Consider the following 111,850-nt stretch of genomic DNA (forward strand, 5'->3'; position numbering starts at 1 on the left):
GGCGGTCGCCGACTACTTCGACTTCTCGATCTACGTCGACGCCCGCACCGACGACATCGAGGCCTGGTACCTGGACCGGTTCCGCAAGCTCCGCGAGACCGCCTTCCAGGACCCGAACTCCTACTTCCGGCGCTTCACCGAGGTGCCCGAGGAGGAGGCGATGGACTACGGCCGACAGGTCTGGCGGACCATCAACAAGCCGAACCTGCTGGAGAACGTCCTGCCCACCCGCGGCCGGGCCACCCTGATCCTGCAGAAGGGCGCGGACCACAAGGTCCGCCGCGCACTGCTGCGCAAGCTCTGACGGGGCGCCGGCAGACCGGCCGACGGCCCGTCAGGACGCCGTCGGCCGGGCCACCGGCCAGGAGCGCAGCGAGAGGGTCCCCAGGCCGTCCGCGAAGGCCTTCCGGGTGGCCTGGTCGGTGGCGAACCGGTAGTCGTAGCGGCCGCCCTCCTCGACGCTGTGCTCGAACCAGACGAAGCCGGGCACCTTCGGGTGCTCGGATATCCACTCGAACATGTCGGTGATCCAGGCGGCCTTCCGCGGGTCCGGCATCGCGCCGGTCTCCGAGACGAACACCGGCTTGTCGGCGACCTCGCGCAGCCGGATGTAGGTCGGGTCGAGGACCTCGGAGGCGGTGGCCTCGCCGAAGCCGTAGGCGTCCATGCCCATCCAGTCGACGTACGCGTCGCCCGGGTAGAGCTTCTGCAGGTCGCCGGAGGCGCCGCGGATCACGTTCGGGCTCCACAGCCAGATGACGTTGTCGACGTGCTCGGCGGCGAAGATGTCGTGCACGTGGCGCCAGGCCGCCGCGTAGTCGCCCGGCTTGTTGCCGTTGGCGTTCGCCGACCACGGGTACCAGTCGCCGTTCATCTCGTGGGCGAACCGCAGCACCACCGGCCAGCGCTGGTCACGGACCGCGCGGGCGAAGCGGGTTATGTACGGGTCGAACGCGCCGTCGGCGATCCGGCGGGTCGCGTACGAGGGCTGGTTCGCGGCGTACGGGGCGTCACCCGGCTCCCAGGTGAGCATCGGCACCGCGCCCTGCCGGTAGATCTCCTGGACGGTCGCCGGGTCGAACTCCTTGCGCCAGTCCAGGAAGTACTGCAGCATCGTCGGCCGCTTCCCGGCCGCCGCGGCGACCGCGTCGGTCTCGGCCGCGGAAGGGGTCTGATAGGTGCTCACCCCGAAGAACACGCCGGGGGCCGCCATGATCTGGGCCTTGGTCGGTGGGCCGGCCTCGGCCGGCGCGGAGGCGGACGGCGAACCGCCGTCCGGCTGCGCGCCGAACAGCGCACCGGCCGGGCCGGTGCCGTCGGACGCGCCCGAACACGACACGCCGGCCGCCATCAGTACCAACGCGGCGGCGCCGCGGCACCACGACCGGCGGTTCATCCGTTCATTCCCCTCGATTGATCGTCAGGCCCCCTTGGTCAGCAACTGGTCGAAGTAGCCGTCGAGTTCCTTGCCGGCGCTCTGCGCCAACGGGTCCTGGTCGCCGGCGCTGCCGCTGATCGGGCCCGCCACCGTGAACACCACGTAGCGGCCCTCGACCCGGTTGGTCAGCGAGCAGGCGACGTTGCGGCAGAACTCTCCCACATTGTCCTTGCCGAACAGTGGCTGGATCTGGCCCTTCATGCCGCTGCCGACCTTCTTCGCGTCGGCCTCGCTCTTGAACACCGCGACGCCCACCGTCACGGCCGTGTTGCCGCTGAAGTAGGTGCCGCGCATCAGCTGACTGCAGTTCGCGTTGGTGAGGACGTCACCGAGGCCGGCTCCGGTTGCCCTCCAGCACGGATTGTCCGTGGTGGTGGACTTGCGGACGTAGTTGTGCCCGCCGATGTTGAGCGACTGGTCGGCGAACAGGGCCTCGGCGGTGATGGCCGGCGGCAACTGCTTGCCCGGCGAAGCGCTGCCCGACGGCTTGGCGCTGCCGGTGGGCGACGCCGGGGCGGACGCCGACTGCGAGGCGACCGGCTTGTTGTCGGGAGTGTCCTTCTGACTCAGCACGGCGACCGCGGCCGCGCCCGCGCCGAGCACCACCACGCCGACGCCGATGCCCAGACCCGTCATCAGGCGCTTGCGGCGCACCTGGGCCTCGCGCTGGTCGGCCAGCTGCTGCCAGTCCGGCTCGAACGACTGCTGGACCGGCGGAGGCCCCGGATAGGGGTACTGTGTCTGCTGCTGCTGCCACGGCTGAGGCTGTTGCGGGAACTGCGGAGCACCCTGGGCCGGCGGCTGACCAGGCATCTGCTGGGGCCCGCCGAAAGGCTGTTGCGGCTGCCCACCCGGAGTGTTCGGACTCTGCGGTACACCCATCCCATCGCTCATGTGCGTGAATGCTAGGGCATCTGCGGCCATTCGGTGATGCCGCCTCCACAGCCATCCGGAATGTCCCGCTTTCCACCGGCCGCCGTCGCCGCACCGTGATGCAACCGTCATCCAGCGCCCCCGGGACGGCAAGACCCGTCCGATAAACTCCTCCGGCCGCCGGTCGCGCCTTACACCGCACAGGTAGGCCGAGTACGAATCCTGAAACACGGCCACGGGACCTCACTTGTCCAGCAATACCGACTCGACTCGTCGCACCCAGCGGCGCAGCCCCGTTCCCGCGCAGCGCCGCCGGAAGCCCGCAGCGGCGCCGCCGGAGCTCGGGCTGCTTCCCAAGCCCCCGAACGACAGCGAGAAGTTCGCCTACGCGAAGCGCCACCTGTGGGTGCTGACGCTCAGTTCGCTGATCAGCTTCACCTGCCTGGCGTTCAGTCAGATCACCTTGGTCACCAAGGCTCCCTGGTTGTGGATCTACTCGCCGTTCCTGGCGTTCACGGTGATCTACTACCTGATCTCGCTCCGGGTCACCGGACTCAACGGCGACTTCGACGTCAAGGGCCACCGCCAGCTGGTGCGCACCTGGCGGCCGGAGGAGTACCCGACCGTCGACGTCTTCCTGCCGGTGTGCGGCGAGCCGATCGAGATCCTGCACAACACCTGGAAGCACGTCCGGGAGATGGCCGACGCCTACCCCGGCCTCTGCATGCCGTACGTGCTCGACGACTCCGCCAGCCCCGAACTCGAGGCCATGGCCGCCGACTTCGGCTTCCGCTACGGCACCCGGCCGAACCGCGGCTGGTACAAGAAGGCCGGCAACCTGCACTTCGGCTTCGGCAACTCCGACGGCGAGTTCATCCTCATCCTGGACGCCGACTTCACGCCGCGGTCCGACCTGCTGTCCGAGCTCCTCCCGCACATGGACGCCGACCCGAAGCTCGGCATCGTCCAGTCCCCCCAGTACTTCCGGGTGCTGGACTCGCAGAGCTGGGTGGAGCGCGGCGCCGGCGCCGTGCAGGAGCTGTTCTACCGCTCGGTGCAGGTCTCCCGGCAGGCCCGCGACGGCGCGATCTGCGTCGGCAGCTGCGCCATCTACCGGCGCGCCGCGCTGGAGGAGAACGGCGGCACCACGCTGATCGAGCACTCCGAGGACGTGCACACCGGCTTCGACCTGCGCCGCCTCGGCTGGGGTCTGAAGTACGTGCCGCTGGCGCTGGCCACCGGAGTCTGCCCGGACACCGCGGGCGCGTTCTACAACCAGCAGTACCGCTGGTGCTCCGGCTCGATGAGCCTGCTCGGCAGCCGCAAGTTCTGGGACACCAAGCTGCGCTGGAGCAGCCGGCTCTGCTACATGTCCGGCTTCTTCTACTACATCCACACGGCGATCTTCATCTTCCTGTCGCCGGTGATCCCGCTGGCGCTGCTGATCTGGCACCCGGAGATGTTCCTGGTCGAGCGGCTCTGGCTGGTGCTGCCCAGCCTGGTCTACACCACCATGATCTTCCCGCTCTGGCACCGCGTCCCGTACCGCCTGGAAGCCTGGTCCTGCCGCATGATGTACGGCTGGGCGCACTTCTTCGCGATCTGGGACATCCTGCGCCGCAAGCGGATGGCGTGGCAGCCCACCGGTTCCAGCACCGCCAAGAAGAACCGCACCCGCCGACTGTGGATCGGCCTGTCCGTGTGGGGCGGCGGCACCGCCCTCGCCTGGGTCGGCATCGCCGTGTGGCGCATCCTCACCGGGTACCCGCCGGACTACGCCCTGGTGCTCGCCTCCGGGCTGTTCTACGCCCTGGTGGTCGGCCGCACCCTCCTCCAGCCCCGAAGCGAGAAGGCCGCGTGAAACCGACCTACCGAGCCCGAACAGCCGCGTGCCTGCTGATGGCCGGCCTGCTCACCCTGCTGCCCGGCTGCACCCGCTCCGGGTCGACCGCCGGCGGCCACGACGCGTTCGGCCCCGGCGACACCCAGGTGGCCTCCGCCGACCCCACCCAGGCGCCGGCCGACACCACCCCGCTGCTGCAGCCCGCGAAGAAGTACATCGGCGTCGCCCTGGACGGCGCCCCGGCGTCCATGGACCCGGTGCAGAAGTACACCCAGCTGGTCGGCAAGCAGCCCAACATCATTGAGAACTACGCCGGTTGGGGCGACCAGTTCGACTCCACCGGCGTCCGGCTGACCTGGCAGAACGGCGCCCTGCCGTACATCGCCTGGGAGCCGCACAAGACCCCGCTGGCCGACATCGCCAAGGGCGCCTCGGACGACTACATCAAGACCTTCGCCTCCGCCGTCCAGAAGACCAACGTCCCGGTGGCGATCAGCTTCGCCCACGAGATGAACGGCCACTGGTACGACTGGGGCACCAAGACCAACAGCCCCGAGGACTTCGTCGGGGCGTGGCGCCGGATCCACGACATCTTCCAGGACCGCGGTGCGTCCAACGTCATCTGGGTGTGGAGCCCGAACATCATCAACCCGGTGAAGAACGTCGCCCTCCAGCCGTACTTCCCGGGCGACGGCTACATCGACTGGGTCGGCATGGTCGGCTACTGGACCGAGTGCTGCGACAAGAACTTCGAGCAGGTCTACGGCGGGACCATGGACCAGGTCCGCGCCTTCACCGGCAAGCCCTTCATCATCAGCGAGACCGCCGCCGAACCCGGCAAGAAGGCGTCCTCCTTCGTCGAAGAGCTCTTCAACGGCGTGGAGAAGCACCCGGACGTCCTGGGCTTCATCTGGTTCAACATCAGCAAGCGCGCCGACTGGCGGCTGGAGAAGACGCCCAGCTCGCTGGCCGCCTTCAAGCAGCACGCTGCCGACCCCCAGTACGGCTTCGATCCGAGAAAACCCTGATGACGCAGCAGCGCGACGACGCATTCACCCCCCACGCCTCCGACGAGCACGAGGACCACTACCGCGAGGACCGCTACCGCGCGGAACGGAGCTTCAGCTGGTTCGTCGAAGAACCCCCGGCCGCGCCGCAGGAACAGCCGGCCCCCGAACCCGGCTACACCCTGCCCGACGTCCCCGACGTCGGCTGGGACCCGCTGCCCAGCAGCCGCCGCACCTGGGTCAGCCGTCTGGTGCTGTTCGGCATCCTGCTCGCGCAGGCCCTGCTGACGCTCCGGCTGAGCAACAGCGCCTTCGAGGACGAGGCGCTGTACCTGTACGCGGGCCACCTCCAGCTGCACCACCTGAACGGCGGCGCCCCGCTGCCGGACTCCTTCGCCTCGTACTTCTCCGGCTCGCCGCTGCTGTACCCGCCGCTGGCCGCCGCGTTCGACGCCTGGTTCGGCCTGGCCGGCGCCCGCGGCCTGTCGCTGGGCTTCATGCTGGGCACCACCGCCCTGCTGTACATGATGACCCGCCGGCTGTTCAACGAGCGGGTCGGCCTGGTCGCCGCGGCCTGCTTCGCCGTCACCCAGTCCACCCTGTTCATGGGCGCGCTGGCCACCTACGACGCGGCCGCGCTGTTCCTGATCGCGGTCGGCGCCTGGCTCGCGGTGCGCACCGCCCGCCGCGGCTGGTGGCTGAGCACCCTGACCATCCCCCCGGTCCTGGTGCTGGCCGTCGCCGTCAAGTACGCCTCGCTGATGTACGCCCCGATCGTGGTGGCGCTGGCCTGCCTGGCCGCCGTGCCGTACCACGCCTGGCGGGCGCTGCTGCGGGCGTTCCTGATCCCGGCCGTCGCGGTCGGCGGCGCGTACGCCGCGCTGCGTCTCACCGGCTCGGACATGCTCGAGGGCCTGCAGTCCACCACCACCGCCCGCGCCACCGGCCACGGCGTCCGGATGGACATGCTCCGCGACTGCGCCGAGTGGGGCGGCCTGCTGTTCGCCCTGGCGCTGCTCGGCACCGTGCTGTACGCCCTCAAGGGCCGCATGAGCGAGGCCCCGACCATGCACGCCGTCCGGGTGCCGCGCCGGCTGTGGCGCATCCTGATGGGCCTGCTGCTGACCGGCACCGCGGTGCTCGCGCCGGCGTACCAGATCTGGATCCACGAGAGCGTCTCGCTGCACAAGCACATCGGCTACGGCCTGTTCTTCGCCGCACCGATGGCCGCCCTCGGCATCACCCGCGTGGTCGGCTCGCACTTCCGCCACCCGCAGCTCGGCATCCTCGCCTGGGTCACCCTGCTGGTGCTCGGCATGGTGCAGTCCAACAGCCTGTACCACGCCTGGCCGAACTCCAGCCAGCTGATCGCCACCCTCGACCGGCAGCTGGTGCCCAACGGGCACTACCTGGTCGAGGCGAACTCGGTCCCGCGCTACTACCTGCGGGAGAAGGTCGAGTTCGGCCAGTGGACGTCGACGTACACCATCACGTACCAGACCAAGGACAAGAAGCTGCTCAGCGGTGAGCAGGGCTTCAAGGCCGCCCTCACCGACGGCTACTTCGACGTCGTGGTGTTCGACCGGACGGTCACCGGCGCGCTCGACGAGAAGCTCACCAAGCAGCTCCGCACCGAGGGCAAGTACCGACTGCTCGTCAGCATCCCCTACCAGAACACCTACGGTAAGGGCTTCTACCAGGTGTGGATCCCGGTGAAGAAGAACCAACCCGCCCCGCAGCAGTAGCAGCGGCAGGGAACGCGTCGGGGGCCGGTCCGAACGGACCGGCCCCCGACGTTTCGTCAGCCCGACGTTCTTGGTGAGCCCGACGGCGCGTCAGCCCGAGTTGCCGTCAGCCCAGGTGCAGCCGAACCGATTCGGCAAGGCGCTCGCAGACCGACAGGGCCTGCTCGTGGCCGACCGCCTCGACCATCACGCGCACCAGCGGCTCGGTGCCGGACTTGCGCAGCAGCACCCGCCCGGTGGAGCCCAGCTCGGTCTCCGCGGCGGAGACCGCGGCCTGCAGTTCGAGGCAGGTCTCGACCCGGTCCTTGTCGACGTCCTTGACGTTGATCAGCACCTGCGGCAGCCGCGTCATCACGGTGGCGAGGTCGGCCAGCGGCTGCTTGGTCGCGGCCAGCCGGGCGCCCAGCATCAGGCCGGTCAGGGTGCCGTCGCCGGTGGTGGCGTGGTCGAGCAGGATCACGTGGCCGGACTGCTCGCCGCCGAGCGCGAAGCCGTGCTGCTTCATCTCCTCCAGCACGTACCGGTCGCCGACCGCGGTCTGCACCAGCTCGATGCCCTCGCGTTCCATCGCCAGCTTGAAGCCCAGGTTGGACATCACGGTGGCGACCGCGGTGTTGCGGCGCAGCGTGCCGGCCTCCTTCATGGCGACCGCGAGGATCGCCAGGATCTGGTCGCCGTCGACCTCCTCGCCCTCGGCGTCGGCGGCCAGGCAGCGGTCCGCGTCGCCGTCCAGGGCGATGCCGAGGTCGGCCTTGTGCTCCTTCATCGCGGCGCGCAGCTTGTCCAGGTGGGTGGAGCCGACGCCGTCGTTGATGTTCAGGCCGGTCGGCTCGGTGCCCAGGGTGTACACCACCTCGGCGCCGGCCCGGGCGAACGCCTCCGGGGCGACCCGGGCGGCCGCACCGTGCGCGCCGTCGATGACGACCTTCACGCCGTCCAGCCGGTTCGGCAGCACCGCGACCAGGTGCGCCACGTACCGGTCGAAGCCCTCGTTGTACTGGCGGACCCGGCCCACCGCGGCGCCGGTCGGGCGGTCCCAGGTCTCGTCGCCGACGCCGTAGCGCCGGTAGTGCGACTCGATCGCGTCCTCGATCGCGTCGTCCAGCTTGTGGCCGCCGCGGGCGAGGAACTTGATGCCGTTGTCGGGCATCGCGTTGTGGCTGGCGGACAGCATCACGCCGAAGTCCGCGCCGAGCGCGCCGGTCAGGTACGCGACGGCCGGGGTGGGCAGCACGCCGACCCGCAGCACGTCCACGCCGGCACTGGCCAGGCCGGCGATCACCGCGGCCTCCAGGAACTCTCCGGACGCCCGGGGGTCACGGCCGACCACGGCGACCGGCCGGTGCCCCTCGAACGCGTTCGCGTCCCCGAGCACATGGGCGGCGGCCACTGACAGGCCGAGCGCCAGCTCCGCGGTCAGGCCGACATTGGCCACCCCGCGCACCCCGTCCGTACCGAAGAGTCGTGCCATGTTCGCGTTCGTCCCGTCCTGTCGCGCCTGTCGGCTCGGTTGGTACCAGCCCCCGCGGACCCCGCACGAGTCCGGGAGGCACAACGCCCCGGAGCACGAAGTGCTCCGGGGCGAGGATCGCATGCAGGGTGCGATTAGCGCTTGCTGTACTGCGGCGCCTTGCGGGCCTTCTTCAGACCGGCCTTCTTACGCTCGACGGCGCGGGCGTCACGGGTCAGGAAGCCGGCCTTCTTCAGCGGGCCGCGGTTGTTGTCCACGTCCGCCTCGTTCAGCGCACGGGCCACGCCGAGGCGCAGCGCGTAGGCCTGACCGGAGACGCCGCCACCCGAGATGCGGGCGATGACGTCGTAACGGCCGTCCAGCTCCAGGAGCTTGAAGGGCTCGTTCACGGTCTGCTGGTGCACCTTGTTGGGGAAGTAGTTCTCCAGGGTGCGACCGTTGATCTTCCACACGCCGGTGCCGGGGACGATGCGCACGCGGGCGATCGCCTCCTTGCGGCGGCCGAGGCCGGCGCCGGGGACGGCCTCGCCGAAGCGGCCGGCCAGCGACTCGGTGGTGTACTCGGACTCGGTGGTGTACTCGTCGACGTTCTCGTCGTCGAAGTCGACCTCGAGGGTGCTCTCGATGGCAGTCTCGGCCACGGTGTTCCTCAGCTCTTCTACGTCAGTTGGGGTGTGGGTGGCCGGAATTACTGCGCGACCTGGGAGATCTCGAACGGCACCGGCTGCTGCGCAGCGTGCGGGTGCTGGTCGCCCGAGTAGACCTTCAGCTTCGAGAGCATCTGACGGCCGAGGCTGTTCTTGGGAACCATGCCCTTGATGGCCTTCTCGACGGCCTTCTCCGGGTTGTTCGCCAGCAGGTCGTCGTAACGGACCGAGCGGAGACCGCCCGGGAAGCCGCTGTGGCGGTAGGCCAGCTTCTGGGTCTTCTTGTTGCCCGAGAGGTGCACCTTGTCGGCGTTGATGATGATGACGAAGTCACCAGTGTCAACGTGCGGCGCGTAGATCGCCTTGTGCTTGCCCCGCAGGAGGTTGGCGGCCTGGGAGGCCAGGCGGCCGAGCACGACGTCGGTCGCGTCGATGACGTGCCACTGACGCTGGACGTCGCCGGGCTTGGGGCTGTACGTACGCACGGTCGTAGCCTTCGCTTTTCAGTGAGTGGGTCCTGACAGGAGCACACAGACCCGGGGCCTCCAGCCAACCGTCCCGGACGCAATTCGGGCGTTGGCCGCTGGAGTTCGGCCTGTGGTGTCTCCGGCGTACCGACCTCTCACGTGAGATAGAGCGAGCCAATACGCACAACAGCAGCCAACAATACCGGTCCGGGGGCGCCGAATCCAAACCGGCCCGGCGCCCTCGCCGCGGAATCAGCGGTCCCGGACCACCCGGGCCTCGTCCCAGACCGGCTCCGGCGACTCGTACACCCGGCCGTCCGAGCCGAACACCAGGAAGCGGTCGAAGGTCCGCGCGAACCAGCGGTCGTGGGTGACGCACAGCACCGTGCCGTCGAACGCCTCCAGGCCCTGCTGCAGCGCCTCCGCGCTCTCCAGGTCCAGGTTGTCGGTCGGCTCGTCCAGCAGCAGGGCCGTCACACCGGACAGCTCCAGCTTCAGGATCATCAGCCGGGCCTGCTGCCCGCCGGACAGCGACTCGAACTTCTGCTCCTCCTGCCGGTCCAGCTCGTACCGGCGCAGCGCCGACATCGCGGCCCCGCGGGACAGCGCGTGCTCCTCCTCGACGATCGAGCGCACCGTGCGGCCCAGCAGCTCCGGATGGGCGTGGGTCTGCCGGAAGTGCCCCGGCACCACCCGGGCGCCGAGCTTCCAGGTGCCGCCGTGCTGCACCGTCTCGTCGCCGGCCAGCAGCCGCAGGAAGTGCGACTTGCCGGAGCCGTTGGAGCCCAGCACGCCCACCCGCTCGCCGTAGAAGACCTCCAGGTCGAACGGCTTCATCAGGCCGGTCAGCTCCAGGCCCTCCATGGTGAACGCCCGGACGCCGGTGCGGCCGCCCTTCAGCCGCATGCTGATGCTCTGCTCGCGCGGCGGCGCCTCGGGCGGGCCGGCGTCCTCGAACTTCTTCAGCCTGGTCTGCGCGGCCGCGTACCGGGACGCCATCTCGTGGCTGACCGCGGCCGCCTGCCGCAGCGTCACCACCAGCTTCTTCAGCTTGGCGTGCTCCTCGTCCCAGCGGCGGCGCAGCTCCTCGAAGCGCTCGAAGCGGGCCTTGCGCGCCTCGTGGAAGGTGTCGAAGCCGCCGCCGTGCACCCACACGCTGGAGCCGGCCGCGCCGGACTCCACCGCGATGATCTTCTCGGCGGTGCGGGAGAGCAGCTCCCGGTCGTGCGAGATGTACAGCACCGTCTTGCCGGTGGCCCGGATGGCCTCCTCCAGCCAGCGCTTGCCCGGCACGTCCAGGTAGTTGTCCGGCTCGTCGAGCAGCAGCACCTCGTCCGGGCCGCGCAGCAGCGCCTCCAGCACCAGCCGCTTCTGCTCGCCGCCGGACAGCGTGTTCAGGCCGCGCCACTGCGCGCGCTCGAACGGCATGCCGAGCGCGGCCATGGTGCAGACGTCCCAGTCGGCCTCGTACTCGTAGCCGCCGGCGTCCGCCCAGTCGGAGAGCGCCTGGGCGTAGGCCATCTGCGACTTCTCGTCGTCCTGCGCGATCATCGCCAGCTCCGCGGCGTCCACCGTGCGGGCGGCGTCCGCGATCCGCTTCGGCGCGACCGAGACCAGCAGGTCCCGCACCGAGGCGTCGGGGGCCAGCGCGCCCGGGGTGTCCTTCGCGTCCTCCCGGCCGGTGGTGCCGACGAACTGGCGCATCACGCCCAGCCCGCCGCTCACCGTGACCGAGCCGCCGTGCGGCTGCACGTCGCCCGCGATCATGCGCAGCAGCGTGGTCTTGCCCGCGCCGTTCGCGCCGACCAGCGCGACGGCCGCGCCTTCGCCGACGCGGAAGGACGCGTCGTCGAACAGCACCCGCCCGTCCGGCAGGTAGTACTCCAGGTGCGAGATCTCGACGTGTCCCATGCCACGGAATTGTGCCAAGCGCACGCCGGGCGACAAAACGGATTACCCGCCGCCCCCAACCCGCCCCGAGCAGCCCGGCCGACCGGCACCCCGCGCCGGCCTGCGGCGCCTCCGGCCGGACGGCGGCGGGCCGCCGTCTCCCGCCCTCAGTCGGATCCGCCCCCAGCAGCGCCGGAGGCGTCCCCGCCCAGCGTCCGCAGCCGCCGCGAAACCCGGTTCCGCTCCGCCAGCAGCGAGTCCTCCGGGTAGCCGACCTCCTCCAGCGTCAGCCCGTGCGGCCGGATCACGTTGACCGCGGAGTTGCGGACGCCGCCCGCCAGCACCTCGCCGGGGAACTCCACCGGCCGGTGCCCGTCGCCGACCAGCAGCATCGCGCCGACCAGCGAGCGCACCATGTTGTGGCAGAACGCGTCCGCCCGCACCGTCGCCACCGCCAGCGAGCCCTCCTGCGCGGCGTACGGGTCGATCGGGACGCGCTCCCAGTGCACTTCCAGCAGGGTGCGGATGGTCGTCGCGCCCTCGCGCTTCTTGCAGTACGCGGCGAAGTCGTGCTCGCCCACCAGCAGCGCGGCGGCGGCGTTCATCTTGTCCAGGTCGAGCGGCCGGTCGTGCCACAGCACGTGCCCGCGCAGCATCGGGTCGACGCCGCCGGGGTGGTCGGCGACCCGGTACGCGTAGCGCCGCCAGATCGCCGCGAACCGGGCGTCGAAGCCGTGCGGGGCCTCCCCCAGCCGGTACACCCGGACGTCGGCGGGCAGCCGCCCGGCCAGCCGGCGCAGCAGCTTCTCGCCGTGCTGCGCCCACAGCTCGTCCGGCAGGTCGACGTGCGCGACCTGGCCGCGGGCGTGGACGCCGGCGTCGGTGCGGCCGGCCACGGTCAGCGGGAAGTTGTCCTCGCTGCGCAGCACGATCCGCAGCGCGTCCTCCAGCTCGCCCTGCACGGTGCGCCGGCCGCGCTGCCGTGCCCAGCCGGAGAACTCCGCCCCGTGGTACGCCAGGTCCAGCCTGATCCGGACGTGCCCGTCGGCGGGGCCGTCCTTCACCGGCGGCTGCTCGGCACAGTCGTTCACCACTCCAACTCCCCTGTCTCGCTGCTGGGATGCGAACGGGCCCGCTCCCCCGGCGAACGGGAGAGCGGGCCCGGTCACGGACCTATGAGGCTCAGGCCTCGGTGGTCTCGGCCTCGTCGGCCTTGGCCTCGGCGGCCTGCTCGGCCTCCTTGACGGCGCGCTTGGCAGCGGCCTCGGCCTCGGCGACGGTCGCCTTGGTGGCGATCTCGCCCTCGACCAGCTCGATCACGGCCATCGGGGCGTTGTCGCCACGACGGGAGCCGATCTTGGTGATGCGGGTGTAACCGCCGGGGCGGTTCTCGAACCGCGGGGCGATCTCGGTGAAGAGGGTGTGCAGCACCGACACGTCGGTGATGGTCTTGCGCACCAGGCGACGGTTGTGGATGTCGCCCTTCTTCGCCTTGGTGATCAGCTTCTCCGCCAGCGGGCGCAGGCGACGGGCCTTGGCCTCGGTGGTGGTGATGCGGCCGTACTGGAACAGCTCGCGGGCCAGGCCGGCCAGCAGCAGCGGCTCGTGGGACGGGCCGCCGCCGAGACGGGCACCCTTGGTGGGACGGGGCATGTTTCGCTCCTCGAATCTCCGACTACGGCCGTACCAGGTACCGCAGCGGGCGTACGGACACCGTGTCCGCACGACTTTTCATGGTGCCGGGGGCGGTCCGGCGAGGACCGCCCCCGGTGCCAAAACTCAGTACTGCTCGGTCTCCGCGTAGCCCTGGTCGTCCAGGTCGTCGGCGCCGAAGGCGTCGGCGGCGGCGGTCGGGTCGAATCCGGGCGGGCTGTCCTTGAGGGCCAGGCCCATGCCGGCCAGCTTCGCCTTGACCTCGTCGATCGACTTCGCACCGAAGTTGCGGATGTCGAGCAGGTCGGCCTCCGAGCGGGCGACGAGCTCACCCACGGTGTGGATGCCCTCGCGCTTGAGGCAGTTGTAGGAGCGGACGGTGAGCTCCAGCTCCTCGATCGGCAGCGCCAGGTCCGCGGCCAGGGCGGCGTCCGTCGGGGACGGACCCATGTCGATGCCCTCGGCGTCGACGTTCAGCTCGCGGGCCAGGCCGAACAGCTCGACCAGGGTCTTGCCGGCCGACGCCATCGCGTCGCGCGGACGCATGGCGGGCTTGGTCTCGACGTCGACGATCAGCTTGTCGAAGTCGGTGCGCTGCTCGACACGGGTGGCCTCGACCTTGTAGGTGACCTTCAGCACGGGGCTGTAGATCGAGTCGACCGGGATGCGGCCGATCTCCTGGCCGGAAGCCTTGTTCTGCACGGCGGAGACGTAGCCGCGACCGCGCTCGACGGTCAGCTCCATCTCCAGCTTGCCCTTGCCGTTCAGGGTGGCGAGGACCAGCTCGGGGTTGTGCACCTCGACACCGGCCGGCGGCGCGATGTCGGCGGCGGTGACCACACCCGGGCCCTGCTTGCGCAGGTACATCACGACCGGCTCGTCGTGCTCCGAGGAGACGACCAGCTGCTTGATGTTCAGGATGAGGTCGGTGACGTCCTCCTTGACGCCCGGCACGGTGGTGAACTCGTGCAGGACACCGTCGATGCGGATGCTGGTGACAGCGGCACCCGGGATCGAGGAGAGGAGCGTGCGGCGGAGCGAGTTGCCGAGGGTGTAGCCGAAGCCCGGCTCCAGCGGCTCGATCACGAACCGCGAGCGGAACTCGTCGACGACCTCTTCGGTCAGCGAAGGACGCTGAGCGATAAGCATGGGGAGGTTCCTCCAGTTGTCTTCGGCACCCACTATTTGATGCCGACAGGACCAAGCGTACGGGCTCCCGCGAGAAACGAGAGCCCGTACGAGGTTTAAAACAGGTGCTGCGGTGACCCGATCGCCCCCGGAGGGGCGTCACGGATCAAACGCGGCGGCGCTTCGGCGGACGGCAGCCGTTGTGCGGGGTGGGGGTGACGTCCTGGATCGAGCCGACCTCCAGGCCGGTGGCCTGGAGCGAGCGGATCGCGGTCTCGCGGCCGGAGCCCGGACCCTTCACGAAGACGTCGACCTTGCGCATGCCGTGCTCCTGCGCGCGACGGGCAGCGGCCTCGGCGGCCATCTGCGCGGCGAACGGGGTGGACTTGCGCGAGCCCTTGAAGCCGACGTGGCCGGCGGAGGCCCAGGAGATCACGTTGCCCGAGGGGTCGGTGATCGAAACGATGGTGTTGTTGAACGTGCTCTTGATGTGGGCGTGCCCGTGAGCGACGTTCTTCTTTTCCTTGCGGCGGATCTTCTTCGCGCCGGCAGCCTGACGACCCTTGGGGGGCATAAGTCTGTTCTCCTACTGAGGTGGTCGGTCCGCTATCCCGCGGGCCGGAGGGATGTCCGGTTGACGGGACGGACTACTTCTTGCCCGGCTTCTTCTTACCGGCGATCGCGCGACGCGGGCCCTTGCGGGTACGCGCGTTGGTGTGGGTGCGCTGACCGCGGACCGGCAGGCCGCGGCGGTGGCGCAGGCCCTCGTAGCAGCCGATCTCGACCTTGCGGCGGATGTCGGCGGCGACGGCGCGGCGGAGGTCACCCTCGACCTCGAAGTTCGCGTCGATGAACTTCTGCAGCTTGACGAGGTCGTCCTCGGTGATGTCGCGGACGCGGACGTCCGGGCTCACACCGGTCTCGGCCAGCGTCTGCTGGGCGCGGGTACGGCCGATGCCGTAGACGTAGGTGAGGGCGATCTCGATCCGCTTTTCGCGGGGGAGATCAACGCCGGCGAGGCGTGCCATTCATGGCTCCTGTGGTTCTTCAGAGGTCTGACGTGCCGCCTACTCGCTGTCTCTCGACAGGGAGCCCCGGCCTCTGACCGGGGGTGGCAGTCCGTCCTGCTGGACGGATCGGGCGGCCCGCGTATGACGTTGATGCGCGTCGCGCGAAGGTACTACGAGAAATGCGGGGGGTTGATCAGCCCTGGCGCTGCTTGTGGCGCAGGTTGTCGCAGATCACCATGACCCGGCCGTGGCGGCGGATCACCTTGCACTTGTCGCAGATCTTCTTGACGCTCGGCTTGACCTTCATGACTCAGGTTCTCCGGGGTCTCGATCTGACGGGTGTTACTTGTAGCGGTAGACGATCCGGCCGCGGGTCAGGTCGTAGGGGCTGAGCTCCACCACGACCCGGTCATCCGGGAGGATGCGGATGTAGTGCATGCGCATCTTGCCGCTGATGTGAGCGAGGACCTTGTGACCGTTCTGCAGCTCGACCTTGAACATCGCGTTCGGAAGAGACTCGATCACGGTGCCCTCGATCTCAATGGCGCCTTGCTTCTTAGCCATGAACTGCGAGATCCACCCTTCGGGTCCGGCTACCGTATGCGGAACGCTCGTGCGAACCAGGCTTCACCTCCACCCCGGGGGACTCCCCTGGGTTGAGGGCGTGCCGAAACACGCTACGAGTGAGCCGACGCACCATCGTAAACCAAGCACCGCGCCGGAGCGAAATCTCAGCCCTTGGCCGTCACCTGGATGGGGAGCACGGGCTCCACCACCGCGGTGCACGCCGAGCAGCGGCGGGCCGCCTGCGGGATCTCGGTCAGGCACTCGGGGCACGGCCGCTTGGGGGTGGCGGGCTTCTTCGGCAGGTAGCGGGCGGTCGCCTTGGAGACCGGCAGCACCACGCAGAAGTACAGCACCGCTGCGGTCAGCACGAACGCGATCAGCACGTTCAGGAACTGGCCGTACGGGAAGGTCACGCTCGCGAGGGTGAACTTGTACGAGCTGAAGTCGCCGGCCGCACCGACCACCACGCCGAGCACCGGGGTGAGGAAGGCGGTCACGAAGCCGGTCACGACTCCGGTGAAGGCGGCACCGATGACCACACCGACGGCCATGTCGATGACGTTGCCGCGCATCATGAAGTCGCGGAAGCCCTTGAGCACTGTCTCTCCTGGGGTAGCTGCGGGTGTCAGCTGACGAAAATAGGACAAGAGGCCTGGAGGTCCAAACCCCCAGGCCCCGATCCCGCCGCTTTGAGAGAAGTCCCTCAACCGCCGGCCGTCCGCGCGTCCGCCCCGCGGCTCAGCCCAGCGGGTCCGGCGCCGCGGTGACGCCCAGCTTGGCCAACTCCGCCCTGCCGCCGTCGAACGCGGTCAGCACCAGCGGGCCCTGCTCGGTGACCGCCACCGAGTGCTCCCAGTGCGAGGCCCAGGTGCCGTCCGTGGTGACGACCGTCCAGTCGTCCTCCAGGATCGTGGTGTGCGGGGTGCCGAGCGAGACCATCGGCTCGATCGCCAGCACCGTGCCGGGCACCAGCTTCGGGCCCTTGCCGCGGCCGGCCACGTAGTTCAGCACGTGCGGCTCCATGTGCATCGCGGTGCCGATGCCGTGGCCGCCGTAGCCCTCGGTGATGCCCCACTTGCCCTTCGGCGGCAGCGGCTGCCGGCGGATGTAGCCCTCGATCGCCCGGGACACGTCGACCAGGCGGTTGCCCTTCTTCATCTGGGCGATGCCGGCCCACATCGAGCCCTCGGTGACCTTCGACAGCATCAGGTTCTCGTCGGCGGTCGCGCCGACCGCGACGGTGATCGCCGCGTCGCCGTGCCAACCGTCCAGGATCGCGCCGCAGTCGATCGAGATCAGGTCGCCGGCCTTCAGCACCTTGTCGCCCGGGATGCCGTGCACGACCTCCTCGTTCACCGAGGCGCAGATCACGCCCGGGAACCACAGGCCGCCGTGGTCGGCCCGGAAGTTGGAGGTGGCGCCGTGCTTGGCGATGACCTGGTCGGCGATGTCGTTCAGCTCGCCGGTGGTCACCCCCGGGGCGACCGCCTCGCGGCACGCCTTCAGGGCCTCGGCGACGACCAGCCCGGCCGCCCGCATCTTGGCGATCTGCTCGGGGGTCTTGATCTCCACCATCTGGTCAACGCCTTCCACGTTCTGATTTCGGACTGCCTTCCACCGTACGACGCCGAGACGGCCGGGCCGCCCGCTTCGGGCGACCCGGCCGTCTCGATGCCTCGTGGCTCAGGCGTTCTTCTTCTGCTCCAGGGCGGCGACCGCGCGCTCGGTCACCTCGTCCACCTTGCCGAGGGCGGGGATGGTGACCAGCAGGCCCTGCTCCTGGTAGTAGCCGATGATCGGCTCGGTCTTGGAGTGGTACTCCTCCAGCCGGACCCGCACGGCTTCCTCGGTGTCGTCCGAGCGCTGGTACAGCTCGCCGCCGCACTCGTCGCAGACGCCCTCGGTCTTCGGCGGGTTGTACACCACGTGGAACACGTGGGCGCCGTCGTTGCGGCACAGCCGGCGGCCGGCGATCCGCTTGACGACCTCGTCCTCGGAGACCTCAAGGTCCAGCACGCCGTCCAGCGCGATGCCCTGCTCGGCCAGGAAGGCGTCCAGCGCCTCCGCCTGGCCCAGGTTGCGCGGGAAGCCGTCCAGCAGGAAGCCCTTGGCGGCGTCCGGCTGGAGCATGCGGTCCTTGGCCATCCCGATGGTCACCTCGTCGGGCACCAGGCGCCCGGCGTCCATGTAGGACTTCGCCTCGACACCCAGCGGGGTGCCCTGGCTGATGTTGGCACGGAAGAGGTCACCGGTGGAGATGTGGGGAATGGACAGGGTCTTGGCCAGAACGTGCGCCTGAGTACCCTTCCCGGCCCCGGGGGGTCCGACGAGGACGATTCGCATCAGCGGAGGAACCCTTCGTAATTGCGCTGCTGGAGTTGGCTCTCGATCTGCTTCACAGTTTCGAGTCCGACGCCGACGACGATGAGCACGGAGGTGCCGCCGAACGGGAAGTTGGTCTGCTGCCCGAAGGCGACGAGGGCGACCATCGGGATCAACGCGATCAGGCCCAGGTACAGCGAACCCGGCCACGTGATGCGGGTGAGCACGTAGTTCAGGTACTCGGCCGTCGGTCGGCCGGCCCGGATGCCCGGGATGAACCCACCATACTTCTTCATATTGTCGGCAACTTCTTCGGGGTTGAAGGAGATGGCGACGTAGAAGAAGGCGAAGAACACGATCAGCACGAAGTACGTGGCCATGTAGACCGGGTGGTCACCCTTGATGAAGTGGTTCTTGATCCAGATCGCCCAGCCCGCCTGCGAGTTGGTCAACTGCACCACCAGCGCCGGGATGTACAGCAGCGAGGAGGCGAAAATGACCGGGATCACACCGGCCTGGTTGACCTTCAGCGGGATGTAGGTCGAGGTGCCGCCGAACGCGCGGCGGCCGATCATCCGCTTCGCGTACTGCACCGGGATCCGGCGCTGCGCCTGCTCGACGAAGATGACCAGGCAGACCACGATGATGCCGACCAGGATGACCGCGGCGAACTCGCCCCAGCCGTCCAGCAGCTTGCCGGAGCCCTTGATCGCCCACATCGAGCCGGGGAAGCCGGCCGCGATCGAGGTGAAGATCAGGATCGACATGCCGTTGCCGATGCCGCGGTCGGTGATGAGCTCACCCAGCCACATGATCACGGTGGTGCCGGCGGTCATGATGATGACCATGGTGGCGATCCGGAAGATCGACGTGTCCGGCACGATGTTCCCGCCCTGCGGGCAGCCGGAGAAGAGCGCGCCGCTGGACGCGGTCGCGAGGATGCCGGTGCCCTGCAGCACCGCCAGCGCGATGGTCAGGTAGCGGGTGTACTGGGTGATCTTCGCCTGGCCGGACTGCCCCTCCTTCTTCAGGGCCTCCAGCCGTGGAATGACCACGGTGAGCAGCTGCAGGATGATGCTGGCCGTGATGTACGGCATGATGCCGAGCGCGAAGATGGTCAGTTGCAGCAGCGCGTTGCCGCTGAACAGGTTGACCAGCCCGAACAGACCCTCGTTCTGACCCTTCACGCACGCGTGGACGGCCTCGAAGTTGATTCCGGGCATCGGAATGTGGGCGCCCAGCCGGAACAGCACCATGATGCCCAGCGTGAACAGCAGCTTCTTGCGCAGGTCGGGCGTCTGGAACGCCCGCGCGAACGCACTGAGCACGGTGCCTCCTGCGCCTCCCGCGCGTCGTCGGCGGAAGGGTCGGTCCTGATGTGGGGAAAGGGAACTTCACGGACTCTAACAGTGCCCGGGTGCTCCGCAGAAGCGCGCGCTGCCGGTCCCCCACGCATGGGGTACGGCTTGCCCGGGTTTGACACACAAATCCAGCACAGGTGTTCAAGCCAGTCCCAGCCGGAAACGGAGCCGGGCCCCGCGCCCCTCTTTCTCAAGAGGAGTGCGGGGCCCGGTTTCTGTCCGTGCGTCAGATCAGCGACGTCACAGCAGCTCGGTGACCGAGCCGCCCGCGGCGGTGATCTTCTCGGCGGCGGAGCCGGAGACGGCGTCGACCGTCACCTGCAGCGCCACCGCGATGTCGCCCTGGCCGAGAACCTTGACGAGCTCGTTCTTGCGAACGGCGCCCTTGGCGACCAGGTCGGCGACGGTGACCTCGCCACCGTTCGGGTAGAGCTCGGCCAGGCGGTCCAGGTTCACGACCTGGAACTGCTTGTGGGCCGGGTTCTTGAAGCCCTTCAGCTTCGGGAGGCGCATGTGGAGGGGCATCTGGCCACCCTCGAAGCGCTCCGGAACCTGGTAGCGGGCCTTGGTGCCCTTGGTACCACGACCGGCGGTCTTACCCTTGGAGCCCTCACCACGACCGACGCGGATCTTGTCGGTCTTGGCGCCCGGGGCGGGACGCAGGTTGTGGATCTTGATCGGGTTGTCAGACATGATCAGTCCACCTCCTCGACCGTGACGAGGTGACGAACGGTGTGGACCATGCCGCGGATCTCCGGGCGGTCCTCCTTCACCACGGTGTCGTTCAGCCGCTTCAGGCCGAGCGAACGGAGGGTGTCACGGTGGTTCTGCTTGCTACCGATGTACGACTTGGTCTGGGTGACCTTCAGGCGAGCCATCAGGCGCTCACCCCAGCCGCACGGGCCCGGAGCAGCGCGGCCGGGGCCACGTCCTCCAGGGGCAGGCCACGACGGGCGGCGATCTCCTCGGGGCGCACGAGGCCCTTCAGAGCGGCCACCGTGGCGTGCACGATGTTGATCGCGTTGTCCGAGCCGAGCGACTTCGACAGGATGTCGTGAACGCCGGCGCACTCCAGGACGGCACGCACCGGGCCACCGGCGATAACACCGGTACCGGGGGACGCCGGCTTCAGCAGCACGACGCCGGCGGCCTTCTCGCCCTGGATGGGGTGCAGGATGGTGCCCTGGATACGGGGGACCTTGAAGAAGTTCTTCTTGGCCTCCTCAACGCCCTTGGCGATGGCGGCCGGAACCTCCTTCGCCTTGCCGTAACCGACACCCACGGTGCCGTCACCGTCGCCCACCACGACCAGCGCGGTGAAGCTGAAACGACGACCACCCTTGACAACCTTGGCGACACGGTTGATCGCGACGACGCGCTCGACGTAAGCAGTCTTCTCGGCGACCGGGGCGCCGCCCCGCTCGTCGCGCTTACGGTCGCGCCGCTCGCCACCCGTGCCGCGACCGGCGCCGCCTTCGCGGCGCTGGGGTCCAGCCATTGGAATTACCTCTCTCGTTTACGTCCGCCGACAGAGTCGACGAGCGGCTTAGAAGTCGAGCCCGGCCTCACGGGCCGCGTCCGCCAGGGCGGCGATGCGGCCGGCGTACCGGTTGCCCGCGCGGTCGAAGACGACCGACTCGACGCCGGCAGCCTTGGCGCGCTCGGCGACCAGGCTTCCGACCTTCTTGGCCAGCTCGGTCTTGTCGCCCTCGGTGCCCTTGATGGACACGTCGAGGGTGGACGCCGACGCCAGGGTGTGACCCTTGGCGTCGTCGATGACCTGGGCGACCATGTGGCGGTTCGAACGCGTCACGACGAGGCGCGGACGCACCTCGGTGCCGACGACGCGCTTGCGAACGCGAATGGCGCGGCGCTTGCGGGCGGCGTTCTTGTAGGCGTTGCCCTTGCCGATCTTGACAGAGACGCTCATCGCTTACTTACCACTCTTTCCGACCTTGCGGCGGATGACCTCGCCCGCGTACTTGACGCCCTTGGCCTTGTACGGGTCGGGCTTGCGCAGCTTGCGGATCTTCGCGGCGACCTCGCCGACCTTCTGCTTGTCGGTGCCGTCCACGTGGAACTTGGTGGGCGACTCGACGACGAAGGTGATGCCCTCCGGCGCCTCGACCAGAATCGGGTGGCTGTAGCCCAGCGCGAACTCCATGTTGGAGCCCTTCGCCGTGACTCGGTAACCGACACCGCTGATCTCCAGCGACTTGCGGTAGCCCGCGGTCACGCCGGTGATCATGTTCGCCACCAGCGTGCGCGACAGGCCGTGCAGGGCCTTCGACTGACGCTCGTCGTTCGGGCGGGTGACGACCAGAGTGCCGTCCTCGCCCTTGCCGATCTCGATCGGCGCGGCGACGACGTGGGTGAGCGAACCCTTGGGGCCCTTCACCGAGACCGTCTGGCCGTCGATGGTGACGTCCACACCAGCGGGAACCTGGATGGGCAGCCGTCCAATGCGCGACATTGCTGTACCTCCGTTTCCCGAATTACCAGACGTAGGCGAGAACTTCTCCGCCTACGCCCTTCTTGGCGGCCTGCTTGTCGGTCAGGAGGCCGGAGGACGTGGAGATGATCGCCACGCCCAGGCCGCCGAGAACCTTCGGCAGGTTGGTGGACTTTGCGTAAACACGCAGACCCGGCTTGCTGATGCGCTTGATGCCGGCGATGGAGCGCTCACGGTTCGGACCGAACTTGAGCTCGATGGTCAGCTTCTTGCCAACCTCGTTCTCGGCGGGGTCCTCAACCTTGTAGGAGGAGATGTAACCCTCCTGCTGCAGGATCTCGGCGACGTGCGCCTTGATCTTGCTCGACGGCATCACGACGGAGTCGTGGTACGCCGAGTTGGCGTTACGCAGACGAGTGAGCATGTCTGCGATCGGGTCGGTCATGGTCATGGTGGCCTCAGGCCTCTCTCGCCGTGGTTTCTCCGCACCAGGTCCCCCTCCGCGCACTCGCGAAAGAGTGCGAAAGGGGCACAAGCGCAGGGGACCTACGACGTAGTAAGACTGGGTTGCGGTGCCCTCATTCAGAGAGCCACGGAACGTCCGGAACAGACGCCGTGGCAGGGGCCCGACCCCACAACCTTACGGGATCCCTCGCGGGACTCCAAAAGCCGGGGGTCGGGCACACTGCTTCGCTGGTCAGAGCAGCCGGTAAGGGATTACCAGGAGCTCTTGGTCACGCCCGGCAGCTCGCCGCGGTGCGCCATCTCACGGAGGCACACACGGCACAGGCCGAACTTGCGGTACACCGAGTGCGGACGGCCGCAGCGCTGGCACCGGGTGTACGCCCGGACGCCGAACTTCGGCTTGCGCTCGGACTTAGCGATCAGGGCCTTCTTCGCCATGGCTCACGCCTCCTTGAACGGGAAGCCCAGAGCGCGCAGGAGCGCCCGGCCCTCATCGTCGGTCTGAGCGGTGGTCACGACGGTGATGTCCATACCGCGCTGACGGTCGACCTTGTCCTGGTCGATCTCGTGGAACATGACCTGCTCGGTCAGACCGAAGGTGTAGTTGCCACGGCCGTCGAACTGCTTCGGCGAGAGGCCGCGGAAGTCACGGATACGCGGCAGAGCCAGCGACACCAGACGGTCCACGAACTCCCACATGCGGTCACCACGGAGGGTGACGTGGGCACCGATCGGCTGGCCCTCGCGCAGCTTGAACTGCGCGATGGACTTGCGGGCCTTGGTGACGGCCGGCTTCTGACCGGTGATCGCGGTCAGGTCCTTGATGGCACCCTCGATCAGCTTGCTGTCACGGGCGGCCTCGCCGACACCCATGTTGACCACGACCTTGACCAGGCCGGGGATCAGCATGACGTTCTCGTACGAGAACTGCTCGTTCAGCTGGCCCTTGACCTCGGAGAGGTACTTCTCCTTGAGGCGGGGGGCCACCTTCTCAACAGTCGTCTCAGACATCAGATGTCCTCACCCGTCCGCTTGGCAACGCGGATCTTGTTGCCCTGGTCGTCGAAGCGGTAGCCGACGCGGGTAACGACCTTCTTGCCGTCCTTCTCCACGACCAGCTGGACGTTGGAGACGTGCACCGGGGCCTCGACGGTCACGATGCCACCCTGGGTGCCGGGGCCCGGCTTGGTGTGCTTCTTGACCCGGTTGACACCCTCGACCAGGACCTTGTTGTCAGCCGGCATGGCCTGAATGACCTTGCCCTGCTTGCCCTTGTCCTTGCCGGTGATGACCTGGACCAGGTCACCCTTCTTGATCTTCATGCTGTTCGCCATGGGTCAGAGCACCTCCGGCGCCAGCGAGATGATCTTCATGAACTTCTTGTCGCGCAGCTCGCGGCCCACCGGGCCGAAGATGCGGGTACCGCGGGGGTCGCCATCGGTGTTCTTGAGAACGACAGCGGCGTTCTCGTCGAAACGGATGTACGAGCCGTCCGGACGGCGGCGCTCCTTGACGGTGCGAACGACGACGCACTTGACGACGTCGCCCTTCTTCACCGAACCGCCGGGGATCGCGTCCTTGACGGTGGCGACGATGACGTCGCCGATACCGGCGTAGCGGCGACCGGAGCCACCGAGAACGCGGATGCAGAGAATCTCCTTGGCACCCGTGTTGTCGGCGACACGCAGTCGCGACTCCTGCTGGATCACAGCTTTCTCCTGATCGTCAACAAGTGTTGACGGGCCGGCCGCTGCTCACACCCGCGCCCTTGCGGGCCTGGTGCACATACGGCCGTACCGCGAACAACCTTGTTACTTGGCCTTCTCGAGGATCTCGACGACGCGCCAGCGCTTCGTCGCGGACAGCGGCCGGGTCTCCATCAGGAGGACACGGTCGCCGACACCGCACGCGTTCTGCTCGTCGTGCGCCTTCAGCTTGTTGGTACGGCGGATGACCTTGCCGTACAGCGCGTGCTTGACGCGGTCCTCGACGGCGACGACGACGGTCTTGTCCATCTTGTCGCTGACGACCAGACCCTCGCGGGTCTTGCGGAAACCGCGCGTCTCGTTGGTGTTCTCAGTCATCAGGCGTTCTCCACCGTCTCGATGCCCAGCTCGCGCTCGCGCATCAGGGTGTAGATCCGCGCGATGTCCTTACGGACCAGCCGGAGCCGTCCGTGGTTGTCGAGCTGCCCGGTCGCCGCCTGGAAGCGGAGGTTGAACAGCTCCTCCTTGGCCTCACGGAGCTTGGCAACGAGAGCCTCGTTGTCCAGCTCGCGAAGCTCAGCAGCCTTGGTAGCGGCCGACATCAGCTCTCACCGTCCTCGCGCCGAACGATCCGGCACTTCATCGGAAGCTTGTGCGCGGCACGCGTGAGCGCCTCGCGGGCAATCTTCTCGTTCGGGTACGACAGTTCGAACATGACCCGACCCGGGTGCACGTTCGCGATCCACCACTCCGGCGAACCCTTACCGGAACCCATGCGGGTCTCGGCCGGCTTCTTGGTCAGCGGGCGGTCCGGGTAGATGTTGATCCAGACCTTGCCGCCACGACGGATGTGACGGGTGATCGCGATACGAGCGGACTCGATCTGACGGTTCGTCACGTAGGCCGGGGTCACGGCCTGGATGCCGAACTGGCCGAACGCCAGCTCGGTGCCACCCTTCGAGGCGCCGGAGCGCTTCGGGTGGTGCTGCTTGCGGTGCTTGACCCGACGGGGGATCAGCATGAGGGTCAGGCCTCCGTTCCGGTGTTCTCAGCAGCCGGAGCCTCGGTCGCAGCGGCAGCCGGGGCCTGGGCCTCGGCAGCAGCAGCGGCGGGACGACGGCCACGGCCACCGCGCTCGCCACCGCGACGCTCGCCACCGCGGGCGGGACGACCACCCTCGGGACGGGCCGGGCGGTTGCCGGAGCGGGCAGCGGCGTTCTCAGCGCGGACCTCGGCGATGTTCTTGACGTCGCCCTTGTAGATCCAGACCTTCACGCCGATGCGGCCGAAGGTCGTCTTGGCCTCGAAGAAGCCGTAGTCGACGTTCGCGCGCAGGGTGTGCAGCGGCACACGGCCCTCGCGGTAGAACTCCGAACGGCTCATCTCGGCGCCGCCGAGACGACCGGAGCACTGGACCTTGATGCCCTTGGCGCCGGCCTTCATGGTCGACTGCATGCTCTTGCGCATGGCGCGACGGAAGGAGACGCGGGAGGACAGCTGCTCCGCGACGCCCTGAGCCACGAGCTGGGCGTCCAGCTCGGGGTTCTTGACCTCGAGGATGTTCAGCTGGACCTGCTTGCCGGTCAGCTTCTCCAGGTTGCCCCGGATCTTGTCGGCCTCCGCGCCGCGGCGGCCGATCACGATGCCCGGACGGGCGGTGTGGATGTCCACGCGGACGCGGTCACGGGTGCGCTCGATCTCAACCTTCGAGATGCCGGCGCGCTCCATGCCCTTCGTCATGAGACGGCGGATCGCGACGTCTTCCTTGACGTAGTCCTTGTACAGCTTGTCGGCGTACCAGCGGGACTTGAAGTCCGTGCTGATGCCGAGGCGGAACCCGTGCGGGTTAACCTTCTGGCCCATTACCGGGTCCCTTCCTTGCTGCTGACGACCACGGTGATGTGGCTGGTCCGCTTGCGGATCCGGTAGGCACGGCCCTGGGCGCGCGGACGGAACCGCTTCAGGGTCGGACCCTCGTCAACGTACGCCTCGGAGATGTAGAGGTCGTCCACGTTGGAGTGGTTGTAGTTGTGCGCGGCGTTGGCGATGGCGCTGTTCAGCACCTTGCCGACCGGCACGGTGGCAGCCTGCGGAGCGAAACGCAGGACCGCCTGGGCCTCCGTGGCCGGCAGGCCACGGATGAGGTCCACCACGCGGCGGGCCTTCATGGGCGTGACGCGGATGTACCGCGCCTGGGCCCTGGCTTCCATGGTTGTCCCCTTAATGGAGTAAGTCACTTTGTCGTTCTGGCGCTACAGCTCGCGGAGCAAATCGCGATTAGCGACGCTTCGACTTGCGGTCTTCCTTCACGTGCCCCTTGAAGGTGCGCGTGGGAGCGAACTCGCCGAGCTTGTGGCCGACCATCGACTCGGTGACGAACACCGGGACGTGCTTGCGGCCATCGTGAACCGCGATCGTGTGGCCGAGCATGGCCGGGGAGATCACGGAACGACGGGACCAGGTCTTGATGACGTTCTGCGTGCCCGCCTCGTTCTGCACGTCCACCTTCTTCTGAAGGTGGTCGTCGATGAAGGGGCCCTTCTTGAGACTGCGCGGCATCTGACCTGCTCCTAGCGCTTCTTGTTGGTCTTGCGGCGGCGCACGATGAGCTTGTCCGACGCCTTGTTCGGGCGACGGGTGCGGCCCTCGGGCTTGCCCCACGGCGAGACCGGGTGGCGACCACCGGAGGTCTTACCCTCACCACCACCGTGCGGGTGGTCGATCGGGTTCATGGCCACACCACGCACGGTCGGGCGGACGCCCTTCCAGCGCATACGGCCGGCCTTGCCCCAGTTGATGTTCGACTGCTCGGCGTTGCCGACCTCGCCGACGGTCGCGCGGCAGCGCGCGTCCACCAGGCGGATCTCACCGGAGGGCATGCGCAGGTGCGCCATGCGACCCTCACGGGCGAGCAGCTGAATGCCGGAACCCGCGGAGCGGGCCAGCTTGGCGCCACCGCCGGGACGGAGCTCCACCGCGTGGATGGTGGTACCGACCGGGATGTTGCGGAGCGGCAGGTTGTTGCCCGGCTTGATGTCGGCGCCAGCGCCGTTCTCGATCCGGTCGCCCTGCACAACGCCACGGGGGGCGATGATGTAGCGCTTCTCGCCGTCCGCGTAGTGCAGGAGCGCGATGCGCGCGGTGCGGTTGGGGTCGTACTCGATGTGAGCGACCTTGGCCGGCACGCCGTCCTTGTCGTGACGACGGAAGTCGATCAGACGGTAGGCGCGCTTGTGACCGCCACCCTGGTGGCGAGCAGTGACACGACCGGCGTTGTTACGGCCGCCCTTGCTGTGCAGCGGGCGAACCAGCGACTTCTCCGGCGTGGACCGCGTGATTTCGACGAAGTCGGCCACGCTGGAGCCACGGCGGCCCGGCGTAGTCGGCTTGTACTTGCGGATACCCATTTCTGTCCTCGTCCTTTACGACGATCGCAGTCCCTGACCCGAGGGTCAGGCGACCGGACCACCGAAGATGTCGATGCGGTTGCCCTCGGCCAGCGTCACGATCGCGCGCTTGGTGTCCTTGCGCTTGCCGAAACCGGTGCGGGAGCGCTTGCGCTTGCCCTGGCGGTTCAGCGTGTTCACGGCCTCGACCTTGACCGAGAAGACCGACTCGACGGCCTGCTTGATCTGGGTCTTGTTGGCACCGGGAGCCACGACGAACGTGTACTTGTTCTCGTCGAGGAGCGAGTAGCTCTTCTCCGAGATAACCGGCTTGATCAGGACGTCACGGGGGTCCGTGAACGTCTTGGAGGTGATCTCGCTCATCAGGCGGCAGTCCCTTCGAGCTCGCCCTCAGCAGCAACGGCCTTGGCGGACGCGGCCGGACCGGCCACGAAACGCTCGAAGGCGGCCTGGGTGAAGACCACATCGTCGGAGACGAGCACGTCGTAGGTGTTCAGCTGGCCGGCGTCCAGGATGTGCACGTTCGGCAGGTTGCGAGCGGACAGGATGCCCAGCTCGTCCTCGCGCTCGACCACCAGGAGGAGGTTCTTGCGCTCGGAGATCTTGCCGAACAGGACCTTGGCGGCCTTGGTCGACGGGGCCTCGGTCGCGGTCACGCCGGTCACGACGTGGATGCGCTCGTGGCGAGCCCGGTCGGTGAGCGCGCTGCGCAGGGCGGCGGCGATCATCTTCTTCGGGGTCCGCTGCGAGTAGTCACGCGGCACGGGACCGTGCACGACGCCACCACCGGCGAACTGCGGCGCGCGGGTCGAGCCCTGGCGGGCGCGACCGGTGCCCTTCTGGCGGTACGGCTTCTTGCCGCCACCACGGACCTCGCCACGACGCTTGACCTTGTGGGTGCCCTGGCGAGCCGCGGCGAGCTGCGCCACGACGACCTGGTGCATCAGCGGAACGCTGACCTTGGCGTCGAAGATCTCGGCGGGCAGCTCGATGCTGCCGGCCTTGTCGCCGGCCGGCGACAGAATGTCAATGGTGCTCATATCCTTCACAGCCCCTTCGCCGCGGTGCGGACGAGGACGAGGCCGCCGTTCGGGCCCGGGATCGCGCCCTTGATGAGCAGCAGACCCTTCTCCGCGTCGACCGCGTGCACGGTCAGGTTCTGGGTCGTCACACGCTCGTGGCCCATCCGACCCGCCATGCGCATGCCCTTGAACACTCGGCCCGGGGTGGCGCAGCCACCGATGGAACCGGGCGAGCGGTGCTTGCGCTGGGTGCCGTGACCGGCGCCGAGGCCCTTGAAGTTGTGACGCTTCATGACACCGGCGAAGCCCTTGCCCTTGGAGGTGCCGGTCACGTCGACCTTGACACCCGCCTCGAACAGCTCGGCGGTGATCTCCTGGCCCAGGGTGTACTCGGACGCGTCCGAGGTACGGAGCTCGACCAGGTGGCGGCGCGGGGTGACACCGGCCTTGGCGAAGTGGCCCTGGAGGGGCTTGTTCACCTTGCGGGGGTCGATCTCGCCGAAGCCGATCTGGACGGCGTCGTAGCCGGCCGGGCTGTCGGCGGTGTGGACCTGGGTCACGACATTCGGCCCGGCCTTGACGACGGTCACCGGGACGACCCGGTTGTTCTCGTCCCAGACCTGGGTCATGCCGAGCTTCTCGCCCAGGATGCCCTTAATCTGCTTAGCCATCTTCGGTGCGCCTCTCAGAGCTTGATCTCGATGTCGACGCCCGCCGGCAGGTCGAGACGCATCAGCGAGTCAACCGTCTTCGGCGTGGGGTCGAGGATGTCGATCAGACGCTTGTGAGTGCGCATCTCGAAGTGCTCGCGCGAGTCCTTGTACTTGTGCGGCGAGCGGATGACGCAGTACACGTTCTTCTCAGTGGGCAGCGGCACCGGGCCCGCGACCTGCGCACCAGTGCGGATCACCGTCTCGACGATCTTCTTCGCCGAGGAGTCGATGACCTCGTGGTCGTAGGCCTTGAGCCGGATGCGGATCTTCTGTCCCGCCATGGCTACTTCGTAGTCCTTCGTTCAATGAGTTACTGCACGACCCTCCTCCGACCCCCGCGCTCGGGCGTGTCGCACTTGCGCTTGCAAAAAACCGGCGAAGAATCTCGTCGGTTTCAAACTTCTGGGTGGAGGTGAGCCGGGTCGAGACCCCGCACACGCTTCCCGGAAGATTCCCGTACTTTCGCCCCGCAGCTGCCGCGGTGTCGCTTACACACCACTGCACCCACACACAGCACGTGGGCACATGGACGGCCATTCACGGGAACGACGAGTACATGGGACTCGCTTCCGGTCCTCCCGGCGGGAGGCGCGCAGCATCGGTACTCAACCGAGCAACTCAGACATCCTGCCACAACGCGGTCCCGCTACGCCAATCAGCCGGTGCTGCGAGCCTCCTCACACTCCGGCGACGAGCTCGGACCGCCGCACCAGCTCGCGCAGCCGGTCGGCGGTCAGCGGCGGCGCGTCCATCGCCGGGCCGGGCGCCCGCCGGCCCCGGTAGCCGCTGATCGCGTCCACGAACAGCGCCCGCCCGTCCGGCAGCGGCAGCACGGCGTCGACGCTGCTCCCCCAGGCCAGTTCCACCGCGCCGTCGGGCTCCGGTCGCTGATCGACCGTCAGCCCGGTGCGCGGCCGGATCGCCCGGTCCTCGCAGATCCGCCCGGTCGCGCCCGGCAGTTCGGGCGTGCAGCTCAGCGGGGCGGAGGTGGCCGGACCGGTCTCGATCCGGATCACGCCGAGCCGACCGTCCTTGCGGATCCAGTAGACGCCGTCCAGCGGGCCGCCGGCCGGGCCGGGCAGCGGCACGGCGAGCTCGACGGCGCCGACCGCCGCCGGCAGCAACGCCTCCAGTCGCCGGGCCTGCTGCCGCTCCGGCCGATCCGGGGCGCTCGGCGGGCGCGGCGCACCCGGGCCCTGGACGAGCAGGGCGGCGGCCAGCAGCCCGGCCGCGGCGAGCCCGAGCCCGGCGCGGCGCCGGCGGCGGATCCGGGCGGCGCGGGCGAACGGCGAGCGGTGGTCCGCGACGGCGGGCGGCTCCACCAGGGCCTGCTCCAGCAGTCCCCGGATCCGGGCGTGGTCGGTCATGGCCGGTCCCCCTGTACGTGGTCGACGTCCTGCGGGAGGAGGGTGCGCAGTGCCGCCAGGCCGCGGGCCGCGTGGCTCCGGACGGTGCTCTCCGGCATGCCGGGCAGTTCCGCGGTGGCGGCGACGCCGTGGTCCTCCCAGTAGCGGAGGACCACGACCGCGCGCTGCTTGGGCGGCAGCCCGGCCGGGGCGGCCCGCACCGCGACGCCGACTTCCGGCTCGGGCGGCGGCGCCGCGAGCTCGGGCAGTTCGCCGAAGGCCTGCTCGCACCGCCAGAACCGGCGGCGGGCGGCGACGAACTCGTGCAGCACCTGGTCGGCGTCCACCGGCGCCCTCCCCCCTCCCAGTCCGCCACGGCGGGGCGGCTCCACCTGTTCCAGTGCGCCGGACGGCCGCCCGCGGCGCAGCCGGCCGGGGGGAGAACGCGAGCGGGCCCGCTCCCCCGGAAGGGAGCGGGCCCGCTGCTTGAGCCTGTCCTGCGACAGACCGGGTCGAGCGTGAAATTACTTCACGATCTTGGTGACCTGGCCGGCGCCGACGGTGCGGCCACCCTCACGGATGGCGAACTTCAGGCCCTCCTCCATGGCGACCGGCTGGATCAGCTGGACGGTCATGGCGGTGTTGTCGCCCGGCATGACCATCTCGGTGCCCTCGGGGAGGGTCACGACGCCGGTCACGTCCGTGGTACGGAAGTAGAACTGCGGGCGGTAGTTGTTGAAGAACGGGGTGTGACGGCCACCCTCGTCCTTCGACAGGATGTAGGCCTGGGCCTCGAAGTCGGTGTGCGGCGTGACCGAACCCGGCTTGATGATGACCTGGCCGCGCTCGACGTCCTCGCGCTTGATGCCGCGGAGCAGCAGACCGACGTTCTCACCGGCCTGGCCCTCGTCGAGCAGCTTGCGGAACATCTCGATACCGGTGACCGTGGTGGTGGTCTTGGTGTTCTTGATGCCGATGATGTCGACGGTCTCGTTGACCTTGAGGATGCCGCGCTCGATACGACCGGTGACGACGGTGCCACGACCGGTGATCGTGAAGACGTCCTCGATCGGCATCAGGAACGGCTGGTCGGTGAGGCGAGCCGGGGTCGGGATGGCCTCGTCGACCGCGTGCATCAGGCCGAGGAGCTTCTCGCCCCACTCCTTGTCGCCCTCCAGCGCCTTCAGCGCGGAGACGCGGACGACCGGCAGGTCGTCGCCCGGGAACTCGTACTCGGAGAGGAGCTCACGGACCTCGAGCTCGACGAGCTCCAGGATCTCCTCGTCGTCCACCATGTCGGCCTTGTTCAGGGCGACGACGATGTAGGGGACGCCGACCTGGCGGGCCAGGAGGACGTGCTCCTTGGTCTGCGGCATCGGGCCGTCGGTGGCGGCGACGACGAGGATCGCGCCGTCCATCTGAGCCGCACCGGTGATCATGTTCTTGATGTAGTCGGCGTGACCCGGGCAGTCGACGTGGGCGTAGTGACGCGCCTCGGTCTGGTACTCGACGTGCGCGATGGAGATGGTGATACCGCGCTGACGCTCCTCCGGCGCCTTGTCGATCTGGTCGAACGGCGTGAAGGGGTTGATGTCCGGGTACGCGTCGTGCAGCACCTTGGTGATGGCCGCGGTCAGCGTGGTCTTACCGTGGTCGATGTGACCGATGGTGCCGATGTTGACGTGGGGCTTCGTCCGCTCGAACTTCGCCTTCGCCACTGCAGTCCTCCTGAGGACAGTTCTGTACGCCGTACGACGTCAGTTGGTCTGGATCGGGTTATTGGAACGGGGCGCTGGTGGCGCCCCATTGCCGTCCCGCGGGTGGGGGTGCCGGAGGGCTCCCGGGCGGAACCCGGACGGGTGAACGTCCGGGTGCCCTCCTTCTAGCCTAAAGGGTCTGATTCATCCCGATTACCGGGACGTCACTCGCCCTTGGCCTTGGCGATGATGTCGTCCGCCACGTTCCGCGGAACCTCGGCGTACGAGTCGAACTGCATCGAGTAGCTTGCGCGACCAGAGGTCTTGCTGCGCAGGTCACCGACGTAGCCGAACATCTCGGAGAGCGGCACCAGCGCCTTGACGACGCGGGCACCGTGACGCTCCTCCATGGCCCGGATCTGGCCACGGCGGGAGTTGATGTCGCCGATCACGTCGCCCATGTAGTCCTCGGGGGTGGTGACCTCGACGGCCATCATCGGCTCGAGCAGAGCCGGCGACGCCTTCTTGGCACCTTCCTTGAACGCCATGGAACCGGCGATCTTGAACGCGAGCTCGGACGAGTCGACGTCGTGCGACGCACCGTCGAGCAGGCTCACGCGAACGCCCTGGAGCGGGTAGCCGGCGAGAACGCCGAACTCCATGGCCTCCTGGCAACCGGCGTCGACCGAGGGGATGTACTCCCGCGGGACGCGGCCACCGGTGACCTTGTTGACGAACTCGTAGCCCTCGCCGGACTCCAGCGGCTCGATCGCGATCTGGATCTTCGCGAACTGGCCGGAGCCACCGGTCTGCTTCTTGTGCGTGTAGTCGATGCGCTCGACGGCCTTGCGGATCGTCTCGCGGTACGCGACCTGCGGCTTGCCGACGTTGGCCTCGACCTTGAACTCACGGCGCATACGGTCGACCAGCACCTCGAGGTGCAGCTCGCCCATACCCGCGATGATGGTCTGGCCGGTCTCTTCGTCCGTGTTGACCTGGAAGGACGGGTCCTCCTCGGCCAGGCGCTGGATCGCGACGCCCAGCTTCTCCTGGTCGCCCTTGGACTTGGGCTCGATCGCGACGCGGATGACCGGGGCCGGGAAGTCCATGGACTCCAGGATGACCGGCTGCTTCTCGTCGGACAGCGTCTCACCGGTGGTGGTCTGCTTGAGGCCCATCACGGCGATGATGTCGCCGGCGCCCACCGAGTCGATCTCCTCACGCTTGTTCGCGTGCATGCGGTAGATCTTGCCGATGCGCTCCTTCTTGCCCTTGACGGAGTTCAGCACCGAGGTGCCGGACTCCAGGCGGCCGGAGTACACGCGGACGAAGGTGAGCTTGCCCAGGTGCGGGTCGGACATGATCTTGAACGCGAGGGCGGCGAGCGGCTCGTCGTCAGAGGCCTGACGGACGATCTTCTCCTCGTCGTTGCCCGGCTTCGTACCCTCGATGCCCTCGATGTCGAGCGGCGACGGCAGGTACTTCACGACCGCGTCGAGCAGGGGCTGGACGCCCTTGTTCTTGAACGCGGAGCCGCAGAAGATCGGGGTGAAGGACGAGTCCAGGGTGCCCTTGCGGATCGCGGCGACCAGCAGCTCCTCGGGGATGTCCTCGCCCTCCAGGGCGAGCTCCATCACCTCGTCGCTGATGTTCGACACGGTGTCGATCAGGGCCTCGCGGTACTCCGCCGCCTGCTCGGCCAGGTCGGCCGGGATCTCGACGGTGTCGTACATCTCGCCCTTGGGGGCGTCGGCCGAGTAGACCAGGGCCTTCATCTTCACCAGGTCGACGACGCCGGTGAAGTCCGACTCCGCGCCGATCGGCAGCTGCATGACCAGCGGGGTGGCGCCGAGGCGGTCCACGATGGTCTGCACGCAGAAGAAGAAGTTGGCGCCCGTGCGGTCCAGCTTGTTGATGAAGCAGATGCGCGGGACGCCGTAGCGGTCAGCCTGCCGCCACACGGTCTCGGACTGGGGCTCGACACCGGCGACGCCGTCGAACACGGTCACGCCACCGTCGAGGACGCGCAGCGAGCGCTCCACCTCGACGGTGAAGTCGACGTGGCCCGGGGTGTCGATGATGTTGATCGTGTTCTCGACACCGTCGAGGGTCCAGTGGCAGGTCGTCGCGGCGGACGTGATGGTGATGCCGCGCTCCTGCTCCTGCTCCATCCAGTCCATGGTGGCAGCGCCATCGTGGACCTCACCGATCTTGTACGAGACACCGGTGTAGAACAGGATCCGCTCGGTGGTGGTGGTCTTGCCCGCGTCGATGTGCGCCATGATCCCGATGTTGCGGACCTTGGCGAGGTCAAGGGAGGTTGCAGCCATGGTGGCTCGTTCTCTCTCTGTCTAGTGACGGGGTTCGGACTACCAGCGGTAGTGCGCGAAGGCCTTGTTGGACTCGGCCATCTTGTGGGTGTCCTCGCGACGCTTCACGGAAGCGCCCAGGCCGTTGCTGGCGTCGAGGATCTCGTTGAGCAGACGCTCGGTCATGGTCTTCTCGCGACGGGCGCGGGAGTAGCCGACCAGCCAGCGCAGCGCCAGGGTGTTGGCGCGGCCCGGGCGGACCTCGACCGGCACCTGGTAGGTGGCGCCACCGACGCGGCGGGACTTGACCTCGAGGGTCGGCTTGACGTTCTCCAGCGCGCGCTTCAGCGCGACGACCGGGTCGGCGCCGGTCTTCTCGCGGACACCCTCGAGGGCGCCGTAGACGATCCGCTCGGCGGTGGAGCGCTTGCCGTGCAGCAGGATCTTGTTGACCAGCGAGGTCACCAGCGGGGAGCCGTAGACCGGGTCGATGATGACCGGGCGCTTCGGGGCGGGGCCCTTACGAGGCATTCTTACTTCTCCTTCTTGGCGCCGTAGCGGCTGCGAGCCTGCTTGCGGTTCTTGACACCCTGGGTGTCGAGCGAACCGCGGATGATCTTGTAGCGGACACCAGGAAGGTCCTTCACACGACCACCGCGGACCAGCACGATGGAGTGCTCCTGCAGGTTGTGGCCCTCGCCCGGAATGTAAGCGGTGACCTCGATCCCGCTGGTGAGGCGCACACGGGCGACCTTGCGGAGAGCCGAGTTCGGCTTCTTCGGGGTGGTCGTGTACACACGCGTGCAGACGCCGCGACGCTGGGGCGAACCCTTCAGTGCGGGCGTCTTGTTCTTCTCGACCTTGTCCTGCCGGCCCTTTCGGACCAGCTGCTGGATCGTAGGCACCGTTTCTCCGTTTTCTGTGTGCCAAGGCTTGGTGGAACTAACCTGCGGTATGGCCCCCACTCACCGACCCACGCGGTCGGGCGTGTTGGGCCTTCTTCGGGGGAAGAATCACGGAATCCCGAGCTGAGCTGCGGCTACGGCACACACCGAGCGGGTGGAGTCTCCGCTGCGGCGGCCGATCTGCTGGCACGCACAAGGACCCGGGCACACCCCAGGCACAAGGTCAGAGCGTACCTAGCGCACAGGCGGCGGTCAAAACAAATGCGGCGCGCCAGGGCGGGCGGCTCCCGGACCGGCTCCTCACCCGGACACCTGCGCGAGCGGGCCGGCCGCGGTACGCCGCGGGGACGGGTGAACGATCCCGCAATGACCGGACTCCGCCTCAGGTGTGCTCGACCGACACCGCCGCCACGACGACCAGCACCGCCAGCAGCGCCCAGCAGGCCACCGAGAACCAGCCCAGCACCAGCCCCGTCACCGCCAGGCTGTCGCCGGCCTCCCGGGTGCGGCGGATCTGCGCCCGGGCCATGTGCCCGGTGATCACGGCGGGCAGGCCGGTGAGGCCGCCGGTGAACAGGCAGAGGCCGCCGAGGATCGCGGAGGCCGTCGCCAGGCCGTTGCGCGGCGGGGGCGGCGCGGGCATGAAGGTCGCCGGGACGGGCGCGCCGAACGGGGCCGCCACCGGGCCGGCCGGCAGGTCGGCCACCAGGGCGGACAGCTGGCCGTAGGTGGCGGCCTGGTGGGCGGTGGCCATCCGGTGCTCGTACTCGGCGGCGGTGAGCCGGCCCTCGGCGTAGGCGGCCTTCAGCACGTCGACGGTGCGCTCGCGGTCGGCGTGCGCGGCACGCATCGCGGACTGCGGCGTCGGCGCCGGCTGCCAGGGCTGCTGCCCGTACGGCACCGGCGATCCCCACTGACCTGCCATCGCGGCCACCTTCCGTTCCCCGCACGGCCCGTGCGCTTCTCAGGATGCAGGACGAATGGCGCGCCCGGGTAGTTGCCGGGCTGCGGTGGGTCGGCGCGCACCGGCGTCCCTTAGGGGCTCAATACCGCCACATGGGGGATGGAAGGAGCACGAAATGATCATAAGGTCGCACAGGGCGCACCCTCGGCACCGCTCCACCCGCCCGGACCGGCCGGCGCCCGTCGGGCCGGCCGCGGACCGACCTCGACAAGGAGACCATCCGCCATGGAGGCGACCACCCCGCCGCCCGCCGTCTCGATCCGCGACCTGTGGAAGCGCTTCGGCGCGCAGACCGCCGTCGCCGGACTCAGCCTCGACCTGCCCGCCGGCTCGTTCATCGGCCTGGTCGGCCCGAACGGCGCCGGCAAGACCACCACGCTGTCCATGGTCACCGGCCTGCTGCGGCCGGACCACGGGACCGTGCTGGTGCACAGCGCCGACGTCTGGCAGGACCCGGTCGCGGTCAAGTCCCGGATCGGCATCCTGCCCGAGGGCCTGCGGATGTTCGAACGGCTCAGCGGGCGCGAACTGCTCCAGTACAACGGGCGGCTGCGCGGCCTGCCCGGGCCCGAGACCGACCGGCGCGCCGAGGAGCTGCTGGCGGTGCTCGACCTGACCGGCTCGGCCGACAAGCTGGTCGCCGACTACTCCACCGGCATGCGCAAGAAGATCGGCCTGGCCGCCGCGCTGCTGCACAACCCCGACGTGCTGTTCCTGGACGAGCCGTTCGAGGGCGTCGACCCGGTGTCCGCGCAGACCATCCGCGGGGTGCTCACCCGGTACGCCGCCTCCGGCTCGACCGTGGTGTTCTCCAGCCACGTGATGGAGCTCGTCGAGTCGCTCTGCGACTGGGTCGCGGTGGTCAACGCCGGGCAGGTGGTGGCCGCCGGGCCGATCGACGAGGTGCGCGGCGAGACCTCGCTGCACCAGGCGTTCCTCGGACTGGTCGGCGTCCGCGAGGACGACGGGCAGTCGCTCGACTGGCTCGGTGGGGGCCACCGGTGAGCACCCCGAGCACCGCCGCCACCACCACCGCCACCAGCGGCGGCGCCGCGGAGGACCGCGCCGTCGTCCGCTCGCTGGTCTCGCTGAAGCTCCGGCTGCTGCGCAACGGGCTGCGGCGCAGCCCCGGGCGGGCCGCCGGCTACCTGATCGGCACCGGCTTCGGACTGCTGTTCGGCCTGTCCGCCGCCGCCGGCCTGGTGGTGCTGCACGGCAAGGAGGGCGCCGCCGACGTCGCCGCGGTGCTGACCGCCGGGCTGACCGTCTGCTGGGCCGCGATGCCGCTGTTCTTCTTCGCCGGCGACGAGAGCGCCGACCCGACCCGGCTCACCATGCTGCCGCTGCGCCCGCGCGCCCTGCTGCGCGGCACCCTGCTCGGCAGCCTGGTCGGGCCCGGCCCGCTGATCGGCCTGCTGATGCTGGCCGGCGCCGCCGTCGCGGCCGGGCGGGGCGCGGCCTCGGCGGTGGTCGCGGTGCTCGCGGTGCCGCTCACCCTGGTGCTGCTGATCGCGCTGACCCGCTCGGTGGCCGCCGCCAACGCCCGGCTGCTGTCCAGCCGGCGCGGCAAGGACTTCGCGATCTTCGGCGGCCTGCTGTTCGCGGTGCTGGTGCAGCTCGGCAACCTGGGCGTGCAGAGCTCGGTCCGCAGCCCCGGCGAGAGCCTCGACCTGTCGGTGCTGCACCCGTACGCCTCGGTGGTGCGGTGGATCCCGCCGGTGTCGGCGATCGACGCGGTGCGCTCCGCCGGCGAGGGCGCCTACCCGGTCGCCGCTCTGCAACTGGCGCTCGCGGCGGGCCTGCTGGTGGTCCTGCTGCGCTGGTGGCTGCGCAGCCTGCAGGACCTGATGGTCTCCGGCGACTCCTCGACGCTGGTGGAGACCTCCTCGGTGCACTCCGGCCGGGCCGCCCGCGGCTGGCGGCTGCTGCCCTCCGGCCGGGCCGGCACGGTCGCCCAGCGGCACCTGCGGTACGCCTGGCGGGAGCCGCGCGCCAAGGCCGCGATCTTCACCGGCATCGGCATGACCTGCGTGATCGCGGCGCTGTCGGTGGTGCAGGGCTGGGGCTCGGTGTACGTGATCGCGATGGGCGGGCTGATGCTCGGCCTGCAGGCCGGCAACCTGTTCGGCATGGACGGCTCCGGGTTCTGGATGGTCGCCGCCACCCTGAGCACCCGTCAGGACGGCCGCGACGAGCTGCGCGGCCGGGTGTCCGCGATCCTCGCCTACGGCGGCGTCGTGCTGGTGCTGCTCGGCCCGGTGGTCGCGGCCGTCACCGGCGGCTGGGCGGACCTCGCGCCGGCGCTGGGCCTGGCGTTCGCGGCGTTCGGCACCAGCATCGGCCTGGGCTGCGTGATCAGTGTGTACGCCCCGTTCGCGCTGCCCGCCGACGGGAACCCGATGCGCAGCGCCGCGCCCGGGCAGAACGGCGTGGTGATGGCCAACGCCTTCGGCTCGATGATCGGCGTCCTGGTGGGCTGCCTGCCGGTCGGCGCGCTGCTCGGCTTCCTGCTGGTGGGCGACCACCCGGCGTGGCCGCTGCTGCCGGTCGGCGTGCTGTACGGCGCGGCGATGGTGCTGCTGGGCATCCGGGTGGCGGCGGGCGGGCTGCTCAAGCGGCTGCCGGAGATCCTCGCCACGGTGATCGAGCGCTGACGCCCCCTCAAGTCGGCCCCGGGCCCGCCGCTATTCTGCGTGCGCGCCCGGGGCCGACCTGCGGGCGGAGGAGGGAACGCCATGGGGAGCCGCATCGCGGCGGCGGCCGGCCCGCAGTACGGCTGGGCCGACAGCCCGCTCTGGACGCAGTCGGTGCTGCCGACGCTGGTGCTGGTGCTGCTGCTGCGGCTGGTCACCGCCGCCGCCGTCCGGCGCAGCCAGCACGGCTGCCGGGCCCGGCTGCTGGGCCGCGACCGGCTGGCGCAGGTCCACTCCCTGTTCGCCGGGGACGCCGTCCGCCGCCGGCAGGAGGTGCGGGCGCTGCGCGCCGCGTACCCGCCGCGGTGGACGGCGTCGGCGGTGGAGCTGGTGCTGCCCGCGTTGCTGGGCGGCGCGCTGACGGTGCTGATGTGGGTCTCCATGCACCGCCACTTCGACGGGCAGGACGCCCTCGACCAGCAGATGGTGCGGGTCACCCCGCCGTGGGTGGCCGCGCACGGGCTGCTCGCGCTGTTCGGCGGCGAGGGCGGACCGGGCGCGGCGCTGACCGGTTCCGTGCTGACGGCGCTGTGGCAGCTGCTGTGGGTCCGCACCCGGGTGCTGGTGCTGCGCACCGGGATGCCGGCCGGCAGCTGGGAGCGGTCCTGGCTGCGCCGCCGCCTGCTGCCGGTGCTCGCCGCCCAGTTCCTGGCGATGACGCTGGTGCTGCCGAACGCCGCGCTGATCGCGCTGGTGGTGTGGCAGCTCTGCTCGCTGCTCGCCGCCCGGGGGCTGCGCCGGCTGCCGGCGGTGGCGGCCGCCGCACCGGTGGCCCCGCCCGCTGCGGCCGCGCCCGGGTTCGCCGCCGGGCCCACCGTGGCGGCCGCGCCCGCGCCGGCCCCGTGCCGACGGCGCGCGGCACCGTGCTCGACGCCGGCCGGCCGCCGGAGGTGGAGGCCGGGCCGCTGCCGGCCGGGGCGCCCGCCGCGATCGGGGCGTACCGGCTGCTCGGGCTGATCGGCTCCGGCGGCTTCGGCACCGTCTACCTGGCGCGGCGTCAGGGCTCGGCGACGGTGGTCGCGTTGAAGACCCTGCACGCGGGGACGGCCCACGACGAGGAGCTGAACCGCCGGTTCGCGAACGAGGCGCGGGTGCTGGCGCAGGCGCCCGCCGCGCACACCGCCCGGGTGCTGGACACCGGCGTCGCCGACGGCGTCCCGTTCATCGCGATGGAACTGCTGGACGGCCGTCCGCTCCAGGCGCTGCTGCGCGAGCGCGGCACGCTCGGCGATCCGGCGGCGCTGCGGGCGCTCGCGGTGGCGCTGGCCCTCGCGCTGGACGCGCTGCACGCCCGGCGGCTGGTGCACCGGGACCTCAAGCCGTCCAACATCATGATGACCAGCGACGGCCCGAAGCTGCTGGACTTCGGCATCTCGCTGATGGTCGACCACACCCGGCTCACCCGGACCGGCGGCATGGTCGGCACGCCGGTCTTCATGGCGCCGGAGCAGCTGGCCGAGGGGCCGGTCGGCCCGGCCGCGGACGTCTGGGCGTGGGCCTGCTGCCTGGTGGGCGCGGCGCACGGCGACAGTCCGTTCGCCACCGCCAACCCGTACGCCGTCTACCACCGGATCGTCCACGAGGAGCCCGACCCGGCCGGGCTCGCCGCCGTCCGCGCGCTGGACCCGGCGCTGGCGGAGGTGGTGGAGCTCGCCCTCGCCAAGGACCTCGCCGTCCGGCCCGCCGACGGGGCGGCGCTGCTGGCGCTGCTCACCGCGGCCGGCGGCCCGGCGGACCACCAGGTCGCCCGCGGCTGGGACGCCCTGGTCGGCTGACCCGGCTCGCCGGACGGTGCGCTCCGGCATCATGGGGAGCGTCCCTCCCCCGCGCCCCAGGAAGCAGGAACCACCGTGACCAGCACCGATCAGCCCGTGGACGAGCTGCTGGCGGAGGCGGTGGGCCGGGTGGTCGGGGCGCCGCCCGGCGGGCTGGAGTACGCGGTGGACGGGGCGGCGTCGCTGCTGGCGGCGTCCGCGGACCGGTGGCCGCTGGTGAGCCGGGCGCTGCTGGGCTTCGCGGAGCGGTCGGTGGGCCGGTGCTGGGCGGCGGGCTGGCGGCCCGCCGACCTGGTGCGGGTCGCGCGGCGCGAGCTGGGCCCGGTGCAGGTCGCCCTGGCGGTGGACCTGATCGCCGCGGAGAGCCGCCGGCACCCGGCCGCGTCGCTGGACCGCCGCTGGCGGGACCAGCTGCGCGAGCTGGACGCGGAGCCGTGGTGGCCGTCCGACGAGGCGTACCTGCAGGCGTTCGCGGAGCGGCACCGGCTGGACCGGTTCGCGCTGGCCACGGCGGCGCTGGAGCTGCTGCGGGTGTGGGCGCTGCTGCCGCCGGTCCAGCCGGTGGGCCCGGCGCCGGGGCAGTCCGCGCCGCGGGTGAGCGCGCCGCGCAGCGGGAGCCGCGGATGCTGGGGCGGATCCGGGCGCTGCTGGCGAAGGCCGAGTCGACGGGCTTCCCGGAGGAGGCGGAGGCGCTGACCGCGAAGGCGCAGGAGCTGATGGCCCGTCACTCCATCGACGAGGCGCTGCTGTCGGCCGGCGGCCCTTCGGCGGACGAGCCGGCCGCGCTGCGGATCGGCGTGGACAACCCGTACGAGGGCCCGAAGACGATGCTGCTGGACGCGGTGGCGGCGGCGAACCGGTGCCGGGTGGTGTGGGCGAAGGAGTTCGGGTTCTGCACCCTGATCGGCTTCGACGCCGACCTGGACGCCGTCGAGCTGCTGTACACCTCGCTGCTGGTGCAGGCGACCTCGGCGATGCAGCGGGCCGGCAGCCGCAAGCACAAGGACGGGGCGGCGCGGACGAAGGCGTTCCGGCAGTCCTTCCTGGTGGCGTACGCGGCGCGGATCCGCGAGCGGCTGGCGGAGGCCACCGAGCGGGCCACCGAGGACGCGGCGGCCGGGCGGCCGGCCGAGCCCGCGGGCGACGGCGGGCCGAGGGCGGGGCGCTGCCGGTGCCGACCCCGGACGGCGGGCTGCTGCCGGTACTGGCGGCCCGGGCCGAGGCGGTGGACGACGCGGTTGGCAGGATGTTCCCGAAGCTCGTGTCGCAGCGGGTGCGGGTGAGTGACGGCGAGGGCTGGGTCGAGGGCCGGGCCGCCGCCGACCGGGCCACGCTGCACCGGGGTTCGGGACGGATCGAGCGCTGACAGGTCGTCAGGGCGCACACGACGAGGGGGGACCACGGTGGAGTTCACCGAGCGGGCACGCGGATCGCTGCTGGGCGGCGCACTGGGCGACGCGCTGGGCTGGCCGATCGAGTTCATGCACCTGGACGCCATCCGGCGGCAGCACGGCGGGGCGGGCCTGACCGACCTGGCGGACGCCGACCGCGGCGGCCAGGTCACCGACGACACCCAGATGACGCTGTTCACCGCGGAGGGCCTGCTGCGCGGCGGCCGCCGCGAGGACCTGCACGCCGCGTACCGCCGCTGGTTCCACACCCAGCGGATGCCCGGCCCGGTGAGCTCCCCGGACGGCTGGCTGGCCGGGCAGGACTTCCTGTACGCCTCGCGGGCCCCGGGCAACGCCTGCATGACCGGCGTGGTGCTGGACTACCGGGACGCCGCGCCGTTCGGCCAGGAGGGCCCGGTCAACCCGCAGTCGAAGGGCTGCGGCACGGTGATGCGCTCCGCGCCGTTCGGCCTGGCCGGGCTGGGCCCCGACGAGGCGTTCCGGCGCGCGGCCGACGCGGCGCAGCTGACGCACGGTCACCCGACGGGCTACCTGGCGGCGGGGGCGTTCGCCGCGCTGATCGAGCGGGTGGCGGCCGGGATGCCGCTGCCGGCCGCGGTGGACGCGACGCTGGCGCAGCTGGCGACGATGCCCTCGCACGCGGAGACCACGGAGGCGCTGCGCCGCGCGGTGCGGGTGGCCGCGGAGGGCCCGGGCTCGGCGGAGGGCGTGGAGCGGGTCGGCATGGGCTGGGTCGCCGAGGAGTGCCTGGCCGTCGCGGTGTACGCGGCGCTGGCCGCGCCGGACGCCCGTTCGGCGCTGGTGCTGTCGGTGAACCACTCCGGCGACAGCGACTCCACCGGAGCGGTCTGCGGCAACCTGGTCGGCGCGCTGTACGGCCTGTCCGGCCTGCCGGCCGACTGGTGCGCGCTGGTCGAGGGCCGCGAGGTCCTGCTGCAGGTGGCCGACGACCTGGCCGCGCTCGCCCGCGGCGACCGTGCGGCGCTGGGCGACCGCTACCCGCTGCCGGTCCGGTGACCGGGTGGCGCTGAGCCTGGAGAAGGTGTCGGCCGCCGCGCCGGGCCTCGTCGACCTGTACAAGTCCGCCCGGGTGAGCCTGGTGAAGAGCGGCCTCCAGCACGTCCGGGCGGCCGTCTACCTGGTGCTGGACCGGTCCGGTTCGATGCGGCCGTACTACCGGTCCGGGGCGGTGCAGCACTTCGCCGAGCAGGTGCTGGCGCTCTCCGCGCACCTGGACGACGACGGGCGGGTGCCGGTGGTGTTCTTCTCCACCGGCGTGGACGGCGTCGCCGAGATCTCGCTCGACGACCACCGGGACCGGATCGGCCGCCTGCACGCCTCGTACGGGCACATGGGCCGGACCGACTACCACGCGGCGATGAAGGCGGTCGTCCGGCACTACCAGCTCTCCGGCGCCACCGACCCGGCCCTGGTCGTGTTCCAGACCGACGGCGGCCCGAGTTCGCGCGCGGCGGCCCGGGACATGCTCTGCCTGGCCGCCGAACTCCCGATCTACTGGCAGTTCGTGGGGTTCGGCGACCCGGCCGACCAGGAGTTCGCGTTCCTCCGCCGGCTCGACGAGCTGCCCGTGCCCGCCCGGCGGCCGGTCGACAACGCGGGCTTCTTCCCGGCCGGCCGGGACCCGCGGTCCCGGACCGACGCCGAGCTGTACGACCAGTTGCTGGCCGGGTTCCCGGAGTTCCTGGCCGCCGTCCGGCCCGCCGGCTGACCGGCCGTCAGTCCCAGAGGGCGCCGAAGGCCAGCAGTTCCTCGCGGTACTCGATCCGGTCGACCCAGTCGGCCGGCCAGGCGCCCTCGCCGTGCCGGGCGCCGGCGAACGCGCCGGCCAGGCAGGCCAGCGAGTCGGAGTCGCCGGAGGAGACGGCGGCCCGGCGGACGGCGGCGACCGGGTCGTCGGGGAGCAGCAGGAAGCACAGCAGCGCGGTGGCGAAGGCCTCCTCGGCGACCCACCCGGCGCCGGTGCGCTCGCACGGATCGGCGTCGAGTTCGCCGGCGGCGAGTGCGGCGTCCAGCCGGTCGAGGGTCCGCAGGCACTCGTCCCAGCCACGGGCGATGAATTCCTCGGGCGAGCCGAAGTGGTCGCGGGTGGAGAGGTCGCCGAGCCAGAACTCGTCGTAGCGGGTGCGCTGTTCGACGGCGTGGGCGCGCAGGCGGGCGGGCAGCTCGGTCGGTTCGACGCCCTGGGCCAGCCAGCGGACGGTGAACGCGGTGAGCTCGCTGGCGGCCAGCGCCGTGGGGTGGCCGTGGGTGAGGCCGGACTGCAACTGGGAGGCGCCGGACACCTGCTGGTCCGTCAATTCCCTTACCAGGCCGAGCGGGGCGACCCGCATGTTCGCGCCGCAGCCCTTGGAGCCGAGGTCGGACGCGTCCTGCCAGGGCCGGCCGGTGGACAGCCGGAAGCAGGACCGCAGGCAGGTCATTCCGGGGGCCCGGTCGTTGTCCGGCGAGCGCCACCAGTCCACGAACTCCTCGCGCAGCGGCAGTTCGAGGCGCAGCGGGACGAGCGGGCCCTCGGCGAGGGCGGCGCGCAGGGCGCGGGCGAGCGCCAGGGTCATCTGGGTGTCGTCGGTGACCTTGGCCTTCTTCGGCAGCGGGAGCTGTCGCCAGTCGGCGCTGAGCAGCCCGATCTCCTGCATGGTCAGGAACTCGGTGCGCTTGCCGAGAGCGTCGCCGATCGCCAGCCCCAGCATCGCCCCGGTCGCCCGCCCCATGACACGCCCCTCAGATCTCGACCAGCAGTTCCTCCAGTCCGCGGATCACGTAGCCGGGGCGCCACTCGGGCTCGCGCACCAGCGACAGCCCGGGGGCCCTGCGAAGCAGTGCGCCGTAGGACTCGGTGAGTTCCAGTCTGGCAAGCGGCGCGCCGAGACAGAAGTGGATTCCCGCACCGAAGGTGATGTGCGGGTTGTCGGTGCGGCCCAGGTCGAGCCGGTCCGGGTCGGCGAAGCGCTCGGGGTCGCGGTTGGCGGAGCCGAACAGCAGCGCCACCTCGGCGCCGCGCGGGATGTGCACGCCGCCGACCTCGATGTCCTCCAGCACCCAGCGTTCGAACATCTGCAGCGGGGTGTCGTAGCGCATCAACTCCTCGACGGCGGTGGGCAGCAGTTCGTCCACCGCGCCGCGCAGCCGGGCGAGTTCGCCGGGGTTGCGGAGCAGCGCCCACCAGCCGTTGCCGGTGGTGTTGACGGTCGCCTCGTGGCCGGCGTTCAGCAGCAGCACGCAGGTGGAGATCATCTCCTGCTCGCTGAGCACCTGCCCGTCCTCGACGGCGCGGGCCAGCGCGCTGATCAGGTCGGTGCCGGGCTGCTCGCGCCGACGGCGGATCAGCTCCCGCAGGTAGGCGGAGAATTCGAGGCTGGCGGTGACCGCGCGGCGGGCGGTGTCCTCGTCCGGATTGAGTTCGAACATTCCGGTGATGTCGGCCGACCAGGGCCGCAGCAGGTGCCGGTCCGACTCCGGGACGCCGAGCATCTCGGCGATCACGGCGACCGGCAGCGGCTCGGCGACCTGCGCGATCAGGTCGCCGCCGCCGTCGGCGAGCAGGCCGTCGACCAGTTCCCCGGCGAGCCGGCGCACGGTCGGGCGCAGCTCCTCCACCATCCGCGGCGTGAACGCCTTGGAGACCAGCCGCCGGATCCGGGTGTGGTCCGGGCCCTCCAGGTCCAGCAGGCCGTGGTCGTTGAGGGTGTGGAACGCCTCGTGCGCCGGGTTCGGCTCGGGCTGCCCGAACTCCCGGTGGCTGAACCGGTGCGTGTAGGTCCGGCCCAGCCGCCGGTCCCGCAGCAGCGAACTGACGTCCGCGTAGCGGGATATCAGCCACTGGTCGGTCGGCTCGTAGTGGACGACCGGCGACTGCTCGCGCAGCGCGGCGTACGCCGGGTACGGGTGGGCCACGAACGCGGCCGACCACGGGTCGAAGTCGTCGATCGCCATTGATCTTCTCCCTGCTCGTCGGACCGCCATCGTAAGCAGCCCGACCTGCGGTTTTCGATCAACCCCGGGCCAGGTCCCCGTTCACCAGCCGCTCCACCAGCTTCGGCAGCGCCTGCGAGATCGGCTCCCGGACCACCTCGTGCGCGGCCCAGTCCCACGGCGTGGGCTCGCCGTTCACCACGATCAGCTTCGCGTCGTGCTCCAGCGCGATCCGCGGCAGCAGCGCCGCCGGGTGCACCTGCAGCGAACTGCCCACCGCCAGGAACACCTGGCACGCCTTGGCGATCGCGTCGGCCTGCTCCAGCACCCGCTCGTCCAGCGCCTCGCCGAACATCACGGTGCGCGGCCGCAGCACCCCGCCGCACTGCTCGCACGCCGGATCGGCCTCGCCCGCCTCGACCCGCTCCAGCGCCGCCGCCATCGGGCCGGTCACCCGGCACCGGACGCACTGCACCTCGGCGGCGGTGCCGTGCAGCTCGATCACCTTCCGGGCCGTCAGCCCGGCCGCCTGGTGAAGGCCGTCCACGTTCTGGGTCAGCACCCGCATCGGCACGCCCGAGCGTTCCAGCTCGACCAGCGCCAGGTGCCCGGCGTTCGGCTTCGCGCCCACCGCGCCGGCGTCCCGCCGCATCAGCCAGGACCGGCGGCGCACCTCCGTGCTGGCCAGGTACGGGCCGATCGTCACCAGTTCCTGCGCGCTCGGATCGCGCTGCCAAAGCCCTTGCGGGCCGCGGTAGTCGGGAATCCCCGAGTCCGTGGAGATCCCCGCCCCCGTCAACACCGCCACCAGCGGACGCTTCTCGCTCATGCCCCGGACGGTACGGCCCGCAGCCCGTTCCGACCACCGGTTATCACCGGCAGGAACGCCACCAGGTACAGCACCGCGCCGACCGACAGGAAGTTCAGCGACGCCCCCATCAGCACCGTCCCCACCACCACCAGCACCGGACTCCACCAGCGCACCACCCGACGTGCCGTCAGCCTGACCAGCAGCGCAACCAGTCCGACGTACAGCAGCATCGGCACCGCCGTGTACACCAGCGGCATCACCCCCGGCACCGACTGCACCCGGTCGAACAGCACCGACCGCGCCGCGACGTCCTCGGCGACGGCGTTCGCCCACAGGTCGATCCCGCTCTGCACCATCCCCGCCAGCACCCCGGCGAGACCCGCCCCCAGCCAGACCCGGCCCACACCCCCGCCGGCCCCGAGCCGCCACAGCTCCACCAGGCCCGCGCCCATCAGCACCAGCCCTGCGAACAGCGCGAGATGCCCGATCGTCCAGCCCGGCCCCGTCCCCCGCGAGCCCGGCACCAGCCGGACCGCCCCGTACACCGCGAGCAGCCCCGTCGACCAGCCCAGCGCCCGACGCCCCGTCACCATCGCCCAACCCCCTTGTGAGAGTGCCTTCTCCGACACCCCCAACCCTGCCGCGACGGCCTGCGGCGCAACTCCCCCGCCACGGTGAACCGCGCCCCTCCCTCTCCGGAGGGAAGGGAGAACCCCGACAGGGTCGCCGAGGGCGCGCAGCCTCACTCGCCCGCCGTGACCGCCCCCGCCTCGTACGCGAAGACCACCGCGTGCACCCGGTCCCGGAGGCCGAGTTTCTGCAGGAGGTTGCTGACGTGCGTCTTGACGGTGTGTTCGCTGACCACCAGGTCCGCGGCGATCTCCGCGTTGGACATGCCCCGGGCGACGAGCCGCAGCGTCTCCAGCTCCCGGGCGGTGAGGGAGCCGAGGAGGAGGCTCAGCGGTCGGGACACCGCCAGCGCGCCGCCGGCCTTCCGCGCGGTGACCTCGCCGATGACGCGGCGGGTGACGGAGGGCGCGAGCAGGGCTTCGCCGGAGTTGACGACCCGGACGGCGTGGGCGAGGTCGTCACGGCGGACGTCCTTGAGCAGGAACCCGCTCGCCCCGGCGTACAGCGCGTCGAAGACGTAGTCGTCGACGTCGAAGGTGGTCAGCATGATGACCTTGCAGCGCGGGAACTCGGCGCAGACCCGCCGGGCGGCCTCCAGGCCGTCCATGACGGGCATCCGGACGTCGAGCAGCAGGACGTCGGGGTCGTGGGTGCGGACGGCGTCGATCGCCTGCTGTCCGTCGCCGGCCTCGGCGACGACCTCGATGTCGGGCTGGGCGTCGAGGATCATGCCGAAGCCGGCGCGGACCAGTTCCTGGTCGTCGGCGATCACCACTCGTACGGTCATCTCGGGTTCCTTCCTCAGGCGTTGAGCGGCAGGACGGCGGCCACCCGGTAGCCCCGGCCGTCCGGTCGGGGCCCGGTCTCGGCGCTGCCGCCGCAGGCGGCCGCGCGTTCCCGGATGGAGAGCAGGCCGCGTCCGCCGGAGCGTCCGTCGACGCCGATGCCGGCCGGGACGCGGGGCCCGGTTCCGTCGTCGGCGACGTCGACGGTGAGGGTGGCGCCGTCGCGCACCTCGACCCGGACCACCACCCGGGAGGCCGCGGCGTGCTTGACCACGTTGGTCAGGGCTTCCTGGACGATCCGGTAGGCGGCGGCCTGGACCTCGGCGGGGCCGGTCTCCTCGATGCGGGCGTCGACGGCGACGCCCGCCTCGCGGACCCGGTCGAGCACGCCGCCGAGTTCGGCGAGCCGGGGCTGCGGGGCGAGCGCGGGGGCCGCGCTGTCCTCCTTGAGGACGCCGAGGACCCGCCGGAGCTGCACCATGGCGTCGCGCCCGGAGTCGGCGATGGCGTCGAAGGCGCGGATCGCCCGCTCGGGGCTGCTGTGCACGACCAGCGGGCCGGCCTCGGCCTGGACGACCATCAGCGAGACGGCGTGGGCGAGGATGTCGTGCATCTCGCGGGCGATCCGGGCGCGTTCCTCGCCGACCGCCCGCGCCGCGTCGCTGGCGGCGCGCAGTCCGGCCTGCCGGGCGCGTTCCGCCTCCACGCCGGCCAGCCGGCGCAACTCCCGTACCAGCGAGCCGAAGACGAAGCTGCCGACGGACACCACCATGCTGAACAGCATGCCGCTGAAGGAGCGGGTGCCGATCACGTTGCCGAGCACGGTGACGGTCAGCACCACGGCCCGCTGCCAGTCCCGGCCGCGGTCGGCGACGGTGTAGATGGCGACCGCCATGCCGACCTGGATCTGCGGCATGGCGAAGTGCGCGACCACCGACAGCGCCGAGGTGGGCACCGCGCAGAGGCCGAGCACCGCCCAGGGCGCGCGGCTCCGCCACAGCAGCGGCAGCGACCCGGCCAGCGCCAGCGCGTACCCCCACCAGGTGCCGCCCTCGTGCTCCGGGTCGGTGTACACCCCCCACACCCCGACGCCGACGGCGAGCGCGACCAGGGGCCCGTCCACCACCCACGGCCGGGCCCGTCCCCAGGTGAGCAGGCCTTCCGTCCACTTCCCCATTCGCGCATCCTCTCGCATCGCCGTGCGGCCGCCCTCCCCCGCCCGGGCACGCCGAAGGGCGCCCCCGGCCGGGAGCGCCCTCCTTTGACGATGCGTCAATGCCCGGGCGTCACAGCAGCCGCTTGATCTCTCCGCGCGCCCGGTAGAACCCGCCGGACGCGGACTCCCGCACCTCCGCCACCAGGTAGCGCGCGCCGGCCACCCGGACGTCCTTGGGGAACTGCACCCGCCAGGACGGGTCGAAGCCGGGCGAGACCACCCGGACCCGCAGCCGGCTGCCGTCCGCGACGCACTCCACCTCGACGCCGCCGCCGGCCACCGCCGCGGTGACGCTGACGGTCTCCAGCTCCGCGGACGGCAGCACGCGCTCGATCCGGCCGGCGCTCACCTCGGCGGTCGCCGGCAGGCTGCCCTGCTCGGCGGCCTGCACCGCGCCGGGCGAGGCGTCCAGGCAGGCCAGCGAGCCGTCGGTGGTGACCACGTACAGCCGCCCGTCGCGGTACTGCATGCTGTACGCCGAGCCGCAGCCGGTGCCGAGCTTCCACAGCCGGGTGCCGTCCGCGGCGAAGCAGTACACCGAGGAGTGGTTGTCGCCGGCGAACACGTACTCGCCGTCCGGGGAGGCCGCGCAGGAGAACACCGAGGCGTCGCACTTGTACGCGGCGACCTCGGCGCCGTCGGTCTTGCGCAGCCGGTGCACCCAGCCCTGCGAGGTGCCGGCGAACACCTCGTCCCGCTCCTGCCAGCCGAACAGCACCTGGCCCTTGGTGCGGGTGTGCCACAGCTGGTCGCCGCCGCGCTTCGCGTACCGGGCCACGCCCGCCGAGTACCCGTGGTAGACGGATTCGGCGTCGCAGCGCACCATCCAGCCGGAGCGGCCGTCGGCCTGCCGCCGCCACTGGAACTCGTCCTCGTGGTCGACGGTGGTCAGCCCGCCGCGCTCGTCGGCGACGCCGAGCACGCCGTCGTGGATGTCGAGCCAGTAGATGTCGACGTCCTGGGCGATCTCGTACGCCACCCGCGGCACCTTGCCGCCCAGGTCGTACACCTTGCCGTCGTCGCAGCCGGCGTAGATCCACCAGTCGTCGGCGACGATGCACTTGACGCCGTCGGGCAGGCCGAACCGGCCGGTGACCTCGCCGTCCCGGGTCAGCGTGTAGACGTCGCCGCTCTCGTTGCCGACCCAGGCGTGCTCCTCGCCGACGTACACCCCGAATGCCGGCGAGCCGGAGCGGAAGCGCCACAGCATCGGCGCCTGGCGGGCGGTGGAGCGCGTCGAGGTGATCTGGCGGCGCGTCACCGAGCGGCGCTGGCGCACTCCCTGGACGGCCGGCGCGTAGCCCTTGCGGACCTTCTCGCCGATCTTCTTGGCGGCCTGCGCGGCGGCCTTCTCGGCGCTCGCGCACACCGTGGTCTTGGTGGTGCCCGGCTCGCCGATCCGGCCGTAGCGGATCGTCAGCTCCGCCTCCCTGACCGTGACTTCGTAGAACTTGTGGGCACTCCCCTGGTCCTCGGAGAGTTCCAGGTAGGTCACCTGCGGGTCCGCGGAAACGGTGGCAGACATGGCCGACGCCCCTTTCGGGCACAGAGTTCGGGGGGTGCCGGCGGAGCCCTCGCCACCTGCCGACAACCCTCAATCTAGGCCCTGCCACCGACAGTTGGCCCCCGTCAGACGGCGGAGACCTGCACCCCGCCGCTCGCCGCCTTCGCGACCAGGACGTGCGGCGCCCCGCTGACCGACGGCAGCTTCACCTCGGTGCCGCCGCTGTCGGCGTGCGCGTCCACCTGGTACTGCTGCCCGGACGGCACCTTCAGCTGCACCCCGCCCGAGTCGGTGGACAGCTCCGCCCGGGCCGGCGCCTCGGCGAACCGCGCCTCCACCCCGCCGGAGGTCACCGCCAGCTTCACGTTCTTCGACTTCAGCCCGGTGGCGCTGATCCCGCCGGAGGTCACCTCGGCGTCGACGTCTCCCGCCACGTCGTGCAGCTGGATGCCGCCGCTGGTCTGGGAGAGCTTCAGCCGGGTGCCGGCCGGGACGTGCACCTCGTAGCCGATCCCGCAGCCGGAGCACGAGTAGGTCAGCGTCAGCACCCCGTCCTTGAGCACGTGGCTGCCCTGCGGCTCCTCGTCGTCCCAGGCCCGCTTCTCCACCACCCGCACCGGGCCGTCCGCGACCCGCACGTCGATCCCGCCGCTGGTCCCCTCGACCACCAGCTCGCTCACCTGACCGGGCACCTCGTACGACACCGTCTTGTGCTGCTGGTCCCACGGCCCGCAGCCCACCGCACCGGCCACCAGCAGTCCCGCGACCGCCGCCGCCCCCATGATCCGCCGCACCGCGGCCTCCTTTCGACGTGCCCCAGTCTGCCGCCCGCCGCGGCCGCCCCGCCTCCCTCCACGGAGTGGTTCGCGGGCCTCCGTCCCCAGGGGGATCCCCTAGGTGAAACGCCGCAGGGCGGCCACCCCGAGTGGGGTGACCGCCCTGCGGTTCAGCCTGCTGATCAGCCGGTGTACGGACCGTAGTCGTAGTCGTCCAGCGGGACGGCCTGACCGGAGCCCGCGCCGAACGGCGACAGGTCGTAGTCGTCGTAGCCGACGGCCGAGTACATCGCGGCCTTGGCCTCCTCGGTCGGCTCGACCCGGATGTTGCGGTAGCGGGGAAGACCCGTACCGGCCGGGATGAGCTTACCGAGGATGACGTTCTCCTTGAGGCCCAGCAGCGGGTCCGACTTGGCGTGGATCGCCGCGTCGGTGAGCACCCGGGTCGTCTCCTGGAAGGAGGCGGCCGACAGCCAGGACTCGGTGGCCAGCGAGGCCTTGGTGATACCCATCAGCTGCGGACGGCCGGAGGCGGGGTGACCGCCCTCGGACACCACGCGACGGTTCTCCTGCTCGAAGCGGCCGCGCTCGACCAGCTCGCCCGGCAGCAGCTCGGCGTCGCCCGACTCGATGATCGTCACGCGGCGGAGCATCTGCCGGATGATGATCTCGATGTGCTTGTCGTGGATCGACACACCCTGCGAGTTGTAGACCTTCTGGACTTCGGCGACCAGGTGGATCTGGACGGCACGCTGGCCCATGATCCGCAGCACGTCGTGCGGGTTGGTGGCGCCGACGGTCAGCTTCTGGCCGACCTCGACCGCCTCGCCCTCGCTGACCAGCAGCTTGACGCGCTTGGAGACCGGGTAGGCGATCTCGTCCGTGCCGTCGTCGGGGGTGACGACGACCTTGCGGGTCTTCTCGGTGTCCTCGATGCGGACCCGGCCCTGCGCCTCCGAGATCGGGGCGACACCCTTCGGGGTGCGCGCCTCGAAGAGCTCGACGACACGCGGCAGACCCTGGGTGATGTCGTCACCGGCCACACCACCGGTGTGGAAGGTACGCATGGTCAGCTGGGTACCGGGCTCACCGATGGACTGGGCGGCGATGATGCCGACCGCCTCACCGATGTCGACCAGCTTGCCGGTGGCCAGCGAGCGGCCATAGCAGAAGGCACAGGTGCCGACCGCCGACTCACAGGTCAGGATCGAGCGGACCTTGACCTCGCTGACGCCGTGGCGGATCAGCTCGTCCATCAGGACGTCGCCGAGGTCCGTGTTGGCGGTCGCGATCAGCTTGCCGTCGACGGTGATGTCCTCGGCGAGCATGCGGGCGTACACGCTGGTCTCGACGTCGTCGGCCTTGCGCAGCACGCCGTCCGCGCCGACCGAACCGATCGACAGCTTGAGGCCGCGCTCGGTGCCGCAGTCCTCCTCGCGGATGATCACGTCCTGCGAGACGTCCACCAGACGACGGGTCAGGTAACCCGAGTCGGCGGTGCGCAGCGCGGTGTCGGCCAGACCCTTACGGGCACCGTGGGTGGAGATGAAGTACTCCAGCACGGACAGGCCCTCACGGAACGAGGCCTTGATGGGACGCGCGATGGTCTCGTTCTTCGCGTTCGACACCAGACCACGCATACCGGCGATCTGACGCATCTGCATCATGTTTCCGCGGGCGCCCGAGTCGACCATCATGAAGATGGGGTTCGTCTTCGGGAAGTTCGCGGCCATCGCGTCGGCGACCTCGTTGGTCGCGCGGGTCCAGATGCCGACCAGCTCGGACTTGCGCTCGTTGTCCGTGATCAGACCGCGCTCGTACTGCTTCTGGACCTTCTCCGCCTGCGCCTCGTAGCCCTCCAGGATGGCGGGCTTGCTCGGCGGGACGATGACGTCCGAGATCGAGACGGTGACACCGGAACGGGTCGACCAGTGGAAGCCGGCCGCCTTCAGGTTGTCGAGCGCCGCGGCGACGACGACCTTCGGGTAGCGCTCGGCGAGGTCGTTGACGATCGCCGACAGCTGCTTCTTGCCGACCTCGTAGTCGACGAACGGGTAGTCCTCGGGCAGCAGCTCGTTGAAGAGCGCGCGGCCCAGGGTCGTGGTGATCCGGAACGGCTCACCCTCGGTCCAAGTCGGCTGGCCCTCCTCGTCGACCGGAGCGACCCAGCCGCGCGGCGGCACGGTGCCGGCCGGCAGGCGCAGGTCGATCGGGGCCTGGACGTCCAGCTCGCGGGCGTCGAAGGCCATGATCGCCTCGGCGGTCGAGGAGAAGGAACGGCCCTTGCCCTTGACCTCCTCGCGGTCCGAGGTGAGGAAGAACAGGCCCAGCACCATGTCCTGGGTCGGCATGGTGACGGGGCGACCGTCGGCCGGCTTCAGGATGTTGTTCGAGGACAGCATCAGGATGCGGGCCTCGGCCTGCGCCTCCGCGGAGAGCGGCAGGTGGACGGCCATCTGGTCACCGTCGAAGTCCGCGTTGAACGCGGTGCAGACGAGCGGGTGGATCTGGATGGCCTTGCCCTCGACCAGCTGCGGCTCGAAGGCCTGGATGCCGAGGCGGTGCAGGGTGGGCGCACGGTTCAGCAGCACCGGGTGCTCGGCGATGACCTCTTCGAGGACGTCCCACACCACGGGGCGGGCGCGCTCGACCATGCGCTTCGCCGACTTGATGTTCTGCGCGTGGTTCAGGTCGACCAGGCGCTTCATCACGAACGGCTTGAAGAGCTCCAGCGCCATGGCCTTCGGCAGACCGCACTGGTGCAGCTTGAGCTGCGGGCCGACGACGATGACCGAACGGGCCGAGTAGTCGACTCGCTTGCCGAGCAGGTTCTGGCGGAAACGACCCTGCTTGCCCTTCAGCATGTCGCTGAGGGACTTCAGCGGGCGGTTGCCCGGGCCGGTGACCGGACGGCCGCGACGGCCGTTGTCGAACAGCGCGTCGACGGCCTCCTGCAGCATGCGCTTCTCGTTGTTCACGATGATCTCGGGCGCGCCGAGGTCGAGAAGCCGCTTCAGGCGGTTGTTGCGGTTGATGACGCGGCGGTACAGGTCGTTCAGGTCGGAGGTGGCGAAGCGGCCACCGTCGAGCTGGACCATCGGACGCAGGTCCGGCGGGATCACCGGGACGCAGTCGAGCACCATGCCCTTGGGCTTGTTGCTGGTCTGCAGGAAGGCGGAGACGACCTTGAGGCGCTTGAGCGCACGGGTCTTCTTCTGGCCCTTGCCGGTGCGGATGATCTCGCGGAGGCGCTCGGCCTCCTCGCCCAGGTCGAAGGACTCCAGGCGGTCCTTGAGGGCCGCCGCGCCCATCGAGCCGGAGAAGTAGGTGCCGAAGCGGTCGCGCAGCTCGCGGTAGAGCAGCTCGTCGCCCTCCAGGTCCTGGACCTTGAGGTTCTTGAAGCGGGCCCACACCTCGTCCAGGCGGTCGATCTCGCGCTGGGTGCGGTCGCGGAGCTGCTTCATCTCGCGCTCGGCGCCCTCGCGCACCTTGCGGCGCACGTCGGCCTTGGCGCCCTCGGCCTCGAGCTCGGCCAGGTCGGCCTCGGCCTTCTTGGCCCGGGCCTCCAGGTCGGCGTCGCGACGGTTCTCGATCTGCTGGCGCTCGACCGAGACGTGCGCCTCCAGGGACGGGAGGTCGCGCTGGCGGCGCTCGTCGTCCACCCAGGTGATCATGTAGGCGGCGAAGTAGATGACCTTCTCGAGGTCCTTCGGCGCCAGGTCGAGCAGGTAGCCGAGACGCGACGGCACACCCTTGAAGTACCAGATGTGGGTGACCGGGGCGGCCAGCTCGATGTGGCCCATCCGCTCACGGCGCACCTTGGCGCGGGTCACCTCGACGCCGCAGCGCTCACAGATGATGCCCTTGAAGCGGACGCGCTTGTACTTGCCGCAGTAGCACTCCCAGTCCCGGGTGGGACCGAAGATCTTCTCGCAGAAAAGGCCGTCCTTTTCCGGCTTCAGCGTGCGGTAGTTGATGGTCTCCGGCTTCTTCACCTCGCCGTGCGACCACTGGCGGATGTCGTCGGCGGTGGCCAGGCCGATGCGGAGCTCGTCGAAGAAGTTGACGTCAAGCACTGGTCGTCAAGCCCTCTTTCGTGAATCGAGAGTCTGTCTGTTGGTCTGAGGGGGGCCTGGGGGCGGGCCGGCTGCCTTCTCAGGGGCAGCCGGCCCGACCTCCGTCAGACCTCTTCGACGCTGCTCGGCTCGCGCCGGGACAGGTCAATGCCGAGCTCCTCGGCGGCGCGGAACACGTCCTCGTCGCTGTCGCGCATCTCGATGGACTGGCCGTCCGAGGACAGCACCTCCACGTTGAGGCAGAGCGACTGCATTTCCTTGATGAGGACCTTGAAGGACTCGGGAATGCCGGGCTCGGGGATGTTCTCGCCCTTGACGATGGCCTCGTAGACCTTCACACGGCCGAGGACGTCGTCGGACTTGATGGTGAGCAGCTCCTGCAGCGCGTACGCGGCGCCGTATGCCTCAAGGGCCCACACCTCCATCTCACCGAAGCGCTGACCACCGAACTGCGCCTTACCACCGAGCGGCTGCTGGGTGATCATCGAGTACGGGCCGGTCGAACGGGCGTGCAGCTTGTCGTCGACCAGGTGGTGCAGCTTGAGGATGTACATGTAGCCGACCGAGATCGGCATCGGGAACGGCTCGCCGGAGCGGCCGTCGAACAGCCGGGCCTTGCCGGTGGAGTTCACCAGGCGCTCACCGTCACGGGTGAGGGTGGTGTTGTCCAGCAGGCCGGTGATCTCGTCCTCGCGGGCGCCGTCGAACACCGGGGTGGCGAGGTTGGTGCCGCCCTCGACGGTGTCCGCGCCGATCGCCTGCAGGCGCTTGGCCCACTCGTCGGCGAGGCCGGAGACGTCCCAGCCCTGCTTGGCGAGCCAGCCGAGGTGGATCTCCAGCACCTGTCCCGGGTTCATTCGGGACGGCACACCCAGCGGGTTCAGGATGATGTCGACCGGGGTGCCGTCCTCCAGGAACGGCATGTCCTCGACCGGCAGGATCTTGGAGATGACACCCTTGTTGCCGTGACGGCCGGCCAGCTTGTCACCGTTGGTGATCTTGCGCTTCTGGGCGACGTAGACGCGGACCAGCTGGTTCACGCCGGGGGGAAGCTCGTCGCCCTCCTCGCGGTCGAAGACGCGGACGCCGATGACCTTGCCGGACTCACCGTGCGGCACCTTCAGCGAGGTGTCGCGGACCTCACGGGCCTTCTCACCGAAGATCGCGCGGAGCAGGCGCTCCTCCGGGGTCAGCTCGGTCTCACCCTTCGGGGTGACCTTGCCGACCAGGATGTCGCCGGTGACGACGTCGGCGCCGATCCGGATGATGCCGCGCTCGTCGAGGTCGGCGAGGACCTCCTCGGAGACGTTCGGGATGTCCCGGGTGATCTCCTCGGGGCCCAGCTTGGTGTCGCGGGCGTCGACCTCGTGCTCCTCGATGTGGATCGAGGAGAGGACGTCGTCCTGCACGAGGCGCTGCGACAGGATGATCGCGTCCTCGTAGTTGTGGCCCTCCCAGGACATGAACGCCACCAGGAGGTTCTTGCCGAGGGCCATCTCGCCCTCGTCGGTGCACGGGCCGTCGGCCAGCACCTGGTTGACCTCGACCCGGGCGCCCTCGTCCACGAGCACCTTCTGGTTGAAGGCGGTGCCCTGGTTGGAGCGGGTGAACTTGGCGGCCCGGTACGTGGTGTAGGTGCCGTCGTCGTTCGCCACGGTGACGTAGTCCGCGGAGACCTCCTGGACCACGCCGGCCTTCTCGGCGGTGATGACGTCCGCGGCGTCGACGGCGCAGCGGTACTCCATGCCGGTGCCGACCAGCGGCGCCTCGCTGCGGAGCAGCGGGACGGCCTGGCGCATCATGTTCGAGCCCATCAGCGCGCGGTTGGCGTCGTCGTGCTCGAGGAAGGGGATCATGGCGGTCGCGACCGACACCATCTGGCGCGGCGAGACGTCCATGTAGTCGATCTCGGTGCCGGGGATGTAGTCGATCTCGCCGCCACGGCGGCGGACCAGGACACGCGGCTCGGCGAAGGTCAGCTCCGCGGTCAGCGGGGCGTTGGCCTGCGCGATGACGTAGCGGTCCTCCTCGTCGGCGGTCAGGTAGTCCACGGCCTCGGTGACGACACCGTCGACGACCTTGCGGTACGGGGTCTCGATGAAGCCGAACGCGTTGACCCGGCCGTACGAGGCCAGCGAGCCGATCAGACCGATGTTCGGGCCTTCGGGGGTCTCGATCGGACACATGCGGCCGTAGTGCGAGGGGTGCACGTCACGGACCTCGAAGCCGGCCCGCTCGCGGGACAGACCACCGGGGCCGAGCGCGGACAGACGACGCTTGTGGGTCAGGCCCGACAGCGGGTTCGTCTGGTCCATGAACTGCGACAGCTGGCTGGTGCCGAAGAACTCCTTGATGGAGGCGACGACCGGCCGGATGTTGATCAGGGTCTGCGGCGTGATCGCCTCGACGTCCTGGGTGGTCATGCGCTCGCGGACCACTCGCTCCATGCGGGCGAGGCCGGTGCGGACCTGGTTCTGGATCAGCTCGCCGACGTTGCGGAGGCGACGGTTGCCGAAGTGGTCGATGTCGTCGACCTCGATGACGATGTCGCGGTTCTCGTCGTCACGCCACTCGGTCTCGCCGGCGTGCAGCTTCACCAGGTACTTGATCGTCCCGATGATGTCCGGCTCGGTGAGCACACCGGAGTCGAGCGACTCGGCGTTGCCCAGCTTGCGGTTCACCTTGTAGCGGCCGACCTTCGCGAGGTCGTAGCGCTTCGGGTTGAAGTACAGGTTCTCCAGCAGCGTCTGCGCGGCCTCACGCGTGGGCGGCTCGCCCGGGCGCAGCTTGCGGTAGATGTCGAGCAGCGCGTCGTCCTGGCCCTGGGTGTGGTCCTTCTCCAGGGTGGCGCGCATGGACTCGTACTCGCCGAACTCCTCGAGAATCATCTCGGTGGTCCAGCCGAGCGCCTTCAGCAGCACGGTGACGGACTGCTTGCGCTTGCGGTCGATGCGGACACCGACCATGTCGCGCTTGTCGATCTCCATCTCCAGCCAGGCACCGCGGGAGGGGATGATCTTGGCGGAGAAGATGTCCTTGTCGGAGACCTTGTCCAGGGTGGAGTCGAAGTAGACGCCGGGGGAACGCACCAGCTGGGACACGACGACACGCTCGGTGCCGTTGATGATGAACGTGCCCTTGTTGGTCATGAGCGGGAAGTCGCCCATGAACACGGTCTGGGACTTGATCTCACCGGTCTCGTTGTTGGTGAACTCCGCGGTGACGAAGAGCGGGGCCGCGAAGGTGAAGTCGCGGTCCTTGCACTCGTCGATGGAGTTCTTCGGCGGCTCGAAACGGTGGTCCCGGAAGGTCAGGGACATCGACCCGCTGAAGTCCTCGATCGGAGAGATCTCTTCGAAGATCTCCTCCAGACCGGACTTCGTGGGGACGTCCTGACCGCTCTCCAGGGCAGCCTCGACCCGGGACTTCCAGGCCGCATTGCCGAGCAGCCAGTCAAAGCTCTCGGTCTGCAGGGCCAAGAGGTTCGGGACCTCGAGGGGCTCCTTGATCTTCGCGAACGAGACGCGGAGCGGGGCGGTGGATGCGGAATTGTTCGAGGCGTTGCGCGGCGCGGCCAAGAGGGGGGTCCTTCCGAGGGCTCGGAGCTCACTACGCGCATACCGTCCGGGCCTTGGCCGAGGCGGAAAACCCCAGGTCAGGACAGGGGCCGCTCCGGGCGACGAGTCACGGAGCAGCTAATAGGCAGCGCAAAGGGACAGTGTAGCCAATGGCGACACTGCTAGCAAGCCCTGATTCGGAGACCGAATCGGACGCTCCTCCCGTACAACCGACAACCCGCCCAGTGATCCCTCACCGGCCGGGCCGTCGCACCCACTCCTGCGTCACCGGGAACCTTCCCAGTGCCGCCGCCGAATATGCATCGGAGGCGGTTCCGCTTGGGCACGCGCCTTGAGAATCGCGCGCCGCGTGCCGTTCGTCAAGGCCCCCACCAGGGTGCGGACCTCGTACTGCCTATCGTTCGCACCGCGCGGGGCGTTACACACGGCCTGTGACCGGGTGGCGACGACAGCGATCACCCTACCCCCGGGGACCGACAGGCTCCGAGTCCGCCTTGGGCCGAACGAAGCACGGCGGGGCGGGAACGAAGCAGGCCGGGCCGGCCACCCCGAAGGGTGGCCGGCCCGGCCGGAAGAGCACCTCTCAGAGAGAGGAGAAAGTCACTTGACGGTGACCTTGGCGCCAGCGCCCTCGAGCTGAGCCTTCGCCTTCTCGGCGGTCTCCTTGTTGACCTTCTCGAGAACCTTGGCACCAGCGGTGTCAACGAGGTCCTTGGCCTCCTTCAGGCCGAGGGAGGTCAGGGCGCGCACCTCCTTGATGACCTGGATCTTCTTGTCGCCGGCACCGTCGAGGATGACGTCGAACTCGTCCTGCTCCTCGACGGCCTCAGCGGCAGCGCCGGGGGCGGCAACGCCGGCAACGGCAACCGGGGCGGCCGCGGTGACGTCGAACTTCTCCTCGAAGGCCTTCACGAAACCGGCCAGCTCGATGAGGGTCATGCCCTCGAACTCGGCGAGCAGTTCGTCGGCGGTGAGCTTCGCCATGATGGCGTCCTTCCACTAATTCGGCAGGTGCCGGATGTACGGATTGGCGGGCGTACTTGCGGGCCCGCTGGGACGGGAGTGGTTACTCCGCGTCCTCGGCGGGAGCCGGAGTACCGGCACCGCCCTGCTCGACCTTCTCGCGCAGCGCTTCCACGGTGCGAACGAGCTTGGACGGGAGCGCCTGGAAGACGGCGGCAGCCTGGGACTGCTTGGCCTTCATCGCACCCGCCAGCTTGGCGAGCAGCACCTCGCGGGACTCGAGGTCCGCGAGCTTCTTGATCTCATCGGCGGACAGCGCCTTACCGTCAAGGACACCGCCCTTGATGATGAGAGCAGGGTTCTCCTTGGCGAAGTCACGCAGAGCCTTCGCCGACTCCACCGGGTCACCGGTGACGAAGGCGACAGCCGTCGGACCGGCGAACAGGTCGTCCAGCTCGGAGATCCCGGCCTCGTTGGCCGCGATCTTGGTCAGCGTGTTCTTCACCACGGCGTAATCGGCGTTGCCGGTGAGCGAGCGACGCAGCGTCTTGAGCTGCTTCACCGTGAGACCGCGGTACTCGGTCAGAACGGCGGCGCTGGAAGCACGGAACTTGTCCGTGATCTCGGCGACGTCGGCAGCCTTGTCGGGCCTGGCCATAGGCTTACGCCTCCTTCCGTGATGTCGAAGTCGGGCCGACCTTCGAGAAGTCGACCATTCAACGCCGCGGACCCCGGGAAGCGAAAAAGCCCCGGCGCGCAGGCGCACGGGGCTTGCCATGACCTCGACGGACCACGAATGGACCGGAGATCTTGTCTGCTCCACAACCTGCGCGGGCGACCCGCACGAGTGCGGATCCTTCGGCGCCGCCCACCCTTGCGGGAGTACGGCAACAACCAGCGGTCTTTGGCTCGGCCAGCCTAACGGCCTACGCGGATTTGTCCAAATCGACTTGGTTTCCCGCCGCCCGGCTACGGGAACGGCGGCGGGCTCGCACCGGCCTCGGAAGCCGTGTCGGCCTCGGCGGGGCCTGCACCGACAGCGAGGAGCTGCCGTAGTCGGTGTAGCCGATGGTGTCCACCTCGGCGGCGGCCCGGCGCAGCTGGACCAGCTGGTCGCGGTCGTTCAGCCACAGGTCGAGCACCACGTCGCCGGGGCCGAGCGCGGTCTCCAGGGCCTGCCGGCGGGTCTGGTCGAGCTGCGGCTGGGCGGCCGCGTACCGGGCGGCGGTCATGGTGACCCGGTAGTGCTGGACGTTGGTCTCCAGCAGCTTCTCCTCGCCGATCAGCACCGGGTCCTCGGCGGCGGCCGCGGCGGCGACCGCGACCGTCGGGTTGAGCCGGTCGAACAGCGCCGAGTAGGGGCTGCGGGTGCCGGTGTACTTCACCCAGTGCTGCCCGCCGAGCCGGGCGGCGGTCTGCGGGTCGCCGCCCACGTAGGCGGAGGTGTCCATCACCATCAGCTGGCGGGCGTCCCCCTCGGCCCGGTACTGGAGTACCGTCTTGGGCGCCCAGAACAGCGCGCCCTTGGCCCGGTCGTCCCCCAGGGTGGCCCGGAACTCGGCCCGCCGGGCGTCGTGCAGCGCCAGCTGGACGGAGAGCATCACCCCGTGCGGGGAGCGGTCAGTGGGCGTGGCCTGCGGGTCGGACGGCGACGGGGTGACGGGCTTCGCGGTGCCGTCGGCCGCACCGGAGCCGGTGCAGCCGGCCAGCGTCAGCAGCAGGGCGGCCCCGAACAGGGCCGCGGCCGTGCGCACGCGTGCCGCCATCGGTCCCTCCTCCCGGCCGTCCGTTCCGTTCCCCCACCTTGCCATGCGGCCCGCACGGCCCGGCATCGCCCCGGGCCGCGCGGGCCCGGGATCACTGCTTCAGCAGATCGGTCAGCGAGAAGACCTCGGAGTCGGCCGGGGCCTTGGTCGGCTGGACGGTGCCGAGCGCGCTGTAGAGGATCTTGGCGGAGCCGGTCGACATGCTGTTGCTGGACTGCTGGACGACCTCGCCCTTGGCGTTGATCCAGAACTCGGTGGTGGTGGTCGAGCCCTTCTTCTTCAGCTCGGCCAGCACCTGGGCCTTCAGCTCCGGCGACAGGTCCATCTTGGCGACCAGCGCGTCCACCGGGATGTCGCTGCGGTAGTGCGTGGTGTTCTGGCCCGCCACCGACTCGGTGCCGGCCTCGGTCGCGGTCGGCGCGGCGACGGCCAGCTGCACGGCCGGGTTCATCAGCTCCATGGTGGTGGCGAAGCCGCCCGCGTCGCTGCCGCCGGGGGCGCCCTGGGCGGCGGCCTTCGGGTCGATCTTCATCCAGGTCTTGCCGCCGGCCAGCGCCGCCATGTCGGCGCCGGCGCCGATGTACATGACCTCGCCGACGAACAGGACCTTGGCGTCCTTGCCGTCGCTCTTGGTGTCGATCAGGAAGGACTTCGGGCTCTTCCAGACGAACTCGCCGGTGCCCTCGGTGCCGCCGCTGATGGTCAGCTTGGCGCTGCCGGCCTTCTCCATCACGGCGGCCGAGGCGAGCAGGGCCTCCTTGGCGCCGAGCTTCACGCCGCCCTGCCCCGCACCGGCGCCGCTGCCGCCGGAGGCGCCGGCGCCGCCCGCGCCCGCACTGGCCGAGCTGCCGCCGGGGGCGGTGGCGTTCGGCTTGGCGTCGGCGGCCCCGTTCGATCCGGAGCCGCTGCTGCAGGCGGTCAGCAGTCCTGCGGCCAGAGCGGCCGCGGCAAGGGTACGCAGTGCGCGCACGAGAGTCCCCCCTATTGTCCGATTCTCATGTGGAAAGGCTTTCGGACTCTATCCGATGCCCCCGGGGGCCGAGGCGGCAAATAAAAGGCACCGGGCCCGCACCCCCGGAGGGGTGCGGGCCCGGTGCGCAGACCGCGTGGGGAACTGACCTGGGGTCAGACCGCCGCCGGGTCCTCCTCGACGAGGAGGTTGCGGGTGCGGTTCGGGTCCACCTGGATGCCGGGGCCCATGGTGGTGGAGAAGGCGACCTTCTTCAGGTAGCGGCCCTTGGCGGCGGCCGGCTTGGCCCGCAGGACCTCGTCCAGCGCCGCGGCGTAGTTCTCGACCAGCTGCTCGTCCGAGAACGAGGTCTTGCCGATGATCAGGTGCAGGTTCGAGTGCTTGTCGACGCGGAACTCGATCTTGCCGCCCTTGATCTCGTTGACGGCCTTGGCGACGTCCGGGGTCACGGTGCCGGTCTTCGGGTTCGGCATCAGGCCACGGGGACCGAGCACGCGGCCCAGGCGGCCGACCTTGCCCATGAGGTCCGGGGTGGCGACGACGGCGTCGAAGTCCAGACGACCCTTGGCGACCTCGTCGATCAGCTCGTCGGAGCCGACGATGTCGGCGCCCGCAGCACGCGCGGCCTCGGCACGCTCACCGTTCGCGAAGACCAGGACCCGGGCGGTCTTACCGGTGCCGTGCGGGAGGATGACGGTGCTGCGGACCATCTGGTCGGCCTTGCGCGGGTCGACGCCCAGACGCATGGCGACCTCGACGGTGCCGTCGAACTTGGTGGTGGAGGTCGCCTTGGCGAGGCGGACGGCCTCGAGGGGGGCGTAGATCCGGGCGCGGTCGACCTGGGCGTCCGCGGCCTTGAGGGCCTTGCTGCGCTTCACTTCTGCTCCTGGTAATTAATGGAGTTCGTGGTAGTCACGGGCCGCGCTGGCCCTACCACGGTGGACGTACGGGCTGGTCAGCCCTCGACGGTGATGCCCATCGACCGGGCGGTGCCGGCGATGATCTTCTCCGCGGCGTCCAGGTCGTTGGCGTTCAGGTCGGGCATCTTGGTGGTCGCGATGTCGCGCACCTGGGCCGCGGTCAGCTTGGCGACCTTGGTCTTGTGCGGCTCGGCGGAGCCCTTGTCGATGCCCGCGGCCTTCAGGATGAGGCGCGCAGCCGGCGGGGTCTTCGTGATGAAGGTGAAGGTGCGGTCCTCGTAGACCGTGATCTCCACCGGCACGATCATGCCGCGCTGCGACTCGGTGGCCGCGTTGTACGCCTTGCAGAATTCCATGATGTTGACGCCGTGCTGGCCGAGCGCGGGGCCGACCGGCGGGGCCGGGTTGGCCGCACCGGCGTTGATCTGGAGCTTGATAAGCCCCGTGACCTTCTTCTTCTTGGGAGGCATGACTCTCCGGGTCCTTCCGAGAGGTGGTTACCGAGCTACCCGGCGCCGGGGCGAAACCCGACTGCCAGGACACACATCGGACCAGGCTAACCGCTGATGCGGCGCTGGACCAAAACGGTGCCGGGGCGGAGGCTTTCGCCCCGCCCCGGCACCGGAGAACCTGTGGGTCAGTTCTTCTGGATCTGGTCGAAGGAGAGCTCGACCGGGGTCTCCCGGCCGAAGATCTCCACCAGGCCCTTGACCTTCTTCGAGTCGGGGTTGATCTCGTTGATGGTCGCCTGCAGGGTGGCGAACGGACCGTCGGTGACGGTGACCGAGTCGCCGACCTCGAAGTCCAGCACCTGCACCTCGACCGGGCGCACCGGCGAGGCCTTGCCGGCCTCCTTGGCGGCGGCGCGCTCCACGTCGGGGGCGAGCATCTTGACGACCTCGTCCAGGGTCAGCGGGTACGGGTCGTAGGCGTTGCCGACGAAGCCGGTGACGCCGGGGGTGTTGCGCACGACGCCCCAGGACTCCGGGGTGAGGTCCATGCGGACCAGCACGTAGCCGGGGAGCTTGTTCTGCCGGATGGTCTTGCGGTCGCCGTTCTTGATCTGGACGACCTCCTCCTGCGGAACCTGGGACTCGAAGATGTAGTCCTCGACGTTCAGCGAGACGGAGCGCTGCTCCAGGTTCTGCTTCACGCGGTTCTCGTAGCCGGCGTAGGTGTGGATGACGTACCACTCGCCGGGGGCGCGGCGCAGCTGCTCGCGGAACTCGGCGACCGGGTCGGACTCGACCTCCTCGGTCTCCTCCTCGGCGGCGGCCTCCTCGGCCTCCTCGACGGCCTCGTCGTCCACCTCGTGCACGGCCGCGACCTCGGCCGGCTCGCCTGCCTCGGCCTCGTCGGCAGCCTCGACCTCGTCCTCCGCGGCGTCGACGCCCTCGACGATCTCCTCGGCGGCTTCGGCGTCAGCAGCCTCGGCCGCGTCCAGCTCGGCGGCGACATCCGCCTCGCGGACGGTCTCGTCGGCGTCGTACAGGGGGGACTCAGACACGGTCGCTGCTTCTTTCCTGGTTGTGGAACGGATACCTCAACAGTACCGACTCAACGGTAGTCGCCCGTGGCCGTTCGCGCCGACAGCTCGACCCGGGCCGAGAGGTTCGGCCCGGGTCGGGGTGGAGTATCGGTGCGGAATCCGCGGGGATCCCGGTTTCGGTCGGCCCTGATCGGGCGTCAGCCGAAGAGCCAGAAGGCTCCCTTGGCGAAGACCCAGTCGAGACCGGCGACCAGCAGCATCAGCACGATCACGAAGGTCACCACGACGGTGGTGTACTGGATCAGCTGGCTGCGGGTGGGCCAGACGACCTTGCGGAGCTCCGCGATGATCTGGCGGTAGAAGACGCCGATCCGGGCGAACAGGCCCTTCTTGGCCCGCTTGCCGGACTTCTTGCCCTCACCGCCGGAGGCCTTGTTGGCACGCCGGCGCTCACGCCGCGACAGCTTGCCGTCCGCGGTGGTCTCGTCCGCCGCGTCGGCCCCCTCGGGGTTGCCGCTCTCAGGCGTTGCGGTGGAGCCCGTGGTCTCCGTCACTCGTCCTCACCTGAATCCGGGTCCTGCGGAGCTTCCGTGCCTTGTGCACGGGCGATCCGGCGAAAGCAGTGCTGGGCGGGGCCCTCTCCGCATCAAGCCCGCTCGCTCTGCGGAGCGAACGGGCTTGGCACGAGTCGAGCTGCAGGGCACGAGGGACTCGAACCCCCAACCGCCGGTTTTGGAGACCGGTGCTCTACCAATTGAGCTAGTGCCCTTCGGAACCTTGCGGCTCCGTCGTGGCCCCCAACCTACCGCATCCACCCGGCCGTGTGGTGTACCCGGCCGAAGGATCCGCACTTGGGAGCCGTCGAGCAGTGAGTGTACGGGTTCTTCGCCGATTGGTCGAACCTCATTCACCGCGACCCCTGGCGAGTCGTCACCCGGTCGGCGGCGGCGTACGGATGATGGAACGCCCCGGTCGCATGGTGGAACCGCGATGCCCGCCGCCCGTGCGGTCTGGGACCATGCAAGACATGAGCGCACCCACCCCCGAGAACGTCTCCCCCGCGAACCGCCGGGTCTCCGCCCGGGTCGGCGCCATCGCCGAGTCGGCCACCCTCGCCGTCGACGCCAAGGCCAAGGCCCTCAAGGCCGCCGGCCGTCCGGTGATCGGCTTCGGCGCCGGCGAGCCCGACTTCCCGACGCCCGGCTACATCGTGGACGCCGCCGTCGCGGCCTGCCAGGACCCGGCCAACCACCGCTACACCCCGGCCGGCGGCCTGCCGGAGCTGAAGGCCGCGATCGCCGCCAAGACGCTGCGCGACTCCGGCTACCAGGTGGACGCCTCGCAGGTGCTGGTGACCAACGGCGGCAAGCAGGCGATCTACAACGCCTTCGCCGCGATCCTCGACCCGGGCGACGAGGTGATCATCCCGGCCCCGTACTGGACCACCTACCCGGAGGCCGTGAAGCTGGCCGGCGGCACCCCGGTCGAGGTGGTCGCGGACGAGACCACCGGTTACAAGGTCTCGGTGGCGCAACTGGAGGCCGCCCGCACCGCGAACACCAAGGTGGTGCTGTTCGTCTCGCCGTCCAACCCGACCGGCGCGGTGTACACCGAGGCCGAGGCCGAGGCGATCGGCCGCTGGGCGCTGGAGCACGGCCTGTGGGTGCTCACCGACGAGATCTACGAGCACCTGGTGTACGGCGACGCGAAGTTCACCTCGCTGCCGGCGCTGCTGCCCGAGCTGGCCGACAAGTGCATCGTGGTCAACGGCGTGGCGAAGACCTACGCGATGACCGGCTGGCGGGTGGGCTGGCTGATCGGCCCGAAGGACGTGGTGAGCGCGGCCGCCAACCTGCAGTCGCACGCCACCTCCAACGTCTCCAACGTGGCGCAGCGCGCCGCGCTGGCGGCCGTGGCCGGCGACCTGTCCGCGGTGGACGAGATGAAGACCGCGTTCGACCGCCGCCGCCGCACGATCGTGGCAATGCTGAACGAGATCGAGGGCGTGTACTGCCCCGAGCCGGAGGGCGCGTTCTACGCCTACCCGTCGGTCAAGTCGCTGCTGGGCAAGGAGATCCGCGGCAAGCGCCCGCAGACCTCCGCCGAGCTGGCCGCGCTGATCCTGGACGAGGCCGAGGTCGCGGTCGTCCCCGGCGAGGCCTTCGGCACCCCGGGCTACCTGCGGCTGTCGTACGCGCTGGGCGACGCCGACCTGGTCGAGGGCGTCAGCCGGATGCAGAAGCTGCTGGGCGAGGCCCGCGCCTGATCCACGGGCTCCAACCGCCCCCCGCACTCATCCCTTCGGGCGATGTGCGGGGGGCGGTTCCTGTTTCGGCCGGTTTTGCGGCAGGATCGGTGAATGGATCGTCTGCGTGATGTCCGGAGCCTCCCGAAGGCCCATCTCCACCTGCACTTCACCGGTTCGATGCGCCCTGCGACGCTGCTCGAACTCGCCGACAAGAACGGCATCCGGCTGCCGGAGGCCCTCAGTTCGGGCCATCCGCCGAAACTCCGGGCGACCGACGAGCGCGGCTGGTTCCGGTTCCAGCGGCTGTACGACACCGCGCGCTCCTGCCTGCGCGACGAGTCGGACATCCGCCGCCTGGTCCGGGAGACCGCCGAGGACGAGCGCGCCGACGGCTCCCGCTGGCTGGAGATCCAGGTCGACCCGACCTCGTACGCGCCGCTGCTGGGCGGCCTCACCCCGACCCTGGAGCTGATCCTGGACGCCGTCCGGGAGGCCTCCGAGGCGACCGGGGTGGGCATCCGGGTGCTGGTCGCGGCGAACCGGATGAAGTCGCCGATGGACGCCCGCACGCTGGCCCGCCTCGCCGTCCGGTACACCGACCGGGGGGTCATCGGCTTCGGCCTGTCGAACGACGAACGGCGGGGCCTGGCACGGGACTTCGACCGCGCGTTCGCGATCGCCCGGAACGGCGGGCTGCTGGCCGCACCGCACGGCGGGGAGCTGGCCGGGCCGGGTTCGGTCCGCGACTGCCTGGACGACCTGGGCGCCGGCCGGATCGGCCACGGCGTGCGCGCCGCCGAGGACCCGCGGCTGCTCCAGCGGCTCGCCGACCGGCAGGTGACCTGCGAGGTCTGCCCGGCGTCGAACGTCGCGCTCGGCGTCTACGAGCGGCCCGAGGACGTCCCGCTGCGCACCCTGTTCGAGGCCGGGGTGCCGCTGGCGCTGGGCGCGGACGACCCGCTGCTGTTCGGCTCCCGGCTGGCCGACCAGTACCAGCTGGCCCGCGAGTCGCACGAGTTCACCGACGCCGAACTGGCCGAGCTGGCCCGGCAGTCCGTCCGCTCCTCGCGGGCTCCCGAGCACGTCGTCAAGGAGCTGCTGGCGGACATCGACGCCTGGCTGGTCGAGGAGCCGGCCCCGACGGTGCCGGCGCCCGCCGCCGCCGAGCGGGTTTCGCTCTAGAGGCTGACGCCGACCATCACCGGCTCGTTGACCAGTTCCACCCCGAAGGCCGCCCGCACGCCGTCCCGCACCTCGCGGGCGAGGGCGAGCAGGTCCTCGGTGGTGGCCGAGCCGCGGTTGGTGAGGGCCAGGGTGTGCTTGGTGGAGAGCGTGGCGGGGCCGGTGCCGTGGCCCTTGCGGAAGCCCGCGTTGTCGATCAGCCAGGCCGCCGAGGTCTTGGTGCGGCCCTCGCCGGCCGGGTAGCTGGGGGCGCTCAACCCGCCCAACCGGGCGGTGAAGGCGGCGAACTGAGCCTCCGTCAGGATCGGGTTGGTGAAGAACGAGCCCGCCGACCAGGTGTCGTGGTCGGCGGGGTCGAGCACCATGCCCTTGCCGGCCCGCAGCCGCAGCACCTCGGCGTGGGCCTCGGCGAGCTTGACCCGCTCGCCCGCCTCGACGCCGAGCGAGCGGGCCACCTCGGCGTACTTCACCGGGGAGGACAGCCCGCCCTCGTCCGCGAGCCGGAAGCGGACCCGCAGCACCACGTAGCGGTCCGGGTCGGCCTTGAAGCGGCTGTGCCGGTAGGAGAACGCGCAGTCGGCGCCGGCCAGCGTGACGGTCTCGCCGAGCAGCCGGTCGTAGGCGACCACCTCGGTGACGGTCTCGGCCACCTCCTGGCCGTACGCGCCGACGTTCTGCACCGGGGTGGCGCCCGCGGAGCCGGGGATGCCGGCCAGGAACTCGATGCCCGCCAGGCCGGCGTCGACGGTGCGGGCCACCGCGTCCGCCCAGACCTCGCCGGCCGCGAGTTCGAGCAGCGTGCCGTCGAGGGCGAAGCCGGTGGTGGCGATCCGCAGCACGGTGCCGGGGAAGCCGGCGTCGCCGATGACCAGGTTGGACCCGCCGCCGATCACCAGCAGCGGCTCGCCGGCCCGGTCGGCCGCGCGGACCGCGTCGACCACCTCGGCGTCCGTCTCGGCCGTCACCAGCCGGCGGGCCGGGCCGCCCAGGCGCAGCGTCGTCAACGGGGCCAGCGGTGCGTCCATCTGCTCAATCACCGCCCCAGCGTAACCGCCCCCCGCCGGACGGAGGGCAGTCGCCGCCGGGCCTCAGCGGCGCTGCGCCGCCAGCCGGTCCGCGGCCCCCGCCCAGTCGGGTGCGGCGGTCGGGTCGGCCTCCCAGTCGGTGAAGAGCGAGGACGCCATGGTGGGGCGCAGCGCGGTCATCGCCCGCCGGTGGGCCGGGGAGCGGACGAACGCGTCGAGCGCCTCGCGGTCGGTCCAGCCGGAGAGCACCCAGAAGGTGCGCCGGAAGGGGGCGGTCCGCAGTGCGATGCCGAGGGCGCCGGGGGCCCGGCGGGTCTGCCGGCGGACCTCCAGGGACTGCCGCAGGAAGCCGGGCACGTGCCACAGCCGGCGGACCCGGAACTCGGAGGCCATCACCACCGCGGGGCGGGCGGCCGGCCGGGCGGGGCCCGGGGTCCAGGGGAGGGTCAGGGACAGCACGGTCGTTCCTCCTGTTCGGACGGGTCAGGACCGGCCGGCCGGAACGGCGGCCGGGCGGGGGTGGTCGGCGACCTTCACGGCGGCCCGCATGCCGTGCCGCCGGGGCACCAGCGCGGCGGCGGCCGATCCGGCGGCGACCACGACGGCGCCGACCACCAGGGCGGGGACGATGCCGTCGGTGAACGCCCCGGCGCTGCCGTAGCCGCCCCGCGCGGAGAACACGGCGGACAGCACGGCCACGCCGAGCGCCCCGCCGACCTCGCGCATCGCGTTGTTGGTGCCGGAGGCGATGCCCTGTTCGGCGGGCCGGACGCAGGCCATCACCAGGTTGGCGGTGGGCGCGAAGTACAGCGACATGCCGATGCCGCAGACCACCAGCACCGGGATCTGCTGGCCGTACCCGGCGGAGTGGTCGATCGCCACGGCGAACCCGGCCAGGCCGAGGGCCTGCAGGGCGAGGCCGGCGACGACCAGCGGCCGGCCGCCGATCCGGTCGGTGAGCAGTCCGGCGAGCGGGGAGACCAGCAGCGGCATGCCGGTCCACGGCAGCATCCGCAGGCCGGCCTGTTCGGGGGTGTAGCCGCCGACGCCCTGGAAGTACTGGCTGATCAGGAAGATCGAGCCGAACATGCCGAGGAACATCAGCAGGCTGGCGGAGTTGACGGCGCTGAACGCCCGGCTGCGGAACAGCCGCATCGGCAGCATCGGCTGCCGCGCCCAGCGGGCCTCCCAGCCGACGAAGGCGAGCAGCAGCAGGCCGCCGCCGGTCAGCGAGCCGAGGACGAGCGGGTGGGTCCAGCCGTCGGGGTTGCCGCGGATCAGGCCGAGGACGACGCCGAACAGGCCGGTGGAGACCAGCACGGTGCCGGGGACGTCCAGCCGGGGGTTCTCGCCGCGGCTCTCGGCCAGCTTCGCGCGGGCGACCGGCAGCAGAGCCAGGCCGACGGGGACGTTCACCCAGAAGATCCACTGCCAGGAGAAGTGCTCGGTGAGGCTGCCGCCGATCAGCGGTCCGGTGGCGACGGCGAGTCCGCTGACGGCGGACCAGATGCCGAACGCCACGCCGCGCTTGGCGGCGGGCACGGCGGCGGCCAGCAGGGTGAGGGTGAGCGGCATGGTCACGGCCGCGCCGACGCCCTGGACGGCGCGGGCGGCGATCAGGGCGCCGATGTTCGGGGCGAGCGCGGCGGCGGCCGAGCCGAGGGTGAAGACGGTCAGGCCGGTGAGGAACATCCGGCGGCGGCCGAACCGGTCGCCGAGCGCCGCGCCGAGCATCAGCAGGACGGCGAAGGTCAGGGTGTAGACGCTCACCGTCCACTCCAGGTCGGCGAGGCCGCCGCCGAGGTCGGCGCGGATCGCGGGCAGGGCGGTGGTGACCACCAGGTTGTCGAGTCCGGCCATGAAGCCGGCCGCGCTGACGACCACCAGGGTCCAGACGGCTTGCCTGTTCACGGTGGGTTCCCCCAGACGTTTCGATCGGCCCGGAGGGTTCTCCGGGATCAGTTTGTGATTGATCAATAACTTTCGCGGGCCGAAAAAAGGGCGCACCGCCACACGGCGGAGCGCCTCAGCTCTCCCCGGCCCGTTCGCCGTACTCCTCGAAGCCGGACCAGATCCGGTGGTCCGGCGGGTACCCCAGTCCGACCAGGGTGTTGATCAGCATGCCGTAGGCCATGAACTGGGTGGCTTCCTTCTGGTCGCCGCCCATCCGCTCCCGGATCCGTTCGAACAGCCGCAGCCAGGCCGTCCTGGCCGCATCGCCGATCCGGTCCTCGCCGGCCGACTCCGCCGCGAACACCGAGACGTACATCTGCATCTGCATCATGAGCTGCTCGCGGTCCTCGACCAGGCTCATGTACGCCTCGGACATCGCGACCCGCGCCGCCTCCCCCGTCAGGCCCTCCGACGCGCGGTCGAAGACCCGCCAGGTCTCCTCGACGCAGTGTTCGCACGCCGCCTCGAAGATCGCCTGCTTGTTGGGGAAGAGCCGGAACAGGTACGGCTGCGAGACGCCCACCCGCCGGGCGATCGCCTCGGTGGAGGTGCCCCGGTAGCCGCCCCGGGCGAACTCCAGCACCGCCGCCCGGACGACGCTCTCGCGCCGCTCCTCGGCGGACATCCGGATGCTGTTCCTGGCCACGACCCCAGATTAGTGATTGGCCAATAACTGTGGCAAGGGGCGGCACCCCGGGCGCCCGACCGGGCCCCCGGGGGTTCACTGCCTCAGCTCAGCTGGACCACGGCCCGGGACATGCCGAGCACCTTCTGGCCGTCGCTGGTCGCCACCAGGTCCACCCGCACCCGGTTGCCGTCCAGCAGCGCGGCGACCTTGCCGCTGACCTCGATGGTCGCGCCGACGCCGTCGTTCGGGACGATCACCGGCTTGGTGAAGCGGACGCCGTACTCGACCACCGCGGCCGGGTCGCCGACCCAGTCGGTGACCACCCGGGCGGCCTCGGCCATGGTGAACATGCCGTGCGCGATCACGTCCGGCAGGCCGACCTCGCGGGCGAACTTCTCGTTCCAGTGGATCGGGTTGAAGTCCCCCGACGCCCCCGCGTACTGGACCAGCGTGGCGCGGGTCACCGGGAACGACCGGGCCGGCAGCTCGGTGCCGACCTGGACCTCGTCAAAACGGACCGCCACGGTCACTCCTCCCCGGCTTCGGCGGCGCGGGCCACCAGCGTCATGATCGACGTCACCACGTGCTCGCCGCTCGCGTCGTGCACCTCGCCGCGGACCGTCAGCACGTCGTTGCCGGCCAGCGACTTGATCGCGTCGATGGAGATCGTCACCGACAGCCGGTCGCCGGCCCGCGCCGGGCGGGAGTAGACGAACTTCTGGTCGCCGTGCACCACCCGGCTGTAGTCCAGGCCCAGCTCCGGGTCGTTGACGACCTGCGCCGCCGCCTGGAAGGACAGCATGAACGGGAAGGTCGGCGGGGCGATCACGTCCGGGTGGCCGAGCGACTTGGCGGCCTCGGCGTCGGTGTACGCCGGGTTCGCGTCGCCGATCGCGGCCGCGAACTCGCGGATCTTCTCCCGGCCGACCTCGTACGGCGCGGTGGGCGGATAGGTGCGCCCGATGAACGAGGGGTCGAGCGGCATGGGCAACTCCTCTGGTGGTCCGTCATGCAGAAATGACTCCAGGCCGCGCCCCGTAACGGGGTGCGGCCTGGAGTCGAGGCAAAGTCAGCGGGTCTCGCGGTGCGCCGTGTGAGAGTTGCAACGCGGGCAGTGCTTCTTCATCTCAAGACGGTCCGGGTCGTTGCGCCGGTTCTTCTTGGTGATGTAGTTCCGCTCCTTGCACTCCACGCAGGCCAGCGTGATCTTCGGGCGGACGTCGGTGGCAGCCACGGGAGTGCCTTCCTGGGACAACGAATAAGAACACAGACAAGAGTAGCCGATCGGGAGTAGTCCCCCCGATCGACTACGCGGGGTAGCGGTGACCGGACTTGAACCGGTGACACAGCGATTATGAGCCGCTTGCTCTACCAACTGAGCTACACCGCTTTGATGATCGGAACCTCACCGGAGCGAGGAGCCTTTCACCAGAGCCCCCATGCGGAATCGAACCGCAGACCTTCTCCTTACCATGGAGACGCTCTACCGACTGAGCTATAGGGGCGAACGAGGAAGAGATTACACGGTTCCGGGCCAGAGGTGAAATCCGTATCCGCGACGGATCTCCGCAGGTCGGCGGGGCCGCACTGACGAGCCGTCACCCGACACCCGTTCGACCCCCGCCGCAACCGGAACCGGGCCTCCGCGGGCTGCCCCGGCCACGACACGGGCGGCGGCCCGCATCCGAGCGTCCCGGCCGGGCGCGGCCTAGGCTCGACCGTCAGTGAGTTCTCGCGGGTGCGCCGCAGGCCGGCGCCCGCGACCGGGCCCCAGGGCCGCCGGGCGGTCAACGGGACTGGAGGAGCGGGCCGATGAGCGAACGCAGCGAGGGCGCCCAGCCGCCGCCGGCCGCCAACCCGCTCGGGCACGGGCCGGTCCTGCTGCTCACCGGGGCCCGCCTGATCGACGGCCGGGTGGTGGACGTCCGGATCAGCGGGGACCGGATCCAGGCCGTCGGCACCGTCGGCAGCCTCGGCCCGCTGCCCGCGCTGCCCGGCCAGCCCACCGTCACCACCGGCGCCCGGATCGACCTGTCCGGCTACCTGCTGCTGCCCGCCCCCACCGAACCGCACGCGCACTACGACAGCGCGTTCTCCGCCGCCCTGCCCGCGCCGCCCCCGGACGCGCCCACCGACCTGGTCCGCCGGGTCACCGAGGCGGCGCTCACCTCGCTCGGCTACGGCGCCACCGCCCAGCGCACCCACGTCCGGATCGGCGACGTGCACGGACTCGGCCGGCTGGAGGCCGTCCTCACGGCCCGTCAGTCCCTGCGCGGGCTGGCCGAACTCCAGGCCGTCGCCATGCCCCGGCTGCTCACCGGCCTGGCCGGCGCGGACGGCCGGGCCCAGCTGCGGGACGCGCTCAAACTCGGCGCGAGCGCGGCCGGCGGCTGCCCCGACCTCGACCCCGACCCGGTCGGCTACGTCCAGGTGCTGCTGGCCGCGGCCGCCGACGCCGACTGCCCCGTCGACCTGCACACCAACGCCGCCGACCGGGCCCAGCTCGCCCGGCTGGTCGCCGCGCTCGCCCCGCACCGGCCGCGGGTCACCCTCGGGCCGTGCAGCGCGCTGCCGCCCGGCGGCTCCACCCTGCTCGCCAACTCCGGGATGCGGGTGGTCTGCCTCCCGCAGAACGGCGGCTGCACCGGGCTCGAAGGCCAGCCGATCGGCCTGCGGCCGTCCCTGGTCCGCGAGTTGGCGCACGCCCGGGTCGCCCTCACGGCCGGCGCGGGCAGCCTCCGCGACCCCGCCAACCCGGTCGGCCGGGCCGACCCGCTCGACACCGCCCGCCTGCTCGCCGCCACCGGCGCGCTCTCCCCCGAGGCCGCCTACGACGCCGTCTCCACCCAGGCCCGCACCGCCCTCGGCCTGCCCCCCGTCCGGGTCGACGCCGGCTTCCCCGCCGAACTCCTCGCCGTCCGCGGCGACAGCCTGAACGGCGCCTTCTCCGGCGGCCACTCCCGCCTGGTCGTCCACACCGGCCGCGTCGTCTCCCGCACCAGCGCCGTCCGCGAGTTCGCCGACACCGTCGCCCTCGCCCTCCCCCGCCAGACCCACCCGGACCGGACCGAGAACTGACGGGCACACGAAGAAGCCCCCGGGCTGCGTCTCCGCAGCCCGGGGGCTTCTCCACGATCCAGTGGCGGGTGCAGGGTTCGAACCTGCGTAGCTTGCGCGACAGATTTACAGTCTGCTCCCTTTGGCCGCTCGGGCAACCCGCCAGGGATGGTGTCTCGTGGGGCGCTGCCCCGTTCGACGTCGTAAACGATACCTGATGTTGGGGGGTGGTCTGCCACTCCTTAAGTCACGTGACGATCAAGCTCGGGCGCGCGGCTGTTGCGGGCGGCGGCGCGGGGGCTGGATAGGCTGGGGCGTCGCCCGCCGGTGGCGGGTGGCGCAGACCGTGCAGCCAGTAGTTCAAGGAGACCAACACCCATGGCCGACTCCAGTTTCGACATCGTCTCGAAGGTCGAGTGGCAGGAGGTCGACAACGCGATCAACCAGACCTCCCGCGAGATCGCCACCCGCTTCGACTTCAAGAACGTGGGCGCCGAGATCAAGCGGACCGGCGAGAAGATCGAGATGAAGGCCAACGGCGAGGAGCGGGTCCGGGCGATCCTGGACGTGCTGCAGACCAAGTTCGTGAAGCGCGGACTGTCGCTGAAGGCGCTGGACGCGGCGGAGCCGCACCTGTCCGGCAAGGAGTACAAGATCTTCGCCGACATCAAGGAGGGCATCACCACCGAGGATGCCAAGAAGGTGGCGAAGATCATCCGCGACGAGGGCCCCAAGGGCGTCAAGGCCCAGGTCCAGGGCGACGAGCTGCGGGTCACCTCGAAGTCGCGCGACGACCTGCAGGCGGTGCAGGCCCTGCTGAAGGGCAAGGACCTCGACTTCGCGCTGCAGTTCGTCAACTACCGCTGACCCGGCGCCGGCGACACGCCGGTACTCCGGCCCGGGAGGGCGCACCGATCGATCGGTGCGCCCTCCCGGCGTTCGCGGGCCCCAGCTGCCTGGGGAGGGTCGGGAGGTGACGCCCAGTGCGGTCGTTCCCGACGGGTGACCCAGGCCGGCGGCGCCGCCCCGTCACGTCCTGACCGGCCGTCAGTTCTCCGTCGGGGTAAGGCGGTGGGCTTCGAGGGCTTCGGCGAGTTCGGCCAGGGCGGTGGCGGGGGTGCCGAGGGCGTGCAGGATGCGGGCGAGCGGGGCGCCGTCGGCGGGGGTGAGGGGGCCGAGGGTGACGCGGCCGTCGTACCAGAGGGCGGCGCGCCGGCCGGTGGGGTGTTCGGCGTCGATCTCGGCGAAGGCGATGGGCGCGGCCTTGGACCAGCCGGCGATCCGCATGGCGAATCCGGACGGGAATCGCTTGAAGTCGTAGTCGGGCGCGGTGGACGGATGGTGGAGCGCCTGATGGAGTTCGTCCGTCATCGGGATGAGTGCCAGCCCGTGGGGCAGGCGGGCGATCCGCGCGATCGGGAGCTCGGCCGCCACGACGGTGATCAGCTCATCGGTGGCGATCAGGGCGTTCAGTTCGTATGGCACCTCCCCATTCTCCGTCCGAAAAGTCGTCAGGTCTGGAAAACAATCGAACTGGCTATCCATCGGATATAGCCGGACATGCACGGATCAAGTGCCCGTCGCCGCCGGAGGTGCGGCAGAGTGGTCCGGTGACCCGTACTCCCCCGCCGCGCCCGACCGCCGAGCAGCTCGCCGCCGCCCAGGACACCACCATTCCGGACGTGGCCGCGCCGGGCCTCCGGGTGCTGTTCTGCGGCATCAATCCGGGCCTGTGGTCGGGCGCCACCGGCCGCCATTTCGCCCGCCCGGGCAATCGCTTCTGGCCGGCCCTGCACCGGTCCGGTTTCACGCCGCGGCAGTTGGGGCCGGAGGAGCAGGACGAGCTGCTCGCGCTGGGGCTGGGCATCACCAACGTGGTGGGCCGGACCACCGCGAAGGCGGCCGAGCTGTCCGCCGAGGAGTACCGGGCGGGCGGCCAGGCGCTGGTGGAGCGGGTGCTGCGGCTGCGGCCGCGCGCCCTGGCGGTGCTCGGGATCGGCGCGTACCGGGCCGCGTTCGGCAGGCCGGGGGCGGCGGTCGGCCGGCAGCCGGAGTCGATCGGCGACACCGAGGTCTGGTTGCTGCCGAACCCGAGCGGCCTGAACGCGCACTACACGCTGGACGGGATCGCCGCCGAGTTCCGGGCCCTGCGCGAGCACTTGGAGGACGACGGCGCGTCAGCCGCCCAGTAGCGCCCGCTCGAAGCGGTCGCGTTCGCGCACCACGTACGCGGCGTCCGCCAGGTACATCAGGTGGTGCCCGTCGGCCAGGTGCGAGGCGAACGCGGCGCTGCCGGCCGCGGCCTCGGCCCGCATGTGGGCGACCAGGGCGTGCAGGCGGGCTTCGACGGCGTCCACCAGCCCGGCCCGGCCGGCCCGGTCGAGGCCGTAGGCGTCGCAGAACTCCCGGGCACGGGCGGCCTGTTCGTCCGGGGTGCCGAAGCCGTCGGCGTTGCCGGGCTCGGTGGTGGGGGCCCAGCGGTAGACCGCGTAGGCGACGTCCCACAGCCGGGGGCCGGGGTGGGCGGTGTCGAAGTCGATGACGCCGGCCACCCGTTCGCCGTCCAGCACGCAGTTGTGCGGGGCGTAGTCGCCGTGGCAGATCACCTCGGTGGGTTCGCGGGCGGGCAGCATCCAGCCGTCACCCGTGAAGCCGGCGGTGGCGTCGTGGTAGGCGCGCAGGACGCGGGCCGCGGTGAGCAGGGCGGTGCGGGAGGCGGCGGCGGGGGTGGCGGGGTAGTCGGAGACCTCGCCGGGCAGGAAGTCGAGGATCTCCCGGCCGTCCGCGGTCGTTCCGTGGAACGCCGGGGCGGCGGTGAACCCGTTCGCCCGCAGGTGCCCGAGCAGCCGGTGCACGGTGGGCGACCACGGCCCGGTCGGCCGCAGCACCCGGTCGCCGATCCGTTCCACCCGGTTGACGCCGCCGGTCAGGATCTCGCTGTCCGCCACGTGCCCGCTCCTCGTCCGCCCCGCCCGCCGGGACCGGACCGGTTGTATCCCGGCCCGGGCGGCTGCCAACCGGTTTTCCGGTCAGCGGGCGCCGAAGCCCTGGTCGGTGGAGACGATGTCGCGGCCGAGCGGGGTGAGCGAGATCGGCACCATCTTGAGGTTCGCCCAGCCGAACGGGATGCCGATGATCGACAGGAACAGCGGGATCGAGGTGACGATGTGGCCGATCGCCAGCCACCAGCCCGCGAACACCAGCCAGATCACGTTGCCCACGCAGGACGGCGCGCCGGCGTCGGCGCGGACCACGGTGGTGCGGCCGAACGGCCACAGCATGAACCCGGCCAGCCGGAAGGAGGCGATGCCGAACGGGATGGTGACGATCAGGACGAAGCAGATGATCCCGGCGACGGCGTACCCGATCGCCATCCAGAGGCCGCAGAACAGCAGCCAGATGACGTTGAGCAGGAAGTTGACCAGCTTCATGCCTCCAGGCTTGCACACCCGGGCCCCGCTGGGGAGGCGGCGCAGCGGCCTTGTGACAGGCCCGGGACAGCGGAGAGCCCGCCCCGGGAACGTCTCCGGGACGGGCCTTCCGTGCGGGGCCGGTCAGGTGAGCAGTTTGTCCTTGGCCCGCTGGTACTCCTCCTCGGAGAGGGCGCCGCTGTTCTTGAGGTCGGCCAGCCGGGCGAGGTCGTCCACGTGGCCGGACGAGGACGGGGCGGCGCCGCCGCCCTGGCCGGATCCGGTGCCGGCGGCTCGGCGGATGTAGTCCTGGAAGGCGGCGTCGGCCTGTTTGGCCTGTTCGAGGTCGCGTTCGTGCATGGAGCCGCCGCGGACGATCAGGTAGATCAGGACGCCGAGGAAGGGCAGCAGGATCACCAGGACCGTCCAGGCGGCCTTGGCTCCGCCGCCCATGTCGTGGCTCCGGAAGATGTCCGTGATGATCTTGAACAGCAGGAAGAACCAGAGGATCCAGAGGAACAGCTCCAGCATCGTCCAGAAAATGTTGAGCAACGGGTAGTTGTCCATGACGCTCCGATCCCGCACGCAGTCAGCCGGAACGTCCCCGCACCTCGCACGGCACAGGGACGAAACGATTCGTATCACCGCAAAACGGACGCCGCATGTCGGGCGGGCGGCGTCACCGCGGGTCGTTCTGCAGCCGGTCGAACTCGGCGACGTCGGGGTGGTGCAGGTCGAAGGCCGGGGACTCCGAGCGGATCCGCGGCAGGGTGACGAAGTTGTGCCGCGGCGGCGGGCAGGAGGTCGCCCACTCCAGCGAGCGGCCGTAGCCCCACGGGTCGTCGACGAGCACCCGCGGGGCGGTCCTGGCGGTCCGCCAGACGTTGTAGAGGAACGGCAGCGTCGACGCGCCCAGCAGGAACGAGCCGACCGAGGAGACGGTGTTCAGCGCGGTGAACCCGTCCGTGGCCAGGTAGTCGGCGTAGCGGCGGGGCATGCCCTCGGCGCCCAGCCAGTGCTGGACCAGGAAGGTGGTGTGGAAGCCGACGAACAGCGTCCAGAAGTGGATCTTCCCGAGCCGTTCGTCCAGCATCCGGCCGGTCATCTTGGGCCACCAGAAGTAGAAGCCCGCGAACATCGCGAACACCACCGTGCCGAACACCACGTAGTGGAAGTGGGCGACCACGAAGTACGAGTCGGAGACGTGGAAGTCGATCGGCGGGGAGGCCAGCAGCACCCCGGTCAGGCCGCCGAACAGGAAGGTCACCAGGAAGCCGATCGACCAGAGCATCGGCGTCTCGAAGCTCAGCGAGCCCCGCCACATGGTGCCGACCCAGTTGAAGAACTTCACCCCGGTCGGCACCGCGATCAGCAGCGTCATGAATGAGAAGAACGGCAGCAGCACCTGCCCGGTGACGAACATGTGGTGCGCCCACACGGTGATCGACAGGCCCGCGATGGCGATGGTCGCGCCGATCAGGCCGGAGTAGCCGAACACCGGTTTGCGGCTGAACACCGGCAGGATCTCGGTGACGATGCCGAAGAACGGCAGCGCGATGATGTACACCTCGGGGTGGCCGAAGAACCAGAACAGGTGCTGCCACAGCATCGCCCCGCCGTTGGCCGGGTCGAAGACGTGCGCGCCGAACTTGCGGTCGGCCTCCAGGCAGAGCAGCGCGCCGGCCAGCACCGGGAAGGCCATCAGGATCAGGATCGCGGTCAGCACCACGTTCCAGACGAAGATCGGCATCCGGAACAGCGTCATGCCGGGCGCGCGCAGGCAGATCACCGTGGTGACGAAGTTGACCGAGCCGAGGATGGTGCCGAAGCCGGAGAACGCCAGGCCCATGATCCACAGGTCGGCGCCGATGCCGGGCGAGTGCACCGCGTCGTTCAGCGGCGCGTAGGCGAACCAGCCGAAGTCCGCCGCGCCGTTCGGGGTGACGAACCCGGCGACCGCGATCAGCGAGCCGAACAGGTACAGCCAGTACGCGAAGGCGTTCAGCCGGGGGAAGGCCACGTCGGGCGCGCCGACCTGGAGCGGCATGAACCAGTTGGCGAAGCCCGCGAACAGCGGGGTGGCGAACATCAGCAGCATGATCGTGCCGTGCATGGTGAACAGCTGGTTGAACTGCTCGTTGGAGACGATCTGGGTGCCCGGCCGGGCCAGCTCCGCCCGCATGATCAGCGCCATCACGCCGCCGACCAGGAAGAACGCGAACGAGGTGACCAGGTACAGGGTGCCGATCTGCTTGTGGTCGGTGGTGGTCAGCCAGGTCACCAGCGCGCGGCCCGGCGGGGGCGGGAGGCCCGGCCGAACCGGCGGCGGGGAGCCTGACGGGCGGGCGGGCCGGTCACCCCCAGTTCGGCATCGCTCGGCAGCATCGTCACCGCACCGCACCTCCGGCCTCGGGTCTGGCAGTGCGTCCAGCACTACCAGCGGGGCCGGGGGCCCGGGCGGACGCTCGCCGGGCCGTCGCCCGAAGGGGTCAGCGGCCGGCCATCCGCTCCAGGCGGTCGATCCGCTCGCGCATCGGCGGGTGGGTGGAGAACAGCTTCGCGCCGACCTCGCCGGGCCGGAACGGGTTGGCGATCATCATGTGGCTGGCGGTCTGCAGCTGCGGCTCGGGCGGCAGCGGGAGCCGCTGGGTGCCCGCGTCCAGCTTGCGCAGCGCGCTGGCCAGGGCCAGCGGGTCGCCGGTGATCCGGGCGCCGTCGGCGTCCGCCTGGTACTCGCGGGAGCGGCTGACGGCCAGTTGGATCAGGCTCGCCGCGATCGGCCCCAGGATCATGATCAGCAGCATCCCGAACAGGCCCGGCCCGTCGTCGTCCTCGGAGCGGCCGAACGGGATCAGCCAGGCGAAGTTCACCAGGAACATCACCACCGAGGCCAGCGCGCCGGCCACCGAGGAGATCAGGATGTCCCGGTTGTAGACGTGGCTGAGTTCGTGGCCGAGCACCCCGCGCAGCTCCCGCTCGTCCAGCAGTTGCAGGATGCCGTCGGTGCAGCAGACCGCCGCGTTGCGCGGGTTGCGGCCGGTGGCGAAAGCATTCGGCGCGGGGGTGGGCGAGATGTACAGCCGGGGCATCGGCTGCCGGGCCGCGGTGGAGAGCTCCCGGACGATCCGGTACAGCTGCGGGGCCTCGATCTCGCTGACCGGGCGGGCCCGCATCGCGCGCAGCGCCAGCTTGTCGCTGTTCCAGTACGCGTAGGCGTTGGTGCCGAGCGCGATCAGCAGGGCCACCAGCAGGCCGGTGCGGCCGAAGAAGCTGCCGATCACCAGGATCAGCGCGGACAGTCCGCCGAGCAGGACGGCCGTCCGCAATCCGTTGTGGTGGCGGTGCACTGCGGGCCCTCCTGTGGTGCCGGGGGAAGCCGTGGAGCCGCTTCCTTCTGCCGGGATCAACGCGCCGAGCTGGCCCGTTCGTTCCCTCCGGCATTCGACCACAGGTCAGAACAGGCTGCCCGACACCACCTGGAGCACCAGCTGCGGAGCCACCGACAGCACCACCGCACCACAGGCCGCGAGGCCCAGCGCGGCGCTCAGCGGGGCCGGGGCGCGGCGCGGCGCGGCGGCCGGACCGGCGGCCGGGGCGAACAGCAGCGCGGTCCACTTCAGGTAGTAGGCGAGCGCGATCACCACGTTCACCGCCATCACCACGGCCAGCCACCCCAGGCCGGCGTCCACGGCCGCCCGGAACACCACGACCTTGCCGAACAGGCCGACCACGCCCGGCGGCAGGCCCGCCAGGCAGAGCAGGAAGAACGCCAGCGCGAACGCCGCCCAGCGGTTGCGCGAGGCCAGCCCGCGGAACTCCTCCAGCCGGCCCGAGCCGCCGACCAGCGCGACCACGCCGAACGCGCCCAGGTTCACCAGGCCGTAGATCAGCGCGTACGCCACCGTCGCCCCCAGCGGATCGGCGGAGCCGGCGTACCCGGCGGCGGCCAGCGGCACCAGCAGGTAGCCGGCCTGGCCGACCGAGGACCAGGCGAGCAGCCGCACCGCGCCGTGCGGGGTGCCGGCGCGCTGGCGCAGCGCCGCCGCGTTGCCGACCGTCATGGTCAGCGCGGCCAGCACCGCCAGCACCAGGCCCCAGGTGTGGCCGTACGGGCGGAACGCGACGGTGGTGACCAGGGCGAGGCCGGACAGGCCGGCGGCCTTGCCGACCACCGACAGGTAGCCAGCCACCGGGAGCGGCGCGCCGACGTAGGTGTCGGGCACCCAGAAGTGGAACGGGACGGCGGCGGTCTTGAACGCGAAGCCGACCAGGGTGAGCACCGCGCCGGCCTCGGCGAGCGGCTTCAGCTGGGCGGGGGCGTGCGCGAGGCCCTCGGCGATGCCCTGGAGCTGGATCGTCCCGGCGGCGGCGTAGACGAAGCTGACGCCGAGCAGCATCACGGCGGTCGCGGTGACGGAGGAGAGGAAGAACTTGAGCGCGCTCTCCGCGCCCCGGCCGTCCCGGCGCAGCGCGACCAGGGCGAACGCGGGCAGGGTGGCGACCTCCAGGGCGATCACCAGGGTGGCGAGGTCGCGGGCGGCGGGCAGCAGGGCGGCGCCGCAGGCGGAGGAGAGCAGCAGGAACCAGTACTCGCCGCCGGGCAGCTTCTCGGCGTCCACGGTGTGCAGCGAGAGCAGCACCGTGAGCAGCGCGCCGCCGAGGGCGAGCAGCTGGAAGGCGAGCGCGAAGTGGTCGGCGGTGTAGGAGCAGCCGCCGGACGTGAAGCAGAAGGTGGAGCGGGTCCCGCCCAGCAGGGGCAGCAGCATGGCGAGCGCGGCGAGCAGGCCGGCGGCGCTCAGCCACCCGAGCAGGCGCTTGCGGGCCTCGGGCAGGAACAGGTCGGCGACCAGCACGGCGAGGGCGGCGAGCGCGGCGATCAGCGGCGGGGCGACGGCCACCCAGTCGACGGACTGGATCAGGCCGCCCGGGTCGGCGACGGCGAGCGAGGTCATGACGGGCTGCCCCAGGTCGTGAGTGGTGGTCATCAGCCGCTCCCGAGGAGGTGCTTGACGGCCGGGTCGGAGAGGGCGAGCAGCAGCGCCGGCCACAGGCCCGCCACCAGGGTGAGCGCGGCGAGCGGCGTCCAGCTGGCGGCCTCGTAGCCGCGCAGGTCGGGCAGCTCGGCGACCGGGGCGGGCTGCTTCGGGTCGCCCATGCAGACCCGGCGGACCACGACCAGCAGGTAGGCGGCGGTCAGCAGGGTGCCGAGGCCGGCCAGCACCAGGTAGGTGACGAAGGCGGGCCGGGACAGTCCGGCGGCCGGGTCGAAGGCGCCGTACATGGCGAGCAGTTCGCCCCAGAAGCCGGCCAGGCCGGGCAGGCCGAGGCTGGCGACGGCGGCGAACGCCAGCAGGGCGCCGATCCGCGGGGCGCGGCCGTACAGGGCGGCGCCGGTGGCGCCGGCCAGGGTGTCCAGGTCGGCGGTGCCGTAGCGGTCCTTGACGGCGCCGACCACGAAGAACAGCAGGCCGGTGATCAGGCCGTGCGCGATGTTGGCGAACAGTGCGCCGTTCACGCCGGTCGGGGTGAGCGAGGCGATGCCGAGCAGCACGAAGCCCATGTGGCCGACCGAGGAGTAGGCGATCAGCCGCTTCAGGTCGCCGCCGGCGCCGGTCCGGGCCAGGGCCAGGCAGGCCAGCGAGCCGTAGACGATGCCGACGGCGGCGAACGCGCCCAGGTACGGGGCGTAGGTGGCGGTGCCGTCCGGGACGATCGGCAGCAGGACGCGGACCAGGCCGTAGGTGCCCATCTTGAGCATGACGCCGGCCAGCAGCACCGAGCCGGCGGTCGGGGCGGCGGTGTGCGCGTCGGGCAGCCAGGAGTGCAGCGGCCAGGCGGGGGCCTTCACGGCGAGGCCGACCAGGATCGCCAGCGCGGCGATCAGCTGGGTGGTGTGGGACAGGCCGGCGCCGTGCGCGTCGGCGAGCTTCACCATGTCGAAGGTGCCGGCCTGGACGCCGATCAGCAGGAAGCCGAGCAGCATCACGGCGGAGCCGAGCAGGGTGTACAGGATGAACCGGTTGGCGGCCGCGACCTTCTTCCCGCTGCCCCAGCGGGAGATCAGGAAGTACATCGGGATCAGCACGATCTCGAAGGCCAGGAAGAACAGCACCAGGTCGAGCACCGCGAAGGTGGCCAGCATGCCGGTCTCCAGCAGGAGCAGCAGGCCGGTGAAGGCGCGGCCGCCGGGGCCCTCGGGGAGCTTCTTCACCGAGTACACCGCGCACAGGAAGGTGAGCAGCGCGGTGAGCACCAGCAGCGGCAGCGAGATGCCGTCGACGCCGAGGTGCAGGCGGACGTCCAGCGCGGGGATCCAGGACACGTCGGTGACGGCCTGCATCCGGCCCGGCTCGCCGTGGTCGAAGCCGGCGGCGAGCGCGACCGCCAGCAGCAGGGTGCCGCCGGTGACGGTGGTGCCGAGGCGCAGCGCCCGCTTGTCGCCGATCGGGGCGAGCATCAGGGCGGCGCCGAGCAGCGGCAGCACCAGGAGGGCGATGAGGACCGCGTTCATCGGTGGCTCCTAGGACGTGCCGGGACGGGGGTCTGGGGACGGGTCACGATCGCACCGCCACCAGGACGGCGAGCAGGACGGCGCCGGCGAGCAGCGCGGTCAGGTAGCCCTGGGCGTTGCCGGTCTGGGCGAAGCGCACGGCCCGGCCGAGCCAGCCGGGCGCGGCACCGGCGCCGCGGACGTAGGTCTCCACCACGGCGCGGTCCAGGAAGCGGACCAGCCTGGCGGCGGCCTCGGTGGGCCGGACGAACACCGCGCTGTACAGCTGGTCGACGCCGAAGCCGTGCTGGGCGGGCCGGTACAGCGGGCCGAGCAGCAGGCGGGCCGGGTCGGCGGGCTGCTGTCCGGCGGCGGCCCGGGCGTTGACGGTGCGCCAGGCGGCCCAGGCGATCAGCACGCCCGCGGCGGCGGTGCCGGTGCCGAGCACGCCGGTGGCGAAGGACACCCGCAGCGACTCGCCGTCGAGCAGCGCGGGCAGCCAGTCGGTGCGCAGCCCGGCGAGGCCGAAGGCCAGCGCGGGGACGGCCAGCACCCACAGCGTCAGGCGCATCGCGGCGGGTTCGAGGTGCGCGGGGTCGGCCTCGTCGATCTCCGGGGAGTACGGGGCGCCGGCCTGCGGGGCGAGGTCCTTGCCGTTCCGGGAGCGGCCGTAGAACACGGCCAGCCAGAGCCGCAGCGCGTACGCGGCGGTAAGCAGGGCGGTGAGCAGGCCGGCCACCAGGACCGTCCAGCCGACGGCGGTCGGCACCGCGGAGGCCGGGCCGAGGCTGCCGGTGAGGGCCTCGCCGTGGGCGGCGTGCTCGGCGGCGGTGAGCACGGACTCCTTGGAGAAGAAGCCGGAGAACGGGAACACGCCGGCCAGTGCGAGCAGGCCGATGGCCATCGTCCACTGGGCGTCCTGGATGCGGTGGCGCAGGCCGTCCATCCGCGCCATGGCGCTGAGCGAGTTGGTGTGCGCGGCGTGGATGACCACGCCGGCGCCGAGGAACAGCAGCGCCTTGAACGCGCCGTGCGAGACCAGGTGGAACACCGCGGCCTGCCGGTCGCCGGAGGCCAGCGCGCCGGCCATGTAGCCGAGCTGGCCGACCGTCGAGTAGGCGAGGACGCGCTTCAGGTCGTCCTGGGCGAGCGCGCACAGCGCCGAGCCGACCATGGTGACGGCGGCCATCACGGCCAGCACCACCAGCGCGGCGGAGGACTGCAGGAACACCGGCAGCAGCCGGGCGACCAGGTAGATGCCGGCCGCGACCATGGTGGCGGCGTGGATCAGCGCGGACACCGGCGTCGGGCCGGCCATCGCGTCCGGGAGCCAGGTGTGCAGCGGGAACTGGGCGCTCTTGCCGGCCACGCCGGCCAGCAGCAGCAGGGCGATCAGCGTGGGGTGGTGCAGGCCGCCGTCGGCGGCGGTCCGCAGCACCTCGCCGATCCGGAACGTCCCGGCGTCGGCGCCCAGCAGGAACAGGCCGAACAGGAACGGCACGTCGCCGAGCTTGGTGACCAGGAAGGCCTTCAGCGAGGCGGCCCGGGCGTCGGCGGTCTCCCAGTGGTGGCCGATCAGGAAGTACGAGCAGATGCCCATCACCTCCCAGCCGACCAGCAGCACGATCAGGTCGCCCGAGTAGACGACCAGGAACATCGCGGCGGTGAACAGCGAGACCAGCGCCGCGTACGACGGGTAGCGCGGGTCGTCCTTCAGGTAAGCGGTGGAGTAGATCTGCACGCAGGTGGCGACCAGGCCGACCAGCACCGAGATCAGCGAGGTGAAGCCGTCCAGGTGCAGGGCGAGCGAGATCTCCGGGCCGCCGGTGGGGGCGAGCCGGGTGGCGGCGTCCAGGGTGGCGCCGGTGCCCAGCTGCAGGGCCGTCACCAGGGCCAGGACGGCGGCGGTGGCGACCGGCAGCACCGCCAGCGGGCGGGCCAGGCCGGGGTACCGGCGCCCGGTGGCCAGGCCGGCGGCGGCGCCGAGCGCGGGCAGGACGGGGACGAGGATCGGCAGCGCGAGGTTCATGCGGCGGCCTGCTCCTTAGCGGCGTCGGCCAGGTCGTCGGCCTCGTGGCGGTCGCCGAGCGCGGTGACCTCGTCGACGGCGGCGGTGCGACGGGTGCGGTACACCAGCAGCACGATGGCCAGGCCGAGGCCGATCTCGGCGGCGGCGACGGTGATGGTGAACAGGGTGAGCGCCTGGCCGGCGTGCAGGGTGTCGCGCAGCCAGACGTCGAAGGCGACCAGGTTCAGGTTGACGGCGTTGAGCATCAGCTCGACCGACATCAGCACCAGGACGACGTTGCGCCGGGCGAGCACGCCGTACACGCCGACGCTGAACAGCAGCACGGCGAGGACGGCGGGGTAGGCGAGGTGCACGCTCAGCGCTCCTTCGACTTCGTCAGGGCGGTGCGCAGGTTCCCGGGCCGCGGCTTCGCCCGGTCGTCCTTGGTGCGGGACAGCACGATCGCGCCGACCAGCGCGGCCAGCAGCAGCACCGACAGCGCCTCGAACGGCAGCACCCAGTGCGAGAACAGGAACTCGCCGGTGAGCCGGGTGGTGCCGGCCGGACCGGACAGGTCGATCCAGGACGAGCGGAACGCGTCCACCACCAGCGTCACCAGGGTCGCGGCGGAGGCGACGCCCACGGCGAGCGCCGCCGGACGGTTGCCGGAGTCGGCGTCCGGGGAACGGCCGATCGGGGCGCGGGTCAGCATCAGGCCGAACAGCACCAGCACGACCACCGAGCCCAGGTACACCAGCACCTGCACCCAGGCCACGAACTCCGCCGTCAGCAGCAGGAACTCGACCGCCAGCCCGCCCAGCGCGACCACCAGCCACAGCGCGGCGTGCACCAGCTGCCGGGTGGTCACCGAGACCACGGCCGCCCCGAGCACGAGGACACCGACCAGCAGGAAGACGATCTCCTGCCCGGTCGGCGAGAGGTACGAGCGCGCGGCGGGCTCCAACGAGCCCGCCGCGGCCAGCAGGGCGCTCAACTCTGCTCCCCCTCCTCGGCGGCGGCAGCGGCCGCGGCGGCGGCCAGCTTGTCGGCGGCCTTGCGGGCCATGGCGATCTCCTTGGGCTCCTCCGCCGCGACGTCGTGCGCCGGCGGCGGCGGGACGGTCCACATCCACTCGCGCAGCCGGTCGCGCTCGTGGGTGAGCTCGCGGATGTCGGTCTCCGCGTACTCGAACTCCGGCGACCAGAACAGCGCGTCGAACGGGCACACCTCGATGCAGATCCCGCAGTACATGCAGAGCGAGAAGTCGATGGCGAAGCGGTCCAGCACGTTGCGGGTGCGGGCCCGGGCGTTCGGATCGGCGGCCGGCAGCGTCTCCTTGTGGGAGTCGATGTAGATGCACCAGTCCGGGCACTCGCGGGCGCACAGCATGCAGACCGTGCAGTTCTCCTCCAGCAGCGCGATCACGCCGCGCGAACGCGGCGGCAGGTCGGGCTGCACGTCGGGGTACTGCGCGGTGACGGTCTTCCGCGTCATCGTCCGCATGGTCACGGCCAGGCCCTTGGCCAGGCCGGCTCCGGGAATCTTCATCAGGAGATCGCCACCTTCACGATGCCGGTGAGGGCGAGCTGGGCCAGGGCCAGCGGGATCAGCACCGTCCACGCGAAGCGCATCAGCTGGTCCTCCCGCAGCCGCGGGTAGGTGACCCGCAGCCAGAGCACCACGAACGCCAGCGCGAAGGTCTTCACCAGCGTCCACAGCCAGCCCAGGCTGTCCGAGAACGGCCCGTGCCAGCCGCCCAGGAACAGCACCGTGGTCAGCCCGCAGAGCACCACGATGCCCGCGTACTCGGACAGCAGGAACAGCGCGAACCGCAGACCCGTGTACTCGGTGTACGCGCCGAAGATGATCTCCGAATCGGCCACCGGCATGTCGAACGGCGGCCGCTGGAGCTCCGCCAGGCCCGCCGTGAAGAACACGAACGCGCCGATCAGCTGCCACGGCACCCACCACCAGTGGAAGGCGTCCACGATCCCCGGCAGCGAGACCGTCCCCGCCGCCATCGCCACCGACGCGGCGGCCAGCAGCATCGGCAGCTCGTACGACATCAGCTGCGCGGCCGTGCGCAACGCGCCCAGCAGCGAGAACTTGTTCGCCGACGCCCAGCCGCCCATCAGCGAACCCAGCACGCCGATGCCCATCACGGCCAGCACGAAGAAGATGCCCGCGTCCACCGCCTGCCCGACCAGCCCGTCCGGGCCCACCGGGATCACCAGCAGCACCAGCAGGTACGGCAGCAGCGCGACCGCCGGCGCCAGCCGGAAGATCCGCCGGTCCGCGCCCGCCGGAACGATGTCCTCCTTCTGCGCGAACTTCACGCCGTCGGCGACCAGCTGCGCCCAGCCGTGGAACCCGCCCGCGTACATCGGACCGAGCCGGCCCTGCATGTGCGCCATCACCTTGTGCTCGGCCTGACCGACCACCAGCGGCAGCACCAGGAACGCCACCAGCGTGCCGACACAACGCAGCAGCGTGTCGAGAAGGTTCACGCGCTGTCTCCGTTCTGCACATCGCCGGGCCGCTCGGGCCGCTGCTCGGATTCGGACTGCTCGGCCTCTTCGGCCTCGGCCTCGGATTTCGCCGCCGCGGGCTTCGCGGCCTCGGATTCCGTCGGCTCCGGCTCGGCGGGCTCGCCCTGCGCGTTCGCGACTTCCGGCTGCACGGGCTGGGGCGTCACGGCCTCGGACTTCTCCGGGTCCGCCGACCCCACCTGCGCTGCCTCGCCCTGCGCGGGCGCGGCCTTCGGCTTCGCCGACTCGACGTGCGAGACCCGTGCGTCCGCAGCTTCCGGCCGCGCGGCCTCGGGCTTCGACCCGGCGGGCTCGCCCTGCGCGGGTGCGGACTCCGCGGCTCCCGGCTCGGCCGGCTTTTCGTGGGCCGGGACGGGGGCGTGCCACGGGGCGTCGGCGGACTGGGTGCGGGCGGTGCGGCGCGGGGTGTCGGGGGTGGTGGGCGGCGTTTCGGGTGTCGCGGCCTGGCTGACCGAGCCCTCGCCGACGCTGCGGGAGCGTCGCGGGCGGTCGGCGCGGACGGCGGGTGCGACTGCCGTGTCCGGGGCCGTCGCGGCCTGGCTGGTGGAGCCGTCGCCGACGCTGCGTGCGCGGCGGGGGCGGTCGACGCCGGCCGCGGCGCCGGCGCGGGCGGCCCTGGCGGGGCGTTCGGCGACCGGCGGGAGGGTGCCCTTGAGGGGGCCCCACTCGTTGGGGTCGGGGACGCCGGCGGGCAGCATCTTGCGTCGGGCGGGGCCGCCGCCGTGGTCGGACTCGCCGGGTTCCTTGGCGCCGGGCCAGTCCTTGGCGACGCGGGCGGCCAGCACGAAGTCCTTGCGCAGCGGGTGGCCTTCGAAGCCGTCCGGGAGCAGCAGAGTGGCGGGGTACGGGTGGCCGGCGAATTCGATGCCGAACATCTCCCGGGTCTCGCGCTCGTGCCAGGCGGCGCCGGCGTAGACCTCGACGGCGGTCGGCAGAGCGGCCTTGTCGCGCGGGATCCGGGTGCGCAGCAGCAGTCGGCGGACGGTGCCGGGTTCGCCGACGGCGGCCAGGTGGGCGCAGACGGTGAAGCCCTCGGCGAGTTCGTCGACGGCGCTCAGCCAGTCGAGGAAGGCCAGGCCGAGCCGGTCGCGGGCGGCGGTGAGCGCCTCGATCCAGTGTTCGGCGGGGACGGTGACGGTGAGCAGTTCGTAGGCCTCGACGGCGCTCGCCCACGGGCCGATCGCGGCGGCGGTGCGCTCCGCGGGCGTCGGCTCGGCGGGGGCGGGAGCGGCGGCGTCGGGGGTGTCCGGGGTGTCGGTCACCGCTCCCCCTCCTGGGTGGGCGCGGTGTGCAGCGGGCGGCGCAGCGCGGCGGCGGGTGCGGCGTAGCGCTGCGGGACGTCCTCGGCGGCGATCTTCTCCTGGAGCTTGAGGATGCCCTGGAGCAGTGCCTCGGGCCGCGGCGGGCAGCCGGGCACGTAGACGTCGACGGGGATGATCTGGTCGACGCCCTTGGTGACGGAGTAGGAGTCCCAGTAGGGGCCGCCGGAGTTGGCGCAGGCGCCGAAGGAGATGACGTACTTCGGTTCGGGCATCTGCTCGTAGAGGCGCTTGACGGCGGGGGCCATCTTGTCGGTGACGGTGCCCGAGACGATCATCAGGTCGGCCTGGCGGGGGCCGGGCGCGAACGGAATGACACCCATCCGGATGAAGTCGTGCTTGGCCATGGACGCGGCGATGAACTCGATCGCGCAGCAGGCGAGGCCGAAGTTGAAGCACCAGAGGCTGTAGCGGCGGCCCCAGTTGAGCACCACCTTGACCGGGTCCGGGGCGAGCCGGGCGAGCGGGCCGAGGCGGCGCTGCTCGACGGCGGCGCCGGGGTGGGCCGGGTCGGGGATGCCGAGCGGGACCGGTCCGCCGGCGGGCGTCCCGTGCGAGTGCGTCACGTCCATTCCAGAACGCCCTTCTTCCAGGCGTAGAGCAGTCCGACGGCGAGGAAGCCGATGAAGACGAACATCTCCACCAGCGTGACCGCCCCGAAGCCGGCGGCGGCGAACACCGTGGCCCACGGGAACAGGTAGATCGCGTCGACCGCGAAGATCACGTACAGGAAGGCGTAGACGTAGTAGCGGACCTGGGTGTGCGCCCAGCCCTCACCGACCGGATCGACGCCGCACTCGTAGGCGAGCAGTTTCTCCGGGGTGTTGACCACCGGCCGCAGCAGGCGGTTGGCGGTGAACGCCACCGTGACGAAGAGGACGCCGATGACCGCCAGCAGGCCGATCGCCGCGTAGGCGTCGAAGTAGCCGCTGCCGGCGGCGGGGTCGGCAGCGAGCGGCTGCCACTCCATGCGTTACGCCCTTCTTCTTTGCCCGTCCATAACCATCGCTATCGCGGGAGTCTATGTGCACCGCTCGTCTACTCCTCCATCTGCCCGTCCTGCAAGACGGCCGGTGGACATCCGTGGAATTCCGCTTGCCGGCCCGCCGGGTCCGGGCTCCAGCGCCGGGGGTGGGGATAACCCCCGGTCGAAGACGGAGTGCAGCACCATGGCGGCGCGTGCTCCGCAACCGGGATGCTGGTGATCGTCAGGACGCGGCGAGCACGAGGAGAGGGCGCCGACCATGGAGGACGAGGCGAAGCGCCCGTCGTTGTACGGGGCGCAGCTGTGGCAGCGGGTGCAGCACGAGTTGCTGAACTTCCCGATCGGGCTGGCCGGTTTCGTGGCGGCCTCGGTGCTGCTGACGGCCGGTCTGGGCCTGGCGGTGACGTTCGTCGGCCTGCCGCTGCTGGCGGTCGGGCTGGTCTGCTGCCGCGGTTTCGGCCGGCTGGGCCGGGTCCGGGCGCGGGCGTCGTTGGGCAGCCGGATCGCCGAGCCGGAGCCGACGGTGCCGTCCCGGCCCGGTCCGGCGGGCTGGGTGGTCGCCGCGCTGTCGGACGGGCTGAACTGGCGTTCGGCGCTGTACTGCGTGGTGATGCTGCCCTGGGGCATCCTCAGCTTCGTGCTGACGCTGGTGCTGCTGGTGGTCGGCTGGCCGGTGCTGCCGTGGGCGATGCGGGCGATCTCGGCGGTCTCCCGGCTGCTGGTGGAGGGCCTGCTGTCGCCGGGTGCGCTGGCCGAGCGGGTCCGCGAGCTGGAGGACGACCGGGGCGCGGTGGTCGACCACGCGGCGGCCGATCTGCGCCGCATCGAGCGGGATCTGCACGACGGCGCGCAGGCCCGGCTGGTGGCGCTGGCGATGGATCTGGGCCTGGCGAAGGAGAAGTTGACGGAGGATCCGGTGGCCGCGCAGAAGATGGTCGACGCCGCGCACGGCGAGGTGAAGCTGGCCCTGCAGGAGCTGCGCGATCTGGCCCGGGGCATCCACCCGGCGGTGCTGACGGACCGCGGGCTGGATGCGGCGCTGTCCTCGGTCGCGGCGCGCTGCACGCTGCCGGGCGGGGTGAAGGTCCATGTGGAGCTGGGCGGGGAGCGCCCGGATTCGGCGGTCGAGGGCATCGCCTACTTCACCGTCAGCGAGCTGCTCACCAACGCCTCGAAGCACTCCGGCGCCCGTTCCGCCTCGGTGGACGTCTGGCGGCAGGACGACCGGCTGATGCTGACGGTGCAGGACGACGGCCGCGGCGGTGCGCGGGTCCGGCCGGGCGGCGGGCTGGCCGGCCTGGCCGAGCGCGCCGAGTCGGTGGACGGCGTGTTCGTAGTCGACAGCCCGGCCGCCGGGCCGACCTCGGTGACGGTCGAGCTCCCGTGGCGCACCCGGGCCGCCCGGGGCTGACGGCCGCGCGGCGTGGACGGGCCCGGGGTGCCGCTTCCCTTGCGCGGTACGGCACCCCGGGCCCGGGCCTGTCTCGGGCTACAGCGACCCGAGCGTGACGTCCGCGGTCTGGTTCTTGCCGTCGCGCTGGTAGCCGACGGTGACCTTGTCGCCCGGGGAGAACGAGGCGAGCGCGCTGGTCAGCACGGAGGGGGAGGTGATCGTGGTGTCGTTGACCTTGGTGATCACGTCGCCCGCCTGCAGCCCGGCGGAGGCGGCCGGCCCGCCGGAGGTCACCGAGACGATCGCCGCCCCGGCCGGCTGGAAGTTCGCGTCGAAGAACGGGCGGACGGTCACCCCGAGCCCGGCCCGGCCGGAGTTGGTGACCTTGCCGTCCTTGATCAGCTGGGTGGCGATGCTGTTCACGGTGACGGCGGGGATGGCGAAGCCGATGCCGGGCGCGGCCGAGCCGCCGAGTTCCGGGTCGACCGCGGTCAGCGTGTTGATCCCGATCACCTGGCTGGAGAGGTTGACCAGCGCGCCGCCGCTGTTGCCGGGGTTGATCGCGGCCGAGGTCTGCACCATGTTGCCGATGGTGGCGCCGGGCGAGCCGGGGCTCTGCGGTTCGGTGACGGTCCGTCCGACCGCCGAGACGATGCCCTCGGTGACGCTGCTGGACAGGCCGAGCGGGCTGCCCATGGCCAGCGTGACCTGCCCGACGGCGACCTTGGAGCTGTCCGCGAAGGTGGCGGGCTTGAGCCCGTTGGGCGGGCTGCTCAGCCTGATCACCGCGAGGTCGGACTGCGGGTAGCTGCCGACCAGGGTGGCGTCCAGCGGCTTGGTGCTGTTGGCGAGCGTCACGGTGAAGCTCTGCGCGGTGCCGATGACGTGCGCGTTGGTGACGATGTCGCCCTTGTCGTCGAAGACGATCCCGGAGCCGAGGCTGTCGCCCGCGGTGATCTGCACCACCGAGGGCAGCACCTGGGAGATCACCTGCTGGTACTCCTGCTCCAGCTGGCTGTTGGTGGACGGCGCGGGCGCGGTGGTGGCGGCCGGGGCCGCCGAGGAACTGGAGCCCTTGTCGCTGCCGGAGCAGCCGCTGATCAGCAGCGCCGCCGCGGCGAGCACCGCGGCCGGCCCCGACCACAGTCTGGGCCCGGTCGGGCGGGGGCCGGCCGGAAGCGGGCGGGTCTGTTCCTTCTTCGGGCGCACGGGACCACCTCCGGTCGCAGGGCAGAACTTTGTCAGCATTTCAGCGAAATGTCCGAATACCTGCGCCGACACACCAGGGAGCCCCCGGAAGGCCGCCGTCTAGGATCGGCCCATGACGTGGTTGATCACCGGCGGGGCGGGTTACATCGGCGGCCATGTGGTCCGGGAGCTGGTCGCGGCCGGCGAGTCCGTGGTCGTCCTGGACGACCTCAGCTCCGGCTCGCCCTCCCACCTGCCCCCCGGCGTCCCCCTGGTGACCGGCTCCACGCTGGACCGCCCGCTGCTGGACCGCGTCCTGGCCGAGCACGCCGTCACCGGGGTGCTGCACCTGGCGGCCCGCAAGCAGGTCGGCGAGTCGGTCGCCCAGCCGCTGCGCTACTACCACGAGAACGTGGAGGGCCTGCGGATCGTGCTGGCCGCCGCGGTCGACGCGGGCGTCCGCCGGGTGGTGCTGTCCTCCTCCGCCGCCGTCTACGGCATGCCGGACGTCGAACTGGTCGCCGAGTCCACGCCGTGCGCGCCGATGAACCCGTACGGCGAGACCAAGCTGGCCGGCGAGTGGCTGCTGAACGCCTGCGCCGAGGCGTACGGGCTGTCCACGGTGGCGCTGCGCTACTTCAACGTGGCGGGCGCGGCCTCCCCCGAGCTGTCCGACCCGGGTGCGGCCAACCTGGTGCCGCTGGCCTTCGAGCGCCTCACCGCCGGGCTGCCCCCGCTGATCTTCGGGGACGACTACCCGACCCCGGACGGCACCTGCATCCGCGACTACATCCACGTCTCGGACATCGCGTCCGCGCACGTCGCCGCCGTCCGCCGGCTGACCGCCGCCGCGGACGGCGAGCAGGTCCGACTGACCCTCAACATCGGCACCGGGCTCGGCGTCTCCGTCCGCGAGATGCTCGCCGAGATCGCCGAGGTCACCGGCCTCGACACCGCCCCCGAGGTGACCGCCCGCCGGGCCGGCGACCCGGCCCGGGTGGTGGCCTCCGCCGAGCTGATCCGGCGCGAACTCGGCTGGACCGCCCGGCACGGCGTCCGCGACATGGTCGCCTCCGCCTGGGCCGGCTGGCAGCACCGCCACCCGTGACCGGGCCCCGCCGGCCTCAGTGCGGGACGGCGGTGCCGTAGAACGAGTCCAGCGCGTACACGCAGCGGTCCTTGGAGCCGACGAAGACCCGGCCGTCGACGGCGACCGGGGAGCCGGTCAGCTCGCCCTTGGTGCCGAGTTCCCAGCGGAGCCGGCCGGTGGCGAGCTCCAGGGTGTGCAGCGAGTGGTCGCGGCTGCCGAGGTGGACCAGGCCGTCGGCGACCGCCGGGGAGCCGACCAGGTCGGCGCGGGCGGCGTAGCGCCAGCGCTCCCGGCCGGTGGCGGCGTCGAACGCGAACAGCGTGTCGCCGGAGCCCAGCAGCACCGTCCCGTCGGCGACCACGGCGGGCTCGGCGCCCTGCCGGGAGGTGGTGGAGGCCCGCCACAGGCCGTGGCCGGTGGCGGCGTCCAGCGCGTACAGGGTGCCGAGGTAGTCGGCGACGTACACGGCCCGGTCGTCCACCGCGGGCGGGGTGAACAGCACCACGGGGGCGTCGAAGCGCCAGCGCTCGCCGCCGGTGGCGGCGTCCAGGGCGTGTACCCGCTGACCGGAGGTCAGGTACAGCACGCCGCCGCGCTCCACCGGCCGGGCCGGCACCTTGCCGGTGACCGGGAACGCCCAGCGCACCCCGCCGCCGCGCGGGTCGACGGAGTGCAGCCGGCCGGAGCCCTGGTAGTAGGCGGCGCCGGCGATCAGCGCCGGGCCGGACTGCGGGTTCTCGTACTCCTGCTGGGCGTCGTCGGCGCGCCACAGTTCGGCGCCGCTGGCGGCCGAGCGGAGCTGCACGCCGCCGCCGCGGATGCCGCAGCAGAGCACGCCGTCGGCGGCGTCCAGCGAGTACACCCAGCCGTCCAGCGAGGTCCGCCAGCGCTCGGTGCCGTCGGAGGCGTCCACGGTGTACAGGTGCGGCCCGTCGGCGGCGTGCACCCGGCCGCCGTCGACGGCCAGCGCCCAGGCGACGTCGCGGGTCTTCCAGCGGCGTTCGCCGGAGCCGATGTCGAGGGCGTGCACCTCGAAGCTGGAGACGAACAGCGTCCCGTCGGCAACCACGGGGGTGCCCCAGACGTCGTTGGACATCCGGAACCGCCAGGGCCGCCAGCGGGCGGCGGGCGGCTGCGGCGGGGCGGCGGGCGCGGAGGTGCGGCGCACCCAGTCGGTGCCGACGGGGGCGGCGGAGGGGGCGACCGGCTCGACCCGCGGCCCGGGTCCTATCGGCACGTTCGCGCCGGCCAGCCGGATCTCGCCGTCGCCGCCGGAGGCCGGCCGCGCGTGCGGCCGCACCCGCTCGGTGGCCACCTCGGCCTCGGACGGCAGGCCGACCGGCCCGGCCGGGGCGATCGGCGCGGCCTGCGAGACCGGCGGCGCGGAGGGCTGCGGCGGCACCGCGACCGGCTGCGGCTGCTGCGGCTGCTGGCTGACGGGGCGGCGGCTGCTGCGCTTGGCCTCGATCAGGTCGAGTGCGGCGGGCGGCAGCCAGTCCCCGGCCTCGCCGGAGGCGTCGGCCCGGGAGAACAGGTGCGGGGCCATCTCGGCCTGGATCTGGGCGGGCGTCGGCCGGTGCTCGGGCGCGGGCCGCATGCAGGCCCGGACCAGGTCGACGAGTTCGGCCGGCAGCCCGCTCAGGTCGGGCTGGTCGCGCAGCAGCTGGAAGACCGTCTCGACCGGGTTGGTGCCCCGGTAGGGCGGGTGCCCGGTGGCGCAGAACACCACCAGCGAGCCGAGCGAGAACACGTCGCTGGCCCCGGTGACGCTGCGGCTGTCGCGGGCCTGCTCGGGCGACATGTAGGCGGGGGTGCCGACTGCGACGTTGGTCATGGTGAGCCGGGTGCTCGACACGCCGGCGGCGATCCCGAAGTCGATCACCCGCGGGCCGTCCTCGACCACCAGCACGTTGGACGGCTTGAGGTCGCGGTGCACCAGCCCGGCGGCGTGGATGGACTGCAGCGCCTCGGCGATGCCGGCGGTCAGCCAGCGCACCGCGTCGGCGGGCAGCGGACCGCAGTCGGTGACCAGGTCCTCCAGCGAGGGCGCGGGCACGTACGCGGTGGCCAGCCAGGGCACCGCGGCGTCGGCGTCGGCGTCCACCACGGCGGCGGTGTAGAAGCCGCCGACCGTCTTGGCGGCGGCGATCTCGCGGGCGAAGCGGACCCGGAACAGGTTGTCCTCGGCCAGTTCGCTGCGGACGGTCTTGATGGCGACCCGGCGACCCGAGGCGGAGCGGGCCAGGTACACCAGCCCCATCCCGCCCGCGCCGAGCCTGGCCAGCACCTCGAAGGGCCCGATCCGCCTCGGATCGTGCGCCGTCAGCTGGTCCACTCCGCAGCCACCTCCCCTTCCGCCAACGCCCCCCGGCGGTGGCGCGCCCCCGATTCTCCAATGCCCGCCGTCCTGGAGCCAATCTCCCCCGCCCGTGTCACCCGCGCCGGTCGGCCGGCGCGGCGGCCCCGGCGGGGGTGCGGGGCGCCCGCCGAACCCTTCGGAGCTGACTTGTCGTCACGCTGTGGGGTCATCAGTGCACGGGGGGGCAACAACACACGCTGAAAAGCCGTCGATTCTCCCCACGGGCGGACTAATAGTCGCACTACCGAATCGCGCCAAGATCGTGCCACGGTAAGCTGACGGCATGACAGGACAAGTTCGCACCGTCGACGGTCGCGTCGCCGGGCGGCGCGGACAGGAGACGCGGCAGAAGCTGCTCGACTGCCTCCGCGAGATGCTCAGCACGTCGCCGTACCGGGACGTCAAGGTCATCGACGTCGCCCGTATGGCGGGTACCTCCCCCGCGACCTTCTACCAGTACTTCCCGGATGTCGAGGGCGCAGTCCTTGAGATCGCCGAGGAAATGGCCGAGGACAGCGGCGGGCTCAAAGAGCTCGTCGATGGAAAGTCCTGGGCGGGAAAGACCGGCTTCACCACTTCCGAAGAACTGGTGGACGGATTCCTCGCCTTCTGGCGCAAGAATGACGCCATTCTCCGAGTGGTCACACTCGGTGCCGCAGAAGGGGACAAGCGGTTCTTCAAGATCCGCATGAAGGTCCTCAACTCGGTGGCGGCTCCGCTCGCCGAGGCGGTTCGCAACACCCAGGGCAAGACCGACAAGACGGTCGACGGGTCGGCGATCGCCGGCTCCCTGGTGACGTTGCTGGCCGCGGCCGCGGAGCACTCGAAGGCGTTCACCTCGTGGGGCGTGAAGGTCAAGGACCTCAAGCCCAACCTGGCGCTCCAGGTGTACCTCGGAGTCACCGGAAAGAAGCCGCCGAAGTAACACTCAGCCCAGTCCAATGGCGCCCGGCCCCGGTTCCTGTCCGGGGTGCGTCGGACGCGGCCGTGTCCTCGGGGGAGGTTCGCCGACGTACCGCGGGGCGTCATCCGCACCTACAACGAAACGCAGGGGCGGTCGGGAGAAAGGTCTCCCGACCGCCCCTGCGTCATGTCCCGGGCCGGTCCGTTCCGGTCAGGGGCAGCGCACCACCTGGCCGGCGTAGGCCAGGCCGCCGCCGAAGCCGAACAGCAGCACCGGGTCGCCGCTGTGCAGTTCGCCGCGCTCGACCAGCTTGGAGAGGGCGAGCGGGATGGAGGCGGCCGAGGTGTTGCCGGACTCGACCACGTCGCGGGCGACCACCGCGTCCTCGGCCAGGCCGAGCCGGCCGGCGATCGCGTCGATGATCCGCAGGTTGGCCTGGTGGGCCACGAAGCCGCGCAGTTCGGACGGGTCCAGGCCGGCCTTCTCGCAGGCCTGCCGGGCGAGCGGGGCGACCTGGGTGGTGGCCCAGCGGAAGACGGTCTGGCCCTGCTGGCTGATGACCGGCTGCCAGCCGCGGATCACCACCGCCTCGCCCTTCTCCGGCTCGGAGCCCCACACCACCGGGCCGATGCCGGCCTGCTCGTCGGGGACGGCCTCCAGGACGGCCGCGCCGGCGCCGTCCGCGAAGATCACGCAGGTGGTGCGGTCGGTCCAGTCGAGGACGTCGGACATCCGCTCGGCGCCGATCACCAGGGCGCGGGTGGCGGCGCCGGCCCGGATCGCGTGGTCGGCGGTGGCCAGCGCGTACGAGAAGCCCGAGCAGACGGTGTTCAGGTCGTAGGCGGCCGGGGTGGGGATGCCGAGCCGGGCGGCGACGGAGGCGGCCGTGTTGGGGCTGCGTTCGACGGCGGTGCAGGTCGCGACGGCGACCAGGTCGATCTGGTCGGGGGTCACTCCCGCGTGGGCGAGGGCCTTCTGGGCGGCGCCGGCGGCGAGGTCGACCAGGGTCTCGTCCTCGGCGATGTGCCGGGTACGGATGCCGACCCGGCTCCGGATCCACTGGTCGTCGGTGTCGACCATCGCCGAGAGATCGTCGTTGGTGAGGATCTTCGGCGGCTGGTAGTGGCCCAGCGCCACGATGCGGGAGGCGGTCATACTGCCACTCAACCGGGTTACCGGCGAGTCGGGCGGTAACGCCCTGGCACAGGATCGGGTGCCGGAACCTGTAGGGCCCTCACAACCGGAACCGGTCAGGCCGCCAGCGATTGGGCGTCGCCCATGGCGATCATCGGGTGCATGGCCGGGTCGAGGGTCTTGATCAGCTCGACCATGTGGTCCTCGGTGAGCGAGATGCAGCCGTGGGTGGGGCCGCCGTGGTCGAGGTGCAGCCAGATGCCGCCGCCCTTGGCCGCGCCCTCCGGGAAGCGGCCGTCGAGCGGGGAGGAGCCGACCACCCGGTTGTAGTTGATCGCGACCACGTAGTCGAAGGAGCCGGCCAGCGGCTCGTTGTTGAAGCCGCGGCCGCCCATCACGAACTTGGCGTTCTCGTCGTACGGCAGCTTGGAGCCGGGGTCGGCCTTGCGGCCGCCGGCGTCGGTGAGCGAGAACAGGCCGATCGGGCTGCGCAGGTCGCCGGAGCGGTGGTCGGTGGTCCAGCCCTTGTAGGCGTTGTGGGCGGGCCAGGACTGGCCGGCCTGCCAACTGCCGTCGTCGCCGCGGGTCCACAGCGTGACGGTGTTGTCCGAGGAGTTCTTGTCCTTGCCGCTGGCGACCAGCACCTGGCGGGTCTCGGCGGGGATCTTGGCCGTCCAGCTGGCGCCCAGGCCCGGAATGGCGGTGATCCGGTCGCGGCTGGAGCGGTCGGCGGCCGGGGCCTCGGTGTGCGCCTCGGCGGCCTTCATCGGGGTGACGTCGGGCTCGCGGTCCGGGGCGGCGCTGGCGGTCTCGCCCTGGAAGGTCCGGCCGGGGCCGACGGTGAACCAGCCGGCCGCCAGGGCCAGCAGGGTCGCGGTGCCGACGGTGAGCTTGCGGGTGCGGCGCGCCTTCGGCTTGCGACGGCGGCGGCCCGCGGCTCGGCCCTGGGTCTGCTCGGCGTCGCTCCGGGGAGCCGGCGCGGAGGCCGAGCGGCGGTGCGAGGCGGCGCGATGGGAACCGGACATGCGGACGATCCTCCCAGACCCGGGGGACGCGGTGGAACCCGGGCCGTGTGATGAGCCTGTGAGCATACGCGCCCGGAAGCGCTTCTCCGGTGCGGGGAAGCACCCCCGGTAGTGCGCATTCGTCACGCACGCCCCCTCCGGAACGGCCGCGCCCGGTGGCCGGAAACCGGCCACCGGGCGCGTGGCCGAGCGGGCGTCAGAGGCGCATCGCCTGCGGGGTCTCCCGGCGCATCAGGTCCGGGCCGTCGTACTCGCGGATGACCTCGTAGCGGGTGTTGCGCTCCACCGGGCGGAAGCCGGCGTCCCGGATCAGCTGGAGCAGGTCGTCGCGGCCCAGCTTGTTCGGGGTGCCGAAGTTGTCCGCGTCGTGGGTGATCTTGTACTCGACCACCGAGCCGTCCATGTCGTCCGCGCCGTGGCTGAGGGCCAGCTGCGCGGTGGTGACGCCGTGCATCACCCAGAAGACCTTGACGTGCGGGACGTTGTCGAACAGCAGGCGGGACACCGCGAAGGTCTTCAGCGCCTCGGCGCCGGTGGCCATCTCGGTGCGGTCCATCAGGCGGTTGCGGACCTTGCCGTCCTTCGAGTCGTGGAAGTCGTGCTGGTAGCGCAGCGGGATGAAGACCTGGAAGCCGCCGGTCTCGTCCTGCAGTTCGCGCAGCCGCAGCACGTGGTCGACCCGGTGGCGGGGCTCCTCGATGTGGCCGTACAGCATGGTGGCCGGGGTCTTGAGGCCCTTCTCGTGCGCCAGGCGGTGGATCCGCGACCAGTCCTCCCAGTGGGTGTCGTGGTCGACGATGTGCTGGCGGACCTCCCAGTCGAAGATCTCCGCGCCGCCGCCGGTCAGCGACTCCAGGCCGGCGTCGATCAGCTCGTCCAGGATCTCACTGGCCGTCAGGCCGCTGATCCGCTCGAACCAATGGATCTCGGTCGCGGTGAACGCCTTCAGCGAGACGTTCGGCAGCGCGGCCTTCAGCTCCTTCAGCGAGCGCGGGTAGTAGCGCCACGGCAGCGTCGGGTGCAGGCCGTTGACGATGTGCAGCTCGGTGAGGGACTCCGACTCCATCGCCTTGGCGAGCCGGACGGCCTCCTCGATGCGCATCGTGTACGCGTCCTTCTCGCCCGGCTTGCGCTGGAACGAGCAGTACGCGCAGGACGCGCTGCACACGTTGGTCATGTTGAGGTGGCGGTTGACGTTGAAGTGGACGACGTCACCGTTCTTCTGCGTCCGCACGTGGTGGGCCAGGCCGCCCAGCCAGGCCAGGTCGTCGCTCTCGTAGAGCGCGATCCCGTCCTCGCGGGTCAGCCGCTCACCGGCGTAGACCTTCGCCTCCAGCTCGCGCTTGAGCCCTGCGTCCATGCGGCGCTCCGCCTCCTCGGGACTTCGATTCGTTGCCGAAGTCGAGACTACGCCTAGGCCGCCAGCAGTTCGGCCAGCAGGGCGGGGTCCAGGTTGCCGCCGCTGACCACGGCCGCGAACACCCGGCCGCCGAGTTCCTCGGCCCGGTGGAAGTACGCCGCGGGGGCGACCGCGCCGGACGGCTCGGCGACCAGCCGGCCGCGGCGGGCCAGTATCGCGACGGTGTCCCGGATCTCCTGCTCGGAGACGGTGACGATGTCGTCCACGTACGCGGTGAGGTGCTCGAACGGGAGGACGCCCACCGACGGGGTGCGCAGGCCGTCCGCGACGGTGCGGTAGGTCTGGGCGACCGTCCAGGCGGTGCGGACGCCCTTGCGCAGGCTCTCCTGGGCGTCGGCGGCGAGCTCCGGCTCCACGCCGATCACCCGCACGCCCGGGCAGGCCAGCTTCAGCGCGGCGGCCGTCCCGGAGATCAGGCCGCCGCCGGAGACCGGCACCAGCACGGTGTCCAGCTCGTCCGGGGCGTCCTCGGCGATCTCCAGGCCGACCGTGCCCTGGCCGGCCACGATGTACGGGTCGTCGTACGGCGGCACCCACACGTAGCCGTGCTGAGCGGCCAGTTCGGCCGGGACGGTGTCGCGCTGCTCGGCCGGGACGATCAGCACCTCGGCGCCGAACGAGCGGGTGTTCTCGATCTTCACGGCGGGCGAGGTGTCCGGCATCACGATCACGGCCTTGATGCCGAGCCGCTGCGCCGCGTACGCCACCGCCTGGGCGTGGTTGCCGCTGGACTGCGCCACCACGCCCCGGGACCGCTCCTCCGCGGTGAGCGCCGCGAGCCGGTTCATCGCCCCGCGGATCTTGAACGCCCCGGTCGGCTGGAGGCTCTCCGGCTTCAGCCAGAGCCGGCGCCCGTCCGGCCGCTCCGCCCACGGGCAGGGCAGCAGCGGGGTGCGGACCGCCGTACCGGCGATCCGGCGTTGGGCGGCGCGCAGGTCTTCCAGGTCGACCAGGGTCATTCCGGGGCCATCCTCGGGAGTTGACGGAGCGTTGACGGTTCGTGAGGTGACGACCCTAGTCCGCTACTCCGCGAGGTGCAGCGGCAATTCGCTGACCCGGTTCTCCCACTTCGTGGAGAGCACCACCGTGGTGCGGGTGCGGGCCACGCCCTTGGTGCCGGAGAGCCGCTTGACCACCGACTCCAGGCCCTCGACGTCCGGCACCCGGACCTTCAGCATGTAGGAGTCGTCGCCCGCGATGAACCAGCAGTCCTCGACCTCCGGGAGGTCCTTCAGCCGGTGCGAGACGTCGTCGTGGTCGGCGGCGTCGGTCAGTTGAAGACCGATCAGCGCCGTCACGCCGTAGCCGAGGGTGGCCGGGTTGACCGTCGCCCGGTACCCGGTGATCACGCCCGCCTGTTCGAGGCGGTTGATCCGGTCCGTCACACTCGGCCCGGAGAGGCCCACCAGACGGCCCAGCTCGGCGTACGAGGCACGGCCGTTCTCACGAAGTGCCTGGATGAGCTGTCTGTCCACAGAGTCCATTACCTGCCGCGTCCTTCCGAACCTCTCCAGAATCAAGATCGTTTTCTGGATTCCAAGGCGCCGAGCGCCGATCGACCGGGGTATCCCAGAGAACATACTCTCCCGTAGCGAGGCCGCTCACTCGCCCCGGCGCGGCCCGGTTTCCGGGGTTCCCCCGGGAGTGCTCGCGGCCTCCCCCAGGCGGCCCGACCAACGCCGGTACAGCGCGTGCCGGACGCCCACCGCGTCCAGCACCCGGCCGGCCACGAAGTCCACCAGCTCCTGGGCGGTGGACCCCCCGGCGTAGAAGCCCGGCGACGCCGGCAGCACCACCGCGCCCTGCGCGTCCAGGGCCACCAGGTGCTGGAGGGTCGAGCCGGTCAGCGGGGTCTCGCGCAGGCACAGCACCAGCGGGCGGCGCTCCTTGAGGGTGACCGAGGCGGTGCGCTGGAGCAGGTCCTTGGACAGGCCGAGCGCGATGCCGGCCGCGGCGCCGGTGGTGGCCGGGACGACCAGCATGCCCTTCGCCGGGTACGAGCCGGAGGACGGCCCCGCCGCGAAGTCCCCGCGGGCCAGTGGCGGACGTCGTCGAGCTGCTTCTCGTCCCGGCCCAGCCACTGCGCCAGATCGGCCTTCCAGTGGGCGTCCCGGAACGAGATGCCGGTCTCGTCCAGGATGGTCAGCCGGGCGGCCCGGCTCACGATCAGGTCGACGGACTCGCCAGCGTCGAGCAGCGCCCGGATCACGGACGCGGCGTAGGGGGTGCCGCTGGCGCCGGAGACGCCGACGACCCAGGGGCGACGGGTGTTGCTCATGGGGACATTGTCGCGGGTGCGCGAGGCGGGCGGACGCGACGACGTGGCCGCCGGGAGAATGGTCGCCATGGCAGCCGTGTTGGTGGATCTGACGCATCCCGTGGTGTCCGGGATGCCGGTGTACCCGGGGGACCCCGGGGTGGAGTTGCGGGCGGCGTTGACGGCCGAGGTGGAGGGGGTGAACGTGCTGGCCGTGCACCTCGGGTCGCAGACCGGGACGCACGTGGACGCCCCGTACCACCTGGACGTGCGGTGGCCGACGCTGGACGGGCTGCCGCTGGAGCTGTTCACGGGGCCCGCCGTGGTGGTGGACCTGCGCGGGCTGCCGGCCCGCGGGGAGGTGACGGCGGATCACCTGGCGCCGGCGCTGGCGGCCTCCGGGCCGGGCACGGTGCTGCTGCTGGCGACCGGGTGGCCCAAGTACTGGGGGACGGACCGGTACTTCGCGCACCCGTACCTGACCGAGGAGGCGGCGGCCGCGATCGTCGCGGCGGGCGTGCGGACCGTCGGGGTGGACGCGCTGTCGGTGGACCCGACGCCGGACCCGGGGCCGTCGAACCCCGAAGTGGCGAGCCTGCTGGCCGAGTTGGCCGACGAGCACGACCCGGCGCCGGAGCTGCCGACGCTGGCGGCGCACCGGGTGCTGCTGGGGCCGGAGGGCGGCGGGGTGATCGCCGAGAACCTGACGGACCTGTCGCTGCTGCTGGAGGCGCAGGCGGCGGGGGTTCCGGTGGAGGTGTCGCTGTTCCCGCTGCGGCTGACGGCGGCGGACGGGGCGCCGGTGCGGGCGGTGGCGCGGATCGGCTGACGGTCCGCCAGGCGCCGCCGTGGCCAACGACCGCCCCCCGCCCGCGACTTGGTCTAGACCACCGCGACGGGGCACCGATAGGCTCCCGCCATGTCTCAGATCGTCGGTGTGGTCGAGCGCCTCTGGCGCTACCCCGTGAAGTCCACGGGCGGCGAGTTGCTCGATTCCGTCGAGGTGGAGGAGCGCGGCCTGGTCGGCGACCGGCTGTACGCGGTGCGCGACGGGGCCGGGAAGTTCGGGTCCGGCAAGAACACCCGGCGGTTCCGGCGGATGGACGGCCTGCTGCGCCTCGGCTCCCGGCTGGGCAGCCGGATCGACGGCCCCGAACTGTTCGACCCGCTGGGGATGCCGGTGCCGGACCCGGACTCCTTCCTGCGCGCCTACCTGGAGCAGGAGGACGTCGGGCTGGCCCGCGAGGACGCGGTGTCGCACTTCGACGAGCTGCCGGTGAGCGTGCTGACCACCGCCACCCTGGACTGGGTGGCCGAGGCGGTGCCGTCCGCGGTGGTCGACGAGCGCCGGTTCCGGCCGAACGTGCTGCTGCGCACCCCGCCCGGGACGCCGCCGTTCACCGAGGACTCCTGGTACGGCCGGGAGGGCCGGGTGAAGGGCGGCCTGCGGCTGGCGTTCGTCCGGGCCAGCGTGCGCTGCGCGATGGTCGGGGCGGCGCAGCCCGGGCTGCCGCACTCGCCGGAGATCCTGAAGACCATCGCGCACGAGCGGGACTGCGAGCTGGGTGCGCTGGCCTCCGTCCCCGGCCGGGGCGGCTGCGGGTCGGGGACGTGCTGACGCTGGCCTAGGGCCGCCCTTCCGGATCCTGCCGGGCGCGGTCAGCCGGAGCGGCGCGGGATCAGGCAGAACGGGTGCCCGGCCGGGTCGACGAAGACCGTCCAGCCGGCCTGCCGGTCCTTGACCTCGGCGCCGAGTTCCACCACCCGCTGTTCGACGGCGGCGACGTCGTCGACCTCGATGTCCAGGTGGAGCTGCTGCGGGTGGCCCGGGTCGGGCCAGATCGGCGGGCGGAAGTCCTCGACGCGCTGGAAGCCCAGCACCTGGCCGTTGGGCAGGTGGACGGTGGACCACTCGTCGTCCAGCGACCAGCGCGGGTCGGGCCGGTCGACGTCGCCGCCGAGCAGGGCCGCGTAGAAGTGGGCCAGGCCCGCCGGGTAGTGGCAGTCCAGCACCACGCACTGCAGTGTGCCGATCATCGTGCTCCCCGTCCTGGTCGCGTCGGGCCCCTCGTTCCAGCATGGCGCATCGGCGTGGCGGGCGGCGGGCGGTCCGGGCTCAGCGCGGGTCGAGCTCGCCGCCCGCCAGGTGGGCGGCGGTGACGCCGGGCAGGCCGCGCAGCCAGTCGGCGGTGACCCGGTCGAGGGTCTCGCGCGTGGGCGGCTGCGGGCCCAGGCCGACGGCCAGCCGGTGGCCCGGCAGCAGGCGGGGCCAGGCGTGCAGGCCGGGCGCCGGTTCGAGGGCGGTGAGCAGGGCGCGCAGCCGGCCCCTGACCGGGCCGAGCCGCTCGGGGGTGCAGGTCAGCACCAGCCAGGCGGCGTGGCGGCGGTGCAGCGGGGGCGGGGCGAGCAGCTCGGGGTGGTCGGGGCCGAGTTCCCAGGCGCGGTAGAGCTCCTCGGCGATCAGGTCGCGGGTGCCGGCGCCGACCTGGCCGGTGCAGCTGCGGACCGGGGCGGTGGGGGTCAGCACGGTGACCGGGTCGGGGTGCGGGGCGGCCGGCCCGCCGAGCAGGGTGACGGGCTGCCGCCAGTCCCAGGCGGCCCAGGTGCCGGTGAAGTGGCGGAACAGCTCCTCGGGGTCGTCCTCGGCGTTCTCCCGGACGGTCCGGGCGGCGAGCACCGTCCAGGCCAGGGAGGGGAGTTGGCCGAACGGTGCGCCGTGCAGGCCGCGCGCGCCGGTCCAGGCCTTGACCCGGCGGGCCAGTGCGGCGAACGCCCGGTGGCGGTCGCCGACGGCGGCGAGGACCGCCTCGGCGTCGGTCACGGCGCTGTACGCGACCGCGAAGTCCTCTGCCGGGCCGTCGGCGGGGGCCAGCACCAGGTCGACGGCCAGGCCGCGGACGTCCAGCCGCAGGCCGGGGACGCGGGCGCCGCGCACCTCGCGGAGGTTCCGGGCCTCCGGCAGGGCGGCGGCCAACTGCCCGGCCATGCCTGCGGGTTCGACGGCGCCGGGGAGGACGGCGACCAGGTCGAGGTCCGCGCCGGGCAGCGCGCAGCCCAGTCGGCGGGAGCCCACCAGGTGCACCTCGCCCGGCAGGGCCGCGGCGATCCGGCCCATCAACTCGGCGAGCTCGACCGGGGGTTCGGTGCGGGCCGGGGCGGCCGGCTCGGGGAGGGTGCGGAGTTCGCCGGTGCCGAGCGCGACCGTGGCGCGCGGCAGCATCGGGCCGTCGCCGCGCCGGGACAGCACGACGAGTTCGCCGACCGGGGCGGTCATCGGTCCGAGCGTCGCGGTGCACTCGGCGACGGCCCGGCGCGGGTCCTCGGCCCGGCCGAGCGTCAGGTGCGGGCGGTACCCCTCGGCGCGGGCCCGGCAGCGCGGGAAGCGGCGCTCCAGGGCGTGCCCCAGGGCGGCCCAGGGGGCGGCGGAGCCGGCCGCCGGATCGAGCCAGAGGGTGTGGCCGAGCCGCTGCCCGAAGGTCCGCACGCCGGCCAACTCGGCGGTGAACTGCGGGACTTCGGCGGCGGCCTCGGCGAGCAGCGGCAGCGCGGCGTCCCACTCGTGCTCGGCGACGAAGCCGAACAGCAGGTTCACGTGCGGCGGCCAGCGCTCGGCCTGCGGGTCGTACGCGGCGCGCAGCCGCTGGATCGGCGGCCACAGCTCCTCGGGCGGCAGCCAGGCGACGGCGGTGCGGGCGGTGGGCGGGGCGTCCAGGAACGCGACGGCGGGGGCGGCGCCGAAGCCGAGGCCGACGGCGAGGCCGTAGTGGTCGGACGGGTGCAGGCCGTCCGCGTCCGGGCGGTCGCCGAGCAGCCGGGCGGTGGCGGTGCGGGCCCGGCCGGGGCGCAGCAGGACGCGGTCCAGGCGGCCGGCCCGGCCGGTCAGCGAGGAGACGGCGGCCAGCGGGTTGGCGACCGGGTCGAAGGTCGGGGTGCGGTCCTCCGGGCCGTGCAGTTCGGTCCAGGCGTCGCGCAGGCCGAGGGCGTCGGCGGGGGCGGAGGTGCTGTCGTTGAAGTCGCCGAGGACCAGCAGCTCGCCCTCGACGGCGGCGAACCCAGTTGCCAGCTCGGCGAGTTCGGCGCGGCGGCGGCCCGCGCCGTCGGCCGAGTGGTCGCTGCTGAGGTGCACGGCGGCGACGGTGAGCGGGCCGGCGGCGGTGCGGACGGCGATCGCGGTGACGGCCTTGTGCGGGCCGAGGGCGTGCCGGCCGGCCTCCAGCACGGGCAGCCGGCTGAGCAGCAGCAGGCCGTGGCCGTCGATCTCGCGGGCGAACGGGTCGGCGCCCAGGGTGTAGCCGTCCCGCACCCACGGCTGCGCCAGCAGCTGCTTCACCAGGGCGGGTTCGACCTCCTGGAGGGCGATCAGGTCGGCGTCGGCGGCTTCGAGTTCGGCGAGCAGCAGCGGGCGGCGGCGGGCGGTGTGGATCCGTTCGGCGTCGTACCTGTCCCACAGGGTGTTCCAGGTGACCACCCGCAACTCCTCCGGCGGCAGGGCCGGTTCGGCGACGGCGGGCCGCCAGCCGCGGTCCGTCCAGGCGTGCGGGGTGCTCGGGGTGAAGAACGGCGCGGGCAGGCCGCGGGGTGCGGTGCGGCGGCCGGCCGTGGTGGTGTCGAGCAGGTCGGTGCCGGTGTCGCGGTCCCACACCACCTGCCCGTCGGCCTCCACCCGGCGCACCCGGTGCCAGGGCACCTCGCCGGCGGCGGTGAAGGACTCCAGCGGGACGGACTTGATCCGGTCGTCGCGCTGCCGCACGCCCAGCACGAACCGGGCCGGGTCGAACCGGTCGTCCCAGCGGATGCGCCGGCAGATCTGCTCGATGGGACGCATTCAGTCCTCCTCGCCGTCCAGGGTGCCCGCCGTGTCCGCGACCGTGCCGTCCGCGCCGACGTACCAGGTGCGGTGCGCCTGGCCCGGGTACGGCGGGCTCCAGCGGTGCAGTTGGGCGGTCAGCGCCTCCGCCGGGACGGGGTGCGCGCGGGCCGCGTTGCGGCGGGTCAGTTCCGCCTCGTCGACCACCAGGACCACCTGGGTCAGCAGGGCGTCCCGGCGGCGGGCGATCGCCTGCACGTGGGAGCGCTGGTGGCGGTTGAGCGAGGTGGCGTCCCAGACGGCGGCGCCCGGCCCGGCGAGGGCCGTCTCCAGCGCGGCGAGGCCCTCGCGCAGGACCGCGGCGTTGTCGCGCTGGTCGGCGCGGGAGCCGCGGGCGGTGCGCAGGTCGTCCAGCGCGATCCGGGTGCCGGGCAGCGTCGCCGCGAACGTCGACTTGCCGCTGCCCGCCGGGCCGCACAGGTGCGTCAGCCGCGGGAAGCGGCCGTCCCGCCACGCCCAGGTCGCCGCGACCGCCTCCTCGGCGGTGGCGATCCGTCCCGCCGCGAACGCCTCCCGGGCCTGCGCCCAGCAGCGGTCCCGGACGTCCGGCGGGAGGCCGTCCAGCGCCTCCCCGAGGCCGGTGCGGAGCGCGGACAGCGGGTCGGGCGCCAGGAGTTCGGCGTCCTCCGCGTGCAGCGCCGACCAGGCGACCTGCTCGCGCTCCGCGTCGTCGGCGGCGAGGGTCGCGGCGACGGCGTGCAGCACGCCGAGGTCGGCGGCGGCGGTCAGCCGGACCAGACCGGCCCGGCGGTCCTCGTCCGGGTACGGGCGGGCGAGCTGCGGGTGGAGCCCGACCAGGTCGGCGACCCGGCGGGCCTGCGGCAGGCCGAGGGCGGGGGTGAGCCGGGTCAGCAGGTGCTCGCGGCGGGCGGTGCCGAGGCCGGCCGCGAGGATGCCGTTCAGGCGGGCGTCTCCGGTGCGGCCGAGCGCGTCCAGGCGGGCGGAGATCTCGTCCAGCGGGGCGAGTTCGGGCATGCGCAGCGTCTCGGCGAGCGCGGCGGCGTCCGGGGCCCCGCCGGAACGGACGTGCCAGAGCGGGGCGTCGGGGCCGAGGCCGTTCTCCACCACGGCCGCGTGCATCCAGTGCGTGCCGGTCTGCACGTGCCGGGGGCGGACCCACTTGGCCGCCCGGCTGCCGAACTCGGCGCGGGCGAAGCCCTCGGTGGTGCGGACGACGTAGCCCTCGTGGCGGTCGAGGTCCAGCCGCAGGGCGCGTATCGCGCGTTCGTCGTAGCGGCCGCGCCAGAGCACCCGGGGCGTGGGGACGCCGAGGCGGCGCAGGAAGCGGACGGTGGCGTCCCAGTCGAGGCAGCGGTCCTCGGCGGTCCACACCGAGAAGCCGTAGAACCAGCTGTCGAGGTCGGTGTACGGGAGCGAGTGGCGGGCGAACAGGTTCTCGCCGCAGACCCGCCAGCCTTCCGGGATGCGGGGGCCGAGACGGCCTTGCAGGGCCTTCACCCACGTCCGGGACGGGTGGTGCGCGGAGTCCAGCGAGCGGGCGTGCAGGCCGTCCCGGTAGAGCGTGGTGTTCTCGCCGTCGAGCTTCTCGGTGACCACCACCTCGCGGTGGGCGAGGCCGGAGAGGTCGCCGCTGCGGATGTCGTCCGCCGCCGCCCCCGGGGACCACGGGAGGTGCGGCGTCCGGGGGTAGTGG

At 71.4% G+C, this 111,850-nt stretch carries 117 protein-coding genes, 4 tRNA genes and 2 pseudogenes (1 of these 123 running past the window's edge); 22 read left to right on the forward strand and 101 right to left on the reverse strand.

Features of this window, described 5'->3' with window-relative positions:
• A pseudogene (locus KCH_RS44505) lies at positions 1-304 on the forward strand (type I pantothenate kinase); the annotation flags it as partial.
• Between the two features lie 30 nt (positions 305-334).
• Here KCH_RS44505 and KCH_RS15380 read toward each other — a convergent pair.
• Complete coding sequence (locus KCH_RS15380; protein WP_051653111.1) at positions 335-1,396, reverse strand: glycoside hydrolase family 26 protein; 1,062 nt, start codon at positions 1,394-1,396, stop codon at positions 335-337.
• Between the two features lie 24 nt (positions 1,397-1,420).
• Positions 1,421-2,251, reverse strand: a complete 831-nt coding sequence (locus KCH_RS15385; RefSeq protein WP_157032065.1) for a hypothetical protein — start codon at positions 2,249-2,251, stop codon at positions 1,421-1,423.
• Between the two features lie 487 nt (positions 2,252-2,738).
• On the opposite strand from KCH_RS15385, the gene KCH_RS15390 reads away from it, so the two are divergent.
• Genes KCH_RS15390 through KCH_RS15400 form a run of 3 tightly spaced genes read left to right on the forward strand, consistent with a single transcriptional unit; the run spans position 2,739 to position 6,906 of the window.
• Positions 2,739-4,172, forward strand: a complete 1,434-nt coding sequence (locus KCH_RS15390) for a glycosyltransferase family 2 protein (protein WP_425268904.1) — start codon at positions 2,739-2,741, stop codon at positions 4,170-4,172.
• Positions 4,169-5,182 (forward strand): glycoside hydrolase family 26 protein, encoded by a 1,014-nt coding sequence (locus tag KCH_RS15395; RefSeq protein ID WP_035863492.1) that lies wholly within the window; start codon positions 4,169-4,171, stop codon positions 5,180-5,182. Before KCH_RS15390 ends, KCH_RS15395 begins: the two co-directional genes overlap by 4 nt.
• Positions 5,182-6,906: an ArnT family glycosyltransferase gene (locus KCH_RS15400; protein ID WP_084223644.1), complete on the forward strand. Its 1,725-nt coding sequence runs from the start codon at positions 5,182-5,184 to the stop codon at positions 6,904-6,906. The genes KCH_RS15395 and KCH_RS15400 overlap by 1 nt, the downstream gene beginning before the upstream one ends.
• A 106-nt stretch (positions 6,907-7,012) precedes the next feature.
• On the opposite strand, the gene glmM is transcribed toward KCH_RS15400, so the two are convergent.
• From glmM to KCH_RS15615, 43 genes are all read right to left on the reverse strand, one after another.
• Positions 7,013-8,377: a phosphoglucosamine mutase gene (gene glmM / locus KCH_RS15405; RefSeq protein WP_035863493.1), complete on the reverse strand. Its 1,365-nt coding sequence runs from the start codon at positions 8,375-8,377 to the stop codon at positions 7,013-7,015.
• 134 nt (positions 8,378-8,511) lie between these two features.
• The gene (rpsI, locus tag KCH_RS15410) at positions 8,512-9,003 is read right to left on the reverse strand and encodes a 30S ribosomal protein S9 (RefSeq protein ID WP_380362187.1); all 492 of its coding nucleotides are present in this window, start codon (positions 9,001-9,003) and stop codon (positions 8,512-8,514) included.
• A gap of 62 nt (positions 9,004-9,065) precedes the next feature.
• Complete coding sequence (gene rplM / locus KCH_RS15415) at positions 9,066-9,509, reverse strand: 50S ribosomal protein L13 (protein WP_035863497.1); 444 nt, start codon at positions 9,507-9,509, stop codon at positions 9,066-9,068.
• Positions 9,510-9,743: 234 nt separating this feature from the next.
• On the reverse strand, positions 9,744-11,402 hold the full coding sequence (locus tag KCH_RS46060; protein WP_035863498.1) for an ABC-F family ATP-binding cassette domain-containing protein: 1,659 nt from the start codon (positions 11,400-11,402) through the stop codon (positions 9,744-9,746).
• A gap of 146 nt (positions 11,403-11,548) precedes the next feature.
• Positions 11,549-12,445: a tRNA pseudouridine(38-40) synthase TruA gene (truA, locus tag KCH_RS15425; RefSeq protein WP_035872241.1), complete on the reverse strand. Its 897-nt coding sequence runs from the start codon at positions 12,443-12,445 to the stop codon at positions 11,549-11,551.
• Positions 12,446-12,563: 118 nt separating this feature from the next.
• Positions 12,564-13,034 carry a 50S ribosomal protein L17 gene (gene rplQ, locus KCH_RS15430; protein WP_035863499.1) on the reverse strand — a complete coding sequence of 157 codons (471 nt, stop codon included), beginning with the start codon at positions 13,032-13,034 and terminating at the stop codon, positions 12,564-12,566.
• A 126-nt stretch (positions 13,035-13,160) separates the two neighbouring features.
• Positions 13,161-14,183 (reverse strand): DNA-directed RNA polymerase subunit alpha, encoded by a 1,023-nt coding sequence (locus KCH_RS15435; RefSeq protein WP_030457404.1) that lies wholly within the window; start codon positions 14,181-14,183, stop codon positions 13,161-13,163.
• A 145-nt stretch (positions 14,184-14,328) separates the two neighbouring features.
• Positions 14,329-14,736 (reverse strand): 30S ribosomal protein S11, encoded by a 408-nt coding sequence (rpsK, locus tag KCH_RS15440; protein ID WP_014136257.1) that lies wholly within the window; start codon positions 14,734-14,736, stop codon positions 14,329-14,331.
• Positions 14,737-14,809: 73 nt separating this feature from the next.
• Entirely contained in the window at positions 14,810-15,190 is a 381-nt protein-coding gene (rpsM, locus tag KCH_RS15445; protein ID WP_035863501.1) for a 30S ribosomal protein S13, read from the reverse strand.
• A gap of 175 nt (positions 15,191-15,365) precedes the next feature.
• Positions 15,366-15,479, reverse strand: a complete 114-nt coding sequence (gene rpmJ / locus KCH_RS15450) for a 50S ribosomal protein L36 (RefSeq protein ID WP_003956441.1) — start codon at positions 15,477-15,479, stop codon at positions 15,366-15,368.
• 35 nt (positions 15,480-15,514) lie between these two features.
• On the reverse strand, positions 15,515-15,736 hold the full coding sequence (infA, locus tag KCH_RS15455) for a translation initiation factor IF-1 (protein ID WP_003956442.1): 222 nt from the start codon (positions 15,734-15,736) through the stop codon (positions 15,515-15,517).
• Between the two features lie 167 nt (positions 15,737-15,903).
• Positions 15,904-16,338, reverse strand: coding sequence for a large conductance mechanosensitive channel protein MscL (gene mscL / locus KCH_RS15460; RefSeq protein ID WP_035863503.1), 435 nt, complete (start codon positions 16,336-16,338; stop codon positions 15,904-15,906).
• Positions 16,339-16,477: 139 nt separating this feature from the next.
• The gene (map, locus tag KCH_RS15465) at positions 16,478-17,314 is read right to left on the reverse strand and encodes a type I methionyl aminopeptidase (RefSeq protein ID WP_035863505.1); all 837 of its coding nucleotides are present in this window, start codon (positions 17,312-17,314) and stop codon (positions 16,478-16,480) included.
• Positions 17,315-17,422: 108 nt separating this feature from the next.
• On the reverse strand, positions 17,423-18,082 hold the full coding sequence (locus KCH_RS15470; protein WP_033213986.1) for an adenylate kinase: 660 nt from the start codon (positions 18,080-18,082) through the stop codon (positions 17,423-17,425).
• Positions 18,082-19,389 (reverse strand): preprotein translocase subunit SecY, encoded by a 1,308-nt coding sequence (secY, locus tag KCH_RS15475; RefSeq protein WP_035863507.1) that lies wholly within the window; start codon positions 19,387-19,389, stop codon positions 18,082-18,084. Before secY ends, KCH_RS15470 begins: the two co-directional genes overlap by 1 nt.
• Positions 19,390-19,662: 273 nt before the next feature.
• Positions 19,663-20,115: a 50S ribosomal protein L15 gene (rplO, locus tag KCH_RS15480; RefSeq protein WP_035863509.1), complete on the reverse strand. Its 453-nt coding sequence runs from the start codon at positions 20,113-20,115 to the stop codon at positions 19,663-19,665.
• A gap of 2 nt (positions 20,116-20,117) precedes the next feature.
• A complete protein-coding gene (rpmD, locus tag KCH_RS15485) occupies positions 20,118-20,300 on the reverse strand; it encodes a 50S ribosomal protein L30 (RefSeq protein WP_014136270.1) in 183 nt (60 codons plus the stop codon).
• Positions 20,300-20,920 (reverse strand): 30S ribosomal protein S5, encoded by a 621-nt coding sequence (rpsE, locus tag KCH_RS15490; RefSeq protein ID WP_035863511.1) that lies wholly within the window; start codon positions 20,918-20,920, stop codon positions 20,300-20,302. The genes rpmD and rpsE overlap by 1 nt, the downstream gene beginning before the upstream one ends.
• Before the next feature lie 48 nt (positions 20,921-20,968).
• Positions 20,969-21,352: a 50S ribosomal protein L18 gene (gene rplR / locus KCH_RS15495; RefSeq protein WP_035863513.1), complete on the reverse strand. Its 384-nt coding sequence runs from the start codon at positions 21,350-21,352 to the stop codon at positions 20,969-20,971.
• 3 nt (positions 21,353-21,355) lie between these two features.
• Positions 21,356-21,895 (reverse strand): 50S ribosomal protein L6, encoded by a 540-nt coding sequence (gene rplF, locus KCH_RS15500; protein WP_035863514.1) that lies wholly within the window; start codon positions 21,893-21,895, stop codon positions 21,356-21,358.
• A 22-nt stretch (positions 21,896-21,917) separates the two neighbouring features.
• Complete coding sequence (gene rpsH / locus KCH_RS15505; RefSeq protein ID WP_035863516.1) at positions 21,918-22,325, reverse strand: 30S ribosomal protein S8; 408 nt, start codon at positions 22,323-22,325, stop codon at positions 21,918-21,920.
• A gap of 266 nt (positions 22,326-22,591) precedes the next feature.
• Positions 22,592-22,777: a type Z 30S ribosomal protein S14 gene (locus tag KCH_RS15510; protein WP_008747480.1), complete on the reverse strand. Its 186-nt coding sequence runs from the start codon at positions 22,775-22,777 to the stop codon at positions 22,592-22,594.
• A 3-nt stretch (positions 22,778-22,780) separates the two neighbouring features.
• On the reverse strand, positions 22,781-23,350 hold the full coding sequence (gene rplE, locus KCH_RS15515) for a 50S ribosomal protein L5 (RefSeq protein WP_035863517.1): 570 nt from the start codon (positions 23,348-23,350) through the stop codon (positions 22,781-22,783).
• The gene (gene rplX, locus KCH_RS15520; RefSeq protein ID WP_035872243.1) at positions 23,350-23,661 is read right to left on the reverse strand and encodes a 50S ribosomal protein L24; all 312 of its coding nucleotides are present in this window, start codon (positions 23,659-23,661) and stop codon (positions 23,350-23,352) included. Before rplX ends, rplE begins: the two co-directional genes overlap by 1 nt.
• A 15-nt stretch (positions 23,662-23,676) precedes the next feature.
• The gene (rplN, locus tag KCH_RS15525; protein WP_030300391.1) at positions 23,677-24,048 is read right to left on the reverse strand and encodes a 50S ribosomal protein L14; all 372 of its coding nucleotides are present in this window, start codon (positions 24,046-24,048) and stop codon (positions 23,677-23,679) included.
• Positions 24,049-24,150: 102 nt separating this feature from the next.
• The gene (gene rpsQ, locus KCH_RS15530) at positions 24,151-24,423 is read right to left on the reverse strand and encodes a 30S ribosomal protein S17 (RefSeq protein ID WP_014136278.1); all 273 of its coding nucleotides are present in this window, start codon (positions 24,421-24,423) and stop codon (positions 24,151-24,153) included.
• Complete coding sequence (rpmC, locus tag KCH_RS15535) at positions 24,423-24,647, reverse strand: 50S ribosomal protein L29 (protein ID WP_030457414.1); 225 nt, start codon at positions 24,645-24,647, stop codon at positions 24,423-24,425. Before rpmC ends, rpsQ begins: the two co-directional genes overlap by 1 nt.
• Entirely contained in the window at positions 24,647-25,066 is a 420-nt protein-coding gene (gene rplP, locus KCH_RS15540) for a 50S ribosomal protein L16 (RefSeq protein ID WP_035863520.1), read from the reverse strand. Before rplP ends, rpmC begins: the two co-directional genes overlap by 1 nt.
• A 5-nt stretch (positions 25,067-25,071) precedes the next feature.
• Positions 25,072-25,908 carry a 30S ribosomal protein S3 gene (gene rpsC, locus KCH_RS15545; RefSeq protein WP_035863521.1) on the reverse strand — a complete coding sequence of 279 codons (837 nt, stop codon included), beginning with the start codon at positions 25,906-25,908 and terminating at the stop codon, positions 25,072-25,074.
• On the reverse strand, positions 25,908-26,255 hold the full coding sequence (rplV, locus tag KCH_RS15550; protein ID WP_014136282.1) for a 50S ribosomal protein L22: 348 nt from the start codon (positions 26,253-26,255) through the stop codon (positions 25,908-25,910). Before rplV ends, rpsC begins: the two co-directional genes overlap by 1 nt.
• Positions 26,256-26,322: 67 nt before the next feature.
• On the reverse strand, positions 26,323-26,604 hold the full coding sequence (gene rpsS / locus KCH_RS15555; protein WP_014136283.1) for a 30S ribosomal protein S19: 282 nt from the start codon (positions 26,602-26,604) through the stop codon (positions 26,323-26,325).
• Positions 26,605-26,615: 11 nt separating this feature from the next.
• Positions 26,616-27,452 carry a 50S ribosomal protein L2 gene (gene rplB, locus KCH_RS15560; RefSeq protein ID WP_035863523.1) on the reverse strand — a complete coding sequence of 279 codons (837 nt, stop codon included), beginning with the start codon at positions 27,450-27,452 and terminating at the stop codon, positions 26,616-26,618.
• A 45-nt stretch (positions 27,453-27,497) separates the two neighbouring features.
• Positions 27,498-27,815, reverse strand: a complete 318-nt coding sequence (gene rplW / locus KCH_RS15565; protein WP_030457419.1) for a 50S ribosomal protein L23 — start codon at positions 27,813-27,815, stop codon at positions 27,498-27,500.
• Complete coding sequence (rplD, locus tag KCH_RS15570) at positions 27,815-28,492, reverse strand: 50S ribosomal protein L4 (RefSeq protein ID WP_035863527.1); 678 nt, start codon at positions 28,490-28,492, stop codon at positions 27,815-27,817. Before rplD ends, rplW begins: the two co-directional genes overlap by 1 nt.
• A gap of 5 nt (positions 28,493-28,497) precedes the next feature.
• Positions 28,498-29,145, reverse strand: a complete 648-nt coding sequence (gene rplC, locus KCH_RS15575; RefSeq protein WP_035863529.1) for a 50S ribosomal protein L3 — start codon at positions 29,143-29,145, stop codon at positions 28,498-28,500.
• 14 nt (positions 29,146-29,159) lie between these two features.
• Positions 29,160-29,468 (reverse strand): 30S ribosomal protein S10, encoded by a 309-nt coding sequence (gene rpsJ, locus KCH_RS15580; protein ID WP_012785157.1) that lies wholly within the window; start codon positions 29,466-29,468, stop codon positions 29,160-29,162.
• A 396-nt stretch (positions 29,469-29,864) separates the two neighbouring features.
• A complete protein-coding gene (locus tag KCH_RS15585; RefSeq protein WP_035863531.1) occupies positions 29,865-30,554 on the reverse strand; it encodes a hypothetical protein in 690 nt (229 codons plus the stop codon).
• Positions 30,551-30,880, reverse strand: a complete 330-nt coding sequence (locus tag KCH_RS15590) for a sigma factor-like helix-turn-helix DNA-binding protein (RefSeq protein ID WP_051653112.1) — start codon at positions 30,878-30,880, stop codon at positions 30,551-30,553. The genes KCH_RS15585 and KCH_RS15590 overlap by 4 nt, the downstream gene beginning before the upstream one ends.
• 177 nt (positions 30,881-31,057) lie before the next feature.
• Positions 31,058-32,251 carry an elongation factor Tu gene (gene tuf / locus KCH_RS15595; RefSeq protein WP_035863533.1) on the reverse strand — a complete coding sequence of 398 codons (1,194 nt, stop codon included), beginning with the start codon at positions 32,249-32,251 and terminating at the stop codon, positions 31,058-31,060.
• 203 nt (positions 32,252-32,454) lie between these two features.
• Complete coding sequence (gene fusA, locus KCH_RS15600) at positions 32,455-34,560, reverse strand: elongation factor G (protein WP_035863534.1); 2,106 nt, start codon at positions 34,558-34,560, stop codon at positions 32,455-32,457.
• 39 nt (positions 34,561-34,599) lie between these two features.
• Positions 34,600-35,070 carry a 30S ribosomal protein S7 gene (gene rpsG / locus KCH_RS15605; protein WP_030457432.1) on the reverse strand — a complete coding sequence of 157 codons (471 nt, stop codon included), beginning with the start codon at positions 35,068-35,070 and terminating at the stop codon, positions 34,600-34,602.
• Between the two features lie 2 nt (positions 35,071-35,072).
• The gene (rpsL, locus tag KCH_RS15610) at positions 35,073-35,444 is read right to left on the reverse strand and encodes a 30S ribosomal protein S12 (RefSeq protein WP_014144289.1); all 372 of its coding nucleotides are present in this window, start codon (positions 35,442-35,444) and stop codon (positions 35,073-35,075) included.
• A 382-nt stretch (positions 35,445-35,826) separates the two neighbouring features.
• The gene (locus tag KCH_RS15615; RefSeq protein WP_341865377.1) at positions 35,827-36,369 is read right to left on the reverse strand and encodes a DUF1707 and DUF4190 domain-containing protein; all 543 of its coding nucleotides are present in this window, start codon (positions 36,367-36,369) and stop codon (positions 35,827-35,829) included.
• A gap of 264 nt (positions 36,370-36,633) precedes the next feature.
• Between KCH_RS15615 and KCH_RS15620 the strand changes: the two genes are divergently transcribed.
• The 8 genes from KCH_RS15620 to KCH_RS15650 all read left to right on the forward strand — a co-directional run bounded on the left by KCH_RS15620 (position 36,634) and on the right by KCH_RS15650 (position 44,017).
• Complete coding sequence (locus KCH_RS15620) at positions 36,634-37,413, forward strand: ABC transporter ATP-binding protein (RefSeq protein ID WP_035863537.1); 780 nt, start codon at positions 36,634-36,636, stop codon at positions 37,411-37,413.
• The gene (locus KCH_RS15625) at positions 37,410-39,062 is read left to right on the forward strand and encodes a hypothetical protein (protein ID WP_051653113.1); all 1,653 of its coding nucleotides are present in this window, start codon (positions 37,410-37,412) and stop codon (positions 39,060-39,062) included. The genes KCH_RS15620 and KCH_RS15625 overlap by 4 nt, the downstream gene beginning before the upstream one ends.
• 81 nt (positions 39,063-39,143) lie before the next feature.
• Positions 39,144-40,058 (forward strand): hypothetical protein, encoded by a 915-nt coding sequence (locus tag KCH_RS41355; protein WP_035863539.1) that lies wholly within the window; start codon positions 39,144-39,146, stop codon positions 40,056-40,058.
• On the forward strand, positions 39,944-40,876 hold the full coding sequence (locus tag KCH_RS15635) for a serine/threonine-protein kinase (protein ID WP_051653114.1): 933 nt from the start codon (positions 39,944-39,946) through the stop codon (positions 40,874-40,876). Before KCH_RS41355 ends, KCH_RS15635 begins: the two co-directional genes overlap by 115 nt.
• A 75-nt stretch (positions 40,877-40,951) precedes the next feature.
• The gene (locus KCH_RS46615; protein ID WP_341865378.1) at positions 40,952-41,572 is read left to right on the forward strand and encodes a hypothetical protein; all 621 of its coding nucleotides are present in this window, start codon (positions 40,952-40,954) and stop codon (positions 41,570-41,572) included.
• Positions 41,500-42,159: a DUF2786 domain-containing protein gene (locus KCH_RS46620; protein WP_341865379.1), complete on the forward strand. Its 660-nt coding sequence runs from the start codon at positions 41,500-41,502 to the stop codon at positions 42,157-42,159. Before KCH_RS46615 ends, KCH_RS46620 begins: the two co-directional genes overlap by 73 nt.
• Before the next feature lie 120 nt (positions 42,160-42,279).
• Positions 42,280-43,305 (forward strand): ADP-ribosylglycohydrolase family protein, encoded by a 1,026-nt coding sequence (locus KCH_RS15645; RefSeq protein ID WP_035863540.1) that lies wholly within the window; start codon positions 42,280-42,282, stop codon positions 43,303-43,305.
• 4 nt (positions 43,306-43,309) lie between these two features.
• Complete coding sequence (locus tag KCH_RS15650; RefSeq protein WP_035872258.1) at positions 43,310-44,017, forward strand: VWA domain-containing protein; 708 nt, start codon at positions 43,310-43,312, stop codon at positions 44,015-44,017.
• Between the two features lie 7 nt (positions 44,018-44,024).
• Here the strand turns inward: KCH_RS15650 and KCH_RS15655 are convergent, their stop codons facing one another.
• From KCH_RS15655 to KCH_RS15745, 19 genes are all read right to left on the reverse strand, one after another.
• On the reverse strand, positions 44,025-45,020 hold the full coding sequence (locus tag KCH_RS15655) for an ADP-ribosylglycohydrolase family protein (RefSeq protein WP_035863541.1): 996 nt from the start codon (positions 45,018-45,020) through the stop codon (positions 44,025-44,027).
• 10 nt (positions 45,021-45,030) lie between these two features.
• Entirely contained in the window at positions 45,031-46,242 is a 1,212-nt protein-coding gene (locus KCH_RS15660) for a cytochrome P450 (RefSeq protein ID WP_035863542.1), read from the reverse strand.
• Between the two features lie 58 nt (positions 46,243-46,300).
• Complete coding sequence (locus tag KCH_RS15665) at positions 46,301-47,050, reverse strand: SIR2 family NAD-dependent protein deacylase (protein ID WP_035863544.1); 750 nt, start codon at positions 47,048-47,050, stop codon at positions 46,301-46,303.
• Positions 47,047-47,625 (reverse strand): hypothetical protein, encoded by a 579-nt coding sequence (locus KCH_RS15670; RefSeq protein ID WP_051653115.1) that lies wholly within the window; start codon positions 47,623-47,625, stop codon positions 47,047-47,049. Before KCH_RS15670 ends, KCH_RS15665 begins: the two co-directional genes overlap by 4 nt.
• 149 nt (positions 47,626-47,774) lie before the next feature.
• Positions 47,775-48,449, reverse strand: coding sequence for a response regulator transcription factor (locus tag KCH_RS15675; protein WP_035863547.1), 675 nt, complete (start codon positions 48,447-48,449; stop codon positions 47,775-47,777).
• A 14-nt stretch (positions 48,450-48,463) separates the two neighbouring features.
• On the reverse strand, positions 48,464-49,624 hold the full coding sequence (locus KCH_RS15680; RefSeq protein WP_035863548.1) for a sensor histidine kinase: 1,161 nt from the start codon (positions 49,622-49,624) through the stop codon (positions 48,464-48,466).
• Positions 49,625-49,733: 109 nt separating this feature from the next.
• Entirely contained in the window at positions 49,734-51,188 is a 1,455-nt protein-coding gene (locus KCH_RS15685) for a WGR domain-containing protein (RefSeq protein ID WP_035863550.1), read from the reverse strand.
• 104 nt (positions 51,189-51,292) lie between these two features.
• Positions 51,293-51,961, reverse strand: a complete 669-nt coding sequence (locus KCH_RS15690) for a DUF4097 family beta strand repeat-containing protein (protein WP_035863553.1) — start codon at positions 51,959-51,961, stop codon at positions 51,293-51,295.
• Between the two features lie 164 nt (positions 51,962-52,125).
• Complete coding sequence (locus KCH_RS15695) at positions 52,126-56,019, reverse strand: DNA-directed RNA polymerase subunit beta' (protein ID WP_035863555.1); 3,894 nt, start codon at positions 56,017-56,019, stop codon at positions 52,126-52,128.
• Between the two features lie 104 nt (positions 56,020-56,123).
• On the reverse strand, positions 56,124-59,597 hold the full coding sequence (rpoB, locus tag KCH_RS15700) for a DNA-directed RNA polymerase subunit beta (RefSeq protein WP_035863557.1): 3,474 nt from the start codon (positions 59,595-59,597) through the stop codon (positions 56,124-56,126).
• Between the two features lie 600 nt (positions 59,598-60,197).
• Positions 60,198-60,581, reverse strand: coding sequence for a 50S ribosomal protein L7/L12 (gene rplL / locus KCH_RS15705; RefSeq protein WP_035863560.1), 384 nt, complete (start codon positions 60,579-60,581; stop codon positions 60,198-60,200).
• 82 nt (positions 60,582-60,663) lie between these two features.
• Positions 60,664-61,218 (reverse strand): 50S ribosomal protein L10, encoded by a 555-nt coding sequence (gene rplJ, locus KCH_RS15710; protein ID WP_035863562.1) that lies wholly within the window; start codon positions 61,216-61,218, stop codon positions 60,664-60,666.
• Between the two features lie 268 nt (positions 61,219-61,486).
• Complete coding sequence (locus KCH_RS15715) at positions 61,487-62,326, reverse strand: SCO4651 family lipoprotein (protein ID WP_035863564.1); 840 nt, start codon at positions 62,324-62,326, stop codon at positions 61,487-61,489.
• Positions 62,327-62,417: 91 nt separating this feature from the next.
• A complete protein-coding gene (locus tag KCH_RS15720; protein WP_035863566.1) occupies positions 62,418-63,296 on the reverse strand; it encodes an SCO4651 family lipoprotein in 879 nt (292 codons plus the stop codon).
• A gap of 155 nt (positions 63,297-63,451) precedes the next feature.
• The gene (gene rplA, locus KCH_RS15725; protein ID WP_035863568.1) at positions 63,452-64,174 is read right to left on the reverse strand and encodes a 50S ribosomal protein L1; all 723 of its coding nucleotides are present in this window, start codon (positions 64,172-64,174) and stop codon (positions 63,452-63,454) included.
• 77 nt (positions 64,175-64,251) lie between these two features.
• Complete coding sequence (rplK, locus tag KCH_RS15730; protein WP_035863570.1) at positions 64,252-64,686, reverse strand: 50S ribosomal protein L11; 435 nt, start codon at positions 64,684-64,686, stop codon at positions 64,252-64,254.
• Between the two features lie 167 nt (positions 64,687-64,853).
• Entirely contained in the window at positions 64,854-65,723 is an 870-nt protein-coding gene (nusG, locus tag KCH_RS15735; RefSeq protein WP_035863574.1) for a transcription termination/antitermination protein NusG, read from the reverse strand.
• 179 nt (positions 65,724-65,902) lie between these two features.
• On the reverse strand, positions 65,903-66,259 hold the full coding sequence (gene secE / locus KCH_RS15740) for a preprotein translocase subunit SecE (protein WP_035863576.1): 357 nt from the start codon (positions 66,257-66,259) through the stop codon (positions 65,903-65,905).
• Between the two features lie 142 nt (positions 66,260-66,401).
• Positions 66,402-66,474: transfer RNA gene (locus tag KCH_RS15745), tRNA-Trp, on the reverse strand.
• A gap of 258 nt (positions 66,475-66,732) precedes the next feature.
• On the opposite strand from KCH_RS15745, the gene KCH_RS15750 reads away from it, so the two are divergent.
• Both KCH_RS15750 and KCH_RS15755 read left to right on the forward strand, forming a co-directional pair.
• A complete protein-coding gene (locus tag KCH_RS15750) occupies positions 66,733-67,971 on the forward strand; it encodes a pyridoxal phosphate-dependent aminotransferase (RefSeq protein ID WP_035863578.1) in 1,239 nt (412 codons plus the stop codon).
• A gap of 93 nt (positions 67,972-68,064) precedes the next feature.
• Positions 68,065-69,135, forward strand: a complete 1,071-nt coding sequence (locus tag KCH_RS15755) for an adenosine deaminase (RefSeq protein ID WP_035863580.1) — start codon at positions 68,065-68,067, stop codon at positions 69,133-69,135.
• Here the strand turns inward: KCH_RS15755 and KCH_RS15760 are convergent.
• From KCH_RS15760 to KCH_RS15800, 9 genes are all read right to left on the reverse strand, one after another.
• Complete coding sequence (locus KCH_RS15760; RefSeq protein ID WP_035863583.1) at positions 69,132-70,172, reverse strand: UDP-N-acetylmuramate dehydrogenase; 1,041 nt, start codon at positions 70,170-70,172, stop codon at positions 69,132-69,134. The genes KCH_RS15755 and KCH_RS15760 overlap by 4 nt on opposite strands.
• Before the next feature lie 51 nt (positions 70,173-70,223).
• Complete coding sequence (locus KCH_RS15765; RefSeq protein WP_157032068.1) at positions 70,224-70,619, reverse strand: putative quinol monooxygenase; 396 nt, start codon at positions 70,617-70,619, stop codon at positions 70,224-70,226.
• A 24-nt stretch (positions 70,620-70,643) separates the two neighbouring features.
• Entirely contained in the window at positions 70,644-72,071 is a 1,428-nt protein-coding gene (locus tag KCH_RS15770) for an MFS transporter (RefSeq protein ID WP_051653116.1), read from the reverse strand.
• A 115-nt stretch (positions 72,072-72,186) separates the two neighbouring features.
• Complete coding sequence (locus KCH_RS15775; RefSeq protein ID WP_035863586.1) at positions 72,187-72,738, reverse strand: TetR/AcrR family transcriptional regulator; 552 nt, start codon at positions 72,736-72,738, stop codon at positions 72,187-72,189.
• A 104-nt stretch (positions 72,739-72,842) separates the two neighbouring features.
• Positions 72,843-73,271, reverse strand: coding sequence for a MaoC family dehydratase (locus tag KCH_RS15780; RefSeq protein ID WP_035863589.1), 429 nt, complete (start codon positions 73,269-73,271; stop codon positions 72,843-72,845).
• Positions 73,268-73,726, reverse strand: a complete 459-nt coding sequence (locus tag KCH_RS15785) for a MaoC family dehydratase N-terminal domain-containing protein (RefSeq protein WP_035863590.1) — start codon at positions 73,724-73,726, stop codon at positions 73,268-73,270. Before KCH_RS15785 ends, KCH_RS15780 begins: the two co-directional genes overlap by 4 nt.
• A gap of 84 nt (positions 73,727-73,810) precedes the next feature.
• Positions 73,811-73,975 carry a 50S ribosomal protein L33 gene (rpmG, locus tag KCH_RS15790; RefSeq protein ID WP_006604855.1) on the reverse strand — a complete coding sequence of 55 codons (165 nt, stop codon included), beginning with the start codon at positions 73,973-73,975 and terminating at the stop codon, positions 73,811-73,813.
• 83 nt (positions 73,976-74,058) lie between these two features.
• A tRNA-Met gene (locus KCH_RS15795) sits at positions 74,059-74,131 on the reverse strand.
• A 42-nt stretch (positions 74,132-74,173) separates the two neighbouring features.
• Positions 74,174-74,246: transfer RNA gene (locus KCH_RS15800), tRNA-Thr, on the reverse strand.
• 307 nt (positions 74,247-74,553) lie between these two features.
• Between KCH_RS15800 and KCH_RS15805 the strand changes: the two genes are divergently transcribed.
• Entirely contained in the window at positions 74,554-75,819 is a 1,266-nt protein-coding gene (locus KCH_RS15805) for an amidohydrolase family protein (RefSeq protein WP_035863593.1), read from the forward strand.
• Between the two features lie 62 nt (positions 75,820-75,881).
• Here the strand turns inward: KCH_RS15805 and KCH_RS15810 are convergent.
• Positions 75,882-75,962 (reverse strand) — tRNA-Tyr (locus KCH_RS15810).
• 214 nt (positions 75,963-76,176) lie between these two features.
• Between KCH_RS15810 and KCH_RS15815 the strand changes: the two genes are divergently transcribed.
• The gene (locus tag KCH_RS15815) at positions 76,177-76,665 is read left to right on the forward strand and encodes a YajQ family cyclic di-GMP-binding protein (RefSeq protein ID WP_035863595.1); all 489 of its coding nucleotides are present in this window, start codon (positions 76,177-76,179) and stop codon (positions 76,663-76,665) included.
• 180 nt (positions 76,666-76,845) lie between these two features.
• On the opposite strand, the gene KCH_RS15820 is transcribed toward KCH_RS15815, so the two are convergent.
• The gene (locus KCH_RS15820; protein ID WP_035863596.1) at positions 76,846-77,283 is read right to left on the reverse strand and encodes a hypothetical protein; all 438 of its coding nucleotides are present in this window, start codon (positions 77,281-77,283) and stop codon (positions 76,846-76,848) included.
• Positions 77,284-77,408: 125 nt separating this feature from the next.
• On the opposite strand from KCH_RS15820, the gene mug reads away from it, so the two are divergent.
• Positions 77,409-77,990, forward strand: coding sequence for a G/U mismatch-specific DNA glycosylase (gene mug, locus KCH_RS15825; RefSeq protein ID WP_035863598.1), 582 nt, complete (start codon positions 77,409-77,411; stop codon positions 77,988-77,990).
• Here mug and KCH_RS15830 read toward each other — a convergent pair.
• The 15 genes from KCH_RS15830 to KCH_RS15900 all read right to left on the reverse strand — a co-directional run bounded on the left by KCH_RS15830 (position 77,976) and on the right by KCH_RS15900 (position 92,544).
• Positions 77,976-78,746 carry a phosphotransferase enzyme family protein gene (locus KCH_RS15830; protein ID WP_035863601.1) on the reverse strand — a complete coding sequence of 257 codons (771 nt, stop codon included), beginning with the start codon at positions 78,744-78,746 and terminating at the stop codon, positions 77,976-77,978. The genes mug and KCH_RS15830 overlap by 15 nt on opposite strands.
• A gap of 81 nt (positions 78,747-78,827) precedes the next feature.
• The gene (locus KCH_RS15835; protein WP_035863603.1) at positions 78,828-79,229 is read right to left on the reverse strand and encodes a YccF domain-containing protein; all 402 of its coding nucleotides are present in this window, start codon (positions 79,227-79,229) and stop codon (positions 78,828-78,830) included.
• Positions 79,230-79,352: 123 nt separating this feature from the next.
• Positions 79,353-79,775, reverse strand: coding sequence for an SHOCT domain-containing protein (locus tag KCH_RS15840; protein WP_035863605.1), 423 nt, complete (start codon positions 79,773-79,775; stop codon positions 79,353-79,355).
• A 112-nt stretch (positions 79,776-79,887) separates the two neighbouring features.
• On the reverse strand, positions 79,888-81,609 hold the full coding sequence (ctaD, locus tag KCH_RS15845) for an aa3-type cytochrome oxidase subunit I (RefSeq protein ID WP_084223652.1): 1,722 nt from the start codon (positions 81,607-81,609) through the stop codon (positions 79,888-79,890).
• An 88-nt stretch (positions 81,610-81,697) separates the two neighbouring features.
• Entirely contained in the window at positions 81,698-82,555 is an 858-nt protein-coding gene (gene htpX, locus KCH_RS15850) for a zinc metalloprotease HtpX (RefSeq protein WP_035863607.1), read from the reverse strand.
• 105 nt (positions 82,556-82,660) lie between these two features.
• Positions 82,661-84,160, reverse strand: a complete 1,500-nt coding sequence (locus KCH_RS15855) for an NADH-quinone oxidoreductase subunit N (RefSeq protein WP_035872268.1) — start codon at positions 84,158-84,160, stop codon at positions 82,661-82,663.
• Positions 84,161-84,192: 32 nt separating this feature from the next.
• Positions 84,193-85,719, reverse strand: a complete 1,527-nt coding sequence (locus tag KCH_RS15860) for a complex I subunit 4 family protein (protein ID WP_035863610.1) — start codon at positions 85,717-85,719, stop codon at positions 84,193-84,195.
• A gap of 43 nt (positions 85,720-85,762) precedes the next feature.
• Positions 85,763-87,727 (reverse strand): NADH-quinone oxidoreductase subunit 5 family protein, encoded by a 1,965-nt coding sequence (locus KCH_RS15865; RefSeq protein ID WP_035863613.1) that lies wholly within the window; start codon positions 87,725-87,727, stop codon positions 85,763-85,765.
• A complete protein-coding gene (gene nuoK, locus KCH_RS15870) occupies positions 87,724-88,080 on the reverse strand; it encodes an NADH-quinone oxidoreductase subunit NuoK (protein ID WP_035863615.1) in 357 nt (118 codons plus the stop codon). The genes KCH_RS15865 and nuoK overlap by 4 nt, the downstream gene beginning before the upstream one ends.
• Before the next feature lie 2 nt (positions 88,081-88,082).
• Positions 88,083-88,700 carry an NADH-quinone oxidoreductase subunit J family protein gene (locus tag KCH_RS15875; protein WP_208865953.1) on the reverse strand — a complete coding sequence of 206 codons (618 nt, stop codon included), beginning with the start codon at positions 88,698-88,700 and terminating at the stop codon, positions 88,083-88,085.
• Entirely contained in the window at positions 88,697-89,257 is a 561-nt protein-coding gene (locus KCH_RS15880) for a NuoI/complex I 23 kDa subunit family protein (protein WP_157032409.1), read from the reverse strand. The genes KCH_RS15875 and KCH_RS15880 overlap by 4 nt, the downstream gene beginning before the upstream one ends.
• On the reverse strand, positions 89,254-90,213 hold the full coding sequence (nuoH, locus tag KCH_RS15885; protein WP_035863619.1) for an NADH-quinone oxidoreductase subunit NuoH: 960 nt from the start codon (positions 90,211-90,213) through the stop codon (positions 89,254-89,256). The genes KCH_RS15880 and nuoH overlap by 4 nt, the downstream gene beginning before the upstream one ends.
• A complete protein-coding gene (locus KCH_RS15890; RefSeq protein ID WP_051653117.1) occupies positions 90,210-91,517 on the reverse strand; it encodes an NADH-quinone oxidoreductase subunit C in 1,308 nt (435 codons plus the stop codon). The genes nuoH and KCH_RS15890 overlap by 4 nt, the downstream gene beginning before the upstream one ends.
• Positions 91,514-92,146, reverse strand: coding sequence for an NADH-quinone oxidoreductase subunit B (locus KCH_RS15895; protein WP_035863621.1), 633 nt, complete (start codon positions 92,144-92,146; stop codon positions 91,514-91,516). The genes KCH_RS15890 and KCH_RS15895 overlap by 4 nt, the downstream gene beginning before the upstream one ends.
• The gene (locus KCH_RS15900) at positions 92,137-92,544 is read right to left on the reverse strand and encodes an NADH-quinone oxidoreductase subunit A (protein WP_035863623.1); all 408 of its coding nucleotides are present in this window, start codon (positions 92,542-92,544) and stop codon (positions 92,137-92,139) included. The genes KCH_RS15895 and KCH_RS15900 overlap by 10 nt, the downstream gene beginning before the upstream one ends.
• A gap of 274 nt (positions 92,545-92,818) precedes the next feature.
• Here KCH_RS15900 and KCH_RS15905 point away from each other — a divergent pair, with 274 nt between their 5' ends.
• On the forward strand, positions 92,819-93,970 hold the full coding sequence (locus KCH_RS15905; protein WP_035863625.1) for a sensor histidine kinase: 1,152 nt from the start codon (positions 92,819-92,821) through the stop codon (positions 93,968-93,970).
• A 78-nt stretch (positions 93,971-94,048) separates the two neighbouring features.
• Here the strand turns inward: KCH_RS15905 and KCH_RS15910 are convergent, their stop codons facing one another.
• Positions 94,049-95,098: a S1C family serine protease gene (locus tag KCH_RS15910; protein ID WP_035872274.1), complete on the reverse strand. Its 1,050-nt coding sequence runs from the start codon at positions 95,096-95,098 to the stop codon at positions 94,049-94,051.
• 175 nt (positions 95,099-95,273) lie between these two features.
• On the opposite strand from KCH_RS15910, the gene galE reads away from it, so the two are divergent.
• Positions 95,274-96,248, forward strand: coding sequence for a UDP-glucose 4-epimerase GalE (galE, locus tag KCH_RS15915; RefSeq protein WP_035863628.1), 975 nt, complete (start codon positions 95,274-95,276; stop codon positions 96,246-96,248).
• A 16-nt stretch (positions 96,249-96,264) separates the two neighbouring features.
• Here the strand turns inward: galE and KCH_RS15920 are convergent, their stop codons facing one another.
• Positions 96,265-98,565 (reverse strand): serine/threonine-protein kinase, encoded by a 2,301-nt coding sequence (locus tag KCH_RS15920; RefSeq protein WP_035863630.1) that lies wholly within the window; start codon positions 98,563-98,565, stop codon positions 96,265-96,267.
• A gap of 307 nt (positions 98,566-98,872) precedes the next feature.
• Here KCH_RS15920 and KCH_RS15925 point away from each other — a divergent pair, with 307 nt between their 5' ends.
• The gene (locus tag KCH_RS15925) at positions 98,873-99,514 is read left to right on the forward strand and encodes a TetR family transcriptional regulator (RefSeq protein ID WP_035863632.1); all 642 of its coding nucleotides are present in this window, start codon (positions 98,873-98,875) and stop codon (positions 99,512-99,514) included.
• A gap of 189 nt (positions 99,515-99,703) precedes the next feature.
• On the opposite strand, the gene KCH_RS15930 is transcribed toward KCH_RS15925, so the two are convergent.
• The 6 genes and pseudogenes from KCH_RS15930 to KCH_RS15955 form a co-directional block, all read right to left on the reverse strand.
• Complete coding sequence (locus tag KCH_RS15930; RefSeq protein WP_035863633.1) at positions 99,704-100,648, reverse strand: beta-ketoacyl-ACP synthase III; 945 nt, start codon at positions 100,646-100,648, stop codon at positions 99,704-99,706.
• Positions 100,649-100,743: 95 nt separating this feature from the next.
• Positions 100,744-101,652 (reverse strand): L,D-transpeptidase family protein, encoded by a 909-nt coding sequence (locus KCH_RS15935; RefSeq protein WP_035863634.1) that lies wholly within the window; start codon positions 101,650-101,652, stop codon positions 100,744-100,746.
• A 196-nt stretch (positions 101,653-101,848) separates the two neighbouring features.
• On the reverse strand, positions 101,849-103,012 hold the full coding sequence (mqnE, locus tag KCH_RS15940; protein ID WP_035863635.1) for an aminofutalosine synthase MqnE: 1,164 nt from the start codon (positions 103,010-103,012) through the stop codon (positions 101,849-101,851).
• A 53-nt stretch (positions 103,013-103,065) separates the two neighbouring features.
• Complete coding sequence (locus KCH_RS15945) at positions 103,066-104,031, reverse strand: threonine ammonia-lyase (protein ID WP_035863637.1); 966 nt, start codon at positions 104,029-104,031, stop codon at positions 103,066-103,068.
• 63 nt (positions 104,032-104,094) lie between these two features.
• On the reverse strand, positions 104,095-104,556 hold the full coding sequence (locus KCH_RS15950; protein WP_030462120.1) for an Lrp/AsnC family transcriptional regulator: 462 nt from the start codon (positions 104,554-104,556) through the stop codon (positions 104,095-104,097).
• 117 nt (positions 104,557-104,673) lie between these two features.
• A pseudogene (locus KCH_RS15955) lies at positions 104,674-105,350 on the reverse strand (UbiX family flavin prenyltransferase).
• 67 nt (positions 105,351-105,417) lie between these two features.
• Between KCH_RS15955 and KCH_RS15960 the strand changes: the two are divergent.
• Positions 105,418-106,158: a cyclase family protein gene (locus KCH_RS15960; RefSeq protein WP_035872276.1), complete on the forward strand. Its 741-nt coding sequence runs from the start codon at positions 105,418-105,420 to the stop codon at positions 106,156-106,158.
• A gap of 90 nt (positions 106,159-106,248) precedes the next feature.
• A complete protein-coding gene (locus KCH_RS15965) occupies positions 106,249-106,947 on the forward strand; it encodes an MOSC domain-containing protein (protein WP_244305337.1) in 699 nt (232 codons plus the stop codon).
• Between the two features lie 41 nt (positions 106,948-106,988).
• On the opposite strand, the gene KCH_RS42525 is transcribed toward KCH_RS15965, so the two are convergent.
• From KCH_RS42525 to KCH_RS15980, 3 genes are all read right to left on the reverse strand, one after another.
• Positions 106,989-107,366, reverse strand: coding sequence for a VOC family protein (locus KCH_RS42525; RefSeq protein WP_035863639.1), 378 nt, complete (start codon positions 107,364-107,366; stop codon positions 106,989-106,991).
• A 79-nt stretch (positions 107,367-107,445) separates the two neighbouring features.
• Positions 107,446-110,154, reverse strand: coding sequence for an RNA repair domain-containing protein (locus KCH_RS15975; RefSeq protein ID WP_035863640.1), 2,709 nt, complete (start codon positions 110,152-110,154; stop codon positions 107,446-107,448).
• Positions 110,155-111,850 carry the 3' portion of an RNA ligase family protein gene (locus KCH_RS15980; protein ID WP_035863643.1) on the reverse strand. 8 nt of this gene lie beyond the right edge of the window, so only the last 1,696 of its 1,704 coding nucleotides appear in the window; its start codon lies off the right edge, out of view — the gene reads right to left on this strand; the stop codon is at positions 110,155-110,157.

Source organism: Kitasatospora cheerisanensis KCTC 2395 (assembly GCF_000696185.1).
GTDB lineage: Bacteria > Actinomycetota > Actinomycetes > Streptomycetales > Streptomycetaceae > Kitasatospora > Kitasatospora cheerisanensis.

Bases quoted from the DNA above. Each gene is read 5' to 3' on its own strand.
- KCH_RS15785 (WP_035863590.1), bottom strand. From the start codon at position 73,726: ATGCCGCTCGACCCCTCGTTCATCGGGCGCACCTATCCGCCCACCGCG.
- KCH_RS15960 (WP_035872276.1), top strand. From the start codon at position 105,418: ATGGCAGCCGTGTTGGTGGATCTGACGCATCCCGTGGTGTCCGGGATG.
- KCH_RS15840 (WP_035863605.1), bottom strand. From the start codon at position 79,775: ATGGACAACTACCCGTTGCTCAACATTTTCTGGACGATGCTGGAGCTG.
- rpsE (WP_035863511.1), bottom strand. From the start codon at position 20,920: ATGGCTGGACCCCAGCGCCGCGAAGGCGGCGCCGGTCGCGGCACGGGT.
- KCH_RS15865 (WP_035863613.1), bottom strand. From the start codon at position 87,727: ATGAACCTCGCGCTGCCGATCCTCGTCCCCGTCCTGCCCGCGCTCGGC.
- KCH_RS15470 (WP_033213986.1), bottom strand. From the start codon at position 18,082: ATGCGAATCGTCCTCGTCGGACCCCCCGGGGCCGGGAAGGGTACTCAG.
- KCH_RS15860 (WP_035863610.1), bottom strand. From the start codon at position 85,719: ATGAACGCGGTCCTCATCGCCCTCCTGGTGCTGCCGCTGCTCGGCGCC.
- rplP (WP_035863520.1), bottom strand. From the start codon at position 25,066: ATGCTGATCCCCCGTCGGGTCAAGCACCGCAAGCAGCACCACCCGAAG.
- galE (WP_035863628.1), top strand. From the start codon at position 95,274: ATGACGTGGTTGATCACCGGCGGGGCGGGTTACATCGGCGGCCATGTG.
- rpsQ (WP_014136278.1), bottom strand. From the start codon at position 24,423: ATGACTGAGAACACCAACGAGACGCGCGGTTTCCGCAAGACCCGCGAG.
- rplJ (WP_035863562.1), bottom strand. From the start codon at position 61,218: ATGGCCAGGCCCGACAAGGCTGCCGACGTCGCCGAGATCACGGACAAG.
- KCH_RS15655 (WP_035863541.1), bottom strand. From the start codon at position 45,020: ATGGGGCGGGCGACCGGGGCGATGCTGGGGCTGGCGATCGGCGACGCT.
- fusA (WP_035863534.1), bottom strand. From the start codon at position 34,560: ATGGCTGCAACCTCCCTTGACCTCGCCAAGGTCCGCAACATCGGGATC.
- KCH_RS42525 (WP_035863639.1), bottom strand. From the start codon at position 107,366: ATGATCGGCACACTGCAGTGCGTGGTGCTGGACTGCCACTACCCGGCG.
- KCH_RS15755 (WP_035863580.1), top strand. From the start codon at position 68,065: ATGGATCGTCTGCGTGATGTCCGGAGCCTCCCGAAGGCCCATCTCCAC.
- KCH_RS15660 (WP_035863542.1), bottom strand. From the start codon at position 46,242: ATGGCGATCGACGACTTCGACCCGTGGTCGGCCGCGTTCGTGGCCCAC.
- KCH_RS15975 (WP_035863640.1), bottom strand. From the start codon at position 110,154: ATGCGTCCCATCGAGCAGATCTGCCGGCGCATCCGCTGGGACGACCGG.
- rpmC (WP_030457414.1), bottom strand. From the start codon at position 24,647: ATGTCGGCCGCTACCAAGGCTGCTGAGCTTCGCGAGCTGGACAACGAG.
- KCH_RS15895 (WP_035863621.1), bottom strand. From the start codon at position 92,146: ATGGACGTGACGCACTCGCACGGGACGCCCGCCGGCGGACCGGTCCCG.
- KCH_RS15680 (WP_035863548.1), bottom strand. From the start codon at position 49,624: ATGGGGAAGTGGACGGAAGGCCTGCTCACCTGGGGACGGGCCCGGCCG.
- KCH_RS46620 (WP_341865379.1), top strand. From the start codon at position 41,500: ATGCTGGGGCGGATCCGGGCGCTGCTGGCGAAGGCCGAGTCGACGGGC.
- KCH_RS15965 (WP_244305337.1), top strand. From the start codon at position 106,249: ATGTCTCAGATCGTCGGTGTGGTCGAGCGCCTCTGGCGCTACCCCGTG.
- KCH_RS15950 (WP_030462120.1), bottom strand. From the start codon at position 104,556: ATGGACTCTGTGGACAGACAGCTCATCCAGGCACTTCGTGAGAACGGC.
- rpsC (WP_035863521.1), bottom strand. From the start codon at position 25,908: ATGGGCCAGAAGGTTAACCCGCACGGGTTCCGCCTCGGCATCAGCACG.
- KCH_RS15685 (WP_035863550.1), bottom strand. From the start codon at position 51,188: ATGTCTGCCACCGTTTCCGCGGACCCGCAGGTGACCTACCTGGAACTC.
- rplD (WP_035863527.1), bottom strand. From the start codon at position 28,492: ATGAGCACCATTGACATTCTGTCGCCGGCCGGCGACAAGGCCGGCAGC.
- KCH_RS15905 (WP_035863625.1), top strand. From the start codon at position 92,819: ATGGAGGACGAGGCGAAGCGCCCGTCGTTGTACGGGGCGCAGCTGTGG.
- KCH_RS15815 (WP_035863595.1), top strand. From the start codon at position 76,177: ATGGCCGACTCCAGTTTCGACATCGTCTCGAAGGTCGAGTGGCAGGAG.
- rplF (WP_035863514.1), bottom strand. From the start codon at position 21,895: ATGTCGCGCATTGGACGGCTGCCCATCCAGGTTCCCGCTGGTGTGGAC.
- KCH_RS15585 (WP_035863531.1), bottom strand. From the start codon at position 30,554: ATGACCGACCACGCCCGGATCCGGGGACTGCTGGAGCAGGCCCTGGTG.
- KCH_RS15670 (WP_051653115.1), bottom strand. From the start codon at position 47,625: ATGGTGACGGGGCGTCGGGCGCTGGGCTGGTCGACGGGGCTGCTCGCG.
- KCH_RS41355 (WP_035863539.1), top strand. From the start codon at position 39,144: ATGGGGAGCCGCATCGCGGCGGCGGCCGGCCCGCAGTACGGCTGGGCC.
- rplX (WP_035872243.1), bottom strand. From the start codon at position 23,661: ATGAAGATCAAGAAGGGTGACCTGGTCCAGGTCATCACCGGCAAGGAC.
- KCH_RS15380 (WP_051653111.1), bottom strand. From the start codon at position 1,396: ATGAACCGCCGGTCGTGGTGCCGCGGCGCCGCCGCGTTGGTACTGATG.
- rplL (WP_035863560.1), bottom strand. From the start codon at position 60,581: ATGGCGAAGCTCACCGCCGACGAACTGCTCGCCGAGTTCGAGGGCATG.
- KCH_RS46060 (WP_035863498.1), bottom strand. From the start codon at position 11,402: ATGGGACACGTCGAGATCTCGCACCTGGAGTACTACCTGCCGGACGGG.
- KCH_RS15945 (WP_035863637.1), bottom strand. From the start codon at position 104,031: ATGACCCTGGTCGACCTGGAAGACCTGCGCGCCGCCCAACGCCGGATC.
- KCH_RS15715 (WP_035863564.1), bottom strand. From the start codon at position 62,326: ATGGCGGCACGCGTGCGCACGGCCGCGGCCCTGTTCGGGGCCGCCCTG.
- rplV (WP_014136282.1), bottom strand. From the start codon at position 26,255: ATGGAAGCCAGGGCCCAGGCGCGGTACATCCGCGTCACGCCCATGAAG.
- KCH_RS15750 (WP_035863578.1), top strand. From the start codon at position 66,733: ATGAGCGCACCCACCCCCGAGAACGTCTCCCCCGCGAACCGCCGGGTC.
- rplO (WP_035863509.1), bottom strand. From the start codon at position 20,115: ATGTCTGACAACCCGATCAAGATCCACAACCTGCGTCCCGCCCCGGGC.
- rpsM (WP_035863501.1), bottom strand. From the start codon at position 15,190: ATGGCACGCCTCGCCGGCGTTGATCTCCCCCGCGAAAAGCGGATCGAG.
- rpmD (WP_014136270.1), bottom strand. From the start codon at position 20,300: ATGGCTCGCCTGAAGGTCACCCAGACCAAGTCGTACATCGGTAGCAAG.
- KCH_RS15925 (WP_035863632.1), top strand. From the start codon at position 98,873: ATGACAGGACAAGTTCGCACCGTCGACGGTCGCGTCGCCGGGCGGCGC.
- KCH_RS15935 (WP_035863634.1), bottom strand. From the start codon at position 101,652: ATGTCCGGTTCCCATCGCGCCGCCTCGCACCGCCGCTCGGCCTCCGCG.
- rplB (WP_035863523.1), bottom strand. From the start codon at position 27,452: ATGGGTATCCGCAAGTACAAGCCGACTACGCCGGGCCGCCGTGGCTCC.
- rplK (WP_035863570.1), bottom strand. From the start codon at position 64,686: ATGCCTCCCAAGAAGAAGAAGGTCACGGGGCTTATCAAGCTCCAGATC.
- KCH_RS15835 (WP_035863603.1), bottom strand. From the start codon at position 79,229: ATGAAGCTGGTCAACTTCCTGCTCAACGTCATCTGGCTGCTGTTCTGC.
- KCH_RS15675 (WP_035863547.1), bottom strand. From the start codon at position 48,449: ATGACCGTACGAGTGGTGATCGCCGACGACCAGGAACTGGTCCGCGCC.
- KCH_RS15665 (WP_035863544.1), bottom strand. From the start codon at position 47,050: ATGAGCGAGAAGCGTCCGCTGGTGGCGGTGTTGACGGGGGCGGGGATC.
- KCH_RS15615 (WP_341865377.1), bottom strand. From the start codon at position 36,369: ATGGCAGGTCAGTGGGGATCGCCGGTGCCGTACGGGCAGCAGCCCTGG.
- mqnE (WP_035863635.1), bottom strand. From the start codon at position 103,012: ATGGACGCAGGGCTCAAGCGCGAGCTGGAGGCGAAGGTCTACGCCGGT.
- rpsK (WP_014136257.1), bottom strand. From the start codon at position 14,736: ATGCCCCCCAAGGGTCGTCAGGCTGCCGGCGCGAAGAAGATCCGCCGC.
- KCH_RS15620 (WP_035863537.1), top strand. From the start codon at position 36,634: ATGGAGGCGACCACCCCGCCGCCCGCCGTCTCGATCCGCGACCTGTGG.
- rplQ (WP_035863499.1), bottom strand. From the start codon at position 13,034: ATGCCCCGTCCCACCAAGGGTGCCCGTCTCGGCGGCGGCCCGTCCCAC.
- KCH_RS15855 (WP_035872268.1), bottom strand. From the start codon at position 84,160: ATGACCTCGCTCGCCGTCGCCGACCCGGGCGGCCTGATCCAGTCCGTC.
- rplC (WP_035863529.1), bottom strand. From the start codon at position 29,145: ATGGCTAAGCAGATTAAGGGCATCCTGGGCGAGAAGCTCGGCATGACC.
- map (WP_035863505.1), bottom strand. From the start codon at position 17,314: ATGGTGGAGATCAAGACCCCCGAGCAGATCGCCAAGATGCGGGCGGCC.
- KCH_RS15775 (WP_035863586.1), bottom strand. From the start codon at position 72,738: ATGTCCGCCGAGGAGCGGCGCGAGAGCGTCGTCCGGGCGGCGGTGCTG.
- rpsG (WP_030457432.1), bottom strand. From the start codon at position 35,070: ATGCCTCGTAAGGGCCCCGCCCCGAAGCGCCCGGTCATCATCGACCCG.
- KCH_RS15400 (WP_084223644.1), top strand. From the start codon at position 5,182: ATGACGCAGCAGCGCGACGACGCATTCACCCCCCACGCCTCCGACGAG.
- rpsS (WP_014136283.1), bottom strand. From the start codon at position 26,604: ATGCCGCGCAGTCTCAAGAAGGGCCCCTTCATCGACGACCACCTTCAG.
- infA (WP_003956442.1), bottom strand. From the start codon at position 15,736: ATGGCTAAGAAGCAAGGCGCCATTGAGATCGAGGGCACCGTGATCGAG.
- rplW (WP_030457419.1), bottom strand. From the start codon at position 27,815: ATGAGCGAGATCACCTCCAAGACGTTCACGGACCCCCGTGACGTCCTG.
- glmM (WP_035863493.1), bottom strand. From the start codon at position 8,377: ATGGCACGACTCTTCGGTACGGACGGGGTGCGCGGGGTGGCCAATGTC.
- rpsJ (WP_012785157.1), bottom strand. From the start codon at position 29,468: ATGGCGGGACAGAAGATCCGCATCCGGCTCAAGGCCTACGACCACGAG.
- rpsH (WP_035863516.1), bottom strand. From the start codon at position 22,325: ATGACCATGACCGACCCGATCGCAGACATGCTCACTCGTCTGCGTAAC.
- KCH_RS15385 (WP_157032065.1), bottom strand. From the start codon at position 2,251: ATGCCTGGTCAGCCGCCGGCCCAGGGTGCTCCGCAGTTCCCGCAACAG.
- KCH_RS15805 (WP_035863593.1), top strand. From the start codon at position 74,554: ATGAGCGAACGCAGCGAGGGCGCCCAGCCGCCGCCGGCCGCCAACCCG.
- rplE (WP_035863517.1), bottom strand. From the start codon at position 23,350: ATGTCTGAGACGACTGTTGAGAAGGTGGCCCCCCGCCTCAAGGAGAAG.
- KCH_RS15930 (WP_035863633.1), bottom strand. From the start codon at position 100,648: ATGACCGCCTCCCGCATCGTGGCGCTGGGCCACTACCAGCCGCCGAAG.
- rplR (WP_035863513.1), bottom strand. From the start codon at position 21,352: ATGAGCGTCTCTGTCAAGATCGGCAAGGGCAACGCCTACAAGAACGCC.
- KCH_RS15435 (WP_030457404.1), bottom strand. From the start codon at position 14,183: ATGCTTATCGCTCAGCGTCCTTCGCTGACCGAAGAGGTCGTCGACGAG.
- KCH_RS15900 (WP_035863623.1), bottom strand. From the start codon at position 92,544: ATGGAGTGGCAGCCGCTCGCTGCCGACCCCGCCGCCGGCAGCGGCTAC.
- KCH_RS15510 (WP_008747480.1), bottom strand. From the start codon at position 22,777: ATGGCGAAGAAGGCCCTGATCGCTAAGTCCGAGCGCAAGCCGAAGTTC.
- rpmJ (WP_003956441.1), bottom strand. From the start codon at position 15,479: ATGAAGGTCAAGCCGAGCGTCAAGAAGATCTGCGACAAGTGCAAGGTG.